We start from the raw sequence: 83,651 nt of genomic DNA, 5'->3' as shown, positions 1-83,651 counted from the left end.
AAGAAAAATTTAATGGGGCAGTTCCTTGAGCTGCCCCATTAACATTATTCAACACGAAAAACTAAACTGTTTTTGTCCACGTCTATTATCACTTTATCCTTATCCTTTATATCGCCCTTAATAATCATTTTTCCAAGCTCGGTTTCCAAATTCTTTTCCAAAAACCTTTTTATAGGTCTTGCACCGTATTGTACCGAATACGCTTTATCTAAAACAAATTCCTTTGCGGCACCGGTTAAATTTAAAGTGATTTCTCTGTCTTCAAGCCTTTTTTCTATTTCATTCATTAACAAATCAATTATTTTGTATATTTCATCTTTTTGAAGAGGCTTAAACGTTACTATTTCATCAATTCTGTTTAAAAATTCAGGTTTAAAAGTCCTTCTCATTTCTTCGTTAACCTTTTCTTTTGCAAATTCGGAAATACTGCCGTCATCCTTTAAACCTTCCAACAGATAAGAAGATCCTAAGTTTGATGTCATTATTATGACCGTATGTCTGAAATCTACCGTTCTTCCTTGATTATCCGTAAGTCTCCCGTCGTCGAGAACCTGAAGGAGTATATTAAAGACATCAGGATGAGCTTTTTCTATTTCATCAAAGAGTATCACCGAATATGGTTTTCTTCTTACCGCTTCCGTTAATTGCCCTCCTTCATCATATCCTACATATCCCGGGGGAGCACCGATAAGTCTTGATACAGAGAATTTTTCCATATATTCACTCATATCAATTCTTATCATATTTCTTTCATCATCAAAGAGTGATTCGGTTAAAGCCTTAGCAAGTTCGGTCTTTCCTACTCCCGTAGGACCAAGAAATATAAAAGAACCTACAGGCCTGTTTAATGCCTTAAGTCCTGCCCTTGCTCTTAAGACCGCATTAGACACGTCTTCTACTGCTTCATCTTGACCTATTACTCTTTTATGGAGGATTTTATTTAAATTCAGCAATTTTTCCCTTTCACTTTGAACTAATTTGGTAATAGGTATTCCTGTCCATTTAGAAACAACTTCAGCGACTTCCTCTTCGGTAACCTCTTCTTTTAACATCCTTTCGCCGCCTTTATTGGCATTCTTGGCAACTTCCAATTCTTTTTCCAATGCAGGGAGCTTACCGTATTTAAGTTCTGAAAGCTTCCCCAGGTCGTATTTTCTTTGAGCTTCTTCAATCTCCCATTTTAACTTATCTATCTGTTCCTTTATTTCCTTTACTTTTCTTATATTCTTCTTTTCACTTTCCCATTGAGCTTTTTTTACATCATAATCGGATTTATATTCGGAAAGCTCTTTTTCTAACTTTTTCAGTCTTTTTAGAGAACTCTCGTCGGTTTCTTTTTTAAGAGCCTCTCTCTCAATTTCAAGTTGCATTATTTTCCTTCGAATTTCGTCTAATTCTACAGGCATACTGTCTATTTCCGTTCTGATCATGGCAGATGCTTCATCCATTAGGTCTATTGCTTTATCGGGAAGGAACCTATCACTTATATATTTGTCGGAAAGAGTAGCACAAGCAATAACTGCTCCATCGGAGATTCTGATACCGTGGTGAATCTCGTACTTTTCTTTAATTCCTCTCAAAATGGAGATGGTATCTTCTACTGATGGCTGCTCCACTAATACCTTCTGGAATCTCCTTTCCAAAGCCGCATCCTTTTCGATATATTTTCTGTATTCATCCAAAGTAGTGGCACCTATACAATGAAGCTCTCCTCTGGCAAGCATTGGTTTCAAAAGATTAGATGCATCCATTGAGCCTTCCGTTCTTCCTGCACCGACAATATTGTGAATTTCATCGATGAACATTATTATTTTCCCTTCGGATTTTTCTACTTCTTTAAGAACTGTTTTTAATCTTTCTTCGAATTCTCCTCTATACTTAGCCCCTGCAATTAATGCCCCCATGTCCAAAGCAAATATGGTCTTTTCTTTAAGGCCCTCCGGGACATCTCCGTTTACAATTCTCAAGGCAAGTCCTTCCACTATTGCGGTTTTTCCTACTCCCGGTTCTCCTATTAATATGGGATTATTTTTTGTTCTTCTGGAAAGTATTCTGATCACATTTCGGATTTCATCGTCTCTTCCTATGACAGGATCCAATTTTCCGCTTTTAGCTTCTTCTACCAAGTTTCTTCCGAATTTTTTTAACGGATTATAGGTATCTTCCGGATTATCGGAAGTAATGGTTTGATTTCCCCTTATTTTCTTTAATGCTTCTAAGAATCGTTCCAAATTTATATTATATTTTTTAAATATTTTTTCAGACGGAATATTTTTTTCTTTTAATAGTGCAATATAAAGATGCTCTACTCCTACGTATTCGTCTCCGAATTTTTTCAATTCATCTTCTGACTTTAACAGTATTTTTGAAAATGTTCTGGAAGGATATACGGCACTTGAACCGTCGCCGTACTGCTTAGGCAAATTTTTAACTTCTCTCTCTACATCAGCGGTTATAAGAGATGGTTTTTCTCCCATAAAAGACAGTACTTTCGGAATCAGACCTTCCTCTTGAGTCATAAGGGCCAAATGAAGATGCAGCTCTTCAATTTGAGGATTTTCATATTTTATTGTTAGTTCCTGTGCTCTCTGTATAGCTTCTTGGCTTTTTTGGGTAAATTTGTTTATATCCATATATATCACCTCTATGTTCTGGGATTATACCCGCAAATATTTTTTAACTCCTTATAAAGTTTTTCTTCCTCCTTAGAAAGAACATTAGGATTGACTATTAAGATTTCTATATATAAATCACCTGTATTATTTTTCATATCCTTATATCCCTTGGAGGGAATTCTTATTTTCTGACCGGATTGAACTCCGGCAGGAATTTTGACTTTTATTTTTCCTGAAATCGTACTTACTACCAACTTAGTTCCAAAAGCTGCTTCCCATGGCAAGAGCTTAATTTTGGTGATTATGTCCAAACCTTTTATTTCATATTCTGAATTATTTAATATATTTATCTTTATATAGATGTCTCCCCTTACGCCTACTTTTTCCCCTCTGATTTTTATTTTTTTATTGGGAAGTATGCCCTTTGGAATCTTTACGGAAATAGTTTTGAGTTCATTTCCTATATACAAAGATATTCGTTTTTCGACACCATTATAGGCTTCCTCCAAACTGATACCTAACTCTGTTTCATAATTTTGCCTGGGTTCTTCGTAGAAAGAAGTTCTTCTTCTGCCGGTATTTCCTCTAAACAGATCTTCTATGTTAGAATCATTTCCACCAAAGAACATATTGAAGAAATCGCTGAAACCACCAAAATTGCCGCCATTACCAGTAGTATAAGTATATTTAAACCCCTTTCCGGAATTATCAAATCCAAATTGAGAGGGGTCAAAATCCTGACCGTTAGAAAAATTATAGCCACTGCCAAAGGCATCATATTTTTTTCGTTTTGCTTCATCTCCAAGAACTTCATTTGCTTCATTTATATCTTTAAATTTTTCTTGGGCCTTAGGGTCGCCTTGATTTAAATCAGGATGATATTTTTTGGCAAGTTTTCTGTAAGCCGTCTTAATCTCATCCTGAGTTGCATTCTTATCCACACCTAATATTTTATAATAATCCTTATATTGCATAAATACACACCTCCTAACTCCTTGGAGAAAAAGATTTAACTTTGACTTTCTTTGACCTTTCAATAATATTATAATAACTGACATTTAAAAAATCAATAGATTATTTAAATATATTTTATCCATTTTTAATATTTTTTTATAACCCATAGGAAAGCCATAATATACCTTAGTATGTGATCCAAAGTAAGTTTCAAAAAAGGCCTCTATTAATATGGTAATATTTCAATATAGAAGCCTTTTTCATAGTTTCCCTGATTTTAATATGGAAATAAGAAGCCAAAAACCTGCTATGGCCGCTCCCAAATATCCGACAAGGCCGATTATGGGTATATTATATATTTTAATTCCTATATCTGCATTGATGACAAGAGAACTGCTGACTACCAGGCTTGCTACTATTATAGCAAAGATCAATCTATTCACCATTCTGTTTAATTCCGATATACTGTTTTCCATATTTTTAAATTCAAGATTAAGCTTCATTCTTCCGCCTAAGGCGTGATTTATAAGCAATAAAACTTTGGGAGATAGTTCTATATTGGATTTTAGGAAAGTATATAAATATTTCAACATATTGGTTGAATTGATTTCCTTTAAATTTTCCTGTATGATATGGCTTGCCACATAAGGTTCGGCTATATCTATTAAATTCATATCCTTATCCAACTTTGCTAAAAGTCCCTGTATTGTCATTAGGCTTTTAGCCAAAAGGGCTACATCCTTTGGCATAGCTATATTGTTTGATTTACATACTTTAAGGATTTCTTCCATTATTTGTGGGAGATCATATTCACCCATGGATTCGCCTATATATTTATCGTACATCATTTCTATATCGGAATGGAATTTGTTTATATCTACTGGTCCCCTTTTTATTCCAATCTTTAATACAGAATTGGCCATAGAATTAATATCTTCGCTAGCAGCACCTTTAAGGAATTCATTTAAGTGTTTCCTTAAATTTTTATTAAGTTCTCCCATAAGGCCAAAATCGATATACCCTATCTTTTTATTTGAAACTAAAATATTTCCCGGATGAGGATCGGCATGAAAATATCCATCTTCAAATATCTGTTTAAAATAATTATATGTGAGCTTTTCCGCAATATCTTTAAGGTCGTATCCCTCTTCTTCAAGCTTTTTTATATTGTCAATTTTGATACCTTCTATATAATCCATTACGAGGACTTTATCTGTGGAATATTCCTTGTAGGCCTTAAGGGATGCCATATATTTTACATCCTTGTTGTTTTCGTTAAACCTATTTATGTTGTTGAGTTCACTCAGAAAATTCAGCTCTTTTTTTGCTGCATCGGACAACTCGTCTATTATTTCTTTTGCGTTTATTACTTCCCCTTGGGAAATTAAATTAATAAAAGGGGTAAGTTTATTAAGTATATGGATATCGGCCATAAGCTTTTCTTTAACATTAGGGCGTTGCACTTTAACTGCTACGATATTTTCGGATTTGGTTCTTGCTAAATGGACTTGAGAAAGAGATGCACAAGCAAGAGGTTTTTTTTCAAAATAAGGGAACACTTGTGCTATAGGTTTTTGAAGTTCTTTTTCCACAATATCTTTTATAACATTAAAATCCTCGGATTTTACATTATCCTGAAGATTTTTTAATTCTTCTATATATTCTTTAGGCAGGATATCAGGTCTTGTAGATAATATTTGACCGATTTTTACAAATGTAGGACCTAAGTCTTCCAAAGCACGGCGAAATTCCTTAGGATTCCTGATGTTATTTTTAAATCCATGCTTTAAAAATACAGATATAATTTCTTTTAGCCTATCTCTTGTATAATATTTATCCATGTTCATAAAAAATACCCTGATTCTTCAAGGTATTTTTTAACCTCCCAATTAATTATTTTTTTCAATATTATCTATTCTCTGTTTTAATTCTTCAATATCCTGTTTTGTGGGAAGGTTCAATTCCGATAAAGCTGATTTTAATGTTTCTTTATCAATATTTTTGTTGAAATTATCTTTTTTGTATGTGTCTACTGTTTTTTTAAGTTCTTCGTTTAATTCTTTTCCCTGAGTAATTGTAAGCTCTCCCTTTTTTACAAGGTTTTCAATCATTTCCGTTCCCTTTTCATAACTTACAGCTATACTCCCTATTCCTGCAAGAAGCAAATTTTTTAAGCTTATTTCCACTTTCAATCCCTCCTAATTTAATATTTTATGTTAATATATCCAGAAGCAATCCTTTTATGTCGTTTAATCTTTTTAGTATTTTTAATCGGTTGTTTTCAACATCCAGAAAGTCCTTAGTTAATTCGTCAAGTTCACTATCTACCATCTTCACTAAAGAATATACCCTATGTCTCCCTCTTCTATCCAAAGAATTTTCTTTAAAGAATACGTGAGAGTTATTGACAGTAAGATGAAGAAATTTTTTAACAAATTTTTTATATTCAACCAGATCTTCAATAAATAATTTATTTTGAAGTTTCGAGGACTCCTTTTCAATCTGAGTAAAAATTACCTTCAGCTCTTCCCTTATCTGTTCTTGCTGAATGTTATCCAATTTTTCTCTGAATTCTACGTTTATATCATCTTTTTTATTCACTTGTACTTTTTCGATCTGTTCCAAATGTTTTGTTCCCACTTTTTCGATCTGCACTAAGGAATCACTCCTCTCTCTTCTATCTTATATTATACATTATCGTCAAATAATATGGAATGAAATAGTTGGATATAAAGAATATTTTAATATTGTCGATAAAAATCTTAGAAAAGTGTAAAGGATGAAAAACATGGATCCCATAAAGGTAGAAACAAAAGAAAATGTGCTCAATGCTTATAGTGTGAGGCCTACTCTTCCTTACGATGTGGAAGGAGTGATATGCTCCAAAGAAGGCAAAAATGTGGAATTAAAGGCTAAGGTAGAGAATAAGAACGTATATTATTCTCTTAAATTGAAGGAAGAGATACCGGAGGATATAGGAGATTCGGCCTATATTAAAAAAGAAAATATTTTGTCTTGCAAGATGAAGGTAGTGGACCAAGAATATGAGGAAAAACAAGTAAATAAGATTGAGCAGATGATGGATGAACTGGGAATAGAAAAGGAAGAAGAGACAACGGAGGCTTTTAAGTCCCTTTATGACGAAGGTATTCCTCTGACAGAGGATAATATCAGTTCCATCCTTCATTCGAAAAAATGTTTGGAAGATGTAATAGAAAAAATAGATTATTCCACGGCCATTAAATTGATGAAAAAGGGAATAGATATAGAAAAAGATCCCTTATCAAAAATTGTTGAAGCATTAAAGGATATCCAAGGACAAGAAAAAATATCATTGAAGGATATAATTTTTAAAAAGAGAAGTATTGATTTAAAAGATGCGGAGGAAATAGCGGTAAAGATATATGGACGTACTATGGGTAAAGATATATATGACAGCATTATTGCTCTCTATAAAGAGGGAATGGATATAACGAAAGAAAATATTGAAAATGTCAGAGAAGTCGTATATAAATTGTATGATTTAAAGGATATAGAAAATAAGGTATTAATATCTACCATGTCCGATGATATTTCGGTAAATATAAATAATCTATATAAATTGAAACATTCCTATTCCCAAAATGAGATGAAATTTAATTTTGGTTCTGAACGATATGAAGAATTTACGATAACAAAAGAAGTAGATGCAGAAGAAATCTATAATATGATCAACAAGTTGAATATTGACAATACAGAAGAAAATGTCCTCATTATAAGAGATTTTATTCTTTCGGATGTAGATGTGAAAATAGAAAATATTGATAAGATGAGGGAAATGAAGGAAAATCTGTCCCAACTGATACAAAACTTTAATGAGGAAAGTGCTGCGAAGGTTATAAACCAAGGAATAGATCCCCTGACAGAAGATATTAAATCCCTTCTTGCCATAATCAGAAAAGAACCGGAAGGAAAAGCTGGTAAATCAGAGGTACAAGAAGTAATAAGTAAAATAAACGAGTTAAAAGAAATAGATGATAAAGATTTGGTATTGCTTCTTAAAAAAGGAGAAGACTTTAATATTGATAAATTAAAGAGCATTTCTTCGGAGAAAAATAATAATATCAGTGGTGATAATAGAAAAGTAATAGATAAGGTTTCTAATCTGGTTAAAATATTTAATGAAGTGGGGGATTTGGATAAAAATGTAGTTTCCTTGGCAGCAAAAAGATTTTCTCAAATATCTCTTTATCATTTAATGGAAAGTAAGAGGGAATTGGAAATTGACGGGAATACCGTATCCTCTGTGGGAGAGGTTTCAGATGATAGTATAAATATGATAAGAGCAGAATATTTCAAAGTTAAAAATTCTTTAACTTCGAATATGGTAAAAGAATCTGTAAAGGAAGGAATGGATATAGAATTGCTTCCTCTGTGCGAAGTAAATGACTATATCGAAAAAAAATCTTTTAAGAATCAAAAAGTGGAAAGGTTTATAAACAGCATTAAAAATTTAAAAGGAAAAGAATTCGGACTTTTATCATCATCGATGAAAAACGGGTTGGATTTATCTTTAAAAGAATTGAATGATTTAAATGGATTTAATTCTAATAAAATAGGATTCGGAAGTTTAACAGAAAAGCTTTCAAAGGAGACAAGTTATGGGAATGAAGGAATAGAAAAAGCTGTGGAAGAATTTCAGAAAAAAAGTAAAGATCTTTCCGATAATATTAAAGAAGGTAATGAAAGAATTAAAGAAAAATATAAAGACCTGATGAAAGCCTTTCAGGAATTGGAAAGTTTTTTGGAAGAAAAAAAGGACAGAAACCAATTATATGAGGAGATAAAGGAATTAAAGAGGAATCAAAGATTCATTTCAAAGGAAGATTTGATGATTCAATTTCCCATAACTTTGGGAGATGATTTTGAAAATCTTCAATTGATAATTTTAGACGGAGAAAAAGGAATAGATAAAGATAAAATGACTTTTCTTCTAAATATCAATACGCCGAATATGGGAGATGTGAAATTTAAATTAAGAACTCAAGGCAAAAATATATTTGGTGAGATCGATGGAGAAGGGGCGGATTTAATAATAGAAAAGTCTCAAATCTTAAAAGAAAAATTAGAAAGTATCGGATACAATTTAAAAGGTTTGTCAAAGAAGGGAAAAGAGAAGAATGTAAATTATTCTTTTAAATTAATTGATAGGAAGATATAAAGGTGAAATTAAGAATAGTACAAAAAAAACAAATAAAAAGGGCATATGAGAAAAAGAAGATCAGCGAAGAAATAATTTCCCGGGAAGGTAGAAAAAAGGACGTAATAGACAAAGTACCGGATGAGATGTTTTTAATATTGAAAGAGACTTTATCTTTTGTAGAAAAAATTAACATTGAGGAGGAGAACAATGAGAATAAATAATAATATTCCGGCATTAAATACTCATAGAATACTAAACATCAATACTGAGGCTATGCAAAAAACTTTGGAGAAGCTTTCTTCAGGCAAAAGAATAAACAGAGCATCTGACGATGCGGCAGGGCTTGCCATCTCTCAAAAGATGAAAGCTCAGATAAATGGACTTAAACAGGCTTCCAGAAATTCTTTAGACGGGATATCCCTTATTCAAACAGCAGAAGGAGCATTAAATGAAGTTCATTCCATGCTTCAAAGGATGAGAGAGCTTTGTGTTCAGGGAGCAAACGGAGTGTATAAGGATGAAGATTTAGGAGCAGTAGCAGATGAAATTAAAGAATTAACGGAACAGATAAATAAGATTGCAACGGATACGGAATTTAACGGCATCCCCATTCTTAAGGGAGATCTTGGAGTAAGCGGAAGCGGAAGTCAGACTTTAAGGCTTCAGATAGGAGCGGATGAAGGGCAATTTATAGAACTTGAAATGAAGGACATGAATGTAACGGTTACTGACTCAAGCGGAAGCGGATTAAATATTATAGGCAGCGGTATGCTGATTTCAGATATCAACGGCAGCGGAAAATGTACAATAGGTAGCGGAGCACTTACATCTCCCATATTTGAAAAGTGTATAACAGTTTATAATGATGCAGTTAATGAGGTTGCTCATATGCGTTCTAAGCTCGGAGCTTATCAAAATCGTCTTGAGCATACAATAAAAAATACGGATAATACTGTGGAGAATTTGACATCATCTATGTCCAGAATAGAGGATGTGGATATGGCATCCGAGATGTCCGAATATACGAAACTGAATATACTGCAGCAGGCAGGAACGGCAATGCTTGCTCAGGCAAACGAGCTTCCCCAGACTGTATTACAGCTCTTAAGACAGTAGGAGATGATATTAATTGCTTAACAGATCAGAGGTGGAGAGGAGAATAGGCAGTACAAATTCTGCAGGACTTATTGCCATTCTTTATGAAGCCCTTATAGATAATTTCAATGATAGTATTAAGGCGATAGAGGATAATGACAGGGAAACTTTGAACTTCATAAATAATAATTCAAGGGATATATTAGCAGAACTTATATCCGCTTTAAAAGGGGATTCCGAGATAGCTCGTAATCTAAGAGAAATATATATCTATTTAAACAAACTTATAACAAAAGCTGAAAATTTAAGGAATCCGGACTTATATGAATCCGCTGCAAAGATAGTCAAACCCCTTTATGATGGATTTATACAGCTTGAAGAATCCGAAGATCCGAAGGTTGTTGCGGGATTGACCTATGGAAAGAATTTTGTTTCGGAATATAACTATAAAGAAGGTAAAACTTTTAAGGGATAAAAGATTATTTTGCATAATAAAAACCTTTAACATTAAGAATAATGCTAAAGGTTTTTTTATGTAGCCGTACACCCGGCTTTGACTTATTACCTTAGGTGTTACTTAGGTAGTTAACTCACATTAGGTTTTCCTACGGCACATGAAAGTGTCTATTTACCGCTGCTTCCTTCCGGACCTGACGGGGTTCATAAATTTTCATTGCGCAGGGCCCAATAATCATTGCCACTTATCTAAGGCGAACCCTACTGCAAAAAAGCCGAGGCCGGGAATTCAATCCTGCTATAGCGGATTGCAGGTACAGGACACCGCTAATTTCCCATCTAGTACGGCAAAGGTTAAAATGGCGGAGAGGGCGGGATTCGAACCCGCGAGACGATATACTCGTCTACCCGCTTTCCAGGCGAGCGCCTTCAACCAACTCAACCACCTCTCCGTGTGTTGCTCTACATATTATATATTGATATATGACTTATCAACTACAGAAATATATTATACATTAGAAATTTTTATATGTCAACAGCTATATTTTAGCGATGCTTTAGCTATAGAATAAAGTTTTGCTGTATTTAATCATGGCTTTCAATTTTGAGGTGTATTTATAATGAAGTTCTGATATAATATATATATTATGATAATGTAGGTGAATAACATGTATAAGGCTTTATATAGGAAATATCGTCCTCAAACTTTTGACCAAGTGTGGGGACAGGAACATATAACCACAGTTCTTAAAAATCAGATTTTACACGGAAGCATTGGGCATGCTTATCTTTTTTCCGGAACCCGAGGGACAGGGAAAACTTCTACGGCTAAGATATTTGCAAGAGCTGTTAACTGTTTAAATCTTGTTGACGGGAACCCCTGCAACGAATGTGAGATATGCAAAGGGATAATGGATGAGACTATAATGGATGTAATTGAAATGGATGCAGCAAGCAACAACAGCGTAGAAGATGTAAGAGAACTGAGAGAAAAAGTGAAGTATCCTCCTTCAAATTGTAAATATAAAGTATATATAATAGATGAAGTCCATATGCTCTCTAAGGGAGCGTTTAATGCACTTTTGAAAACATTGGAGGAACCTCCGGAACATTTGATATTCATTTTAGCAACGACAGAAGTGGAAAAGTTACCTCAGACTATTTTGTCCAGATGCCAAAGATTTGATTTTAAAAGAATTACTGTAAATGATATAGTAAGTAATATGAAGAAAATATGTTCTGATATGAATGTGTCAGTAGATGAAAGCGTGCTACATCTTATAGCAAGGAATTGTGACGGCGCAATGAGGGACGCTTTAAGCCTTTTGGAGCAATGTATTTCTTTTGAAGAAGGGCATATTTCCATGGAAGATGCTTTAGAAATACTGGGGATAACGAATTATGATTTAATATTTCAATTAGTAGATAATATAAAATATAAAGAATTGGACAAAGCATTGAATTTGATAAATGAAATAATCCAGGACGGAAAGGACATAAATCAGTTTATAAAGGATTTAATATATCATTTTAGAAACCTCATGATTATCAAGACTTCCGTTCACCCTTCGACTATCATTGAAATGGAGCCGGAAATAATCGAAATGTATAAAAAACAAGCCCAGGATATGTCCTTGTCTTTTATACTTGAAGCTTTAAATATTTTCAATGATAGTGAAAATAAAGCCAAATGGTCGACTCAACCGAGAATTATACTTGAGATGGCTGTTATAAGACTTATAAAGATGGAAGGAGAAAAAGATATTTATGAAAGAGTAAAGGACCTAGAGGATATAATAGCTAATGGAAGTATACCGGTTAACCATAAACCAAAGGAAGAAAAAAAGGAAAAGCCTCACAAAACAGAAAAAATAAAAATTAATGCTCAAGATAAACCAGCAGATAAAGTTGATAAGACAGAAAAGAGTCAAAGAGATGACGGAAATGAGCTCAATATAGATATTATAAAGGAACGATGGGACAATGTTCTCAAATTCATAAAAGAGAAAAAAATAGTTATTCATGCTTTACTAATAGAAGGTTCTCCCATATCATATGAAAATGGTATTTTATCCATAGAATATAAACAAGGCTATGGTATACACAGAGAAGCCATAAGCAAGGATGACAACAAGAATTTTGTTGAAAAGATTTTATCCGAGTATTTTAATAAAGAGATAAAAGTCCGATTTGTAATGGAAGGGGAAAATTTATTAGAAATAAATAAAGAAGAAAAGGAAGACATTCTTAAACCCATAATTGATTTTTTTGGAAAGGATTTAATTGAAGTTGAAAAAAAGAATAAGGAGGAAGAATAATGGCTAAAGGCGGATTCCCTGGAGGGGGAAATATGGGAAATATGATGAAACAAGTTCAAAAGATGCAAAAGCAGATGACAGAACTTCAAAGCCAGCTTGAAGAAAAAGAAGTGGAGGCAAGTGCAGGAGGAGGAGCGGTAGTAGCTAAAGCTAACGGGAAAAAAGAATTAATTTCTATTACTATAGATAAAGATGTAGTCGATCCGGATGATTTGGAGATGCTTCAGGATTTAATATTGGCAGCAGTAAACGAAGCTCTGAGGAATGCAGAAAATTATGTACAGGAGGAAATGAAGAAGATAACAGGAGGAATGAATATTCCCGGGTTATTTTAGAAAAGGGTGATAAAATGGACTATTATGCTTTGCCTATAGCAAATTTAATAGAAGAGTTTTCCAAACTTCCCGGAATAGGGAGGAAAACTGCTCAAAGATTAGCCTTTTATGTATTGGAATCAGATACTAAAGATGCGGAAAAATTAGCAAATTCAATTATTAATGCAAAAGAGAAGGTAAAATATTGCAGCATATGCTGTAATTTGACTGATGATGATCCTTGCTATATTTGCACAGATAAAAAAAGGGATACCTCTACTATATGCGTAGTAGAAGGTCCAAAAGATGTAGTTGCAATGGAAAGAACAAGAGAATATCATGGTCTGTATCATGTTCTTCATGGAGCCATATCACCTATTGAAAATATAGGCCCTGATGATATAAAGATCAGGGAACTTTTAGAAAGAATTAAAGACGGGCAAATAAAAGAGGTGATCCTTGCTACAAATCCCACAGTAGAAGGGGAAGCAACAGCAATGTATATAGCAAAACTGTTAAAACCCTTTGAAATAAAAACAACAAGAATTGCCCACGGAATACCTGTGGGGGGAGACTTGGACTACCTTGATGAGATAACTTTATCTAAGGCTATGGAAGGAAGAAGAGAAATATAAAATAATCTTTTATAAAAAAGCATGATCAAAAGGAAAATTTTCTAATCCTATGGCATGCTTTTTTTAAAAACCATATTCCTTAACCTTTATTGCTTTTTAGATATTCGATATATTCCTCACCCCAGATTTCAAGTGCATCTAATACAGGTTTAAAATGCTTGCCCAATGGGCTAAGGGAATACTCCACCTTTGGCGGAATCTGATTGTATACGGTTCTGATAATTAATCCGTTTTTTTCCATCATGCGCAGTTGCTTTGTTAAGGTGGACTGGGTCAAATCTGGTAGAACCTTTTTCAGTTCATTAAAACGCATGGTTTTTTCACTTAAATGGTGTAGGATGAGCAAGGTCCATTTTCCTGTAAGCAATTTTTGCGCCGTAACATACGGACAAATTCCAAACAAATCTTGTTGCATAATTGCCTCCTTATAGTATCATAATTAATACTAAGTATATTAAAAAATCGTACTTGACCATAATATTGTACGATGATTTAATAATACATAAGAAGGGACTAAAAGTCAACTTTTTATAAAAATTAATAGAAAAGGAGAAAGTTATTATGAAAGAAGTTTGTGAATTTTTGAAAAAATGCGGTGCTTATTATTTGGCGACCGTCGAAGATGACCAGCCGAGAGTTCGTCCTTTTGGCACTGCAGAGATTTTTGAGGATAAACTTTATATTCAGACAGGCAAAGTCAAAAATGTATCCAAACAAATGAAGAAAAATCCTAAAATCGAAATCTGCGGCATGACAGATGATAAGTGGATTCGAATAGAAGCCGTTGCAGTTGAGGATGACAGAGTAGAAGCAAGGCAGCATATGTTGGACGCTTATCCATCCCTTCAGAAAATGTATAAAGCCGATGACGGCAACTGCCAAGTTTTTTATCTTAAAGATGCCACAGCAACCATCTACTCTTTCACAGACAAACCGACTGTCATTAAATTCTAAGAGATATAGGAAATAATAAAAGCATGATCAATGGGAAATTTCTGAACCCCACGGCATGCTTTTTTTCTTTAAAATGAGGAACTGGCAAAGAAGCTAATTCGGTATGAAGAATAATTTTTTCAAATGTTTAGGTAGTATTTTAATTGGATATTCTCGTTAATCTGATATTTTAGTAATAAATTATTACATAAATACACAAAATATTGACAATAAACAAATACTGATGTAATATAATATTACAAGGAGGGTTTGAAAATGGTGAAGAATATTCCTATCGGATTAAAAATAAAAGCTAGTAGAGAGGCAAAAGAATTAAGCCAAATAGAAGTAGTAGAAAAACTTGCCGAAAAAGATATTGACATGAGCAGGGAAACATTAAGCAAAATAGAAAACGGCAACAGGACTATATCTGCTGTGGAATTAAATGCTATATGCAAAATTCTGAATATAGATCTAAACGATCTTTTTGAAGAAGATAAAGACGATGATTTAGTTACACTATTCAGAAAGAAACATTTCTCAGAGAAAACAATTGAAGAAGTGGAAAAACTTCAGGATATGATAAAGATGTTTATTTATCAAAAGAAAATATATAATGGAGAGTTTAAACCACAAGAGAGAAAGCCGCTATGGAAGGAGTGTTAAAATGTCAAAGATTAATTTGAATCTCCCGGAAGCATCCTTCAGACTGCAAATCAAAGATTTGGCAGAAGATGTGAGAATAAAATTTGCCAGAAAAGGGCTTTCTGATATATTTGATATTTTATCGGAGGCTGCATTTTTAATAAGAAAGCCATTGGATACAGACGAATTATCAGGATTTAGCACCTATTTTGAGAGACAGTTTATTGTCTATTTAAACAGTAATTTTACTCTGGGGCATGAACGCTATACCGGTGCTCACGAATTATACCACCTTATTTATAATGCTGATACTTTGAAAAGAGAAAAAATTTTTTTAGATGATGAAAAGCATAAAGAGGAAGATACTAAAGCGGATGTATTTGCTTCCGAATTTTTAATGCCCGAAGATTATGTAAAAGAAATATTTTATAAAATTGTTAATGTAGATAAAGACAGCATTTTACCAAGGCATATTGTTAGAATTCACAATTATTTTAAAGTAAGTTATAAGGCAATGTTAAAAAGGCTTGTTCAGATTGATTTATGTTCTATCGATAAATATGAAGAACTCGCAGATATCTGTTCACTAAAAAATACAAAACAACTTCAACTTTTAACCGTACGGGAAGGTTATGATATTGACTTGATAATTCCATCAAAAGAAATGTATGTACCCAAAGAATATATAGAATTTGTAAAAAGTAATTACGAAAGAGGGAATATTTCATATAAGAATATGAAAAACAGCCTTGAATTTATTGGGCTGACACCAAAACAATTTGGGTATGAGTATCCCTTGGAAGAGGACTATTAAAATGAGGTATGTGGGTGCAGTTTCTGATGCGGATATCTTAATTAATTTAGCTGAGGCTAACAGGTTGGATATTTTAGAACTTTTATTTAAAAAAATTATTATTCCGCAATTTGTATATGAGATCGAAATAAAGAAAAATGCAAGAATATACTATAGTACAATTAACCAAGCCGTTTATAAAGACGGAAGCATATTTAAGATAGTGGATAGGAAGAAAGATATATCTGTAAATATACTTGCAAGAGACATTATTGAAGATAAGAAAAAGGTAATCGGGCCGGGAGAAAGTGAATGTTCAGGATATGCCCAGGCATTGAGAATTCCAATAATAATATCAGATAATTATACTGAATTTAAATGGTTAAACGAATTTATCACTCTAACACACAATAATATTTTGGCTTTATGCGTATATTTTAGGGAGATTACAAAAAGTGAAGCAGAAGATATTTTTAATAAAATTAATGATAAATTAGATCATCCAACCGAAGACACCTTTGAAGACCAATATAACAAGGCTTTAATAAGATTTGAGAGAAATGGTTGGAAAAGATATTTAGGCATATAGCAGATAGTTCTTGTTGACTAATAATATTAAAAGTAGAAAGCTAATGGAAGTTATATCTAATGAGATTCTGGAATCGTTAATTAAAAAAGTTATGATTAAAAACCATAAAAGCAAAATATAATAAGTAATATTATTAAACGAAACAAAGTTTACAACAAGCAGGCTTACAAAAAGTTAATTATAGGGGTGGGAATTATGAAATTTAATAAATCTAAAATATTAGAAATTGTAAGAAAACAATTGGCAATAGATATGAATTGCAATACAGAGGATTTTGTTAAAGACGTATAGTATTTTTTGAAGCAAAATTAAATAGAGGAAGAAGAATGTTTGATAGACAATCTCCTTTTCTTGAAATTGTAACTATGGGTAAAGGTATAGTTGTTTCAGCAGATAGTAATATTTTAACAAAGGTAAAACCATTATTAGAAAATAAAACAAGAGAAGATATATTCGTAGCCCCATTTGTATTTGGACATTCTCTTTATTATATACCTGATTGTAATAGGCTGAAAAAATTGCCTATGCCTGATGATTTTAATTTTTACATAAAAGAGGGAAAAGAAATACATGATTTATATAAAATTTCAGGTTTTGAAAATGCAATTCAATACGATGTAAATCATCCGCGACCAGATGTAATTGTAATATATGCAATGTATAATAATAAAATTGTGGCAATAGCAGGAGCATCAGCCGATAGTAATTTGATGTGGCAAATAGGTATTGATGTATTACCACAATTCAGGAATAAAGAGCTTGTTACAAGTTTAGTAAGTAATCTTGCAATAATGATTATGGAACTGCTTCATCCAATATAGCATCACAATCTGTTGCATATAGAAGTGGATTTACTCCAACGTGGATGTGCTCATATAAAAATATTTTTGACGGGACAGCACCTTATGATAATGACATAAAAATTATTTTCTAATATTATTATAATGTATATGATATTTAAGAAGGTAAAACACATAGATTGGGAAAGCTGTCATAAAGTTATTGACAACGTAAAGAAGAAACGTTTTTTAAAAAAGAAGTAGTATATTGGTATTATAAGAATCAATTTAAAAAGGTCTAATTTATTTTTACAATTGAGTTGTTTAACGTAATGAAGAGAGAAGATATTAACTATTTGAAAAATAATTTTTTAATGTTTTAAGTTAAACTTTATGATAAAAAGGGTAATTAGGCTGGGAGAAGGTGAGCGTATGATTATAAGAGCAGCAGAATTTGAAGATGAAGAAAGGATATCGGGATTAATAGCACAGTTTAGAGTAGAATTAAAAGAACTTAAAGGCATTAAATCATCTGCTAACATAGAGCAGGCAAAAGAAGAATTTAGAGAATACATAGAAGCCAAATTTCCTATATTTGTTGCCGAAGGTAGTAATAATGAATTGTTAGGCTATTTGGTTTGCAGAATTGACGGTGATGTGGTATGGGCAGAATCCCTGTTTGTTTCTGATACTTCAAGAAGGAAAGGAATAGGTTCAAAATTATATGCAAAAGCAGAGGAAATAGCAAAGAAATTAGGGGAAAATACGGTTTATAATTGGATTCATCCAAATAATGATAAGATCATACCATTTTTATTAAAAAGAGGTTATAACGTTTTAAATCTTATAGAAATAAGGAAACCATGGGAGAATGAGATACCAACTCAAAAAATAAGTATCGGAAAATATGAATATAATTATTGATTGCATGAGGGGGAGAAATTAAAATGCTGGACAGTAAGGGCTTTGATTTATGGGCCGATGGTTATGACAAAAGCGTAAATATGAGTGAAGAAAGCAACGAATATCCCTTTGCGGGATATAAAGATGTACTCAACTATATATACAAACAAGTCAAAGGAAAAAATAGCGCGGATATTTTAGACATAGGTTTCGGAACGGGGATATTAACTTCCAAGCTTTATAATGAAGGATATAATATTACTGGAATTGATTTTTCAAGTAATATGATAGATATCGCAAAACAGAAAATGCCCCGGGCAATATTAATAAATTGGGATTTTAAAGAGGGAATACCCGATGAGATTAAAAACCGCCAATTTGATTATATTATTAGTACTTATGCAATTCATCATATAACAGATAAAGAGAAAATAAATTTTATAAATTTACTTTCTCCCATGTTAACTGAAACAGGAAAGATAATCTTGGGGGACGTTTCTTTTGAAAATAAAAGTGAATTGGAAAAGTGTAAAAGGATATATAATAAATATTGGGATGATGAAGAATTTTATTTTATTGCGGAAGAAATATTAAGAGTTTTGCAAAATCAATACTTATGCAAGTATACAAAATTATCTTACTGTGCCGGAGTGTTGACCGTTATGAGAAAGGCAAACGAATTTTATTAAATATTTGGGAGAGGATTTAGGATATGATTGGGAATAAATATTTACAAGCATTATTTGATTATCCTGATGAAGATACGAGTTTTAATCAACTGATTGAGATATTAAAATACAAAGATATAAAATTTATAAATAGTCTGAAGAAACCGGTAAATATAGATTTATGCAACGATAAAGAAATAAAGTATTTAACTAAAGCATCGGCGTTAATAGATTATTATTTACAAACAAATAATATAGAGGTTCCGGATTGGATTAGAAATGAAAAACTAAGATTTGACAGGCCCTATTATCACACCAAAAGAATAAGTGACTTTGAAAAATTTAAGTTACAATATACCAATCCTTCACCGTTTAAAGCAAGAAATGTTTATTTTGATTTAGATAGTATTAAAAGGGTTTAGGGACAGTAAAGTAACTTTACTTTTAAGCCAAGCTTTTGATAAATAGAATTTAAAATTTATAAGATAGTTCGATATCCCAAAATATGTATACAAATACAGGGATTTGTTCAGCATGGACAAGAAAATAGGAGAGGCCACTAAAAAAGTATTCTTTTAGCGGCTTCTCTTTTTTTCCTGCTCCTACTTATCAATGTTTTTAGATATGGATTTAACGAAATCCCAGGTTTTTAAAAAAATATCGATCCTTTTAGCAGAACTATTTTTAAGTTCATAAATAATGTGTTTAATTTTAGGATTATTGTTTAGAATTTTTATTATTTCATAATCTTCTGTATTATAACAATATTCTTTTTTATCGCTGCTTTCCTTTATAAGCTGACATTGATTGTTAGATTCTCCTAATAGATATGACATATTTGTGTTCAACTTATCAGCAATGATTTTCAAAGTTTGGATAGACGGATTGGTTCTTCCTCTTTCTATATCGTTGATATAAGAATGAGATAAATTACATATTTTGCCAAATTTTCTTAAGCTGTATCCGCTTTCCTTCCTTAAATATTTAACTTTTATACCTAAATTATCTATCATCAGGCTCACCCTTCTATTTTCGTTAATAACGTACATCTATAATAATATCATAAAAAAAATATCATCATACATTATGTATGTACGTTTATATATTACGGAAATTTATGTAACAGTGAGTAAATAAAAGAAATATGTTGATAAAGGTAAAAAAACGGACTATATTAACTTACAACATTATTGCAATATGTAAATATATAACATACATTTAAGTAAGGGGGATGTCCGGTGAATAAAATACAACTTGGATATATTATAAAAGAACATAGGCTTAAAAAGGGGCTTACTATTAGAGAATTATCAAAAGCAACCAATATATCTGTTGGATTTATTGGCGATATAGAAACTAACAGAAGCAGACCTTCCTATGAAAATTTAGTCAAATTAGTTCGGGTTTTGGAAATACCGATAGAAGATATTTTTAATATTAAAAGGAATAGTTAATTTAAATGCATATTAATTGTAAAACCGTGGTTACCAAACTATGGGAATACCACTTTGAAGTGGGTTGTATTTTTTGCACTTGATTATTATCATATTAATTAAACGGAAAATTAAAGAATTCAAAAATACCTGCAGAAATCAGATTAAAGCTTTAAAACTGATACAAAAATTATTCTGAAATGAGCAGAAAATATTTATCATATAGTAATTCTGGACTAAATAGGTCCCTGTAATATTACACATTTCCTCGCTTTACTGAACATAAGTTACTTATCGTTAAGGAAGGTATATGGTATAGAATTAATAAAAATATGTATATATAATTTTAATTAGAAAGAATCTTTGTAATTATGAATGAATAATATGCAGACTTTGTTTTAAAACCGATACGAAAATTATTCTGAAACGAATAATTTTGTATATAAATTCAGAATTTACGAAATATCAGAAAAATTATTAAAGGGGGAGTTGAATTGAAAAGCAAGAGAATATGGGCAGTAGTAATGGTGGTTGCCTTATTGGCTGTGACCTTGACGGGTTGCGGAGAAGAAACAAAAAAAGCAAATAACCCTGAAGGCGAAAAAACTGAAACGGAAAACAAAATAGACGACGAACAATACATAACAACGACTACAGACGAACCTCAGGCGATTGATCCGTCAAAGAGCAGTGATGTATATTCATCACAGATTTTAAATGAGATAACGGAAGGATTAGCAAGGGTAGAAGTGGATGAAAACGGAACAGATGTTTATAAGCCGGCAGGTGCCGAAAAGTGGGATGTAAGCGATGACGGGCTTGTATGGACATTTCATCTGAGAGATTATAAATGGTCTGACGGGAAAACGATTACGGCAAAGGATTTCGAATATGGGATTAAAAGAACTGTTGACCCGAAGGTAGCTTCTACCTATGCATTTTTATTATATCCTATAAAAAACGCCCAAGTATGTAATACCGGAGAGAAGCCTTTGGATGAATTGGGAGTTAAAACGGTAGACGATAAGACCTTGGAAATAACTTTGGAAGGACCATGCGCATATTTTGAAAAATTGCTTGCGTTTAAAACCATGTATCCCCAGAGACAGGATCTTGTGGAGAAATGGGGAGACAAAAGCGGAACCGAAGCTGAGTATACAATATCCTGCGGGCCTTTCAAACTAACCGAATGGACTCATAAAAATCAACTTGTTCTGGAAAAAAACGAAAATTATTGGGATAAAGATAATGTTAAATTAGATAAATTAACGTACAAAGTCGTAGCTGATCCAAATACAAGAGCCAATATGCTTTCCAGTGGCCAGTTGGATATGGCTGGAATAACACAGTCGGAATGGGTTGAAAAATTTAAAAAAGATGAGAACTTGAATTATACAAGTCGGTTCCGTGCGACAACTGCATATGAGTTTTATAATCAGGAGGATAAGCTTTTCAAGAATGCCAATGTAAGAAAAGCATTCTCTTTAGCCATGGACAGAGAGGAAATAGTTGATGTTTTGTACTACGGGATAGCGGGACCTGCTTACGGATTTGTACCGCCTGATATGACCATAGGAGACAAACAATACAGAGAAGTAGTCGAAGAACCTCTGAAAAAATTGGCGGAAGAAAACCCGGATCCAAAGGAATTATTGATAAAAGGGTTAAAAGAACTTGGGATGGACCCGGACCCGGGTAAAGTAACCGTTACTATGTTAGAGTCAGGGACGAGTGCTGAGAACAGAAGATTTGCGGAATATTTCCAGCAAAAATATGAAACGACACTTGGGATAAACGTTGAAGCGGAGTATGTAGATTGGCCTGTATTCTTGGACAGAACAAACAAAAAAGACTATCAGGTTGCAAGTATGGCATGGACAGGTGATTATAATGATCCTATGACATTTTTGGATATGTGGGTGACAGGCAGTGGCATGTCACAGGTATCATGGTCAAATAAGGAATATGATGATTTGATTAAGAAAGCACAGAAGAGTCTGGACGATGAAGAAAGGCTCGAATGTTTCAAACGTGCCGAAGAAATCCTGTTATGTGATGATGCGGTTATTTCACCATATGTGTATATGAAAAATAGTACATTTAAGTATAATTACGTAAAAGGTACTATGAGTCCGTTGTTTGCATCTGGAATGGAATTTAAATATGCATATACTGAAGGCAGAGGGAAATAACTTTTCGGTAGTTTATGCGGCTATTTAGCCGCATAAACTACTTGAATTGTATTTTGATGTATAAATGGAGGAAATAATATGCTCAGATATATTTTAAAGAGAGTTTTATACATGATATTTACATTGTGGGTTGTAATTACCATCACGTTTTTTTTAATGCATGCAATGCCGGGAGATCCTCTGGCTTCATTGGCTCGAAAATTACCGGAACAAATAAGGATTAACTATTATGCCAAATACGGATTGGATAAAAGTGTTCCCCAGCAATATGTGAGGTTTTTGAAGAACGTATTCCATGGGGATTTCGGAGAATCTCTGACATATCCCGGACGAAGTGTTACCGGCACTATAATAAAACATGCTCCCATATCCGGCAGGTTGGGAATTCAGGCTTTGATTATCGGAGTTACCGTAGGTATAATACTTGGAATCGTTGCCGCGTTTAAAAGAAATAAATGGCCTGACCATCTGGTTATGTTTATAGCAATATTGGGAGTCTGTCTTCCGAGCTTTGTTTTGGCAGCTTTATTGCAATATGTGTTTACCGTCAGATTTGAATTGCTGCCTACTGCCGGATGGGGAGGTACAAAGTTTACGGTACTTCCTACCATTGCGTTATGCTTTGGTTCAATAGCAACTTATGCCAGGTATATGAGGTCAAGTGTTCTTGATGTAATAGGTCAGGATTATATTTTGACAGCTCAGGCAAAAGGGGTTTCCACCGGAAGCTTGGTATGGAAACATATTATAAGAAATGCAATTATTCCGGCTATAACTATTTTAGCACCTCAGATAGCAGGGGTATTTAGTGGTTCTTTTGTTATAGAAAGTATCTTTGCTATTCCGGGTATAGGTTCGGAGTTGGTAGGTTCAATCAATAACAGGGATTTTAGTATGATAATGGGTTTAACCATTTTTTATTGTGCGCTGTATATAGTATCCTTGCTGGTAGTAGATATCTTATATGGTGTTGCCGATCCGAGAATGAGGGTCTCTGCTGATGCTGATAATAAGTAAATGTGGGGTTAATTATATACCATATAAATGATTGGAGGGAAACTCAATGACAGAAATGATAGATGAAAAGTTCAAAATCATTGGCTGCGAAGATGCTAATAGTGAGAAGATAGCAAGGCCTACTATAACTTATTGGCAGGATGCTTGGAGAAGGCTGAAAACAAATAAGACGGCAATGGTGGCAATGATAGTACTTATAGTTTTGATTATGATGACAGTAATAGGTCCAACCTTGACCCCATATTCCAGTGATCAGATAATTGTTGAGGACAGGAATGAAACGCCCAGTGCTGAACATTGGTTTGGAACCGATGAACTTGGAAGGGATATATTCACCAGAGTGTGGAAAGGCGGAAGAGTTTCAATGCTTATCGGTGTGTTGGGAGCTTTGGTCGTATCGGTTATAGGTTGTATTTATGGCGGGATTTGTGCTTACCTTGGAGGCAATGTAGACAATATAATGATGAGAATAGTGGAAATATTGGTAAGCGTGCCGTATTTGATAGTAGTTATTTTGATTTCATTGATAACGGAAAGCAAAGGTGTGGGTTCAATACTTATTGCTCTTACTATCACCGGATGGTGTGGAACGGCAAGACTTGTAAGAGGTCAAATACTTCAGATAAAACAGCAGGAATTTATAATGGCAGCCCGTGCTCTCGGAGTAAGTTCTTGGAAAATAATTATAAAGCATTTAATTCCCAATACAATAGGTACAATTATCGTATCTATTACTTTTGATATTCCGGGATTTATATTTGCGGAATCATTTTTAAGTTATATAGGATTAGGGGTCCAATCTCCGAATACAAGTTGGGGTGCTATGGCCTCCGCAGCACAACAAAATTTAATGTTTTATCCATATCAATTGTTTTTCCCCGCAGTAATGATAGCTTTAACGATGTTGTCGTTTACTTTGTTAGGTGACGGATTGAGAGATGCTCTGGATCCGAGATTAAGACAGTAAGGAGAATGAGAAGATGGAAAGAATATTGGAAGTAAATAATTTAAGCGTTTCGTTTCATACTTATGCGGGGGAAGTAAAAGCTGTTCGAGGGATAAATTTTTCCTTGGATAAAGGAGAAACCTTAGCTCTCGTCGGGGAATCGGGATGCGGAAAAACCGTAACTGCAAAGGCATTGATGAGATTGAATCCGGAACCTCCGGGAGAGATAAAGAAGGGGTCGTCCGTTAAATATGACGGAGAAGAAGTACTGAATATGTCTAAAGAAAGATTGAAAAAGCTGAGAGGGGCAGAGATTAGTATGATATTTCAGGATCCCATGACATCCTTGAATCCTACTATGAAAATCGGGGATCAGATAGCGGAAAGTTTAAAAATTCATAACAAACTTAATAAAAAGGAATCTTTGGATAGAGCCGCTAAAATGTTGGCGACGGTTAATATACCTGAGCCTAAGGAAAGAATCAATAATTACCCTCATGAATTTTCGGGAGGAATGAGGCAGAGGGTAATGATAGCCATGGCCCTTGCATGCAATCCGAAGATACTTATAGCAGACGAGCCTACCACTGCCCTTGATGTAACGATACAGGCTCAGATTTTGGAATTATTAAAAAATCTTCAGAGTACCATGAATACAGCCATAATCTTGGTAACTCACGATTTAGGTGTTGTAGCAAACTTTGCCGACAGAATAAATGTTATCTATGCGGGACAAATAATTGAGGAAGGTACGACGGAGGAAATTTTTTATGAAGGAGAACACCCTTATACATGGGCTCTTTTGAGTTCGGTTCCGAGATTGGATATAGAGAGTAAAAAGGAGTTGTATTCACTGGGAGGGACTCCGCCTGATTTATTGTTACCGTTGGAAGGCTGTCCTTTTGCTTCCCGATGCAGATATTGCATGGGGATATGCAGAGAGAAAATGCCTCCGAAAACCGAGATAAGTGAAAACCACAGTGTAACATGCTGGTTGAAGCATCCTTCCGCGCCAAGGATTGAGAAACCGGATCTTTTAAGGAGGGCTCAATAATGGTTAATATGCATGAAGAATTAATCCAAGTCAGCAATTTAAAAAAATATTTTAATGTTGGCAAGAAATCGGTATTAAAAGCGGTTGATGATGTCAGCTTTTCCATAAAGAGGGGAGAAACCTTAGGTTTAGTAGGGGAATCGGGATGCGGGAAGACCACCTGCGGCAGAAGCATTATAGGATTGTATAATATTACCGCAGGTTCCGTAATATACGATGGTGAAAATGTCCACCAACTAAAGAAGGATGAAAAATTAAAATTTAAGAAAAGGGCGCAAATTATATTTCAGGACCCCTATGCTTCATTGGATCCAAGAATGACAATAGGAGATATTATAGGGGAAGGAATGGATGTCCATCAATCCTATAGTGAAAAAGAGCGTACCGAAAAAATACATGAACTATTGGGATTAGTAGGATTAAACAACGAGCATGCCTTGAGGTATCCCCACGAACTTTCGGGGGGACAAAAACAAAGAATAGGGATAGCCCGTGCTCTTGCGGTAGAACCGGAATTTATTGTATGTGATGAGCCTATTTCGGCGTTGGATGTTTCCATTCAAGCTCAAATAGTAAACTTGCTTATACACTTACAGGAGAATTTAGGATTAACATACTTGTTTATATCACATGATTTAGCCATGGTAAAACATATTTCGGATAGAGTAGGCGTTATGTACTTAGGGTCTATAGTTGAAATATCGGAAAATACAAATTTATACAAGAAACCTTTACATCCCTATACTCAGGCTTTAATATCAGCCATAAACATACCGGATCCGGGCATTGAAGAAAAGAGGAAGAGAATTAAATTGGAAGGAGAAGTTCCAAGTCCGATAAATACTAAGCCGGGTTGCAAATTTGCAAGCAGATGCAGGTATGTAAAAGATATTTGTAGAGAAAAGGCGCCTGAATTAAAAGAGGTAGGAAGAGATCACTATGTTGCGTGCTATTTAGTATAAAACTTCGTACTCTATTATTAATAGCATACCCTCATAAATATAATATAGCTCTTATTTATGTATTATTATACAAAATAAGAGCTACATGATATGAATGTTTTGATAAAGGGGCAGGTGAAACCATTGAAAAAGGCTAATTTTTAGTGGTTCCACCTGCCCCTTGTTAATAGATATTATATGGTATGTCAATAATATTGACATACCATATAATATCCCATCTTTGTTCAAGGGGTTTCCCATATGGAATCCGGGAATGTTTTAAATTGTGCCAAAGGTTGTTTAAGAGCAGCAGATTATAGGAGGTAATATGAAAAATTATTTGAAAAAAATACGAAAGGAATTAGCAATATTTACAATTTTAACATTTTTATCATATTTCTTTTATTCGTTAATTCCATATTATACAAAAATTCTTTTTGAAGGTGAATACCAAAAATCAATAATTGGGTATACCGTATATCTTAGTGCGTATGTTATTGCAGCTTATTTTTGTAATATAACTCAAACCAGATATAAAGTAGAGTTTGACAAGGTTTTAAAAGAGGATTATTTCAATAAAGTTATTAGTTTAAATTATGAAGATTTTTCAAAGAAAAAGGTCGGAGAATATATATCTTTTCAAGCTAATGATATTACAAAAATAGGAAACGATTATTTAGCGCCGTTAATGGGAATTATTACTCAAACAATCAGGATAATTACATATTTTATAGTTATAACTATATTATTGGATATTAAAGTAAGCTTAATTTTAATCGTTGCATCGTTTCTCGGCGTAATGTTTCCAAAATCTTTAGGAGCTGAAACGGCTAAAAGACGGGAAAATTATTTGGACTGTCAAAATCACTATTATTCCAGGATTGAAGAATTATTTAATGGATTTAAGGTTATTAACTTTAGAACTATAAATAGGATTAAAGAGAATCACGATGAAAACTTGAAAAGAGTTTTGGACGAAAGGTATAAGTACGGAAAAGCTAATGGTTTAATGTGGGCTTTAAACGGCTTAGGGTCAGAAAGTTTAAATTATATTATATTTTTATATTTAGCTTATTTAACATATAAAGGCAATATTGAGGTAGATTTTGCGATAGCCACTTTTCAATACTCTCAAAGTTTGATGGAACCGGTACATGAAATACTTTATTATATAAACATGGTTAATTCTTCAAAAGGGTTGCTTAATTCATTTTTGAATTTTGTTAAAGCTGATAATGAAAAAGATGAAAAAGTTGCCATAGATTCTTTTAAAGAAATTAGTATTAATAATCTAAATAAAAACTATGAAAAGTTTAGCTTACAAAATATAAATTTAGATTTAGAAAAAAATAAAAAATATGCACTAATCGGTTTAAACGGTTCAGGGAAAAGTACATTGTTTAATATCTTATCTTCATATATTAAAGAATATTCGGGGCAAATTAAAGTTGATGGTAAAGATATAAACAAAATTGAGACAAGCTATTTAATCGGAATTATGAATCAAGACGAATATATATTTTCACAAAGTTTTAATGATAATATTACTGTTTTTGACAGCTATGAAAATAAAGATGATAACATATTTATTGAAGATGCAGAAAAATTAAAGGAAAGTAATAATTGTAAAGTTTTAAGCGGGGGAGAAAAGAAGATAATGGGATTATGCAGATTAATTAATACAAACACCCCGATTATCTTATTAGATGAGCCCTTATCGGCAATTGATGAAAGTAAAAAAGAGGCTTTGCTTGATAAAATTTTATCTTTACACAAAACCGTTGTAATGATAACCCATGACATAGGTGAAAATTTAAATAAATTTGACAGGATTTTATTTATGAAAAGCGGAAAGTTAATTTATAATTTACCTTATGAAGAAATAAAAGATAAAGAAGAGTTTAAAGTATTGCAAAATTCAATGAGTATATAAAGAAGACTGATTTTATGCCGAGATATCAATGATATTGACAAAAACGGATAATTGATATACTATCAGAAAATAGTGAGAAATTTAAATTTGGAGCAGATAAGATGAAGCATGACACAGTAAATAAATATAATCTTGCGGAAGGTGTAATTTGGCAACAAATACTGATTTTCTTTTTTCCGATTTTATTCGGGACTTTCTTTCAGCAACTGTATAATACAGTCGATGCTATAGTTGTGGGAAGATTTGTCGGTAAAGAAGCATTATCGGCAGTTGGGGGAACAACCGGCACACTTATAAATTTATTGGTTAATTTTTTTGTTGGGATATCTTCCGGAGCGACAGTCATTATCTCACAGTATTACGGTGCCAAAAAACATGAAGATTTAAACACTGCCGTTCATACCGCTATAGGCATGGCAGTAATAGGAGGAGCTTTTATCATGGTAGTGGGGTTTTTAGCATCCCCAATTGCATTAAGGGCTATGAATACACCGTCCGATGTCATTGAATATTCAATAATTTATATACGAATATATTTTACGAGTATGATAGCAAACTTGATATATAATATGGGTTCCGGAATTCTCCGTGCAGTGGGAGATTCTAAGCGTCCTTTATATTTTTTGATCGTAAGCTGCTTTGTAAATATAGTACTGGATTTATTGTTTGTTATAGTATTTGGATGGGGAGTTCATGGTGTTGCAATAGCTACTGTTTTGTCACAGTGCGTAAGTGCTGTGCTGATACTTTTGGCCTTGTCAAAAACAGATGAATCCTATCAGATTCAATTTAACAATATAAAGATACATGGAGATAAACTTGATCAAATTTTTAAAATAGGTTTACCGGCAGGATTGCAGTCAGTTATGTACAGTATAGCAAATATGGCTATTCAAGTATGCATAAATTCATTTGGTACTGATACTGTGGCTGCATGGACGGCATTCAGTAAAATTGACGGATTATTTTGGATGATGATGGGTGCATTTGGAGTATCAATAACAACCTTTGTGGGACAGAACTACGGGGCTGAAAAGATGGACCGTGTTAAAAAAGGAGTCCGCCAATGTTTGAGTATGTGTATGCTTTCAGCCGTTATTTTAAGTATGGTGCTGTATTTTGCCGGGCAATATATATATTTGATGTTTACGGCAGATACGGCAGTCATTGAAAAGGGGATGGAAATTTTAAGATTTTTGGTGCCGACTTATTTTACATTTGTATTTATAGAAATATTGTCCGGTGCCTTGCGTGGAATGGGGAATTCATTAGTTCCGATGCTCATTACTTGTCTTGGAGTTTGTGGGCTGAGGATTGTTTGGATATTTTGTGCAGTTCCGATCAAGCCGGATATTAAGACCGTTGTTTTTAGTTATCCTCTTAGTTGGGTTGTGACATCTGTTTTATTTATATTTTATTACAGACATTTTGTGAAAAAGATTAAAAGTCAAGCTGCTGCATAATTATGATGAATACATAAAAATGCAGAACTGGAATCAAAACTTTATATGTAAGGGATAAATAGAGAGCACTGAAAAAATATTTTTTCAGTGCTCTCTATTTATTTTTTTATCAATTAACTATTTAATCGTTTTAATTGGTACTGGTATATGTACATTAGTTTGTACAGGTAATGCTTATTATCATAAAAATCAGACTAAAAAATTATACAGAAAATAATTTAAACAGAAAAGTTAGTGGCAAGGCATATACCGGTTTAATGATACATATCTCAATAATGATAAAAAGAATGCAGTTAAAGGGGGAAATATACATTTTCAATATAAATTATGAATATATTCAGAATACAGAGGAATATAAAATATCCAGGAAAGTTGTAGAGAGAATTGAGAAAAAGTTCATCATAATTGTTCTTCATCTAATAATGACTAATTTAAAAGCACCAAGAGATGCATTCGGAGAATCCGGAAATCCTGATGAATTATAGAAAAACACGGGTTAACAGAGAAAAATATTGTGTCTAAAGCTTTAGACATATTGGAAGTGTAAACTTTTATTAATTATTTTTCTTCGGGTAAGAGTGATATTTATTTTTTCTGCTTTTCGAGTTATAATATTCTTAATTCCTAATAAACTTCCATATATTTTTATACCAATTCCATTTCCTTTCCTTGCATATCAAAGGAGGATTATTTATGAATATTGATTTATCCAATTGTATTTTAAAAGGAGAAAAATTAAAGGACGGAAAAAAGTTAACAGTAAGAATACCTAAAGTTGAAGATGCAGAGAAAATGGTGGAATACTGTAACACGGTAGGAGGAGAAAGCGACAATTTAACCTTTGGCAAGAATGAATTTCATCTTAACGTTGAACAGGAAGAAGAGTATATAAGAAATTTAAAGAACAATCAAAATTCCTTTACGATATTGGGGATTGTAGATAATACCATTGTGAGCATGGCCAATATTGTTGGCTTAAAGAAGAAAAGGTTTGTTCATAACAGTGAAATAGGCATTTCAGTAAGGAAGGATTATTGGAAAAACGGTATAGGAAGTATAATGATGGAGGAATTAATAAAATTTGCAAAGGAAAAGGGAATGAGAAATATAAGTCTCGGAGTCAGGGCGGACAACAAAAATGCCATAAAGTTATATGAAAAATTTGGATTTCAGCAAGTAGGTTTACATAAAGATTACTTTAATATAAATGGAGTTTTCTATGATGAAATATTAATGGACCTGTACATTTAAATTAATCTGGGATTAAATATAAACATGAGATTAAAGTTAATTTACTGTGGACAAGGGTATAGGCATTTTGTCCACATATATAATGAGGTGGATAATTAGATGAGAAGAGTAGTTATAGCCGGTACTCACAGCGGTTGCGGGAAGACCACGGTAAGCTTGGGAATAATGGCAGCTTTTACGAAAAGAGGGAAAAAAGTTTCGCCTTTTAAGGTGGGACCTGATTATATAGATCCCGGCTTTCATCAATTTGTTACGGGAAATTTTTCGTATAATTTAGATAGTTATCTTTTAGACAGTGACACTATAAGGTATCTGTTCAACAAAAGTACATGCGGAACTGATATAAGTATTATTGAAGGCGTAATGGGAATGTACGACGGGTTTGGAACGGAAAAGGATAATGGGAGTACTGCCCATGTGGCTAAAATTATTAAGGCGCCGGTAGTGCTGGTAGTTGAAGCTAAGGCAATGTCTTCAAGTGTAGCAGCCCTTATAATGGGTTATATGATGTATGATAGAGATGTAGAGATTAAGGGAGTGATTTTTAATCAGGTTTCAGGTCAAAAGCATTATGACATGTTGAAGTCAATTGTTGAAAGAGAGCTGAAAATAAAATGCTTGGGATATCTTCCGAAGAAGGAAGACATATCCTTGAAAAGCAGGTATTTAGGCCTAATCCCTGCTCAGGAAGCAGAAGAATTAAACAAAAAAGTAGATAGACTGGCAGAATTTACAGGGAATTATGTTGATTTAGATGCCTTAGAAGATATAGCAAATGCAGAGGACCTTAAACCCGTAAATAATCCTGCCGAAAGTGTGATGTCTGAATATAAAGGCCTTAAAATAGGAGTTGCTATGGATAAAGCCTTTAGTTTTTATTACCGTCACAACTTACAGTTGATGGAAGAGACGGGAGTTAAACTCTTACCTTTTAGTCCTATATCAGATTCCAAAGTACCGGATAAGATAGACGGACTTTATATAGGAGGCGGTTTTCCTGAGGTATTCGGAAAGGAACTGGAGGAAAATGTTTCTATGAGAGAAAATATAAAATCGTTTCTTGATAAGGGGCTTCCTGCCTATGCAGAATGCGGAGGGTTGATGTACCTTACTAAAGGAATAGTGGATTTACAAGGCAAATATCATGATATGGTCGGATTTTTTAACGCCGAATCTGTAATGACTGATAAATTGAATCATTTCGGATATGTTGATATTGAAACTAAAAGTGGGATCAAAATAAGAGGCCATGAATTCCACAGATCATATGTAAAAGAAAGTGAGAAATTGGATTATTACTATAATATAACTAAACATAGAGAAGATTTTACAGACTGTTGGAAAGGCGGGTTAATGAAAAATAACGTAATAGCAGGGTATCCTCACATTCATTTTTATAGTAACTTGGATTTCCTCAAGGAGTTTTTAAACAGATGTTTGAAGTTGAAAAATAATTTAGGCGGAGGGAGATAAATGGAAAAAGGTTATGTTCATGTATATACCGGTAACGGTAAGGGAAAAACCACTGCGGCTTTAGGCCTGTCCCTTAGGGCTGTATGTGCCGGGAAGAAGGTATATTTCGGGCAGTTTATAAAGGGAATGAAATACAGCGAGCTTGAAAGTCAAAAATTCCTTCCCAATTTTGAAATACATCAGTTCGGGCGAAATTGTTTTATATTTAATAAACCTACGGAAGAGGATATAAGATTGGCTAAAGAAGGATTGGAAACCTGCAGAAAAATTTTATCCGGAGGTTTATATGATATAGTTGTATTGGATGAACTCAATATAGCTGTATATTATAATCTGTTTACAATTGACGAAGCAATTGAAGTTATCAAAGACAAAGCGCCTCACGTTGAGGTTATAGTAACCGGCAGGTATGCAGATGAAAAGCTTATAGAGTTTGCGGATTTGGTTACGGAGATGAAAGAGATAAAGCATTATTACAAAAAAGGAGTACCTGCCAGAAAGGGAATAGAAAATTGATTTAGTTGGAGGGAAAAGATATGTTGAAAGAATATATAAAAGATCCCAAAGAAATAGAGCGCAAAAGCTTTGAAATAATAACAAAAGAGTTGGGAGATAAAACATTTGAAGAAAGCATGGGGAAAATAGTCAAAAGGGTAATTCATACGACGGCTGATTTTGAATATGCCGATTTGCTTGAATTTCATCCGAAAGCTATTGAGACAGGGAAGAAAGTATTAAAAGAAGGATGTAAAATATATGCGGACACTCAAATGATCATAGGAGGAGTAAATAAGAATAAACTTTCTCAGTTTGGAATAAGCATTGTAAATTTTGTTCATGACGAAGATGTGGTAAAAAAGGCTTTAGAAACTGGTGTTACAAGATCTATAATAGCTTTGGAAAAAGCAGCTTTGGATAAAGACATAAGGGTATACGCAATAGGAAATGCACCTACAGCCTTACTTACTTTAGAGAGGCTCATCGAAGAAAAAAAGGTAAAACCGGATTTAATAATCGGAGTGCCTGTGGGATTTGTCAGTGCGGCACAATCTAAAGAATCTATAAGGGATACGGGTATACCATATATAATATCGAGAGGCAGAAAGGGCGGAAGTACAGTTGCTGCAGCTATAATTAATGCCTTTTTATATATGATATAGGAGATATTATGTTAGAAAAGTATATAATAAAAGACGGCAAAAAATTACGATATGGTTATACTACAGGCTCCTGTGCTGCCGGAGCTGCTAAAGCTGCCGCTAAAATGCTCTTTTTTCAAAGAACGGTAGATAATATAGAGATAGATACTCCGAAAGGATGGAAACTTAATCTGAAAGTGGAAGAACCGTCCTTTGATTCTGATAAGGCAGTTTGTTGTATAGTAAAGGATGGGGGAGACGATCCGGATATCACCAACGGATTGAAAATATATGCCCGAATTGCTAAGAACTCCGAGGGGAAAATAAATATAACGGGAGGCATAGGTATAGGTGTTGTAACTAAACCGGGACTATCGGTTCCGGTGGGAGAATATGCAATAAATCCGGTGCCGAGAGAAATGATAACAAAGGAAGTAAGGAAAGTTATTCCCGATAAGGAAGGTGTAGATGTCAAGATATATGCTCCTGAAGGCGTTGAAGCAGCAAAAAAAACTTTTAACGGGAAACTGGGAATTGAAGGAGGAATATCGATAATAGGCACATCGGGAATAGTTGAACCTATGTCTGAAGAGGCTCTTAAAAGTTCTTTGGAGCTGGAACTGTCTATGCTGAAAGAACAAGGGGTTAAAAGGATAATATTTTCACCAGGAAATTACGGCAGGGATTTTGGGATAGATTATGGTTTAGATGAAAAATTAATAGTTAAGATCAGCAATTATGTAGGCTTTATGATAGATAAGGCTGTCGAATATAATATGGAGGAAGTTCTTTTTATAGGTCATATAGGAAAACTTGTAAAGGTGGCAGCAGGGATATTTAATACTCACAGCAAGATAGCAGACGGAAGGCTGGAAACTTTGGCGGCAAACTGTGCACTCTTAGGAGCATCTCAAGAGTTAGTGAAGAAGATAATGGAAAGCAATACTACGGAGGAAGCTGTGGACTATATTTCGGCAGATAATATGGATAAGGTGTTTGATTTTATAGCACAGAAAATAAGCAAAAAGTGTGAGGAAAGATCTTATGGTCGGATTAAATTCGGTACATTGATATTTTCCTTAAACCATGGTATGCTTGGTGTATGTGACAAGGGATTAAAAATGTTGGAGGAATTTAAAATATGAATAAGATATCCGTAGTCGGATTGGGGCCGGGTCATCCCGATTACATACTGCCCAGAGCTTTGAAGATTATAAATCAGTCGGATATAATAATTGCCGGAAGAAGAAATCTTGAAAGCATAGATGCCGAGAAAAAAGAAATTTTTGCTATAGGTAATAATTTGTCTCAGATGATAGAATTTATAAAAAAGAATAGAAGAATTAAAAAGATAGCCATAGCGGTTTCGGGAGATACGGGTTTTTACAGCATGCTCAGATATTTAAAAAAATATTTTTCTGCTGATGAGTTAGATGTAACAGCAGGATTAAGCTCTGTTCAGTATATGTTTGCAAGAATAGGCCAAAGTTGGGAAGACGGATATTTTACAAGTTTGCACGGCAGGGAAAATGATTTCTCGAAAGAGGTTAAAGAATATAATAAAGTTGCTATTCTTACGGATAATAAATGGACTCCCGATAAAATTGCTCAAACATTATTGAATAGCAAAATCAGTGATAAAATAATGTATGTGGGAGAAAATTTATCCTATGAAAATGAAAGAATAACAAGAGGGAGCATTGAACAATTTACTGCTAAAAGGAAATACGATATTTGTGTGGTGATAATCAGCAATGAGTAGATGGAACTATAGGACGGCAGGAATACCCGATTGTTTATTTAAGCGCGGGAATGTGCCTATGACTAAGGAAGAAGTAAGGACGATTACCATAAGTAAATTGAGGTTAAATAAGGATAACAAAATAGTTGATATAGGAGCAGGGACAGGCTCTATATCCATAGAAGCCGCTCTGATAGCAAATGAAGGAACAGTATATGCGGTGGAGAGAAAAAGGGAAGGTATACAATTAATTAAGGAAAATGCAAGCCTTTTTCAGGTAAAAAATATTTTTACAATAGAGGGGGAAGCCCCGGAAGCCCTGTCCGAAATAGGAAAAGTAGACAGAGTAATATTGGGAGGGACAGGCGGAAATATAAAAGGTATATTTGAGTGGGTGGAAAACAACCTGAAATCAGGAGGCAGGATAGCGGCCAACATGATTACAATAGAAAATTTGTATAAATCCTTAGAGCTTATGAAGTCGGGGAGTTTTGATAATATAGAAGTAATAAATTTGTCAGTGTCCAAAGGAAAGAATGTAGGTAATTTAACTATGATGGAGTCGCGGAATCCAATATATATTATATATGCAGATAAAAGGTGATAATTATGAGAGGAAAACTTTATGGAATAGGATTAGGCCCCGGAGATCCGGAATTGGTTACACTAAAAGCTGTTGAAGTGCTTAAAAGATTGGATAAGGTTGTTTGCCCTCAAAGCAGAGGAGATAAAAAAAGCATAGCTTTTGATATAGCCAAAGCATATTTAAAAGAAGATGCGGAAGTAATAAATCTGTCCTTTCCAATGGTTTACGATAAGGAAAAACTTAAAGAAAAATGGGGAGAAAATGCAAATATAATAAATGAGATTCTTCTTTCGGGGAAGAATGTCGGATTTTTAACCATAGGGGACCCTACAGTATACAGTACATATATGTATTTAGTTCCGCTGATAAAGGAATTAGGTAACGAAGTGGAAACTATTCCGGGAATAACTTCTTTTTGTGCCTCGGCAGCGAGGATAAGCAATCCCTTGGCAAAGGGAAAGGAAACTTTCGCTGTAATTCCCTTAGAAGGCAATGTTGAAAATATAGATGGGATATTAAATTTTTGTGATAATATAGTAATTATGAAACCATCTTCCGACAGCAAAATTTTAGCCCAAAAACTGATAGAAATGGGTTTAGAGAAAAATTTTGCGCTGATATCAAAATGCGGTACAAAGGAAGAGTATATTTCCTATGATATAAAGGATTTGCAGTTGGAGAAAGTACCTTATATGTCAATAGTTATAATAAAAAAAGAGGGATTAATATGAACAAGGTATATTTTATAGGGGCAGGACCGGGGGATCCGGAGATGATAACTATAAAAGGAAAAAGATTAATAGATGAATCGGATGTAATAATATATGCCGGTTCCTTGGTAAACGAAAAGATATTAAGGGATAGGAAACAGGAAAGTTTAGTATATAACAGCGCTTATATGACATTGGAGGAAGTAATATCCGTGATAAAAGAAAATTTTACTAAAGGGAAAAAGGTCGTCAGAATTCACAGTGGAGATCCAAGTATATACGGGGCCATAAGAGAACAAATAGACGCCTTGGAAAAATTGGGAATAGACAGTGAAGTAGTTCCGGGAGTCAGCTCTTTTGTAGCTTCTGCTGCTGCTATTGAAAAGGAATTTACTCTCCCCGGCGTTTCGCAGACGATAATTTGTACCAGATTAGGCGGAAGGACAGAAGTCCCTGAAAAAGAAAGTTTGGAAAGTTTAGCATCTCATAATGCATCTATGGCTATATTTCTTTCAGTCCAGATGATAGATCAGGTAGCAGAGAGGCTCAAAAGCCACTATAAGGAAACTACACCCGTTGCGGTAATACAAAGGGTCAGCTGGGAAGATGAAAAAATAATAATCGGCAACCTCAGCAATATAGCGGAAAAGGTTAAAAAAGAAGGAATAACTAAAACTGCACAGATCCTTGTAGGAGATTTTCTTGGGGATGAGTATGAACTGTCCAAGCTGTATGACAGCAATTTTAGTCACGGGTATAGGAGAGCAAAATGAACTGGGCAATAGTTACTCTGACAAAAGGAGGTACCCGTCAGGCCAAGAGAGTAAAAAAATCGTTGGATAATATTAGGATAGATATATATACCCTAAAAAAATGGTCTGATAAGGAAACTTTGACTATAGATAAAAAATTGAGCGAATTCGTGGGCAGCATATTTTATGAATACGATATTATACTGTTTATCATGGCTGCGGGAATAGTGGTGAGGAGTATAGCTAAGTATTTGGTAAGCAAAACTACGGACCCCGGCATAATAGTTATGGATGAGAAGGGACAGTTTGTAATAAGTTTAATTTCGGGCCATTTGGGAGGAGCTAATGACGCGGCATGTTTATTGGCAGACAGAGTAGGAGGGCAGGCCGTGATAACCACTTCTTCCGATGTCAGAGGATTGATAGCCGTTGATACTTTGGCGGAGAAATTAAACTGTCGGGTATCCGACATGTTAAATGCCAAAGATGTTACTGCCCTTATAGTAAATGATGAATTGGTAGGGATAAAGTCAGATATAAGAATAGATATAAAACTTCCGGATAATATAGTGGAATCTGCGAAGGGAAAGGGAATGATATACATAACAAACAAAGTTTTGGACATCTCCTCTTCCAATGAAGTACAGCTTATACCTAAAAATATAATCATAGGAATAGGTTGTAAAAGGGGAATTCCTAAGGAAGCTATAATATCGGCTGTAGCAGAAGCATTGAATTCTTTAAACATTGACGTAAGAAGTATAAAGCATTTTGCAACGGTGGATCTTAAGAAAAATGAAGCAGGAATATTTGAAGCTGCCCGATATTATGATGCTGAAGTTAAAATAGTTTCCAGAGAAGAAATAAAAACTGTGGAAAAGAATTTTAGCTGTTCCGAGTTTGTGAAAAAGACTATAGGGGTTGGCGGGGTCTGTGAACCCTGTGCAATGCTTACCGCTTCGGGAGGACATTTTCTTATGACCAAAAAATCTTATAATGGAATAACCTTATCTGTATGGGAGGAAATATAGGTGGACAAGACAGGAAAAATATTTGTAGTCGGAATAGGTCCCGGCAATATTGAACATATGACCTTTGAAGCCAGAAATGCTATTGAAAAATCGGATGTAATAGTTGGATATAAAACTTATGTGGACTTGATAGAAGATATAATAAGAGATAAAGAAGTAGCTTCGACGGGCATGAAAAAAGAGAAAGAAAGATGTGAAGAAGCCTTAAAATATGCGGAAGAAGGGAATACCGTATCATTGATAAGCAGTGGGGATGCCGGTGTTTACGGAATGGCGGGAATAATTTTGGAAATAGTTTTTAAAAGCAAAAGCTCCGTAGAGGTAGAAGTAGTACCGGGGATTACTGCTGCAAATGCAGCGGCGGCTTCTCTGGGAGCGCCTATTATGCACGACTATGTTACGATAAGTTTGAGTGATTTACTTACGGATTGGAGTTTAATTGAAAAAAGGCTTCACTGTGCAGGAGAAGGGGATTTTGTAGTATGTTTGTATAATCCTAAGAGCAAGGGAAGACAAAAGGAAATAGAAAAAGCAAGAGAAATACTTCTTAAATATAAAAAAAATGATACATTAGTGGGGATAGTCAGGAACGCTAAAAGAAAGGGAGAATCATGTGTTATAACTACACTTGAAGATATGCTTAAATATGATATAGATATGTTTACCACGATTATTGTCGGAAATTCACATACCTATATGGCAAAAGGCAAAATGATAACACCGAGAGGGTATGCAATATGATATTGGTATTGTCAGGGACATCTGACGGAAGAAAGATAATAGAATTGTTGTTTCAAAGAGGATATGACGTTATAGCTTCTACAGCTACGAAGTATGGAGGAATACTAATAGAATCCGATTGTAATGCGGAAGTAATATCCGAAAAAATGGAACAAGGGGATATGGAAAAGTTGATACGGAAAAGAAAAATAGAATGTATAGTAGATGCTACTCATCCCTATGCCGAAAAGGTTTCGGTCAATGCCATGGCAGCATGTAAATCTATGGGAATAAAATATTTAAGATATGAAAGAAAGGGAAACTCCTATGATAAGACAGATGGAGTATCTTGTTTTCCCGATTATGATAAAGCTATATCATACTTAAAGGGAACTAAAGGAAATATACTTTTGACTGTCGGCAGCAATAACCTTCAGCTTTTTACTTCATCTTTAGAGATTGACAGACTGTATGCGAGAGTTTTGCCTACCTATTCTGTGATAAAAAAATGTGAGGACCTGAGGCTTCTTCCAAAGCAGATAATAGCGGCCCAAGGACCTTTTACAGAGGAATTCAATAAGGCCATGTATAATAATTATAATATAAAATATATGGTAACTAAGGACAGCGGAGATGAGGGAGGAACCGAAGAAAAGATTAAAGGAGCTATAGAAACAGGAGTAAATGTGGTGTTGATAAAACGCCCTAAAATAAATTATATAAATTTATATGATAATATATATGATATAATTAAAGTTATTGATAAAGATTTAAAGAAATAATCTTGTATAATTAAATAGCTTAAAATTACAGGTTTTTTGAAATTAAAAGGGAAAGCGGTGAAAAATCCGCTGCAGCCCCCGCTACTGTAAATAGGAACGAAATCATACAATTACCACTGGAAGCTTTTCTGGGAAGGTATTGAGAGTAGGATGAACTATTAGCCAGGAGACCTGCCTGTAACTTTTATAAATAAGCCTTCGGAGGGAAGTGGTTGTTTACATGTAAGTTTTATTTATATATAACCATAGCAGAAAAGGCCATGGTTTTTTTATTTGAGATAAGGAGGGAATAATGGAGAAAGGAATTATTGTGGCAAGTTTTGGCACCACCTTTGAGGAAGCCGAAAAATTATGTATAAAAAGCATAGAAAAGAGGGTGAAGAAGGAGTTTAACGGATATTATACGGAAAGGGCTTTTACTTCCCAGATGGTGATTAATAAACTTAAGAAAAGGGATGGAATATCAGTAAATAATGTAACAGAAGCATTGGGGAAGATGAAAAACGAAGGTATTTCCCAAATATATATACAATCCCTTCATATAATACCAGGTCATGAATACAATAAGCTCGTAAATCAGGCAGAATTGTTTAAAAAAGAAAATCAGGATATCATTGTAAAAATAGGAGTACCGCTGTTATACGATGATACAGATTATGAAAGGACAGTAAATTCAATTGAAATTCCGCAAATTAAACCTGATGAGGCATTGGTTTTTATGGGACATGGTACAGATCATAGCTCGGATACCAGTTATAGTCTGTTGGAAAAATATTTTAGAAAGGAATATTCAGACAATATATTTATCGGAACAATGGAAGGAAGTATAACGTTAGGGAATATAATACCTCAACTCTTCCGGAGAAAGATAAAAAAAATTATACTAATGCCCTTTATGTTGGTAACGGGGGATCACGTAATCAACGATATGGCTGGCGATAAAGGCAGTTCATGGAAGAATACGTTAATCAAAGACGGTTTTGAGGTTGAAGTGAATATGCTTGGATTAGGTCAGAATAAAAAAATTCAAGATATATTCATATCTCACTTAAAAACCGTCATAGAAAATAACTGATTATTGAAAAGAATATTTTAGGAGGAATGAAATATGAAAAAGACAAAGATGTTGTTATTATTTTTGGTAGTTGTGATGGCTGTATCAATATTTAGCGGATGTCAAAACACTAAAGATGTAAACGGTTCGGATAATGATGATGCTAAAGAAGAAACGAAGAAAGAAGAAGAGAATAAACCAGTATCAGAATACGGGGTTACTGTTAATAAGGATAATGTAGTATTTACAGATGCCAGAGGAAAAGAAGTAACCATAAAAAAGAACCCTGAAAGGGTTGTCTGCTTATACAATTCATATCTTGACATCTGGGATAGCTGTGGCGGAAAAGTAATAGGAAAGGTAGAAGAAGCCGAGGAAAAACCTATTGAAAATGCTAAATCCGCTGAAGTTGTAGGAAGCCCCGGTTCTCCGAGCCTTGAAAAGATATTGGCATTAAAACCTGATTTAGTCATTTTGACTAATGACTTTAAAGGTCAAGCATCACTGATTCCGTCATTGGAACAAAATAACATTCAGGTTATTGATTTAGCTAATACTTATTTAAAGGATTATTATATGACTGTAAGGCTTTTCACGGGGATTACCGGAAGAGAAGACCTGTATGAAAAACACACCAATGAAGTAAAAAAGAAAGTAGATGAAATAATAGCAAAAGTACCGAAAGACAAAAAATATAAAGTGCTAATAGTATTTGCTACTGCTAAAAATATTACAGTCAGGAATTCGGAATCAATGGTGGGGGAAATGCTCAAGGATTTAAACACCATAAATATATCCGATACTGCGGCAAATTCGTCTGATGCAAAGGTCTTCAGCATGGAAAAAATAATACAGGAAGATCCGGATTTCATATTTGTACAAACTATGGGAAGCGATAAAGAGGAAATAATGGCAAGATTGAAACAGGATGTGGAAGATAATCCGGCTTGGAGCTCTCTTACTGCTGTGAAGAATGACAGATATATAATTCTTTCTAAGGACTTGTACTTATATAAACCAAATGCAAAATATCCCGATGCTTATGAAGGCTTAGCAAAAATACTTTATCCGGATATATTCAAATAAAAAGATTGGCATGGCTGTATAGTCTTTATATAAAAGACTATACAGCTATTAAAATGCTTAATACTAAGGGGAATAAAATATGACTGATAGCAATATAAAAAAAGAAAGAATTAAAAAGAAGGTTATTTTACTGATTTTTATAGCTTTGACTGTAATCAGTTTTTTTATAAGCATAGGAAATGGAGCGGTAAAGGTACATCCAAAGGAAATAATAAATGCGGTATTCTTTGAAAAATCCACAGTGAACTATCAAATAATATGGAACGTCAGATTGCCGAGAACTATAGTAGCAGCCCTCGTTGGGACATGTCTTGCATTATCGGGAGCCATATTGCAGGGTGTTATGAGAAACCCATTAGCGGCGCCAAATATCATAGGAGTTTCCTCTGGAGCCGGACTTATGACATTATTAATTCTGATACTCTTTCCGGATTTCTACTATTTGGCACCTATAGGTGCATTTATAGGTGCACTTCTGGCCACACTTTTTATATATTTTTTAGCGTGGAAGGAAGGTGTTGTACCAACGAGATTGATACTGGCCGGAGTTGCCGTTTCTTCCTTATTGGGAGCGGGAACAAACGCCTTGATGACGTTTTATCCGAACAAGGTGGCAGGAGTTATAGGCTTCATGGTGGGGGGCCTTTCATCTACTACGTGGCAGCAGGTAAAAATTATATTTCCTTATGCAGCTATAGGGATTTTTTTGATTTTATTGATACCAAACAAACTGAATATACTGATGATGGGAGACGAAGTAGCTACAAGCCTTGGATTAAATGTTGAAAGAACAAGGTTTGCCTTTATTATAATTTCGTCCTTATTGGCAGGAAGTGCTGTAAGCGTTGTAGGGCTTTTAGGATTTGTAGGACTTATAGTACCACATATGACGAGATTGTTTATAGGTTCTGATTATAGATATTTACTGCCGGCAGTTATTTTTACGGGAGCTACTGTAGTCATGCTATGTGATACCCTCGCAAGAGTAATGTTTGCACCTATGGAAATACCTGTAGGAATTATAATGTCAGCATTGGGAGCTCCGTTTTTCTTATATTTACTAAGAAGAAAGAAGGAGTATTAAATATGGAATTAAAAGTTGAAAACTTAGATGTGAATTATGGAGACAAGAATGTTGTGAAAAATATAAGCTTTAATGTAGATTCCGGACAAATAGTTACCGTTATAGGGCCTAACGGTTCAGGGAAATCAACTTTAATTAAAGCTATGGGCAGATGCTTAAAGCCGGCAAGAGGTAATATCTACTTAGACGGAACCAATATCAAGGATATGAATACTAAGGTCATTGCTCAAAAACTATCTATGCTGCCCCAGGTAAAGAGTATAGCATCCGATATATCTGTGGAAGAATTGGTATCATACGGCAGGTACCCTCATTTAAAATTTGGGAAAAGGCTTAGTAAAGAAGATACGGATATAATAAATTGGGCGTTGGAAAAAACCGGTCTTATTCCGTTGAGAAAAAGATTTGTTACAACCTTGTCGGGAGGAGAAGAACAGAGAGCGTGGTTAGCCATGTCTTTGGCTCAAAGGCCTAAGATACTTATGCTCGATGAGCCTACTACATTTCTTGATATATCCTATCAGGTAGAAATTTTAGAATTGGTAAGGGAATTAAACAGAACACTGAGATTAACGGTAGTGATGGTTTTGCATGATTTAAACCAAGCCGCAAGATATTCGGATACAATTTTGGTTATAAAAGACGGTAAGCTATGGAATCAAGGGCCGCCGGATAAGATAATGGATGAGAAATTATTAAGAGAAGTTTTTAAAATAGAAGCGGACATATATGATGATAAAGTAAATAATTGTCCTTATTTTATTCCTAAAAATGTTATTGGTTAAAATTTTGTCCTTATTTACTTTTTGAGGAATCAATTATATTATTGATATAAATAATATATTAAGGAGTTGAATTTAATGATACAGGAAAGACTTAAAAAGGTTTTAGAAATTATGGAAAAGAAGAAATTGCCTCAGATTATAGTTTCCGATCCATCAGCTATATTTTATCTTACAGGGAAATGGATTTTTCCCGGGGAAAGAATGCTTGCACTTTATATAACGTTAAATGGGGATAATAAACTGTTTGTAAATGAATTATTTCCAATAAGCGAAGACTTGGGACTGGAAATTGTATGGTACAATGATGTGCAGAATCCTGTAGATGTATTGGTGAAATATATTGAAAAGGATAAGCCAATGGGTATTGATAAGAATTGGCCTGCTCATTTTCTGTTGAAGCTTATGGAACTAAAAGGCGGCACTGTATTTGTAAATGCTTCCGAGATTATAGACAGAGTAAGGATGTGCAAAGATGAAACTGAAAAACAACTTATGAGAAGTGCTTCAAAATTAAATGACACTGCCATGGATAAAATGGTTAAACTTGTGCCAAAGAAATATTCGGAAAAGAAAATGGGGAAAATACTTTCTGACATATGGGATGAATTAGGAGCGGAAGGCCATTCCTTTGACCCTATTGTAGGATATGGCGCTAATGCAGCAGATCCACATCATACAATGGATAATTCAACTGTAAAAGAAGGGGACTGTGTTGTAATTGATATGGGCTGCAGAAAGGATTCCTATTGTTCCGATATGACAAGGACCGTTTTTTATAAATATGCATCGGAACACAGCAAAGAAGTTTATAACGTAGTTCTTGAAGCAAATAAAAGAGGAATCGAAAAAGTTAAAGCAGGAGTAAGATTTTGTGATATAGATGAAGCAGCAAGAGATTATATTACGAAAAAAGGATATGGAAAATATTTCACCCATAGACTCGGACATTCCATAGGAATAGATGTTCATGATTTTGGGGATGTTTCTTCGGCTAATACTGATATAGTTCAGCCGGGGCAAATTTTTTCTATTGAACCCGGGATTTATATACCGGGAGAAGTGGGAGTCCGTATAGAGGATTTGGTAATTGCCACTGAAGATGGATGTGAAGTGTTGAATCATTATCCCAAGGACTTGATAATAGTAGAATAATATAAAATTAGGAGAATTTACGATAAAAGTACAAAATAATATAAATTGGGGGTATAATAATGGCATTTGATAGTTTTGATGTTGCTAAAGCCGCAATAACTCTTGCCATATCTTCAAGAGCTTCTGAAGAATCGATAATAAAGGATCTGAAAAAAAGAGGCATACTTTCCGTAGCGGTAGATATAGGAGGAGATTTTAATTCCTCTATTCCTAAGATAATAGAAAGGGCTGTTGTGGCTTCAAAGAGAAGCGGAGTTATAAAGGAGTGCCATGTTCATGAAGGTGCTGTAATCGGAGCAACAAGAGAAGCATTGATGCAAATAGGACTGAAAGCCAACGGGTACAATATAGGGGGAAAGATTGGAGTAGCACGAGCCGGAGAGCATTTGAGCGTATGTATTTTTATGAGTATGGGTCTTTTATATTTAAACGATATAGTTATAGGTCTTGCTCATCGAGCTATACCGGATCTATAATAGTTTATCAAATATTATAAATTTTCCAAATGGAACATATTTTTTATGTTGACATTTTAGGTTTTATATAATAAAATCTAATTTAAAATTATTTAAATTTTTAAACGGTTTATTGTAGGATGGAAGGGTAGTAGGTAGTATATTTTTAAAAAAGCTGAATACTATTGTCAGCTTTTTTTATACAAAAAACATAATTGGAGGATGGTAGTATGGTAAATAAGCAAAAATTGTCAGTTTTTTTAACAGTTCTTATGTTGTTCACTTCTTTAGCTGCAGGTTGCAGCAATTCCAAATCTCAAAATCAAAGTAAGGAAAACAAAGTAGCAGAAATAGGTATAATGCAGATAAGCGAACATCCCGCATTGGATTCATCAAGACAAGGCTTTATAGATGCTTTGAGTTCAAAAGGATTAAAGGATGGGGAAAATATTAAAATAGATTTTCAGAATGCCCAAGGGGATATTCCTACAGCCCAAACTATTGCTCAAAATTTTGTATCGGCGAAAAAAGATATTATATTTGCAATAGCTACACCTACGGCCCAAGCAGCTTATAATGCTACAAAGGATATACCCATAATTATAACTGCCGTTACGGATCCTGTAGATGCGGGTTTAGCCAAATCTTTGGATAAATCGGGAACAAATGTTACAGGAACAAGTGACGCCACTCCTATGGATAAACAGTTTGAACTCCTTAAAAAATTAATTCCAAATGCCAGAAAGGTAGGCATCTTGTATAATACAAGCGAAAGAAATTCTGAGATACAAGTAGAAATGGCCAAAAAATTGTCCGATAATTATGGATTTGAAATAGTGGAAAACGGAATTACAAGTACAAATGAAGTCGTTCAAGCTATTGATTCTATTAAAAAGAAGATTGACGTTCTTTATGTTCCCACAGACAATTTAATAGTTTCGTCTATGGCCATTATTTCACAAAAATGTACGGAGGCCGGCATACCCATTATAGGGTCTGAAAAGGGACAAGCAGAAAACGGAGCTCTTGCTGCGGAAGGGATAGACTATTATAAACTTGGGTTTCAGACGGGACTTATGGCTGTCAAAGTTATAAATGGTTCCAAACCTAAAGACATACCAATAGAAACTCTTAAGGATACTTCTCTTACAATAAATTCAGATGCTGCAAAGAAATTAGGAATATCAATACCTGATGAATTAATGAAAAAAGCCGAAGTAGTACAGGGTGGTGTTGAAAATTGAGTAGCTTTTGGATAGGAATATTAGAGCAAGGTCTCTTATTTTCGATTATGGTTTTAGGAGTTTATATAACTTATAAAGTACTTGATTTTCCGGATTTATCTGTTGACGGAACCTTTCCTTTAGGAGCATCTGTAACTGCCATGCTTCTACTTAGAGGATATAATCCTTTACTGTCATGCCTTGTCTCTCTTTGTGCAGGCATGGCAGCCGGATTTGTTACGGGAATACTGAATGTTAAGCTGAAAATAACAAATCTACTTTCGGGTATATTGGTTATGTTAAGCCTTTATTCCGTAAATTTGAGAATCATGGGTAAATCCAATACTCCCTTGTTTAATGTAAAAACAATTTTTTCGGGGAATATGCCGCCGATATTTGTCATACTTGTATTTGCCTTAGTTGTTAAGATATTTCTTGATTTATTTTTTAAGACAAAATTCGGATTTATATTAAAAACTGCGGGAGATAATTATAAAATGGTGACTTCCCTTGGTGTGGATATTGATAAGGTGAAAGTGATAGGGATAATGATGTCTAACGGGTTGGTTGCCTTGGCAGGTTCTGTCATGGCTCAGTACCAGCGTTTTTCAGATGTAGGAATGGGAAGCGGCATAGTAGTTATGGGACTTGCTTCGATTATAATAGGAGAAACAATTCTAAGAGTTTTTCCCTTTAAGCTGGGAACGGCTTGTGCCCTTTTAGGTTCCATACTTTATAAAGCGAGTATAGCTGCGGCTTTGAAAGCAGGACTGCCTGCCACGGATTTGAAACTTATCACTTCTGCTGTAGTTGTGGTTGCCTTAGGACTTTATAATAACGAGCTGAGAGTAAAAGTCAGAAAATGGTTAAAGGATTTAGTGGCCGGAGGGATAAAAAATGCTGAAAATACAAAATCTGCAAAAAACTTTCAATAAAAATACAGTCAATGAAAATAAACTTTTTAAGGGATTATGCCTTAGTGTAGAAAAAGGAGATTTTATAACAATAATAGGAAGTAATGGAGCAGGAAAATCTACTCTTTTAGATATCATTTCGGGAAGTGTGCCTTGTGACGGAGGTTCAATATTTTTAGGAGAACAAAAAATATCAAATATGTCTGAATATAAGATCAGCAGATTTATAGGAAGAGTATTTCAAGACACTAAAATTGGGACATCGCCTTCTATGACAGTATTGGAAAATATATCTATGGCATTAAATAAAAATAAAAGATATGGTTTTTCTTGGGGGATTGAAAAGAAGAAAATACCGGATATAAAGATTCTCCTCTCGGAGTTATCTTTGGGGTTGGAAAATAAGTTGAATATAAAAGTAGGGCTTCTATCCGGAGGACAGAGACAGGCTTTATCTCTTTTAATGGCTTCTTTGTCAAATCCCTATCTTCTGCTTTTAGATGAACACATGGCGGCATTAGACCCTAAGACTTCAAATATTATTGAAAACCTCACAGATAAGATAATTAAGAGGGGAAATATAACAACCCTTATGGTTACACATAATCTTAAACAGGCTGTAGCCATGGGAAATAGACTTGTTATGATGCACAGAGGAAGGATTATTTTGGATATAAAAGGGGAAGAAAAAAAATCTATTACTCCGGAAAAACTTTTAAGCTTATTTACGGAGAAAGAATCAGGGGATATAATTAGTGACCGCTTGATGTTCGCATAATCGGTAAAATGAAAAAACATGATCTCAGATCGTGTTTTTTTATTTTAGTTGGCCGTATTTATATTATAATATATATGTACCTTTGCTCCATTCAAAATTAAAAAATTAGAGGATAAATATGAAAGATAATAAATATTTTTTAGGAATCAAGGGGAATAAAATATTTTATAGGTTAATCAAAACCAAGCGGAAAACTGTAGGGATAACCATTGATGAAAAAGGTGAAGTCAAGGTATCCGTACCTTTGTATATTGACGAAGAGAAAATCAGGGAAATAGTACAACAAAAAGCTCCTTGGATTGAGAAAAAAATAAATGAAATTCGAAGTATGAATTTAAATACAGTGCATAGAGAGTTCACTGACGGTGAAAGCCTCTTTTATCTTGGAAAGGAATATGTTTTTAAAATAATAAAGGAAGATTTAAATGTACCTAAAGTAATAATCAATGGTAATATTATTGAAATGTATATAAGTGAAAACCTGCTTAAAGAAAACTCAAAACAGGTGATAAAGGAAATATTAATTAAATGGTACAGACAGAATTTTGCTGAAATTGTTAAAGACAGAATTGAAAAATATTCTTTATTGCTAAAAGTGAAATATAAGAAAATAAAAATAAAGGATCAAAAAACTTTGTGGGGAAGCTGCAGTACAAAGGAAAATATTAATCTCAATTGGAGATTAATTATGGCGCCTTTTCCTATAATTGATTATGTAGTTGTACATGAGCTTTGTCATCTGAGATTTATGAATCATTCCAAGGATTTCTGGGCTCTTGTGGAATTTGTTATGCCTGATTATCCTGAAAGAAGAGAATGGTTAAAAGTGAACGGATATAAACTGACATTGTAGATGATGGAGAGTGTAGTTAATTTATTTTGGGAGGTGTATTATGACAAATACAGTTTGGTCGGAAAATATTCAGGGAATTTTAAATCTCGATTTAAGCAGGGAAATGAGATTCAGAGATGACAGAAAGGAGTAGTCTTAAGAGAAGTTTATTATGAAATAAGATTGATTAAATATTAAGAAGATTATGTATTATAAATAAAGAAAGCTGTCGATTTGTGTAAAATCAACAGCTTTCTTTATTTCTCAAATATCTTTTATGCGTTAATTCAGCAAACTGCATATAAACGATTATATAATTTTGTTCATCTTTACATAGGCCAAATGCGTTTTAAGTGATAGAATAGAAAAAATAACAATAAGAATTCAGAATTAATTAAATCATTATACAAATGAAATTTATATTGATGAAATATTTATATTAGAAGGCAAGGGAGGAAACATGTAATGATTTTAAAACAAGTTATAGAAATATTTGAGTTGTTGGATAAGCCGAGTGCTAATGGTGGCGAGGTTGCAAAATATATCGAAAATTATGGAAACGATAACCTAAAAGTAAATGTGGAAACTGTAAAGGGAAAACAAGGAAGTACGGATTTTATAAAAATTTTAATAAAAGGGAAAAATGGGAAAAGTAATAATGGCTCCGCAAAGACATTGGGCATAATCGGGAGATTGGGAGGATTAGGAGCAAGGCCGGAGATGAATGGATTTGTTTCTGATGGAGATGGAGCGTTGACTGCACTTTCGGCTGCATTAAAATTAGTTGATATGAATACAAAAGGAGATATTTTAGAGGGTGATGTGATAGTTGCAACTCATATATGCCCTGATGCTCCGACACTAAAGCATTATCCGGTTTATTTTATGGATTCTCCTGTAGATATGGATACTATGAATAGGTTGGAAGTTTCAGATGAAATGGATGCAATATTGGCTATAGACACAACTAAAGGAAACGAAATACTCAACTACAGAGGGTTTTCAATATCACCGACAGTGAAAGACGGATATATTCTAAAGGTTAGTAATGACATTATAAATATTATGAAAAGAGTGACGGGGAAACCCCCTGTAGTATTCCCCCTTTCACAGCAGGATGTAACTCCTTATGGCAATGAGTTATATCACTTAAACAGTATTCTTCAACCTTCTACTACAACCAGTTCACCGGTAGTGGGGGTTGCCATAACAACTGAAACATCTGTAGCCGGTTGTGCCACAGGTTCAACTCAAGTTACTGATGTGGAGACGGCAGGTAGATTTGCCATAGAAATTGCTAAAGAATACGGGCAAGGGAAGTGTAGTTTCTACGATGAAAAAGAATTTGAATTATTAATTAAACTGTATGGAGAAAACAGAAGATTTCAAAGGAAAGGGAATATATAGTTTTAAATACTAAATATGTTGATAACTCAGTGAACAACTATATTTAGGTTAAAATAATGATTTATTATGAGGAGGAAAAGGAATGAAAAAGAAACTATTATTACTGTTTTTAGTTTTTACCATGGTATTATCATTAGCATTGACTGGTTGCGGCAATAAAGAAACCGCCGATCCATCAACCGGTAACAAAAATACAACAGATGATAATTCCTCCGATAGTCCAAAAGAAGGCGGAATGTTAACTGTTGCATTGGCTGCTATCCCTAAGACATTAGATCCTGTTAAATATACCGGTATATATGAGTCAAATGTTATTCACAGCATAGCCGATACTTTAGTTTATTATAACAAGGCACTAAACAAAATAATTCCGGGGTTAGCAACAAAGTGGGAAATATCAGACGATCTCAAAACGTATAAATTCACTTTAAGAGATGATGTATATTTTCAAAAAGGTAAATTCCAAGACGGAAGAAAAATGACAGCTGAAGATATTAAATACAGCCTTGAAAGATCAGCAAAAGAATCTGTTATGAAAAGATTAAGAATGTTAGAAAGTGTTGAAGTTGTATCCGATACAGAAATTATTTGTCATTTAACAGAGCCAAATGCAGCCTTTTTAACGGTTCTAACGGATGCAGGCAATGTTATAGTTCCAAAGGAAGAAGTTGAAGGTTGGGGAGAAGATTTTGGTACTCATTTAGTTGGTACAGGTCCCTTTGCATTTAAAGAATGGAAAAACAGCGATAGCATTGTTCTTGAAAAATCGAAGAATTATTGGGGAGAAAAACCGCATTTAGATGGTGTTACTTTCAAATTTATAACGGATCAAAATATGATGACAAACGCACTAAGGACCGGAGAAATTGATGTAGCTACAGATGTAACGGGTGAAAGTATACAGGCTATAAAGTCTGATTCAAATTTGGTATTGAATGAAAAGCCGGCACTAAAGATAATATATATGTCGATGAACTTGATGGAAGGACCTACGAAGGACCCGAAGGTAAGAGAGGCAATTATTTCAGCAATAGATGTAGATGCGATGGTTAAGGGTTTATATCCGTGGGGAGAAGCACAAAGAGCGTATTTAGCATTACCTACAGGATCCTGGGGATATGATGCATCTTTGGAAAAAGAAGTGCCGAAATATGATCCTGAAAGAGCAAAACAACTGATGAAGGAAGCCGGATATCCCGATGGTTTTAAAACCGAAATATATGTATCGGGAAGTGATAAAGCTGCAGTTATAATACAGGATTATTTAAAGAAAAATCTAAATATCGACGTTAAGATAAACTTACTTGAATGGGGAACGTTCAGTGAAGTGGTTTCCAAGGGAAAAGCTCCGATGTATGCTATGTCATGGACATGGTATCCTGACCCTGATTTCTTCTTGTATCAGATGTTTCATAGCAAACAAATCGGCTCTTTAGGGAATGGTCAGGGATTTAACGACTCCAAAGTAGATGAATTGTTAGATAAGGCAGTATCAGAGACTGCCGATCAAAATGAAAGGGCAAAATTATACAAAGAAGCTTTAAAAATAATTACTGAAAACAATGGAAGAATTAATTTTGCGAATGGAAAGATTATAGATGGGATAAATAAGAAGGTACACGATTTTGAAAGAGGTTCTGATGGTACTATATTCATTACGAATCCAGAAATAAATGTATGGAAAGAATAAGTCTTAAAAGGTAAAATTGAAAAGTCCTATATAGCGATATATAGGGCTTTTCAATAATCTTTAACAGAGAAGGTTGAGGTGAGCTGGATTGATTAAATATTCATTAAAAAGAATACTGGAATTAATACCAACTGTATTTGTAGTAGTGTTTATAGTATTTGTCGTAACCCGTGTCATTCCTGGGGATCCTGCGGCTGTTATGTTAGGACCTCAAGCCAGTGTAGAAGCTGTAGAAGAACTAAGAGAGAACTTAGGTTTAAACGATAGTATAGCAGTACAGTTTGGCAGGTATTTGAAAGGAGTTGTACATGGGGATTTAGGTAAATCCTATTATTACAACCAACCTGTTACAAAACTTATAAGTGAAAGATTTCCCAATACTTTGGTATTGGCTGTTATAAGTATAATAATCGGACTTTTGATAGGTATACCTGTGGGAGTAGTATCGGCAACTAAACAATATTCAGTTTTTGATTATATATCTATGATTTTAGCCTTAGTTGGCATATCGGTACCTATATTTTGGTTAGCTATGATGGCAGTGTTGTTATTTAGTGTAAACCTCGGATGGCTGCCGTCTGTAGGAATGGGCGAAGGGGGTTTGATAGATATTATAAAACATTTAATTTTACCTTCACTTTGCCTTGCAACAGGACCTACAGCTACCTTTGCCAGGTTTACCCGTTCGAGTATGTTAGATATAACTAAACAAGATTATATAAAAACAGCTCATGCGAAGGGACTAAAGGAAAAATTGGTTATATGGAGGCATGCATTTAAAAATGCTTTACCTCCTATTATTACTATAGCAGGTATGCAATTTTCGTCGTTATTATCCGGTGCGGTTTTGACAGAGACCATATTTAGTTGGCCCGGATTAGGGAAGTTAATAGTTGATGCAATACAAAACAGAGACTATACTCTTGTCCAAGGAAGTGTTGTATACATGGCCTTTGTATATATAATAGTAAATCTGGCAGTTGATATTTGCTATGCATTTTTAAATCCAAAGGTTAAAGCTTCCTTTGAAGGCAACGGAGGTGGAGAAGGATAATGACTGATGGAGATAAAAACAGATTAGTTGAACAGGAGAAGAAAGATTTAGAAACAATGAAAAGAGAGCAGAAGGCCAATAGCTTTATGAAAAAGCTGTTAAGGAATAAAACTGCAGTTATAGGCCTTGTAATCATTGTATTTGTAACATTTTCGGCTATTCTTGCACCGGTGTTGGCACCTTATGATCCTACTGCGGTTAATTTAACTGAAATATGTTTGAAACCGGGAACAAAGGGGCATATTCTGGGAACAGATGAATATGGAAGAGACCTGTTGAGTAGGGTTATATATGGTTCGAGAATATCCATTGTTGTTGGTGTCGGAGCTACACTTTTGGGAGCTTTTTTGGGAATTGTTCTTGGGCTGATTTCAGGATATAATGGCGGAATTATAGATACGATAATCATGAGGATTATGGATGGCATGTTTGCATTCCCGTTTATACTTTTGGCTATAATACTTATGACCGTACTCGGCAGTGGTGTAAACAATGTAATATTTGCCATAGGCGTTGCCAATATACCGTACTATGCGAGAATCGTAAGAGGTCAAGTTTTGATTGTTAAAGAGGAAGATTATTGTCAAGCAGTTAGAGCCTTGGGAGCCTCTAACTATAAAATAATAAAAGATCACATATTGCCCAATATTGCTTCTCCTATAATTGTTTATGCTACTTTGAATATAGCCGGAACTATTATTTCTGAAGCGGGACTTAGTTTTTTAGGTTTAGGGATTCAACCACCAACTGCATCCTGGGGGAATATTCTAAAGTCAGGAAAAGACTACTTGCTGACATCCCCTCATATAGCAACATTTTCCGGTCTGGCCATATTGATTACAGTTATTGGTTTTAATCTTTTTGGTGATGGCGTAAGGGATGCATTAGATCCGAAGATGAACAAATAGTGTTAAATAATATTAGATGGTGGTGAAAAAGATGAATGAAAGGTTATTAGAAGTTAATAACTTGCAAACATATTTTTATACATCCTCGGGAGTAGTAAAGGCAGTAGACGGAGTGAGCTTTTCACTTAAGAAAGGACAGACTTTGGGAATAGTCGGAGAATCCGGTTCGGGAAAAAGTGTCACTGCTTCGTCTATCGTGAGGCTTGTACCTTCGCCTCCTGGGAAAATAGCGGGTGGAGAGATAATCTTTGATGAAAAAGATATACTGAAATTGTCACGAAAAGAGCTTTTAAATGTAAGAGGAAGAGATATAGCTATGATTTTTCAAGATCCGATGACAGCTTTAAATCCGGTGTTTACCATAGGAAAACAGATAAGTGAAGCAATACTTGTTCATAGGAAAATATCGAAAGATGATGCTAAGAAGCTGACTATACAAGCTTTGGAAACTGTGGGAATATCGGATGCGGAGTCAAGATATAAAAACTATCCTTTTGAGTTTTCAGGCGGAATGAGGCAGCGTGCCATGATAGCTATGGCAATTGTATGTAACCCAAAACTTTTGATAGCTGATGAACCCACGACTGCCTTAGATGTGACTATTCAAGCCCAGGTATTGGAACTTATGAAAAATTTGCAAAAAGAATTAAATACATCTATCCTTATAATCACCCATGATTTAGGCGTAATATGGGAAATGGCCGATTATGTTATGGTTATGTATGCTGGGAAAACTGTTGAATACACGGATATGATAAATCTTTATAAAAACCCTAAACATCCATATACGTGGGGGCTCTTGGATTCTATACCAAAGAGAAACAGTGAAAAGAATGAGCCTTTAAATACTATAGAGGGCAATCCTCCGGACTTAAGGAACACAGGAGTCGGCTGTAATTTTGCCGGCAGATGTCCATATGCAAAAGATATATGCAGTAAAAAGCAGCCGCCTCTTATAGAATTGGAAACAGATCACTTTGTTGCTTGCCACTTTCAAACAAAGAAAGAAGCTCTTACAAGAAGGGGTGATATATAGTGAGCAGTCCCATACTAAAAGTAGAGAATTTAAAAAAATATTTTCCCGTAAAGAGTGGGAAATTATTTGGAGAAAAAGCATATTTAAAGGCCGTAAATGATGTAACTTTTTCAATAGAAAAGGGAAAGACTTTAGGACTGATTGGTGAATCTGGTTGTGGAAAATCGACTGTAGGAAAAGCTGTCATGGGGCTTTTCAAGGCAACGTCCGGCAGCATTAAATATCAGGATAAGGATATAAGCTCCTATAGTTCAAAGGAGATAAAGAAATTCCGCAGAAATGTTCAGATGATTTTTCAAGATCCTTATTCATCTCTGGACCCGAAAAAGAGAATCAGCTATGCTGTTCAGGAACCATTATATATACACAACATAGGAACTCCTAAGGAAAGGCTTGAGAGGGCAAAAGAACTGTTAGAAACGGTAGGCCTCAGCTACTATTATATGAATAGGTATCCTCATGAGTTTAGCGGAGGGCAAAGACAGAGAATAAATATTGCCAGGGCATTAACCTTAAACCCGGAACTGTTAGTTTGCGATGAACCTACATCAGCATTGGACGTATCTATACAAGCTCAAGTTTTAAACCTTTTTAAACAATTACAGGAGAAGTTTGAACTGACATATTTGTTTATTTCTCACAGTTTAAATGTAGTTAAATATCTGAGCGATAATATTGCGGTAATGTATCTTGGCAAAATGGTGGAATTAGGAGATTCCAACGGAATATATAAAAAACCCCTTCATCCTTATACTCAGGCACTTTTTTCCGCAATACCTACTGAAGACCCGACTGCCAAAGTTGACAGAATAATCCTGAAAGGCGAAGTACCAAGTCCGCTGAAACCGCCTTCGGGATGTCAATTCCACAACAGATGTCCTTATGCTAAGAGTATTTGTAAGGAATTGTCACCGGAATTAGCGGAAATTGAAAAAGACCATAAGGTTGCCTGCCATATATATGAAGATGGATGGACATCAATGTAAGGGAGAGGATAACAAAATGACAGATAATATTTTGAAAGATAGATTGTGGAAATATATAGATGAAAGAAACGAGGATTTGATAAAACTCTGTAGCCGGCTTATAGCAATTCCAACAGAAAATCCTCCGGGCAATATGGAAGATGTGACTTCGTTTATCTGTAACTATTTAAAGAGTAAGGGTATTTCATATGAAGTCCTAAGACCCAAGGAAAATAAGCCCAATATAGTGGCTAAATACGGAAAAGAAAAGGGAACAAGGCTTTTATTTAACGGGCATTCAGATGTAGTACCGGCCGGAGATTTGAAAAAATGGGATTTCGAACCCTTTTCCGGAGAAGTAAGAGATGGGAGGATTTTAGGAAGAGGAACTTCTGATATGAAAGGAGGCTTAGCATGTATACTGTTCGCTATGGGACTTCTTGCAGAAGAAGATGTATCCCTAAATGGGCAGCTTATATTGACTATTGTTCCTGACGAAGAGATAAGCGGAGACATGGGGACAAAATGGCTGGTAGAAGAAGGAATTGTTGACGGAGACTATTGTGTAGTAGCGGAACCGACGGGATATGACAACTGTGAAGTCGGGCAGAAAGGTGCTTTGTGGTTGAAGTTAACTGCAACGGGTGTTTCAGCTCATGGGAGTTTGTCACCTTATGTAGGAAAAAATGCTATAAGAAAGATAATGGATTTTTTAGATGAAATTCAAAAACTAACGGAAATCCACGGAGAATATGAAGGTGAAGTCAAAGAGGTTATGTCGGAATCCAAAAGGGTAGCAAAAGAATGTCTGAAGGCTCCCCAGGTAGAAAACATTTTGGATCATATAACAGTAAATATCGGAGAAATTCATGGAGGTACAAAGACCAATATGGTCGCAGACCATGCAGAAGCATACGTTGATATCAGGATACCTATAGGAATAAATTCAAAAGACATATTAGATAGGGTTGATAAGATAATAGAAGATTTGGATGGAGGAATCACATACACTTACAGTTGGAGGTCTGAGCCTAACTATGTTTTGACAACTAATCCCTTGGTTAAGTCAGTCGAAGCTAATGCAAAGGATGTATTAGGCATAGACATAACTGCGACGTATCAATGGGCTTCCAGTGATGCCAGGTATTTTAGATACAAGGGCATTCCGACAATACAATACGGACCTGCCAATACAGAGGGTATCCATTCATATAATGAAACAGTGGATATAAAGGATTTAATAAGTTCAGCTAAGGTATATACCGGTATGATATTAGACCTTCTTAAATAATTGATTTTAAAAGAGGTGTTAAAGATGCTCTTATTAAAAAACTGTAATGTTTTCGATTCTTTAGAGGGGCAGTTTTTTTTAAGCGATATTCTTATAGAAGACGGCAAGATAAAAAAGGTTAAAAAAAATATAATTGTGAACAATTTAGATACTAATGTTATTGATGTAAAGGGGAATACAGTATGTCCCGGTTTTATAGACGGGCACAGCCATATAGGCATGTGGACATTAAATGATAAAGGAAATGATGCCAACGAATGTGTAAAGCCTTTGACTCCGGCACTGAGAGCTATAGACGGATTGAATCCTCATGATGAAGCTTTTAGAGATGCTTATTCTTCCGGAATAACAACAGTTATGATATGTCCCGGAAGCGGAAATGTTATAGGAGGACAAGCTGCTATTATCAAAACATACGGCAGCAGTGTTGAAGAGATGACTGTAAAGAGCCCTGCCGCTATGAAAATTGCTTTCGGGGAAAATCCGAAAAATGTCTATTCGGCTCAAAAAAAATCTCCGAGCAGTAGAATGTCTACGGCATTTCTTATAAGAGAAATGCTGAATAGGGCAGAGAAGTATTATGAAGAAGAAAAAAATGGTTCATACCATGAATATGATGAAGAATTAGAAGCTTTTATACCTGTTTTCAGTGGAGAAATACCTTTGAAAATACATGCTCATAGATTGGATGACATAATGACGGCTATAAGAATCGCGGAAGAATTCGGGCTTGACTATACATTGGATCACTGTACGGAAGGGTATATGGCCGCAGATTATATAAAGGAGAAAAATATTCCGGTTATGTTAGGACCATTGTTTTCCTTTGCTACTAAAGTAGAAACTAAAGATGCTTGTGCGGAAGCACCGGCAATTTTTAACGATAAAGGAATTTTGATATCACTTATATCGGATCATCCCTTTATGAATTGCAAATTTTTGCCTTTATATGCAGGACTGTTGTCAAGATACGGCCTTGATATGATAGACGGATTAAAGGCCCTTACGATTAATCCTGCAAAAGCATTGAGGATAGACAATAGGGTTGGAAGTATTGAAGAGGGAAAAGATGCGGATTTGGCAGTATTTAACGGAGAACCCTTGGAAACTATGACAAAGGTAGTTTTGACAATTATTAATGGGGACATTGTATATAAAGATTTTGATTGATTGGGGGATTAAAGATGTTACTGCTTAAAAATGGGAAAATTTTCACAATGGCAGATGATAAAGTTATATATGGTGATATATTGATAGATAAAGGTAAAATTGTTAATATAAATAGCTCTATACATGAAGAAGGTGCGGAAATTGTGGACTTAAGAAATCATATTGTTGTACCGGGATTTATTGACGGTCACTGCCATGCTGGTATAACTGAAAGCGGTGTTGGGGCTGTGGGAAACGATATGAATGAAAAGAGTGATACTTTAAATCCTCAATTGCTGGCGGAAGACGGAATAAATATCAGAGATTCCGCTTTTGAAGCGGCAGTCAGGTCCGGTATTACTACGGTTTCCGTTGCTCCGGGAGAATCCAATGTTATAGGGGGCAAATCTTGTGTGATAAAAACCTATGGGAATATATTAAAGGAAAGAATAGTGAAGTCTTCTTCCGCTTTAAATATTTCAATTGGGGATTTTGTAAAAAGACTTGATGACGTTAGAACAGAAATGCCGAGATCAAGAATGGCTATAACGTATATGATAAGAAATTTCTTAATCCGGGCTAAAAAATATTATGAAGAAACTAAAGATAAAGGTGTAGATGGGAACCATCTTTGTGAAAAGTACGAAAGTGTCAAATCCATATTTACGAAGGAGGAAAAGGTAGAAATCTGTGCTCACAAAGCTCAAGATATACAGACTGCCCTGAGACTGAAAAAGGAATTTGATTTGGATTTGATACTGACTTATTGTACGGAAGGATATTTAATTGAATCCCAGATAGATAAAAATATCCCTTTAATGTTGGGACCTTATTTAACAGATAAATCGAATTTTGAGATGAAAAATAGGAATTCTAAATCTCCGGCTGTTTTTTCCGAAAGGGGTTTTAATACTTGCCTTATCACAAATCATCCGGATATTCCTTTAGATTTTTTACCAGTTTGTGCGGCTGTAGCGATTAAAGACGGAATGAGTTTTGAAAATGCTCTTAAATCAATAACTATAAACCCCGCAAATGCACTGGGCGTAGATAATAGAGTGGGAAGTATAGAGGTTGGAAAGGATGCGGATATTGCTGTATTTGACGGGGATCCATTTAAAGCTAAAACCAGAACTTTCATGACTATAGTCAATGGAAAAATTGCTTATAGGAGATGTGGATATGAAAAGAGTAGCAACTATAACTATAGGACAGTCACCCAGAATTGATTTGGTACCGGAAATATCAAAATATATGAGTGGTAATATTGAAATCGTGGAATATGGCATTTTAGATCCATATACCTATGAAGAATCAGAGAAAATGCTGAAACCCGGTAGAGGGGATAATGTTTTAGTCAGCCGGATGAGAGACGGCAGGGAGATAAGGATGAAAGAGGAGCTGGTTCCGGATCTTATTCAGAAATGTATACACAAGATTGAAGGAGAAGGTATTAACACTATATTTTTGTTATGTACAGGAAAATTTCCCGAGTTTGAACATAAAGGGCTTTTTATAGAACCCTTTTCCCTGCTGCATTCGATAGTAAAAAATGTGGTTAGCGATAGAATAGGGGTTATTGTCCCGGACAGTTCTCAAATTAAACAATCAATTAAATACTGGCGGGAAAGCGGAAATGAAGTTTCTGTAAGGGCGGTTTCTCCCTATAAAAATTTTTATGAGGAGATAGAAAAAGAAACATTAGAGCTAAAAAAAGAAAACTTACCTCTGATAGTGTTAGATTGCATGGGTTATTCTTTAGAGATGAAGGAGAAGGTTAAGGCAATAACGGGGAAACCGGTTTTGCTGCCGCGAATCGTTATGGCAAAGCTTTTAGAAGAATTAGCATAAATTAACTGAGGAGGAGATATATATGGGAAAAAAACCTATTACTGCTGATATCATCGACAAGTGTTCGGAGTATTATAGGTCCGATAAAAATAATAAGGTTTATTCGGATGCGGTTATGAGAAACGGACTTGTAGAAGTTAGTCTAAATCATGATTCTATAAAAAATATGCATTTTGACTTTTCAGATGAAATAGAAGTAGGCAGAGTTACAGCCCAGAAAAAGACTGCAAGATGTTGGATGTTTGCAGCTTTGAATACAGTAAGGTATAGTATTTCTCATAGTTTGAAGATGAAAGAAGTGGATTTTCAGCTGTCCCAAAACTATATATATTTCTGGGATAAATTTGAAAAATCCAATTTGTTTTTAGAAAATATTATAGAAACAATTGACAGAGAATTGTCTGACCATGAAGTGGCCGGATTATTAAAAGAACCTCAAAGTGACTGCGGACAATGGGATATGTTTGCCAAGCTTATAGAGAAATACGGAGTAGCTCCGTTATATGCAATGCCGGAAACACAAAGCTGCACGGATTCAAAGATTATCAACGAAATAGTTAATGAAAAGTTGAGACAAGGGGCAAAAGAACTCAGAGATATGCATAGAAGCGGGAAACCATTAAAGGAAATCGAAGATCATAAAGAATATATTCTTATGGATATGTATAATATTATATGCCATTTTCTTGGGGAACCTCCTGACAAATTTGATTTTGAATACCGGGATTTGGACGGAGTATTCCATAGGGATAAGGATATAACTCCACTGGAATTTTACCATAAATATTCTAAAGTTAAACCAATTGATTATATAAGTATTATTAACTTTCCGACAGATGACAAACCTTTTGGAAATACTTATTCATTAAAATATCTTGGAAATGTAGTTGATAATGAGCCGATTAAGTATTTAAATCTTGACATTGAGGTTCTAAGGCAGCTTACCATTGCACAAATTAAAGACGGAGAGCAAGTTGTATTTGGATGTGATGTGGGTAAGATGTCCCATAGAGGATTGGGAATACTTGATACAAATCTATATAACTATGAAACAGTTTTAAATACTAAGTTCAACATGACAAAAAAGGACAGACTTATGTATAGAGGAACAAGCTTAACTCATGTTATGACATTTACAGGGGTAAATCTTGTTGACGGGAAGCCAAACAGATGGAAGATACAAAATAGCTGGGGCGAAGCTGAAGGAAAGAAAGGTTTTTATATAATGAGCGACAGATGGTTTGATGAATATGTGTTTAAAGTTATCATAAACAAGAAACATATAAGTAACGAAATACTTAAACAATATGAAAAAGCCCCTATAATACTGAGTCCTTGGGACCAGGTCGGTCCGTTGTTTTAAAAAATAAAGATACCAGAGTCAAATTGTTCTGGTATCTTTATTTTAGGGTGGCAAGGGGACGTTTTGTATGCCATGTCATCTTTGCCATTTTTTATTTTAAATTTAAAGAGAATATATCGTGTATTTTTAAACCTAATTGAAGTACAAGCCGTGTTTCGGAACTGTCGATATCTAATCCTATGATCTTTTCAATCTTTTTAAGCCTTTGGTACAATGTATTTCTGTGGATAAATAATTTATCTGCTGCTTCAGAAAAATTGAAATTATGCTTAATAAGAACTTGAATAGTTTGGAACAATTGAGTATTATTTTCTATGTCATAGGAATATATTTTTCCTATTCCATTGTTATATAGCCTTTCAAGTATAGGGTCACTTGGATATTTATATAAGAAATGATATATTATCAAATCATCATAAGCATAAATGGTTTTCCTGTTTTTAAATATTTTGGCTCCTATTTTTAAACTAAATATTGCATCTTCATAAGCTAAATTCAGTTCCTCCAATGTATCATAAGCTCTGCTTACGCCGATAGAAAATTTGTATTCGGGTATTTGAAATTCCAAAGTGTTTAAAAGGTCATTGTATTTTTGAAGCAGTTTTTCATTTGGAATATCATGCTTCAATCTGATAAATATAATAGATGAATTATTTGTTATGGCATAATCTTCATAGAAATTAGTTTTGACAAAATTTAGAGCTTCATTAATAATATTTCCTGGTATCTTTTCAGATGTCAATGGATCAGAATGGCTTCTTTTCAGTGGTCTTATATTTATTATCCATACAAATCTTTTTAAATTGTATTCTATATTGAAAAACTTTGCTTCCTTCTCAATGGTATTCTTATCGGAATATAATCCATACAACAACCCTCTTATGAACTCATCTTTGGATTTGTTGTAAGCCAATTCTTTTTCATGATAGGTTATCAGAGATATAATCATAAAAGGTATAGCTTCATTGGAAATTTTAATATTATAATTGTCTCTATCAATTTCCTTAGATTTTTCTACAATACAAAGGTATCCTAATTTTCTGTCATAGGTTTCCAACGGATATATTGTATATGCCTCGCTATTACTATTATATACAATTGGGTTAAGGGTAGATAAGGTATTTGACTTGTTATTTTTAATCAGAGAAATTATAGTATCTGTAGCAATTTTTTTCCCCTCAATTAAGAAGCCGGTATCAGCAAAATCGACTATTTCCCCATGAGACGATAATAACAGCACAAGCCCGTTTAAATAATGTGTAAGCATATTCAGAATATTATTTGCAGAGAAATAGCTGCTGTTTTTTAAATGAATTAGATTATTTTTAAATTGCTCAACTAAGAAACAGTTTACATTTTTGATAAATTTAAAAGGCGAAATTATATCCGCATAAGTAGTATCTGCCGGTATTTTAATAATAGGGAAGTTTGCCTCATAAAGTTTAATCATCTGCTGAAAGTGTTTAATAATCTTATCATTTATATTGCTGTTATATATAAGCCCTAATAGCGCAATATTTTGTTCTTTTAGCGTATTGAAAGTACTGACAAAATTTATTTTTTCCTTGATTATAATATCAAGAGAAATAATAACAAAATCTCCTTTGTTGAATTGAATGTTTTCATGAGGAACATTTATTATTTTAATATTTTTAATACTGTTATTTAAATATTCATTTCCGGAAATAACTTCAAAATTACTGAAGTTTTGGTTAAGATGAAATATTTCCTGAACTTTCATTAAGAATTCACCCTTATCTTTAAATGTTTTTAGTAAATAGTATACTTTATTATATTAATATGTTCAAGTGCATATATAATATTAGGGATAATTCTTTTTAAAAGAACTATCCCCCTTAGACAGTATTTCAAAATAGAAATATGATTTTTAAATTAGCTTATAAAGTACACCAAATTTCTTGATTCCTGTATATGCATAAATCCGCGAACCCGTAGGATTCTGCTTTTGTGTATTTGCCGTTACATACGTCTATCAATTCTTTTAAAATCATTTCTCCGCATTCCTTAATGCTTTGTCTGCCATATACCACGTCAGAAATGTCAAGATCCATATTATCAATCATTTTTTCATATGTTTGTTTATTGCCTGTTATCTTGATTACGGGAATAATGGGATTACCGATTGGCGTACCTCTTCCCGTTGTAAATATACAGATTTGGGCCCCTCCAGATACCATGCCGGTAACGGATTCAATATCATATCCCGGTGTATCCATTATTATAAGCCCTTTTTCTTCAGGCGCTTCTCCGTATCGTACCACTTCGTTAACACTGCTCGTTCCGCCCTTGCTGATTCCGCCCAAAGCTTTTTCTTCCAGAGTACTCAATCCGCCCTTAATATTTCCCGGAGTGGGATTTGCCCCTCTAACATCGATTCCAAGTCTTATAAATTCCTTCTCCAAATCTTTAACTATCTTTAATATATCATTTTTCACTTTTTCATTTTTTGCTCTTTTCGCCAATATATGCTCTGTACCGATAAGTTCGGTAGTTTCCCCTAAAAATACGGTACCTCCTTCTTTTATTAAAATATCGCTGCAGTATCCCAGAGATGGATTGGCGGAAAGCCCGGAAGTGGCATCGGAACCGCCGCAATTAGTCGCTAAAATGATATTGGAGAGATCCGTTTCTTCCCTTTTTACCATTGACATTTCTTCAGCCATTTTTCTCGCTAATTTTACTCCCTTTTGGATAGTATTCAATGTACCGCCTTCATCCTGTATTGTCAGGACTTCTATAGGCTTGCTGCTTTTTTTCTTTATTTCCTCAAACAGATCATAAGGCTTTGTTGTTTCACAGCCTAATCCTACAAGTATGGTTCCGTATATATTTGGATTTAAAGAGAGTCCGATTAATGTCCTTCTCATAATCTCAATACCTTTTCCGATTTGACCGCAACCCTTGGGATTAACTATAGAAACAGCATCCTTTACCTGTTCTGCTATTAATCTTACCGTTTCGTTTGCACATCCCACTGTCGGCAGAATTAAAATTTTGTTTCTTATTCCATATTTTCCATCCGGTCTTTTATATGCATTAATTTTCATTTTTCGTCATCACGCTTTCTATATTATTAATATGGACATGCTGTCCGACCTTTATGTTATCAGTAGCTTTTCCTATTATTTCCCCATATTTGAAAACCAAATCTCCTTTTTGGATAGGCTTTATTGCAATTTTGTGATACAATTCTATATCCTCTAAAGCACATAATTCAGCAGCTTTTTCATTATTGTAAAATACCGATATACTGTTATTTTTTTCGATGGGAAATAGTGCCATTGCCACATTGTCTTTCTTATTCATAAGAATAGCTTTTTTAGAATCAGGCATTTAAAAAATCCTCCTTTGAAAAATATTTTTCTACAACTAATATTTATTATACCATCTATTTAAATTCTGCACAATTTTTGTATTTGATGCACAGAAGTTTATTTTTTTATAGCGAGGAAAAGAATTACTTTTATAATTGCTAAAATAAAATCCACGAATATTATATAACATTCGTGGATTTTATTTTAGCAAGGTTCCCATTCACCAATCCATTTTTCTTTTGAATAATTATATTGGCGCCTGTATACCTTTCCGTTTACTGTTTTATATCTCCACCCAATGACATCGGAAAATGGAGTTATTAAGTGGTCAGATTGTACGTTTTCCGTAATCTGAACAGCATTAACAGGTAGTGGTTTTGTTTCTGCTAAATATGGTCCCGAAGCAGAGACGTCTTTGGATAAAAGTATTGATCCAATATAAATTGAAATAACACACACAGATATTTTCCTTCTAATTTCTTTCATCCTTTTGCACCTCTTTTATATTTTTATATATGGGTAAGTCTGCAGGCAAATTTTTAACATCATTGACAGTACCAAAGAATTTATTATTGACATAAAGATCATAAGTGTTGTCTTGATTTTTAACTAAATATGAATTTTCCTTTGTAAGCTCAACTGTATCGGAAGCATCTTTCGGAGATATAGAATAAGGTTCAAATACAAAACAAAAAGATAAAACAACCAACAGTAATACCGGCATAACCATAAAAAAGACATTCTTCAATTTGAATTTTTCTTTTTGTGTGGAATTTTCCAAAACTATGTAAAATCGCTGAGAAAGAGTAGAAACGTTTTCGCTGTCAAAGTTTAGTGCCATTTTATTCACATATTTACCAGTATGATATTTTGCTATTTTTAGCAGACATTCCAGATATTCAATTCGTTTCGATTCACACATTGATTTTGTGGCAGTGAGATCCGTATGCATTTCGAGTATTTTGGATACTTGCCTCCTTAACATATATATAAAAGGATTCCACCAATATATAATACATAAAAATTCAACAATTATTTTAATCAATAAATCGTCATGGTAGTAGTGGGCTACCTCGTGACTAAAAATGTAGTACCATTCATTTTCCGAAAGTTCTATTTGAGGAATAACGATCCATGGTTTCCGTATACCCAGTACCATGGGAGTAGAGACAAGATTAGCTTGTATAATTTTAAAACTCATCGGCTTACTGTAGTTTTGAAGTACTTTCCGCAAAGCACCTTGAATCTCTGGATTTCTTACCACAGGAAATTTATTTATCACTTTTGTAAAATTTTTATAAATGATTATTGCTTTACTCAATTGGATGATTGATCCCGTTAACCAAATTAAAACCATAATATGCAGAGGACAAATATTATGACCGTTTAGTTTTAATATTGGTGTTCTAAAGGGAAAAACAATTTTTGGAAGAAGACGTTTGAAAATTAAATTATTCGAAAAGGAAAATTCAAAAGGAATCAGCAGCCTGATAACAATAACAAAGATGCAGAAAAATAATGCACCAATTCCAAGTTTTTTGATTGAATTATTATTTCGTAAAAAGAAGTACATTAAAACAATCGATATACTACTAAAAAAAAGAATAGTTAAAAAAGCAGTAAAAGAGAAGGACGTTTTAATTCCCTCCTTTCAGACGTTTTTTTCTTTCTTCAAGCATTTTTTCAAGCTCTTCTATAACAGCTTCCTCGTTTTTTTCGTGTTCCAATAAGGTAGCAACAATAGTGGGCGTGGGAATATCTTTATTTAAATTTTGAAACTGTTTGACAAATTGTTTAAGAAAAAAATCGTGTGAACTTATAGTCGGTTTATATCTGCGGGAAAGAACAGTTCCGCTGTGAACAATATCGGAAACCTCAATAAGCTTTTTTTTCAGCAGATTTCTTAAAACAGCCTGAGCCGTATTTATACTTATGGAATTATCTATTTGGGGGATATCGGAGGCCAGCAACGGTTTTTCAGCAGACCATAAAATATTCAAGATATCTAATTCTCTCTCAGTTAATTCAAAACGATTATTTTGTTTTGGCATTGAAAACTCTCCTTTTATAAAGTTAATATCAAAATCATTTTCAATTTCATTATAAACATAAAAATAAAATATGTCAATTTTTAATGCATTGTTAAATTATAAAAAACATTATATATATACTTGACAAAATATGAAATATATGATTTAATTATATTGTAAATTAAATACATTAATATTATCAAATATACTTTATATAATATAAAAGTAAGAAATAAGCAACCTGGAAGTTAAAGATTTAAGAAGAATGGAAAGCTCATATTGCAAGTACCCCTAAAATATATTCTCCTTTTTGGTAATCATACTAAAAAGGAGAATAAGGATATATTGTTCGATAAAGATTAAAAGGAAAACGTTTAATGAATATAACAAAAACTATAAATTTCTGCGGTAATACTGAGTATATTCGGTTATTTAAGAATGAAAAACAAGAATATTTACTAAATTGATCAAAGCAATATTTGAGTATACGAGGGAATAAGGTATAGTTGAATTAAAAAACAAGGAGAGTTTAATGGGGAGGAATAATATGACTTACAAATTTAGCGAACATAGTGGAAGAATAATAAATCAAAACAAAGTGGTCTTAGGAAATAGGCAAACCGGACAGTGGATGAGAATTTCAAAAGAGGTATATGATATCTTAAATTTGGGAATAGATAATAATCTTTCAATAAGTGAACTAAAAATGAGTTTGTATGATGAAGAAGACAAAAATTATATATCTCAAATATATCTCAAGTTATGCAATATAGGTATTATTGAAGATGAAAATAATAAGCAAGTTTTGCCAAATAAATTAGCTGTATTTGAAATGACTCATAGATGTAACTTAAAATGTATTCATTGTTGTATAGATGCTGATGACCTTGTTAGTGATAATCAAGATTTATCTACCGAGGAAACCAAGTGTGTATTATATAAAATAATAGAATGGAATCCTAAAAGAATACTTTTAAGTGGTGGAGAACCAATGATTAGAAAGGATTTTAAATATTTACTAAAGTATTTAAGAAATAATTATCATGGAACTATAATTGTTTCTACAAATGGGACTCTTATAAACAGTGATAATGTAGATAATTTAGTAGAATGTTCTGATGAAATATCCATTAGTGTTGATGGAATAAACGAAGAAACGTGTTCTATAGTGAGAGGACATGGAGTATTTGATAAGGTTATAAATAGTGTGAAATTATTACAAAGCAGAGGATTTAAAAGAATAACTTTATCTATGACAACGGGTGATAAAAATGAATATTTAGAAGATGATTTTAATGAATTGAATAGATTGTTGGGGACAAAACCTTGCATTAGAGGATTTGCACCGATTGGAAGAGGAGAAAAAAATAGATCATATTTTTCAAGTTATGAGAAAAATGAAATACATGTACCAAATAAATTTATAAGTGATAATTATAATAATCCGATGGTGATGCTTTCTTGTGGGGGTGGAAATAGAGAAATATTTATAGCGCATAATGGTGATATATATCCTTGTCCCTCATTTCTTAGACCGAAATATTTGATGGGAAATATTTTAAAGTTGGATAAATTATCTAATTGGAATAAGGAAGTTTATAAACTATTAAAAGAAATAGATCCCAATAATTATAAAATATGCAAAGGTTGTAAAGTTAATTTGTTTTGCTGGACATGTTTGGCGCAACTTGACAGTGTAAGAGATAATGGTAAAGCGATAGAAAATAAGTGTAAAAAGGTAAAACCAGTATTATTTAAAAGAATTTGGGGTTCTGTAAATTAAAAGATTAGCAATATTTAAATTTCTATATTTAAATTGTAGAATTTTAAATAAATAAAATAAATGAGGGGGGAAAAATCATATGTTGAAAATTAAAAAGATAGAGGACAAAGATTTTGTTGAGGTATTGGCGCAATATGATTGTCAAGTTCTTCATAAACCGAAGTCATATGGTGATAATGATAGCAGTTGTTTCTTTGATTGTTTGTCTCCACCACATCCTAGTTACTATAAATCTCCTGATCTTTAAAATTAACTAAGTATAATCAACCATTTCTTTAAAATTAAAGAAATGGTTGATTATTTATAAAAAAATGATAAATTCAATAAAACTTTTTCAGAGTATTTTGTATTCAAGAAAGAGAGTGAATAATAAACATGGTTGAGAGTATGAAATTATCTTTAAAGTATATAAAGAAATTTTCCACAAGAACCTTTGCGATATCATTAAGCATCATATTAAGTATGCTTTTGATAGTAGGTGTGGGGATTTTATCCCAGAGTGCAAAAGTTTTGGAAGTTGAATATCTTAAATATGATAATGGAAATTTTCATGTAGTATATTCAGAAATAAACAAAAAACAGTTAGAAGAAATAAGAAACACAGAAGGTATAAAGAATATAGCTGTTAAATCATTTTATGATGGATTTAATTATAATGACATTCTATTTATTAGTTTGAATTGTGTTGATGAAAATTATCTTCCTATAAATAATTCCAAAATTATAAAGGGCAGGCTTCCTAAAAATGAAAATGAAATAGCTTTGGAAACATGGGTTATAAGTAATTTGGGAATTAAACCAGATTTGAATCAAACTATAGATGTGAAACTGGAAAACAGAAACGAACGGAGACAGTACAAACTTGTTGGGATAATTGAAGATATAGTCCGAAACAAAACCGCAGGAGTAACTGAAGGCATAGTAGGTAGATCTTCTGAAGAAACGAATACAAATGGATTAAAAGCTTATGTAGAATTTAATGAAAATGTAAATATAATGAATTCTATAAATAATCTTTCAAAGAAAATAGGTTTAGATAAAGATCATATATATAAAAATAAAATGCTTATAGATGTATTAAATCAGACGGGAAAGATAGATAGAAATATGTTATTTTTTTCTGTACTTGTATCTTTTGTATCTGCTATTGTAATATACAGCATTTTTAATATATCAATGTATCAGAGAATAAAAGATTATGGAATAATAAGGGCAATCGGAGGAAGTAAGGCTCAGGTATTTAAGCTTATACTGTCAGAATTGTTGATAATATCTTCAGCAAGTATACCAATTGGTATACTGGTAGGAATTTTAAGTGCCAAGGGACTCAGTTCTATATTTGGAAAGTTGTTTACCGAATTTGAAATAAGTAATCTTAAAATAATTATACCAAAAGAGATAATATTATTGGCAGTAGTACTTGTATTGATTTTGATAATTATTATATCTGCGTGGATATCATCAAGAGTATTAAAGATATCACCAGTGGAAGCCATATCTAAAAATTTTAAAAGTAATAAGAAAAGCACAAAATCAATTTTCTCTGTGAATGTACTGTCTAAATTTATACCATTTAATAAAATACTTTCATTTAAAAACATAGAAAGGGATAAAAAAGGCGCTTTAATAACCGTATTATCTATGACAATGGGAAGCATTCTTTTTATGGTTTCAAGTTATTATGGAAATATACAACAACAGCAAATAAATGAAAAATTAAAAATAGGGAAAATGTATGATGATTATAAATTAGTTACAAATGGCAATCTTGATATGAATGCCGGACTTAGCAAAGATGAGGTAAAAAAGCTGAAAAATTTGGAAGGAGTGAGAGAAGTAGTTCCCTACAAGACATTATACGGAAGAATATTTTTAGACAAAGATATTATTTACCAGAATTTTATAGAGTTTTTAAGGGACATGAACAGAAAAGAGGAAGGTGCTATGATATTTATAAAGAAAGATGAAAAAAGTTCCAAAATGGTAATGGTAAGTACTTTGTGGGGACTTAATGATGAGTCTTTAAAAAATCTCGACTCGAAATTATTGGAAGGAAATGTTGATTTAACCAAGATGAAGAAAAAACCTGTTGCCATACTGTGTACCCCTTTTAAGGGAAATAGAAAGATAATAGATGCAAATGTTGGAGATACCATAAGAGTTTCTTTCAGAAAAGACGGAGAGCCAGTAAAAGGATTTTGGACTATGGAAGATGAGGGAGAATATGTGGAACAAGAATTTTTAATAGGAGGGATAATTACTTATGATGATTTTCCCACTTCTGATGACTATTATTCAGCTTATGGGTTAGGAGCAGATATGATTGTGTCAGAGAATATGTTTGATAAGTTAAGCGGATTTAAACCTTATAGAATAATAACAGTAAATAAGGAGAAAGGTTATGACAATAGAAGACTTGAAAAGAAAATTATTAGTATAGCAAGGCAAGGAAAAGGAGTTACGGTAAGGGATTTTACTACTCAGAGAAAAGAAATGAATAAATATGGAGAAACGAAAATGACATTTTTATATGTTATATCGTTGGTGCTGTTTATAATAAGTATGTTTAATATAATAAATAACATAAGCTATAGTCTGATATCAAGGACAGGAGAATTCGGAATGATAAGAGCTGTAGGGCTTACAAATAAAGAATTCAGACAGATGATAAGAACGGAAGGGATATTATATGGAATGGTTTCAAGTATATTTTCACTAATAATAGGGATATCTATAGAGCATAGACTTTATGAGTATTATATATGGTCAATTGAAAACCCGAGATTTATTTTACAGTGGAAGACTTATATTCTAGTGGTATGTGTAAATATACTTATAGGATTGTTATCTACTTATTTCCCGTCGAGGAAGATAAAGAATATGAGTATAGTAGAATCCATAAATTCTTTGAAATAGATAGAACTGGGGGAGATACAATGGGATATAGATTTAGTAATAGCAGTAGGTATATAATAAATGAAAATAAAGTAGTATTGGGGAATCGATATACAGGATTATGGATAAGAATTTCGAAAGAAGTATATGATATTTTAGAATTAGGAATAAATAATGATTTTTCATTAAATGAATTAAAGTGTTGTTTATATGATGAAGAAGATAGAAATTATATAGATAGTTTATATAAGAAATTATGTTATATGGAAATCATAGAAGATAGAAATCCCAAAAAGAGATTAGAAAATAAAATGGCATCGTTTGAAATAACTCATAGATGTAATTTAAAATGTATACATTGTTGTATAGATGCTGATAGTATTGTTAGCGATAAAAAGGATTTAAGTACTAAAAAAGTACAAGAAGTGTTAAATAAACTCATAGAGTGGGGTCCTGCACGAATAATGCTCAGTGGTGGAGAGCCACTGGTTAGAAAAGATTTTACAAAACTCCTAATTTATTTAAGAAAAAGTTATAAAGGTAAGATAGTGGTTTCTACAAATGGTACTCTTATAAATGAATCTAATTCAGAAATTTTATCTAAATGTGCTGATCAAATAGATATTAGTTTAGATGGTATAGACGAAAAGACTTGCAAAGTAGTAAGAGGTACTGGGATATTTGATAAAGTTATAAATAGTGTAAAATTATTACAAAACAAAGGGTTTAAAAATATAACTTTATCTATGGTTATAGGAGATAAAAATCAATATTTAGAAGGAAAATTTAATGAATTAAATAAAATGTTAAATACAATACCGCTCATTAGGGTATTTTCAGCTGTTGGGAGAGGATTAAATAATAGAAGTTCTTTTTTAAATGGCGGAGAGGATGAGACATATGTGCCATCAAATTTTTTGGATGATAATTATGATAAGCCATTTGGGATGTGTAATTGTGGTGCTGGGGAAAGAGAACTATTTATAACTTATAATGGGGATATATACCCATGCCCTGAATTTATGAAATCAGAATATTTACTTGGTAATATATTTAATATAAACAAGATATCAGAATTGAGTATATTCACAAATAATAATATAAAAAATTATAATTTATTATATATGTTAAATTATGAAAATTATAAAGAATGTATAAATTGTAAGGTAAATTTATTTTGCTGGACTTGCCCTGGACAATTAGAAGAATTAAAAAATAATAAGTTAGCTATTGAAGATAAATGTAAAAAAATTAAACCAGTACTGTATAAAAGGATCTGGGAGAGATAGGTGGGAGATAATGCCAGCCATATTTTGGGTTACAACGAGATGTAATTTAAATTGCAAATATTGCTATGAAGGGAAAAATAAATATGAAAAATCAATGTCAAAAGATGTTGTAGATAGAGCTATTGAATATACATTAGATTATTTCAAAGATAGAGAAACAGATAAAAAAGAATTGATTGTTCCTATACATGGAGGAGAACCATTTTTAGAGTTTGGGACTATAAAGTATGTTGTAAAAAAATTTAGAGAGCAATGCGATAAAAAAAGCACAAAATTACTATTCTGTACAACTACAAATGGAACGTTGTTAAATGATGAAATGATTGATTTTATTGTAAAAGAAATGATTGATGTGACAGTAAGCATAGATGGGACAAAAAAGACTCATGATAAAATGAGGCCGTTTAAAAGTGGCGAGGGAAGTCATGATATAGTTTTAAAAAATGTATACAAACTGATCAAATATAAACCTAATATAAGAATAAGAATGACATTTGACAGTGATACTGTGTGTAGTCTGTTTGAAGATATAAAATACTTAATTGACAGAAAATTTAAGGTTATAGTTCCCGCTCCGAATTTGTTCGACACGAATTGGGATGATAAACATGTGGCTATTCTTGAAGATCAGATTCGGAAAATAAAAGAGTATGCAAATGGGAGAAAAGATTTGTTAATAAGTATTATAGATGGGAATTTATATTTTCCGAAGGGTTATTGTAGGGGAGGTGATACGAGTTTTCATATATATCCAGACGGAAAAATATATCCGTGTATATTATCCGCTGGAAATGATGAATTTTGTATAGGAGATATATATAACGGGATAAATGAATTGAGAAGAGATTATTTATTAGGATTTTCTAAAATAAGAAATCCTGATTGTTATGGATGTAAATTATATAATTATTGTGATGGCCCGAGATGTAAAATTGTAAACAAGATAATAACTGGGGATTATTTTTCACCGCCACCTATGAACTGTTCTTTAGAAAATTTACAGTACAAGATAAATCTTTTGAATAAATAAAGCTGATATTAAAATATTTGATATATTTTAATATCAAATGTTCATTTGTTATAATGGTCATGGATATAGAAAGGAGTTGGTGAGCATGAAAAGTTATTTAAAAATAGCCCCTTCCTACATAAAAAAATACAGAAGCAGATCTGTTGCAATATTACTGAGCATGATCCTCAGTGCATCTCTTATAATAGGTGTAGGTACTTTATCTAAAAGTGCCAGGGAGGAAAACATTAACCAGACAAGGAAAGAACTTGGAGACCTCCATGCAGCATATAAAGATATAAATAAGAATCAATTAGATATAATACGAAAAAATAAAGCTGTAGAGAAAATAGGTTTGTCTTCTTATTACGGTGGGAGTGATCCGAATTTCAAATTAGCAATGAATTTAGAGAAAGTAGACCAAAACTATATAAGCATGTATGACTCAAAGATAATAAAGGGAAGATTTCCGTCTAAAGTAGGGGAAATAGCTTTGGAAGAATGGGTTATGAAAAACCTTCAAATGAAGCCTACTGTCGGTCAAAAATTTTCTATAAAGCTGTGTGAGAAAAAAGAATTAGAAACTTATACAGTGGTAGGAATATTGAAGGACATACCAAGTAATAAATCTATGGGAGCAGCAGAAGGATATCTGGCTTTAGACAAAGAGTCCCTAAATGAAGTTAATGCATATGTAAAATTTGATGAAAAATCAAACATACTTAAAAATATAGATAGATTATCCGGAGAACTTAGTATACCTAAAAACAAAGTCGGGAAGAATTCCATGCTTATAGAACTCATAGGCAAAGGTGAATATATAGACTATGATGTTATAAAACTTGCACTCATATTAGCTTTGGTTGGCGGAATAGTTATATACAGCATATTCAACATATCAATACTTCAGAGAATATCGGACTATGGAATAATAAAAGCATTGGGAGGCACATCACGTCAGATATTTAATTTGGTATTATTTGAGCTTTTCCTGCTATCTTTAATAAGTATACCAATTGGAACGTCAGGAGGTCTGCTTACGGCAAGGCTTTTGAGTTCAGTGTCCGGAGGACTGTTCACAGAAGGTCAGGTTCATATAAAACATATTATAATATCAAAAAGTTCTATATTTCTGTTTATTGCAGTAATTTTTGCTGTTATCCTTATCATATCCTTTAAGATTTTCTATACCATAAAGAAGATATCATCCATAGAAGCAATAAGAAAAAATATAGATAAAGAAGAAATAAAAAATAAGAACATATTTCATGACAAAGTGTTAATTGAACAGTTTGGAATATCTAAAGTTGTATCGCTGAAAAACATATTCAGAAACAAAAAAGGCTTTTATACCACGGTGATATGCATGAGCTTGGGAAGTATTATATTTATAGTAAGCAATTTCCAAAATGTTTTATACAAAAAACAGGATGAGATATTCCTTCGAAACAGCGGCATGAACTGTGATTTTAAGATAACTCTTAATTTTCCCCATTATTTAAGTGAAGGAATATCAGATGAACAGCTAAAAGAGATAAAGAAATTAAAGGGAGTAAAGGAAGGAAAATCGGTTCAAGTACTTTATTCACGAATGGCCATAGATAAAGATCAAATAGGTATACCCGAATATTTTAAAAGGCGAAATGAAAGTGGTTATATTAAAACAGTATTAAAAGGATTGCTGACTAAAAACAAAGAAGGAAGATATACATTAAAACAAACTGTATTTGGATATGACGATAGCAGCTTGAAGGATCTTAAAGATTATCTTGCTGAAGGTGAGATAGACGTTGACAGGATGAAGAAAGGAGACACGGCATTAATACTTATTCCCAAACCCGGCATTGAAATGGGAATGGAGAGCATGAAAGGGATGAAAACATTAAATATAAAAGTGGGGGATAAAGTAAAGATAAGATTTAGGAAAGATGGAGAAATAAGCGAGGAATTTTTTAAGATGGAAGATAAAGGAGAATATGTAGAAAAGGAGTTTACCGTAGGCGGAATAATAGAAGATAACACACAGCATATGGATGTTTATGCCGATGAATGCGGTTCTCTTATATTATCTCAAGATAAATTTAAAGAGATGACAGGATTTAAAAATTATCAAATAGTAGATGTAAACAAGGTAAAAAATGAAGATGAGAATAAACTGTACGATGATATTGTTAAAATATCAAGCAGAACGCCGGGAACGGTTGTAAGAAGTTTTTATAAAGAGATAAAAGAAGAACAAGTTTCGACGGATAGAGAATTCGCGTTTAGATATGCTATAGTTGCAATTTTGTTTTTGATAAGTGTAATAAATATATTAAATACCATAAGCTATAATCTGACATCAAGATCAAAGGAATTTGGAATGATGAGAGCCATAGGAATGACCGACAGAGAATTTAAAAATATGATAGGCTTTGAGGGAATACTGTATGGGATAATATCGGGGATAACGTCGTTTGTGGGAGGACTAATAGGACAAGTCACATTATTTGAACATTTAAAGCCTGTACTTACAAATCCTCAGTTTACGATACAGTGGGGAAATTATATATTATCAGTATGTATGAATATATTCATAGGATATATAGTTATTTATATTCCGTCAAGGAAGATAAAAAAATTATCGATAGTCGAATCTATAAGTGCTGTGGAGTAGAGAATTCATGAAAGGAGGGTTTAATTTATGCCTATATTAAAAACTGTAAACTTAAATAAAATCTATGGAGAAGATGAAAATAGAGTATATGCATTGAAAAATATAAATATGAGCGTAGATAAAGGAGAATTTGTAGCAATAATAGGACCCAGCGGAAGCGGGAAATCAACGCTGCTTCATCTTCTGGGAGGCCTTGACAGGCCAACGGAAGGGACCGTTAAAATAAACGGTGATGATATATATAAATTTTCGGAGGATATGCTGGCTAAATACAGAAGAACAAATATAGGGTTTGTATTTCAGCAGTACAATTTAATATCCGTATTAGATGCAAGAGAAAATATAGAGCTGCCAATAAGACTTGATAAAAAAATACCTGATAAAGAATATATAGATAAACTGATAAATTTTTTGGGACTCACTGAAAGACAAGAACATTTTCCAAATCAGCTTTCAGGAGGGCAGCAGCAGAGAGTGGCTATAGGAAGAGCGTTGGCAGCAAAGCCAAGTATAATACTTGCAGACGAACCTACGGGGAATTTGGATACGAAAACTACTGAAGAAGTAATGAAGCTTCTTGAAATGTCCAGCAGAGAATTCAATCAAACGCTGATAGTTATAACCCACAATACCAGTATAGCTAAGAAAGCGGAGAGAGTGATTTCTATAGTAGACGGAAAAATTCAATAGATGTTTAACGACTACGAGAGTGACATATATGAAAAATAAAATAAAGGTGTACTTATGGATATAAGAATTGATGAGAATCACGAATATCTGAGAGATAATGTAATAGAAGAGAATATCTTTTAGCTGTGTATAAATAAGTTTATGAGAGATGATTACTTGCTGATCTCTTTGGTAGTAAGTAGCTAAAATATATTTATAAAAAATTTATTTAGAGATACTGAAAGCGGAGGAGAGATTTCAAATGAAATCATACAAATCTTTAGCACTAAGGTATATCAAGAAGAACATTTCTGAGTCGTTTTCAATAATATTGAGCATAGTTTTGAGTATGAGTTTAATTATAGGAATGAGTACTCTTTCGCTGAGTGCTAAAAATGCAGAAGTTGAAAAGGTTAAATATGAGGGGAAATACCATGTAAGATTTGATGAGCTGGGTAAAGAGCAGTTAAACCTGTTAAAAAAGAACAGCAAGAATATTAAATCTATGGGAGTATATGTATATTATGCATCTTGGAATTATAAAGAAAAAATTTATATGAATTTATTAAATGCTAATGAAGAATATATAAATTTCAGAAATTCAAAAATAATTTCAGGAAGATACCCTTTAAAATCTGGGGAGATTGCGTTGGAAAAGTGGGTTATATACAATATTGGATTAAAACCCTTATTGAATCAAAAGATAACTATGAATTTAGAAAATATAAATGGGAAATCAAAAGGAGAAGAAGAATTTGAACTGGTAGGAATTTTGAGTGATAGCCCCAGAGGGAAATCTGCATTGGATGCGGTGGGAATATTGAACCTGCAGCAAGATGGACTTAACAGGGTTGACAAAAAGCATCCTATGGACGTTTATATTGAATTTAAAGATGGAGTTGATTTGAATAAATCGATTAAAGAACTTACCGAACTTATAAAAGCTAAAAAAGATAAAATAAGTATAAATTATGAACTTCTGGAAGCTATGGGTGAGCTTAATGATATAAATTGGGATATAGTAATCGTTTCTTTATTTGTTGTTGTATTGTCATCTATGATAATATACAGCATTTTTAGTATTTCCATGTATAAAAGAATTAGAGAATATGGGATGATAAAAGCAGTAGGAGCTACGTCAGGTCAGATATTCAAAATTATTTTTTGTGAGATGTTTGGACTTCTGATAATATCAATACCATTAGGTGCGATAGGTGGATATTTGGGAGCTTGGGGATTACAAAGGATTACAACGGGATTATTTACTGACAGTTATATTAACAGCGGACAAATAGTTTTTTCCATTTCGTCCTTTGTCGTTAGCATATTGGTAGCTCTGATTTCAATAACTGTTTCAACTGCAAAGATATCAAGCTTTATATGGAAAACACCAGCAGTAGATATAATAACGGAAGGGTTTGAGCAGAAAAAAACAAGGAATATTAAAAAACATAGAAGCTTAAATAATATGGATATTACATATAAAATAATAAACCGTAATATTATTAAAAATAATAAAAAGTTTTGGACTATGGTTTTATCAATGAGTTTAGGTGGAGTATTATTTATTTCAGCAAATTTTTATAATGATGCTATAAGCAGAAATATAGATATTAAACAAAACTCTTCAAAATTCAATGCGGATTATGAAGTATTTATTAATCCTGTTATACCCTTATTTCAAGGGTTCAGCAAAAAAGATGTAAAAGATATTGAGAATATCAACGGAATAAAAGAGGTAATACCAATTCAGAAACTGTATGGTCAGCTCCTTTTAGATAAAAAAGACATAGCGGATATGGAGTATTTTGATAATATAAACAATAGCAGATATTATAAAGAGGTACTTAAGGGAATTATAAAACAAGATAAATATTCGGATAAGTATATTCTTGAAAATAATTTATGGGGATATACAGATCAGCAGATTAAAAGTCTTAAGGACTATTTAGTAGAGGGAAGACTTGATGATAATATGTTTGAAAAAGAAGATAAAGTCATTATATATATGCCTAAAGGCAAAAATGGATATGTAGGTAATATATCTGTAGGAGATGAAATCCAAATTAGATTTAAAAAAGATGGGGTTTTGATTTCTCAGAGAGAAGAAAATTTTAAGGAACCCGGAAAACCTAATGACTATGTCAATAAAACATTAAAAGTCGGTGCAATAGTTTCAACTTTGCCTACTAAAGATATTTATTATGTTATGGATAATAGCATAGATGTGATTATTCCAATTAATAAGTTTTACGAATTAACAAAATGTGATAAGTACAGAATGATAAAAATCAATAAATATAAAAATGTTTCTCATGAAATAATTAACGAAAAATTGTTGGAAAAAATAAACAAAATTAATGGTTCCTATATCTTAGACTATAGTCAAGAAAGGGAGAATATAAAAACTTTAAATGAAGAGAGAAAGATTTCTATTTATTCTATAGTATTGGTAGTATTTCTTATCTCATTTATAAATGTAATAAATGAGATAAACCACAATTTTTTATCAAGAGCGAAGGAATTTAATATGATGATAGCTGTAGGTCTTACAAATACACAGTTCAATAACATGATAAGATATGAGGGAATTTTCTATGGTTTGATAAGTTCGATTATTACTTGCCTTGCAAGTGTAATTGCGGAAATATTTATTTATAATTATCTTAAGGGAAGACAGATTCTTGTAAATCCCAAATTTATTTTTAATTTTAATGCGTATATAGTTATTATAGTCATTAATTTGTCTATTGGAATTTTGTCTACACACATTTCTTCAAGAGTTATAAGAAAGACAATATAGGTGTAATAGCCCATAGATATCAGTATATTCTACAAATTGATAAATTAGGGAAATTAGGGAATTAGGGGACGGTTCTTTTTGTTTGATTTTTCAAACAAAAAGAACCGTCCCTGCAAGAAAGAGATCGTTTTAATACTCATTTTTAGTTTATTCAGATTCAGATTTTTACTTACGATGCACATAATGCATTTCTTATAAGAGTGAATAGAATTACAAGAAAAACGGAAATTATATAAGGCTATATTTTTGTTGACATTTTTGTTCATCTAATATATTCTTGGACTAATAAATTAATAATATCAATAAAGAGAAATTAATTTAATAGATGAAATCAGGAAAACGATTTATTACGTTAAAATAAATATTTAAAGCCATAAAAAACAAAAAAGATACAGGGGGTATATCATATTATAAGGAGGTATTGTAATGAGAAAAAAGACAGGAGCTTATATTACTTTTGCTGCAATTATATTGGCTGCTATGCTATTTGATTTTAGTGGTAAGGGTTTTTCTTTGAGACAAGATAGTACAGTTACAGAAATTGGTTCGTATACTATAGACCAACTGACAAAAGCAGTACAAGAAAATGACGTGAATCTTGTAAACAAAATAATAAAGAGCAAATCCGTAGATATTAACGGAAAGAATTCGGATGGTAAATATCCTATAGAAATGATACTTGTAATGGGCAACTGTGATATGGCAAAGATTTTATTGGAAGCAGGAGCCGATCCCTATGTTATAACTTCCGACGGAAGAACAGTATATGATATTGTAATGAAAGGGGATAATAAATATTTAAAGGAAATTTTTAGGGAATATAAAAAATAGAGAAGAAATGGGAACAATAAGGTCCGCATATTTTGAAGATGCGGTTTTTTTTGTTGTTACAAATGAATGATATAACAAAATTGCACCATCTGATGTGAAGAAAAGCAATCTTTATAAACACATAGCTTTGATATATTATAATATACAGAAATACATGTAACGTATGAAAATTATAAATAGTAAATATATTGCACCATAGAAAGGGAGAAAAGGTTATGTATGTTTTAGCGGAAATAGCCAAAGAAACGGATTCCGGTCATGTTAATCAGGTTTTCCCCACGGCAGGGTATACTCAAAGATTGTTAAAAGGTGCCGGAGCAGACAATACTTTGGTAAATGCTCTTATCAGCCCTACAGGAACAGTTGGCAAAGTAATAATTTCAACTGGACCTTTCAGCAGTAAAAATAACCTTGTTGCAGACATAGATGATGCTTTACTGATGTTGAGAGACTGTACAGAAACATATTTATATAATAATGTATTAAACCGACTTTCCGTACAGTCTTTAAGGGTAATTTATCCATTTCTACTTAGCCTGCTGTCTCCACATATTATATTCCTATTTCTTGCATTTTCGTTGTAACTTCTTTCATCCTGCTGTCAGTATCTGTACCATTGAATTTTGAAAGACGTATTTCATTTATAATTTTTCCGTCGCGTATAAACATAATGTGTTCTGCCTGAGCCGCTACCTTTGCATCGTGAGTTACAAGCATAAGCGCGGTACCTCCCGCATTAATTTCAGAAAAGATATTCATAATCCCTTGTGCAGATTTTGAATTAAGGGAACCCGTTGGTTCATCGCCAAAGATAATTTCCGGGTTACACATAAGTGCTCGGCATATTCCGGCGCGCTGAAGCTGTCCCCCTGAAACCTGTGTAATATCACGTTTTTCCAATCCTTCAATTCCTGTTTTTTTCATAAGATTTTTGGCTTTTTCGATAATATTTATAGAGTTTTTTCTGTTGTCAAGCATTGAAGAAAGAATGATATTGTCAAGTATATTCAAATTTTTTAACAAAGTGGGCTGCTGAAAAACAAACCCCATTTTTGTTCTGCGCATGTCAGCAAGTTCCTGTTCTTTAAGTGAGGATAAATCTTTACCGCAAAAAATAACTTTTCCTCCGTCAACACTATCGGTTCCGCTCAACGTAAACATCAATGTCGTTTTCCCTGAGCCTGAAGGGCCCATAACCGCAACAAATTCCCCTTCGTTTATTTCAACAGACACTCCGTTGAGGACATTGAACTTTTCATTGCCTTCACCAAGAGATTTTACTATGTTTTCACCGATAATAATCTTTTTCATGATTTACTCCTTTATATTTTGAAATATTTTTATTTTTCCTGCATGGGATGTACCGATAATTGTTGCAATAAGTACTGAACATATCATCATCAGCGGACAAAAAATATACGCTGAAAGGGGATTAATCGTGAAATTAAATGATGATGCTCCAAACAAAGATATAATTGCACCTATGAGCATCTCTCCAAGAGTGTTTGCCAGAAGTGTACCGAAAACAATTCCCGCGATCAAAACGAATATGGAACGCGAAACATATTGTACTGTAATATCAGAGTTTGTAAAACCTAAAGCTTTCATTACGGCGGTATTGTATTTGTCCTTTGCTATAAGCATTTTCATAAACAATAGTGTAACCAGTCCTGATATGACCAATGCAACGATAATTGCTACATAGGAACCCTTTTCGACAGATCTTATTGTAGAGCTGAATGTCTGTATAATATATTTATCAATATCTGAAACTTTTGCGAAACTAAATTTATTTGCATATTCCGAAACCTTACTGCTGATAAGGGATTTATCCAAGATATCAGCATAAATAATGGTCCACATAGTATCCGCTGAATTATCGGAAAAAACAGCTTTTGCGGTTTTGCCACCGTTGGTGATATCGGAATAAATTCCGCATACCTTGAAATCTTTTTCCCTCCTTGACGTCATTAACGTAATGGCATCTCCGACTTTTTTACCTAGTTCATTAGCATTTATAACCGAAAGTGCAATTTCGTCTTCTAAGACAGGTGCCCTGCCTTCGGAATATCTTACAGGAAATATGGAATGGTCGCCTAATTCGATTTTTATACGCTCTTCCGAGCCGTTCTCTATCTTTACTTTAAATGCTTTGGTAGTAAGCATGGTATATTTGGATATATAACTGTCATTTTCCATTGCTTTTACAATTTCAGCTGATTTTTCGGAAA

At 33.5% G+C, this 83,651-nt stretch carries 81 protein-coding genes, 1 tRNA gene, 1 other RNA gene and 1 riboswitch (1 of these 84 only partly in view); of the genes, 66 read left to right on the top strand and 17 right to left on the bottom strand.

What is annotated here, in order from left to right:
• Positions 1–44: 44 nt before the first annotated feature.
• The 5 genes from clpB to PP176A_RS07825 form a co-directional block, all read right to left on the bottom strand.
• On the bottom strand, positions 45–2,633 hold the full coding sequence (clpB, locus tag PP176A_RS07845; protein ID WP_071139913.1) for an ATP-dependent chaperone ClpB: 2,589 nt from the start codon (positions 2,631–2,633) through the stop codon (positions 45–47).
• An 11-nt stretch (positions 2,634–2,644) separates the two neighbouring features.
• Positions 2,645–3,589, bottom strand: a complete 945-nt coding sequence (locus PP176A_RS07840) for a DnaJ C-terminal domain-containing protein (protein ID WP_071139912.1) — start codon at positions 3,587–3,589, stop codon at positions 2,645–2,647.
• Between the two features lie 240 nt (positions 3,590–3,829).
• Entirely contained in the window at positions 3,830–5,416 is a 1,587-nt protein-coding gene (locus tag PP176A_RS07835) for an ABC1 kinase family protein (protein WP_234958877.1), read from the bottom strand.
• Between the two features lie 42 nt (positions 5,417–5,458).
• The gene (locus tag PP176A_RS07830; RefSeq protein WP_071139911.1) at positions 5,459–5,755 is read right to left on the bottom strand and encodes a phasin family protein; all 297 of its coding nucleotides are present in this window, start codon (positions 5,753–5,755) and stop codon (positions 5,459–5,461) included.
• Between the two features lie 25 nt (positions 5,756–5,780).
• Positions 5,781–6,224 (bottom strand): YaaR family protein, encoded by a 444-nt coding sequence (locus tag PP176A_RS07825; protein WP_071139910.1) that lies wholly within the window; start codon positions 6,222–6,224, stop codon positions 5,781–5,783.
• A 133-nt stretch (positions 6,225–6,357) separates the two neighbouring features.
• On the opposite strand from PP176A_RS07825, the gene PP176A_RS07820 reads away from it, so the two are divergent.
• From PP176A_RS07820 to PP176A_RS07805, 4 genes are read left to right on the top strand one after another with little or no spacing between them, the layout of a single operon-like run.
• Positions 6,358–8,769, top strand: a complete 2,412-nt coding sequence (locus PP176A_RS07820) for a DUF6240 domain-containing protein (protein WP_071139909.1) — start codon at positions 6,358–6,360, stop codon at positions 8,767–8,769.
• Between the two features lie 2 nt (positions 8,770–8,771).
• A complete protein-coding gene (locus tag PP176A_RS07815; protein WP_071139908.1) occupies positions 8,772–8,972 on the top strand; it encodes a hypothetical protein in 201 nt (66 codons plus the stop codon).
• The gene (locus PP176A_RS07810; RefSeq protein ID WP_071139907.1) at positions 8,959–9,867 is read left to right on the top strand and encodes a flagellin N-terminal helical domain-containing protein; all 909 of its coding nucleotides are present in this window, start codon (positions 8,959–8,961) and stop codon (positions 9,865–9,867) included. The genes PP176A_RS07815 and PP176A_RS07810 overlap by 14 nt, the downstream gene beginning before the upstream one ends.
• Before the next feature lie 13 nt (positions 9,868–9,880).
• Positions 9,881–10,321 (top strand): flagellar export chaperone FliS, encoded by a 441-nt coding sequence (locus tag PP176A_RS07805; RefSeq protein WP_071139906.1) that lies wholly within the window; start codon positions 9,881–9,883, stop codon positions 10,319–10,321.
• A gap of 64 nt (positions 10,322–10,385) precedes the next feature.
• Here PP176A_RS07805 and ffs read toward each other — a convergent pair.
• Positions 10,386–10,650: signal recognition particle sRNA large type (ffs, locus tag PP176A_RS07800), an RNA gene on the bottom strand.
• A 12-nt stretch (positions 10,651–10,662) separates the two neighbouring features.
• A tRNA-Ser gene (locus PP176A_RS07795) sits at positions 10,663–10,754 on the bottom strand.
• Positions 10,755–10,970: 216 nt separating this feature from the next.
• Here PP176A_RS07795 and dnaX point away from each other — a divergent pair.
• From dnaX to recR, 3 genes are read left to right on the top strand one after another with little or no spacing between them, the layout of a single operon-like run.
• Entirely contained in the window at positions 10,971–12,620 is a 1,650-nt protein-coding gene (dnaX, locus tag PP176A_RS07790) for a DNA polymerase III subunit gamma/tau (protein ID WP_071139905.1), read from the top strand.
• Positions 12,620–12,955 carry a YbaB/EbfC family nucleoid-associated protein gene (locus PP176A_RS07785; RefSeq protein WP_071139904.1) on the top strand — a complete coding sequence of 112 codons (336 nt, stop codon included), beginning with the start codon at positions 12,620–12,622 and terminating at the stop codon, positions 12,953–12,955. Before dnaX ends, PP176A_RS07785 begins: the two co-directional genes overlap by 1 nt.
• Before the next feature lie 14 nt (positions 12,956–12,969).
• Complete coding sequence (recR, locus tag PP176A_RS07780) at positions 12,970–13,569, top strand: recombination mediator RecR (RefSeq protein WP_071139903.1); 600 nt, start codon at positions 12,970–12,972, stop codon at positions 13,567–13,569.
• A gap of 79 nt (positions 13,570–13,648) precedes the next feature.
• Here recR and PP176A_RS07775 read toward each other — a convergent pair whose 3' ends face one another.
• Positions 13,649–13,984 (bottom strand): winged helix-turn-helix transcriptional regulator, encoded by a 336-nt coding sequence (locus PP176A_RS07775; protein ID WP_071139902.1) that lies wholly within the window; start codon positions 13,982–13,984, stop codon positions 13,649–13,651.
• A 146-nt stretch (positions 13,985–14,130) separates the two neighbouring features.
• Here PP176A_RS07775 and PP176A_RS07770 point away from each other — a divergent pair, with 146 nt between their 5' ends.
• From PP176A_RS07770 to PP176A_RS07735, 8 genes are all read left to right on the top strand, one after another.
• The gene (locus PP176A_RS07770; RefSeq protein WP_071139901.1) at positions 14,131–14,523 is read left to right on the top strand and encodes a pyridoxamine 5'-phosphate oxidase family protein; all 393 of its coding nucleotides are present in this window, start codon (positions 14,131–14,133) and stop codon (positions 14,521–14,523) included.
• Positions 14,524–14,778: 255 nt separating this feature from the next.
• Positions 14,779–15,168, top strand: coding sequence for a helix-turn-helix domain-containing protein (locus PP176A_RS07765; protein ID WP_071139900.1), 390 nt, complete (start codon positions 14,779–14,781; stop codon positions 15,166–15,168).
• A 1-nt stretch (position 15,169) separates the two neighbouring features.
• The gene (locus tag PP176A_RS07760; RefSeq protein ID WP_071139899.1) at positions 15,170–15,961 is read left to right on the top strand and encodes an ImmA/IrrE family metallo-endopeptidase; all 792 of its coding nucleotides are present in this window, start codon (positions 15,170–15,172) and stop codon (positions 15,959–15,961) included.
• 1 nt (position 15,962) lies between these two features.
• On the top strand, positions 15,963–16,529 hold the full coding sequence (locus PP176A_RS07755) for a hypothetical protein (RefSeq protein ID WP_071139898.1): 567 nt from the start codon (positions 15,963–15,965) through the stop codon (positions 16,527–16,529).
• 326 nt (positions 16,530–16,855) lie between these two features.
• On the top strand, positions 16,856–17,350 hold the full coding sequence (locus PP176A_RS07750) for a hypothetical protein (protein WP_071139897.1): 495 nt from the start codon (positions 16,856–16,858) through the stop codon (positions 17,348–17,350).
• 390 nt (positions 17,351–17,740) lie between these two features.
• Entirely contained in the window at positions 17,741–18,232 is a 492-nt protein-coding gene (locus PP176A_RS07745; RefSeq protein ID WP_071139896.1) for a GNAT family N-acetyltransferase, read from the top strand.
• A gap of 23 nt (positions 18,233–18,255) precedes the next feature.
• A complete protein-coding gene (locus PP176A_RS07740) occupies positions 18,256–18,900 on the top strand; it encodes a class I SAM-dependent methyltransferase (protein ID WP_071139895.1) in 645 nt (214 codons plus the stop codon).
• A gap of 23 nt (positions 18,901–18,923) precedes the next feature.
• Entirely contained in the window at positions 18,924–19,301 is a 378-nt protein-coding gene (locus PP176A_RS07735; RefSeq protein WP_071139894.1) for a hypothetical protein, read from the top strand.
• A gap of 180 nt (positions 19,302–19,481) precedes the next feature.
• Here PP176A_RS07735 and PP176A_RS07730 read toward each other — a convergent pair whose 3' ends face one another.
• Positions 19,482–19,892 (bottom strand): helix-turn-helix domain-containing protein, encoded by a 411-nt coding sequence (locus PP176A_RS07730; RefSeq protein ID WP_071139893.1) that lies wholly within the window; start codon positions 19,890–19,892, stop codon positions 19,482–19,484.
• 225 nt (positions 19,893–20,117) lie between these two features.
• Here PP176A_RS07730 and PP176A_RS07725 point away from each other — a divergent pair, with 225 nt between their 5' ends.
• The 42 genes from PP176A_RS07725 to PP176A_RS07520 all read left to right on the top strand — a co-directional run bounded on the left by PP176A_RS07725 (position 20,118) and on the right by PP176A_RS07520 (position 62,120).
• Positions 20,118–20,333, top strand: a complete 216-nt coding sequence (locus PP176A_RS07725) for a helix-turn-helix domain-containing protein (protein ID WP_071139892.1) — start codon at positions 20,118–20,120, stop codon at positions 20,331–20,333.
• A gap of 473 nt (positions 20,334–20,806) precedes the next feature.
• Positions 20,807–22,504: a peptide ABC transporter substrate-binding protein gene (locus PP176A_RS07720; protein ID WP_071139891.1), complete on the top strand. Its 1,698-nt coding sequence runs from the start codon at positions 20,807–20,809 to the stop codon at positions 22,502–22,504.
• A 78-nt stretch (positions 22,505–22,582) separates the two neighbouring features.
• Positions 22,583–23,521, top strand: coding sequence for an ABC transporter permease (locus PP176A_RS07715; RefSeq protein ID WP_071139890.1), 939 nt, complete (start codon positions 22,583–22,585; stop codon positions 23,519–23,521).
• A 46-nt stretch (positions 23,522–23,567) separates the two neighbouring features.
• Positions 23,568–24,488, top strand: coding sequence for an ABC transporter permease (locus PP176A_RS07710; protein WP_071139889.1), 921 nt, complete (start codon positions 23,568–23,570; stop codon positions 24,486–24,488).
• Between the two features lie 13 nt (positions 24,489–24,501).
• Complete coding sequence (locus PP176A_RS07705; RefSeq protein ID WP_071139888.1) at positions 24,502–25,521, top strand: ABC transporter ATP-binding protein; 1,020 nt, start codon at positions 24,502–24,504, stop codon at positions 25,519–25,521.
• Complete coding sequence (locus tag PP176A_RS07700; protein WP_071139887.1) at positions 25,521–26,483, top strand: ABC transporter ATP-binding protein; 963 nt, start codon at positions 25,521–25,523, stop codon at positions 26,481–26,483. Before PP176A_RS07705 ends, PP176A_RS07700 begins: the two co-directional genes overlap by 1 nt.
• A gap of 307 nt (positions 26,484–26,790) precedes the next feature.
• Entirely contained in the window at positions 26,791–28,395 is a 1,605-nt protein-coding gene (locus PP176A_RS07695; RefSeq protein ID WP_071139886.1) for an ATP-binding cassette domain-containing protein, read from the top strand.
• 101 nt (positions 28,396–28,496) lie between these two features.
• Positions 28,497–29,858, top strand: a complete 1,362-nt coding sequence (locus PP176A_RS07690) for an MATE family efflux transporter (RefSeq protein ID WP_071139885.1) — start codon at positions 28,497–28,499, stop codon at positions 29,856–29,858.
• Between the two features lie 170 nt (positions 29,859–30,028).
• Positions 30,029–30,343, top strand: coding sequence for a PRD domain-containing protein (locus tag PP176A_RS07685; RefSeq protein WP_071139884.1), 315 nt, complete (start codon positions 30,029–30,031; stop codon positions 30,341–30,343).
• Between the two features lie 208 nt (positions 30,344–30,551).
• Positions 30,552–31,109, top strand: coding sequence for a GNAT family N-acetyltransferase (locus tag PP176A_RS07680; RefSeq protein ID WP_071139883.1), 558 nt, complete (start codon positions 30,552–30,554; stop codon positions 31,107–31,109).
• 99 nt (positions 31,110–31,208) lie between these two features.
• Positions 31,209–32,582: a cobyrinate a,c-diamide synthase gene (locus PP176A_RS07675; protein ID WP_071139882.1), complete on the top strand. Its 1,374-nt coding sequence runs from the start codon at positions 31,209–31,211 to the stop codon at positions 32,580–32,582.
• Entirely contained in the window at positions 32,583–33,098 is a 516-nt protein-coding gene (gene cobO, locus PP176A_RS07670; protein ID WP_071139881.1) for a cob(I)yrinic acid a,c-diamide adenosyltransferase, read from the top strand.
• Positions 33,099–33,118: 20 nt separating this feature from the next.
• Positions 33,119–33,742, top strand: coding sequence for a precorrin-8X methylmutase (locus PP176A_RS07665; RefSeq protein WP_071139880.1), 624 nt, complete (start codon positions 33,119–33,121; stop codon positions 33,740–33,742).
• An 8-nt stretch (positions 33,743–33,750) separates the two neighbouring features.
• Positions 33,751–34,866: a cobalt-precorrin-5B (C(1))-methyltransferase CbiD gene (cbiD, locus tag PP176A_RS07660; protein ID WP_071139879.1), complete on the top strand. Its 1,116-nt coding sequence runs from the start codon at positions 33,751–33,753 to the stop codon at positions 34,864–34,866.
• Positions 34,863–35,483, top strand: coding sequence for a precorrin-6y C5,15-methyltransferase (decarboxylating) subunit CbiE (cbiE, locus tag PP176A_RS07655; RefSeq protein WP_071139878.1), 621 nt, complete (start codon positions 34,863–34,865; stop codon positions 35,481–35,483). The genes cbiD and cbiE overlap by 4 nt, the downstream gene beginning before the upstream one ends.
• Complete coding sequence (gene cbiT, locus PP176A_RS07650) at positions 35,476–36,066, top strand: precorrin-6Y C5,15-methyltransferase (decarboxylating) subunit CbiT (protein ID WP_071139877.1); 591 nt, start codon at positions 35,476–35,478, stop codon at positions 36,064–36,066. The genes cbiE and cbiT overlap by 8 nt, the downstream gene beginning before the upstream one ends.
• Before the next feature lie 5 nt (positions 36,067–36,071).
• Positions 36,072–36,779 carry a precorrin-2 C(20)-methyltransferase gene (cobI, locus tag PP176A_RS07645; RefSeq protein WP_071139876.1) on the top strand — a complete coding sequence of 236 codons (708 nt, stop codon included), beginning with the start codon at positions 36,072–36,074 and terminating at the stop codon, positions 36,777–36,779.
• Positions 36,776–37,531 carry a precorrin-4 C(11)-methyltransferase gene (gene cobM, locus PP176A_RS07640; RefSeq protein WP_071139875.1) on the top strand — a complete coding sequence of 252 codons (756 nt, stop codon included), beginning with the start codon at positions 36,776–36,778 and terminating at the stop codon, positions 37,529–37,531. Before cobI ends, cobM begins: the two co-directional genes overlap by 4 nt.
• Positions 37,528–38,541, top strand: coding sequence for a cobalt-precorrin 5A hydrolase (cbiG, locus tag PP176A_RS07635; protein ID WP_071139874.1), 1,014 nt, complete (start codon positions 37,528–37,530; stop codon positions 38,539–38,541). The genes cobM and cbiG overlap by 4 nt, the downstream gene beginning before the upstream one ends.
• A complete protein-coding gene (gene cobJ / locus PP176A_RS07630) occupies positions 38,542–39,282 on the top strand; it encodes a precorrin-3B C(17)-methyltransferase (protein ID WP_071139873.1) in 741 nt (246 codons plus the stop codon). It abuts the gene before it with no gap.
• A complete protein-coding gene (locus PP176A_RS07625) occupies positions 39,279–40,043 on the top strand; it encodes a cobalt-precorrin-6A reductase (protein WP_071139872.1) in 765 nt (254 codons plus the stop codon). Before cobJ ends, PP176A_RS07625 begins: the two co-directional genes overlap by 4 nt.
• Positions 40,044–40,055: 12 nt before the next feature.
• Positions 40,056–40,236: riboswitch (cobalamin riboswitch) on the top strand.
• 99 nt (positions 40,237–40,335) lie between these two features.
• Complete coding sequence (locus PP176A_RS07620; RefSeq protein ID WP_071139871.1) at positions 40,336–41,118, top strand: sirohydrochlorin cobaltochelatase; 783 nt, start codon at positions 40,336–40,338, stop codon at positions 41,116–41,118.
• 33 nt (positions 41,119–41,151) lie between these two features.
• Entirely contained in the window at positions 41,152–42,183 is a 1,032-nt protein-coding gene (locus tag PP176A_RS07615; RefSeq protein ID WP_083381850.1) for an ABC transporter substrate-binding protein, read from the top strand.
• 79 nt (positions 42,184–42,262) lie between these two features.
• Positions 42,263–43,267 carry a FecCD family ABC transporter permease gene (locus PP176A_RS07610; RefSeq protein ID WP_071139870.1) on the top strand — a complete coding sequence of 335 codons (1,005 nt, stop codon included), beginning with the start codon at positions 42,263–42,265 and terminating at the stop codon, positions 43,265–43,267.
• 2 nt (positions 43,268–43,269) lie between these two features.
• Positions 43,270–44,052, top strand: a complete 783-nt coding sequence (locus PP176A_RS07605) for an ABC transporter ATP-binding protein (RefSeq protein ID WP_071139869.1) — start codon at positions 43,270–43,272, stop codon at positions 44,050–44,052.
• 75 nt (positions 44,053–44,127) lie between these two features.
• Positions 44,128–45,204 carry a M24 family metallopeptidase gene (locus PP176A_RS07600; protein ID WP_071139868.1) on the top strand — a complete coding sequence of 359 codons (1,077 nt, stop codon included), beginning with the start codon at positions 44,128–44,130 and terminating at the stop codon, positions 45,202–45,204.
• Positions 45,205–45,263: 59 nt separating this feature from the next.
• Positions 45,264–45,680 (top strand): HutP family protein, encoded by a 417-nt coding sequence (locus PP176A_RS07595; protein WP_071139867.1) that lies wholly within the window; start codon positions 45,264–45,266, stop codon positions 45,678–45,680.
• Between the two features lie 209 nt (positions 45,681–45,889).
• Complete coding sequence (locus PP176A_RS07590; RefSeq protein ID WP_071139866.1) at positions 45,890–46,903, top strand: ABC transporter substrate-binding protein; 1,014 nt, start codon at positions 45,890–45,892, stop codon at positions 46,901–46,903.
• Complete coding sequence (locus PP176A_RS07585; protein ID WP_143037661.1) at positions 46,900–47,817, top strand: ABC transporter permease; 918 nt, start codon at positions 46,900–46,902, stop codon at positions 47,815–47,817. Before PP176A_RS07590 ends, PP176A_RS07585 begins: the two co-directional genes overlap by 4 nt.
• The gene (locus tag PP176A_RS07580; protein WP_071139865.1) at positions 47,780–48,574 is read left to right on the top strand and encodes an ABC transporter ATP-binding protein; all 795 of its coding nucleotides are present in this window, start codon (positions 47,780–47,782) and stop codon (positions 48,572–48,574) included. Before PP176A_RS07585 ends, PP176A_RS07580 begins: the two co-directional genes overlap by 38 nt.
• 118 nt (positions 48,575–48,692) lie before the next feature.
• A complete protein-coding gene (locus tag PP176A_RS07575; protein WP_071139864.1) occupies positions 48,693–49,427 on the top strand; it encodes a M48 family metallopeptidase in 735 nt (244 codons plus the stop codon).
• 444 nt (positions 49,428–49,871) lie between these two features.
• A complete protein-coding gene (locus PP176A_RS07570) occupies positions 49,872–50,813 on the top strand; it encodes a DUF1177 domain-containing protein (protein WP_071139863.1) in 942 nt (313 codons plus the stop codon).
• Between the two features lie 82 nt (positions 50,814–50,895).
• On the top strand, positions 50,896–52,503 hold the full coding sequence (locus PP176A_RS07565; protein WP_071139862.1) for an ABC transporter substrate-binding protein: 1,608 nt from the start codon (positions 50,896–50,898) through the stop codon (positions 52,501–52,503).
• An 88-nt stretch (positions 52,504–52,591) separates the two neighbouring features.
• Positions 52,592–53,557 (top strand): nickel ABC transporter permease, encoded by a 966-nt coding sequence (gene nikB, locus PP176A_RS07560; RefSeq protein ID WP_071139861.1) that lies wholly within the window; start codon positions 52,592–52,594, stop codon positions 53,555–53,557.
• Positions 53,557–54,465 (top strand): ABC transporter permease, encoded by a 909-nt coding sequence (locus PP176A_RS07555; RefSeq protein WP_071139860.1) that lies wholly within the window; start codon positions 53,557–53,559, stop codon positions 54,463–54,465. Before nikB ends, PP176A_RS07555 begins: the two co-directional genes overlap by 1 nt.
• A 31-nt stretch (positions 54,466–54,496) precedes the next feature.
• Positions 54,497–55,501, top strand: coding sequence for an ABC transporter ATP-binding protein (locus PP176A_RS07550; protein ID WP_071139859.1), 1,005 nt, complete (start codon positions 54,497–54,499; stop codon positions 55,499–55,501).
• On the top strand, positions 55,501–56,487 hold the full coding sequence (locus PP176A_RS07545) for an ABC transporter ATP-binding protein (protein ID WP_071139858.1): 987 nt from the start codon (positions 55,501–55,503) through the stop codon (positions 56,485–56,487). The genes PP176A_RS07550 and PP176A_RS07545 overlap by 1 nt, the downstream gene beginning before the upstream one ends.
• Before the next feature lie 16 nt (positions 56,488–56,503).
• Positions 56,504–57,757 (top strand): M20 family metallopeptidase, encoded by a 1,254-nt coding sequence (locus PP176A_RS07540; RefSeq protein WP_071139920.1) that lies wholly within the window; start codon positions 56,504–56,506, stop codon positions 57,755–57,757.
• 24 nt (positions 57,758–57,781) lie between these two features.
• Positions 57,782–58,927, top strand: a complete 1,146-nt coding sequence (locus tag PP176A_RS07535; RefSeq protein ID WP_071139857.1) for an amidohydrolase — start codon at positions 57,782–57,784, stop codon at positions 58,925–58,927.
• A gap of 14 nt (positions 58,928–58,941) precedes the next feature.
• Positions 58,942–60,135, top strand: a complete 1,194-nt coding sequence (locus PP176A_RS07530; RefSeq protein WP_071139856.1) for an amidohydrolase family protein — start codon at positions 58,942–58,944, stop codon at positions 60,133–60,135.
• Entirely contained in the window at positions 60,089–60,757 is a 669-nt protein-coding gene (locus PP176A_RS07525; RefSeq protein ID WP_071139855.1) for an AroM family protein, read from the top strand. The genes PP176A_RS07530 and PP176A_RS07525 overlap by 47 nt, the downstream gene beginning before the upstream one ends.
• A gap of 22 nt (positions 60,758–60,779) precedes the next feature.
• Positions 60,780–62,120: an aminopeptidase C gene (locus PP176A_RS07520; protein WP_071139854.1), complete on the top strand. Its 1,341-nt coding sequence runs from the start codon at positions 60,780–60,782 to the stop codon at positions 62,118–62,120.
• A gap of 91 nt (positions 62,121–62,211) precedes the next feature.
• On the opposite strand, the gene PP176A_RS07515 is transcribed toward PP176A_RS07520, so the two are convergent.
• The 6 genes from PP176A_RS07515 to PP176A_RS07490 all read right to left on the bottom strand — a co-directional run bounded on the left by PP176A_RS07515 (position 62,212) and on the right by PP176A_RS07490 (position 67,506).
• On the bottom strand, positions 62,212–63,861 hold the full coding sequence (locus PP176A_RS07515; RefSeq protein ID WP_071139853.1) for a helix-turn-helix domain-containing protein: 1,650 nt from the start codon (positions 63,859–63,861) through the stop codon (positions 62,212–62,214).
• 157 nt (positions 63,862–64,018) lie between these two features.
• Complete coding sequence (locus PP176A_RS07510; protein WP_071139852.1) at positions 64,019–65,188, bottom strand: UxaA family hydrolase; 1,170 nt, start codon at positions 65,186–65,188, stop codon at positions 64,019–64,021.
• Positions 65,178–65,474 (bottom strand): UxaA family hydrolase, encoded by a 297-nt coding sequence (locus PP176A_RS07505; protein ID WP_071139851.1) that lies wholly within the window; start codon positions 65,472–65,474, stop codon positions 65,178–65,180. The genes PP176A_RS07510 and PP176A_RS07505 overlap by 11 nt, the downstream gene beginning before the upstream one ends.
• A 185-nt stretch (positions 65,475–65,659) precedes the next feature.
• A complete protein-coding gene (locus PP176A_RS07500) occupies positions 65,660–65,941 on the bottom strand; it encodes a hypothetical protein (RefSeq protein ID WP_071139850.1) in 282 nt (93 codons plus the stop codon).
• Positions 65,928–66,812 carry a M56 family metallopeptidase gene (locus tag PP176A_RS07495; RefSeq protein ID WP_255401647.1) on the bottom strand — a complete coding sequence of 295 codons (885 nt, stop codon included), beginning with the start codon at positions 66,810–66,812 and terminating at the stop codon, positions 65,928–65,930. Before PP176A_RS07495 ends, PP176A_RS07500 begins: the two co-directional genes overlap by 14 nt.
• 280 nt (positions 66,813–67,092) lie before the next feature.
• Positions 67,093–67,506, bottom strand: coding sequence for a BlaI/MecI/CopY family transcriptional regulator (locus tag PP176A_RS07490; protein WP_071139848.1), 414 nt, complete (start codon positions 67,504–67,506; stop codon positions 67,093–67,095).
• Positions 67,507–68,032: 526 nt separating this feature from the next.
• On the opposite strand from PP176A_RS07490, the gene PP176A_RS07485 reads away from it, so the two are divergent.
• From PP176A_RS07485 to PP176A_RS07445, 9 genes are all read left to right on the top strand, one after another.
• On the top strand, positions 68,033–69,268 hold the full coding sequence (locus PP176A_RS07485) for a radical SAM/SPASM domain-containing protein (protein ID WP_071139847.1): 1,236 nt from the start codon (positions 68,033–68,035) through the stop codon (positions 69,266–69,268).
• A gap of 375 nt (positions 69,269–69,643) precedes the next feature.
• Positions 69,644–72,184, top strand: a complete 2,541-nt coding sequence (locus tag PP176A_RS07480) for an ABC transporter permease (protein ID WP_071139846.1) — start codon at positions 69,644–69,646, stop codon at positions 72,182–72,184.
• A 20-nt stretch (positions 72,185–72,204) separates the two neighbouring features.
• A complete protein-coding gene (locus tag PP176A_RS07475) occupies positions 72,205–73,452 on the top strand; it encodes a radical SAM/SPASM domain-containing protein (RefSeq protein WP_071139845.1) in 1,248 nt (415 codons plus the stop codon).
• Positions 73,453–73,462: 10 nt separating this feature from the next.
• Positions 73,463–74,482 carry a radical SAM/SPASM domain-containing protein gene (locus PP176A_RS07470; RefSeq protein ID WP_071139844.1) on the top strand — a complete coding sequence of 340 codons (1,020 nt, stop codon included), beginning with the start codon at positions 73,463–73,465 and terminating at the stop codon, positions 74,480–74,482.
• Between the two features lie 85 nt (positions 74,483–74,567).
• Complete coding sequence (locus tag PP176A_RS07465; protein WP_071139843.1) at positions 74,568–77,117, top strand: ABC transporter permease; 2,550 nt, start codon at positions 74,568–74,570, stop codon at positions 77,115–77,117.
• A gap of 27 nt (positions 77,118–77,144) precedes the next feature.
• Positions 77,145–77,807, top strand: a complete 663-nt coding sequence (locus PP176A_RS07460; RefSeq protein WP_071139842.1) for an ABC transporter ATP-binding protein — start codon at positions 77,145–77,147, stop codon at positions 77,805–77,807.
• A 241-nt stretch (positions 77,808–78,048) separates the two neighbouring features.
• Complete coding sequence (locus PP176A_RS07455) at positions 78,049–80,589, top strand: ABC transporter permease (RefSeq protein WP_071139841.1); 2,541 nt, start codon at positions 78,049–78,051, stop codon at positions 80,587–80,589.
• A 426-nt stretch (positions 80,590–81,015) separates the two neighbouring features.
• Positions 81,016–81,420 carry an ankyrin repeat domain-containing protein gene (locus PP176A_RS07450; RefSeq protein ID WP_071139840.1) on the top strand — a complete coding sequence of 135 codons (405 nt, stop codon included), beginning with the start codon at positions 81,016–81,018 and terminating at the stop codon, positions 81,418–81,420.
• Between the two features lie 215 nt (positions 81,421–81,635).
• The gene (locus PP176A_RS07445) at positions 81,636–82,004 is read left to right on the top strand and encodes a KDGP aldolase (protein WP_071139839.1); all 369 of its coding nucleotides are present in this window, start codon (positions 81,636–81,638) and stop codon (positions 82,002–82,004) included.
• Here the strand turns inward: PP176A_RS07445 and PP176A_RS07440 are convergent.
• Positions 81,973–82,731: an ABC transporter ATP-binding protein gene (locus PP176A_RS07440; RefSeq protein WP_071139838.1), complete on the bottom strand. Its 759-nt coding sequence runs from the start codon at positions 82,729–82,731 to the stop codon at positions 81,973–81,975. The genes PP176A_RS07445 and PP176A_RS07440 overlap by 32 nt on opposite strands.
• A gap of 3 nt (positions 82,732–82,734) precedes the next feature.
• Positions 82,735–83,651: the final stretch of an ABC transporter permease gene (locus PP176A_RS07435; protein WP_071139837.1), read on the bottom strand. Its footprint extends 1,402 nt past the window's final position; only the last 917 of its 2,319 coding nucleotides appear in the window; its start codon lies off the right edge, out of view; its stop codon occupies positions 82,735–82,737.

It is taken from the genome of Sporanaerobacter sp. PP17-6a, assembly GCF_900095615.1.
In the GTDB taxonomy this organism is placed as follows: Bacteria; Bacillota; Clostridia; order Tissierellales; family Acidilutibacteraceae; genus Acidilutibacter; species Acidilutibacter cellobiosedens.
The sequence above is the reverse complement of the archived record's forward strand: the minus strand, read 5'-3'. Positions and strand labels throughout refer to the sequence as shown.

Bases quoted from the DNA above. Each gene is read 5' to 3' on its own strand.
- PP176A_RS07495 (WP_255401647.1), bottom strand. From the start codon at position 66,812: ATGGTTTTAATTTGGTTAACGGGATCAATCATCCAATTGAGTAAAGCA.
- PP176A_RS07580 (WP_071139865.1), top strand. From the start codon at position 47,780: ATGCTGAAAATACAAAATCTGCAAAAAACTTTCAATAAAAATACAGTC.
- cbiG (WP_071139874.1), top strand. From the start codon at position 37,528: ATGAACTGGGCAATAGTTACTCTGACAAAAGGAGGTACCCGTCAGGCC.
- PP176A_RS07520 (WP_071139854.1), top strand. From the start codon at position 60,780: ATGGGAAAAAAACCTATTACTGCTGATATCATCGACAAGTGTTCGGAG.
- PP176A_RS07595 (WP_071139867.1), top strand. From the start codon at position 45,264: ATGGCATTTGATAGTTTTGATGTTGCTAAAGCCGCAATAACTCTTGCC.
- PP176A_RS07515 (WP_071139853.1), bottom strand. From the start codon at position 63,861: ATGAAAGTTCAGGAAATATTTCATCTTAACCAAAACTTCAGTAATTTT.
- PP176A_RS07610 (WP_071139870.1), top strand. From the start codon at position 42,263: ATGACTGATAGCAATATAAAAAAAGAAAGAATTAAAAAGAAGGTTATT.
- PP176A_RS07745 (WP_071139896.1), top strand. From the start codon at position 17,741: ATGATTATAAGAGCAGCAGAATTTGAAGATGAAGAAAGGATATCGGGA.
- PP176A_RS07570 (WP_071139863.1), top strand. From the start codon at position 49,872: ATGATTTTAAAACAAGTTATAGAAATATTTGAGTTGTTGGATAAGCCG.
- PP176A_RS07810 (WP_071139907.1), top strand. From the start codon at position 8,959: ATGAGAATAAATAATAATATTCCGGCATTAAATACTCATAGAATACTA.
- PP176A_RS07530 (WP_071139856.1), top strand. From the start codon at position 58,942: ATGTTACTGCTTAAAAATGGGAAAATTTTCACAATGGCAGATGATAAA.
- cbiE (WP_071139878.1), top strand. From the start codon at position 34,863: ATGAATAAGATATCCGTAGTCGGATTGGGGCCGGGTCATCCCGATTAC.
- PP176A_RS07715 (WP_071139890.1), top strand. From the start codon at position 22,583: ATGCTCAGATATATTTTAAAGAGAGTTTTATACATGATATTTACATTG.
- PP176A_RS07735 (WP_071139894.1), top strand. From the start codon at position 18,924: ATGATTGGGAATAAATATTTACAAGCATTATTTGATTATCCTGATGAA.
- PP176A_RS07785 (WP_071139904.1), top strand. From the start codon at position 12,620: ATGGCTAAAGGCGGATTCCCTGGAGGGGGAAATATGGGAAATATGATG.
- PP176A_RS07460 (WP_071139842.1), top strand. From the start codon at position 77,145: ATGCCTATATTAAAAACTGTAAACTTAAATAAAATCTATGGAGAAGAT.
- PP176A_RS07550 (WP_071139859.1), top strand. From the start codon at position 54,497: ATGAATGAAAGGTTATTAGAAGTTAATAACTTGCAAACATATTTTTAT.
- PP176A_RS07540 (WP_071139920.1), top strand. From the start codon at position 56,504: ATGACAGATAATATTTTGAAAGATAGATTGTGGAAATATATAGATGAA.
- clpB (WP_071139913.1), bottom strand. From the start codon at position 2,633: ATGGATATAAACAAATTTACCCAAAAAAGCCAAGAAGCTATACAGAGA.
- PP176A_RS07445 (WP_071139839.1), top strand. From the start codon at position 81,636: ATGTATGTTTTAGCGGAAATAGCCAAAGAAACGGATTCCGGTCATGTT.
- PP176A_RS07470 (WP_071139844.1), top strand. From the start codon at position 73,463: ATGCCAGCCATATTTTGGGTTACAACGAGATGTAATTTAAATTGCAAA.
- cobM (WP_071139875.1), top strand. From the start codon at position 36,776: ATGAACAAGGTATATTTTATAGGGGCAGGACCGGGGGATCCGGAGATG.
- PP176A_RS07565 (WP_071139862.1), top strand. From the start codon at position 50,896: ATGAAAAAGAAACTATTATTACTGTTTTTAGTTTTTACCATGGTATTA.
- PP176A_RS07625 (WP_071139872.1), top strand. From the start codon at position 39,279: ATGATATTGGTATTGTCAGGGACATCTGACGGAAGAAAGATAATAGAA.
- PP176A_RS07475 (WP_071139845.1), top strand. From the start codon at position 72,205: ATGGGATATAGATTTAGTAATAGCAGTAGGTATATAATAAATGAAAAT.
- PP176A_RS07510 (WP_071139852.1), bottom strand. From the start codon at position 65,188: ATGAAAATTAATGCATATAAAAGACCGGATGGAAAATATGGAATAAGA.
- PP176A_RS07605 (WP_071139869.1), top strand. From the start codon at position 43,270: ATGGAATTAAAAGTTGAAAACTTAGATGTGAATTATGGAGACAAGAAT.
- PP176A_RS07755 (WP_071139898.1), top strand. From the start codon at position 15,963: ATGAGGTATGTGGGTGCAGTTTCTGATGCGGATATCTTAATTAATTTA.
- PP176A_RS07835 (WP_234958877.1), bottom strand. From the start codon at position 5,416: ATGAACATGGATAAATATTATACAAGAGATAGGCTAAAAGAAATTATA.
- PP176A_RS07730 (WP_071139893.1), bottom strand. From the start codon at position 19,892: ATGATAGATAATTTAGGTATAAAAGTTAAATATTTAAGGAAGGAAAGC.
- recR (WP_071139903.1), top strand. From the start codon at position 12,970: ATGGACTATTATGCTTTGCCTATAGCAAATTTAATAGAAGAGTTTTCC.
- PP176A_RS07455 (WP_071139841.1), top strand. From the start codon at position 78,049: ATGAAATCATACAAATCTTTAGCACTAAGGTATATCAAGAAGAACATT.
- PP176A_RS07680 (WP_071139883.1), top strand. From the start codon at position 30,552: ATGAATATTGATTTATCCAATTGTATTTTAAAAGGAGAAAAATTAAAG.
- PP176A_RS07820 (WP_071139909.1), top strand. From the start codon at position 6,358: ATGGATCCCATAAAGGTAGAAACAAAAGAAAATGTGCTCAATGCTTAT.
- PP176A_RS07705 (WP_071139888.1), top strand. From the start codon at position 24,502: ATGGAAAGAATATTGGAAGTAAATAATTTAAGCGTTTCGTTTCATACT.
- cobO (WP_071139881.1), top strand. From the start codon at position 32,583: ATGGAAAAAGGTTATGTTCATGTATATACCGGTAACGGTAAGGGAAAA.
- PP176A_RS07490 (WP_071139848.1), bottom strand. From the start codon at position 67,506: ATGCCAAAACAAAATAATCGTTTTGAATTAACTGAGAGAGAATTAGAT.
- PP176A_RS07485 (WP_071139847.1), top strand. From the start codon at position 68,033: ATGACTTACAAATTTAGCGAACATAGTGGAAGAATAATAAATCAAAAC.
- PP176A_RS07575 (WP_071139864.1), top strand. From the start codon at position 48,693: ATGAAAGATAATAAATATTTTTTAGGAATCAAGGGGAATAAAATATTT.
- PP176A_RS07505 (WP_071139851.1), bottom strand. From the start codon at position 65,474: ATGCCTGATTCTAAAAAAGCTATTCTTATGAATAAGAAAGACAATGTG.
- PP176A_RS07685 (WP_071139884.1), top strand. From the start codon at position 30,029: ATGCTTATTATCATAAAAATCAGACTAAAAAATTATACAGAAAATAAT.
- PP176A_RS07615 (WP_083381850.1), top strand. From the start codon at position 41,152: ATGAAAAAGACAAAGATGTTGTTATTATTTTTGGTAGTTGTGATGGCT.
- dnaX (WP_071139905.1), top strand. From the start codon at position 10,971: ATGTATAAGGCTTTATATAGGAAATATCGTCCTCAAACTTTTGACCAA.
- PP176A_RS07665 (WP_071139880.1), top strand. From the start codon at position 33,119: ATGTTGAAAGAATATATAAAAGATCCCAAAGAAATAGAGCGCAAAAGC.
- PP176A_RS07480 (WP_071139846.1), top strand. From the start codon at position 69,644: ATGGTTGAGAGTATGAAATTATCTTTAAAGTATATAAAGAAATTTTCC.
- PP176A_RS07440 (WP_071139838.1), bottom strand. From the start codon at position 82,731: ATGAAAAAGATTATTATCGGTGAAAACATAGTAAAATCTCTTGGTGAA.
- PP176A_RS07840 (WP_071139912.1), bottom strand. From the start codon at position 3,589: ATGCAATATAAGGATTATTATAAAATATTAGGTGTGGATAAGAATGCA.
- PP176A_RS07600 (WP_071139868.1), top strand. From the start codon at position 44,128: ATGATACAGGAAAGACTTAAAAAGGTTTTAGAAATTATGGAAAAGAAG.
- PP176A_RS07770 (WP_071139901.1), top strand. From the start codon at position 14,131: ATGAAAGAAGTTTGTGAATTTTTGAAAAAATGCGGTGCTTATTATTTG.
- cobI (WP_071139876.1), top strand. From the start codon at position 36,072: ATGAGAGGAAAACTTTATGGAATAGGATTAGGCCCCGGAGATCCGGAA.
- PP176A_RS07465 (WP_071139843.1), top strand. From the start codon at position 74,568: ATGAAAAGTTATTTAAAAATAGCCCCTTCCTACATAAAAAAATACAGA.
- PP176A_RS07750 (WP_071139897.1), top strand. From the start codon at position 16,856: ATGTTTGATAGACAATCTCCTTTTCTTGAAATTGTAACTATGGGTAAA.
- PP176A_RS07765 (WP_071139900.1), top strand. From the start codon at position 14,779: ATGGTGAAGAATATTCCTATCGGATTAAAAATAAAAGCTAGTAGAGAG.
- PP176A_RS07450 (WP_071139840.1), top strand. From the start codon at position 81,016: ATGAGAAAAAAGACAGGAGCTTATATTACTTTTGCTGCAATTATATTG.
- PP176A_RS07620 (WP_071139871.1), top strand. From the start codon at position 40,336: ATGGAGAAAGGAATTATTGTGGCAAGTTTTGGCACCACCTTTGAGGAA.
- PP176A_RS07695 (WP_071139886.1), top strand. From the start codon at position 26,791: ATGAAAAATTATTTGAAAAAAATACGAAAGGAATTAGCAATATTTACA.
- PP176A_RS07700 (WP_071139887.1), top strand. From the start codon at position 25,521: ATGGTTAATATGCATGAAGAATTAATCCAAGTCAGCAATTTAAAAAAA.
- PP176A_RS07555 (WP_071139860.1), top strand. From the start codon at position 53,557: ATGACTGATGGAGATAAAAACAGATTAGTTGAACAGGAGAAGAAAGAT.
- PP176A_RS07690 (WP_071139885.1), top strand. From the start codon at position 28,497: ATGAAGCATGACACAGTAAATAAATATAATCTTGCGGAAGGTGTAATT.
- cbiT (WP_071139877.1), top strand. From the start codon at position 35,476: ATGAGTAGATGGAACTATAGGACGGCAGGAATACCCGATTGTTTATTT.
- PP176A_RS07775 (WP_071139902.1), bottom strand. From the start codon at position 13,984: ATGCAACAAGATTTGTTTGGAATTTGTCCGTATGTTACGGCGCAAAAA.
- PP176A_RS07710 (WP_071139889.1), top strand. From the start codon at position 23,568: ATGACAGAAATGATAGATGAAAAGTTCAAAATCATTGGCTGCGAAGAT.
- PP176A_RS07590 (WP_071139866.1), top strand. From the start codon at position 45,890: ATGGTAAATAAGCAAAAATTGTCAGTTTTTTTAACAGTTCTTATGTTG.
- PP176A_RS07500 (WP_071139850.1), bottom strand. From the start codon at position 65,941: ATGAAAGAAATTAGAAGGAAAATATCTGTGTGTGTTATTTCAATTTAT.
- PP176A_RS07535 (WP_071139857.1), top strand. From the start codon at position 57,782: ATGCTCTTATTAAAAAACTGTAATGTTTTCGATTCTTTAGAGGGGCAG.
- PP176A_RS07760 (WP_071139899.1), top strand. From the start codon at position 15,170: ATGTCAAAGATTAATTTGAATCTCCCGGAAGCATCCTTCAGACTGCAA.
- PP176A_RS07740 (WP_071139895.1), top strand. From the start codon at position 18,256: ATGCTGGACAGTAAGGGCTTTGATTTATGGGCCGATGGTTATGACAAA.
- cbiD (WP_071139879.1), top strand. From the start codon at position 33,751: ATGTTAGAAAAGTATATAATAAAAGACGGCAAAAAATTACGATATGGT.
- PP176A_RS07675 (WP_071139882.1), top strand. From the start codon at position 31,209: ATGAGAAGAGTAGTTATAGCCGGTACTCACAGCGGTTGCGGGAAGACC.
- PP176A_RS07525 (WP_071139855.1), top strand. From the start codon at position 60,089: ATGAAAAGAGTAGCAACTATAACTATAGGACAGTCACCCAGAATTGAT.